Raw genomic sequence first — 113309 nt, forward strand, 5'->3', positions numbered from 1 at the left:
CACGTTCAGGCTCAGCATTGCGCCGTCGTTGACGCCCAGGCGGTCGGCTTCGGACTTGGCCAGGCCGACGTAGGCAGCTGGAATACGCTCTTGTACCGGTGCGGCGCGCGAGGAGCTCTCTTCGCTGCCGAACAGGTGGAAGAACGGTACGGCGGTCCAGGTGCCGCGAGCCGGGTTGAACGCGCCCGGAATGGCGGTGAACCAGTCGAGCTTGTCGCCTTGCGACTCGATCAGACGCACGCCCGGGTCACCGGCACGCAGGTGGCCACCCACTTCGTCCTGGAACTTGTTCCAGGCCTGCGGCGAGTTCCAGCCCGGCGACCAGGCGAACGGCACCTGCTGGCGCGGCTCGGCCGAGCCCGAGTAGCCTTCCATGGAGAAGGCGAACGCGGTGTCCTTGTCCTGCGGGGTACGCGGCTCGTGCACGCTGATGTTGGCGCGCATGGCGGTACGGCCGGAGTAGCGCAGCGGCTCGCGGGCCAGCTTCATGCCCTTGATGCGGAAGGCTGCGCTTGGTGCGGCATTGATGATGCCGGCCAGTTGCGGCGCGGCTTCGGCGCAGGCGCTGGTGACGTGGTCCAGCTGGGTCCAGTCCACCGGCTTGTTCAGCAGGGTGGCACGCAGGGCGTGCATCCAGCGCCAGCCTTCGTGGATCTGGATGCTGCTGTCCAGGTACTGCGGGTCGAACACCTGGAAGAAGCGCTGGGCACGGCCTTCCTGGCTGACCAGGGTGCCGTCGCCTTCGGCGAACGAGGCGGCGGGCAGCACCAGGTGGGCGCGGTCGAGGGTCGGGGTCTTGGAGTGGTCGGCAACGATCACCACCTTGGCCGCGGCCAGGGCGGCGTCGACCTTGGCGGCCGGTACGCGGGCGTACAGGTCGTTTTCCAGCACGACGATGGCGTCGGCCTTGCCGCTGATCACGGCGTCCAGGGCCGCATCGACGGACTCGCCGCCCAGCATCGCCATGCCGAGGCTGTTGGCTTCAGGCACGACCAGGCTCAGCGAACCGTTCTTCTCGCGCAGCTTGAGGGCCTTGGCGATGTTGGCGGCGGCTTCGATCAGCGCAGGGTCCGCGAGGGAAGTGCCGGCGACCACCAGTGGGCGGTTGGCGGCGACCAGGGCGTCGGCGATGCGCTGGGCCAGGGCCAGGGCTTCGTCGTCCAGGCCGGCGACGGCAGGCGCGCTCGGGTCGATGGCGTGGGCCACGGCGAAACCGATGCGGGCCAGGTCGGCGGGAGCGGCGTGCACACACTCTTCGGCGACGTCGTCCAGCTTGGTTTCAGCCAAGGATGCGATGAACAGCGGGTACAGCGCGTGCTGGCCGATGTTCTTCACCGCAGCGTCCAGCCAAGGCTGTACGCGCATGGCGTCGGCCATGGCCTCGGCCTTGCCCTTGGTGGCCTGGCGCACGGCCAGGGCGACGCGGGCGGCGGTCTGGGTCAGGTCTTCACCGAGCACGAACACGGCGTCGTGGTCTTCGATGTCGCGCAGGGTCGGGACTGGCAGCGGGCTGTCGTTCAGCACGTTCAGCGCCAGGCGCACACGGGCCAGTTCGCCAGTTTCCATACCGGAGTAGAAGTACTCGGCGCCGACCAGCTCACGCAGGCCGTAGTTGCTTTCGAGGCTGGCGCGTGGCGAGCCGATGCCGACGATGGTGCGGCCGCGCAGCAGGTCGGCGGCCTTGTCCAGGGCGGCGTCCAGGCCCAGCTTGCTGCCATCGGCGAGGAACGGCTGGCGCGGACGGTCCTTGCGGTTGACGTAGCCATAGCCGAAGCGGCCACGGTCGCACAGGAAGTACTGGTTCACCGAGCCGTTGAAGCGGTTCTCGATGCGGCGCAGTTCGCCGTAGCGCTCGCCGGGGCTGATGTTGCAGCCGCTGGAGCAGCCATGGCAGATGCTCGGGGCGAACTGCATGTCCCACTTGCGGTTGTAGCGCTCGGAGTGGGTCTTGTCGGTGAACACACCGGTCGGGCAGACCTCGGTGAGGTTGCCGGAGAACTCGCTTTCCAGCACGCCGTCTTCGACGCGACCGAAGTACACGTTGTCGTGGGCGCCGTATACGCCCAGGTCGGTGCCGCCGGCGTAGTCCTTGTAGTAGCGCACGCAGCGGTAGCAGGCGATGCAGCGGTTCATCTCATGGGCGATGAACGGGCCGAGGTCCTGGTTCTGGTGGGTACGCTTGGTGAAACGGTAGCGGCGCTCGTTGTGGCCGGTCATTACCGTCATGTCCTGCAGGTGGCAGTGACCGCCTTCCTCGCACACCGGGCAGTCGTGCGGGTGGTTGGTCATCAGCCATTCGACGACGCTGGCGCGGAACGCCTTGGACTCGTCATCGTCGATGGAGATCCAGGTGCCGTCGGAGGCAGGGGTCATGCAGGACATGACGATACGACCACGGGTGTCGTTCTCGTCGGTGTACTGCTTGACCGCGCACTGCCGGCAGGCGCCGACGCTACCGAGCGCCGGGTGCCAGCAGAAATAGGGGATGTCGAGGCCGAGCGACAGACAGGCCTGTAACAGGTTGTCCGCACCGTTGACTTCGAGCGCTTTGCCGTCTACGTGGATAGTGGCCATTGTTCAAAGTTCTTCGTTGGCCCGCGTGGGCGGGCGTGGCTAATGGAAATCGGTGAGCCCGCGGCCGGCCACGAATCGTTCGGGCCGGCCGGCGGGCTGGCGGATGGCACGGACCACCCGCTGTTCATCTTGTTATGCGCCGACCACGATCGGCTTCGCCAGGTTCGGGCGCAGGGCTTCGCTGCCAGCAGTGGCTGGGGCGACGCCGGCCTCGAACTCCGAGCGGAAATACTTGATGGCACTGCCCAATGGCTCGACGGCACCCGGTGCGTGAGCACAGAAGGTGCGGCCTGGGCCGAGGAAGTTGACCAGACCCAGCAGGGTCTCGATGTCTTCGGCGCGGCCCTGGCCTTTCTCCAGGGCGCGCAGCATCTTCACGCTCCATGGCAGGCCGTCGCGGCACGGCGTGCACCAGCCGCAGGATTCGCGGGCGAAGAACTCTTCCATGTTGCGCAGCAGCGAGACCATGTTGACGCTGTCGTCGACCGCCATGGCCAGGCCCGTACCCATGCGGGTGCCGACCTTGGCGATGCCACCGGCGTACATTTGTGCGTCCAGGTGCTCGGGCAGCAGGAAGCCGGTACCGGCGCCGCCTGGCTGCCAGCACTTGAGCTTGAAGCCGTCGCGCATGCCGCCGGCGTAGTCTTCGAACAGCTCGCGGGCGGTGACGCCGAACGGCAGTTCCCACAGGCCCGGGTTCTTTACCTTGCCGGAGAAGCCCATCAGCTTGGTGCCGTGGTCTTCGCTGCCTTCGCGGGCCAGCGACTTGTACCAGTCGTTGCCGTTGGCGACGATGGCCGGCACGTTGCACAGGGTCTCGACGTTGTTCACGCAGGTCGGCTTGCCCCACACGCCGACGGCGGCAGGGAAGGGCGGCTTGGAGCGCGGGTTGGCGCGGCGGCCTTCGAGCGAGTTGATCAGCGCGGTTTCTTCACCGCAGATGTAGCGCCCGGCACCGGTGTGCACGAACAGCTCGAAATCAAAGCCCGAGCCGAGGATGTTCTTGCCCAGCAGGCCTGCGGCCTTGGCTTCGTCGATGGCGCGGTTGAGGTTCTTCGCCGCGGTGGTGTATTCGCCACGCAGGAAGATGTAGCCACGGTAGGCCTTCAGGGCGCGGGCGCTGATCAGCATGCCCTCGACCAGCAGATGGGGCTGTTGCTCCATCAGCATGCGGTCCTTCCAGGTGTTCGGCTCCATTTCATCCGCGTTGCACAGCAGGTAGCGGATGTTCATGGATTCGTCTTTGGGCATCAGGCCCCACTTCACGCCGGTGGGGAAGCCCGCGCCGCCACGGCCCTTGAGGCCGGAGTCCTTGACGGACTGGACGATATCGTCCTGGGACATCTCGGCCAGCGCCTTGCGGGCGGCGGCATAGCCGTTCTTGGCCTGGTACTCGGCCAGCCATACAGGCTCGCCGTCGTCGCGCAGGCGCCAGGTCAGCGGGTGGGTTTCGGCCGAACGCGCGATGCGGTTGGCCGGGCCGAAGGAAGTGATGGTCATACGTAACCCTCCAGCAGCTTGGAGACGCCGGCAGGCTGCACGTCGCCAAAGGTGTCGTCGTCGATCATCAGCGCCGGGGCCTTGTCGCAGTTGCCCAGGCAGCACACCGGCAGCAGGGTGAAACGCCCGTCCGCGGTGGTCTGGCCGAGGCCGATGCCCAGCTCGCTCTGGATCTGGCTGACCACCGATTCGTGGCCGCCGATGTAGCAGACCATGCTGTCGCACACGCGGATGATGTGGCGGCCGACCGGCTGGCGGAAGATCTGGCTGTAGAAGGTGGCCACGCCCTCGACGTCGCTGGCGGGGATACCCAGCACTTCGCCGATGGCGTAGATGGCGCCGTCCGGCACCCAGCCGCGTTCCTTCTGGACGATCTTCAGGGCTTCGATGGACGCCGCGCGCGGGTCCTCGTAGTGGTGCATCTCGTGCTCGATGGCCGAGCGCTCGGTTTCGCTCAGGGCGAAACGGTCGGTTTGGATAAGCGTGCTGTTCATGCTTAGCGGTCCACGTCAGCCATAACGAAGTCGATACTGCCCAGGTACGCGATGAGGTCCGCGACCATGCTGCCTTTGATCACCGAAGGGATCTGCTGCAGGTGCGGGTAGCTCGGGGTACGGATCCGGGTGCGGTAGCTCATGGTGCCGCCATCGCTCGTCAGGTAGTAACTGTTGATGCCCTTGGTCGCCTCGATCATCTGGAACGACTCGTTGGCCGGCATGACCGGGCCCCACGAGACTTGCAGGAAGTGGGTGATCAGGGTCTCGATGTGCTGCAGGGTGCGCTCTTTCGGTGGCGGCGTGGTCAGCGGGTGATCCGCCTTGTACGGGCCTTCCGGCATGTTGCGCAGGCACTGGTCGATGATGCGGATACTCTGGCGCATCTCCTCGACGCGGACCATGCAGCGATCGTAGGCATCGCCGTTGTGGGCCAGCGGTACTTCGAACTCGAAGTTCTCGTAGCCGGAGTAGGGGCGCGCCTTACGCAGGTCGAAGTCGCAACCGGTGGAACGCAGGCCGGCACCGGTGGTGCCCCATTCCAGCGCTTCCTTGGTGTTGTACGCGGCAACGCCGATGGTACGGCCCTTGAGGATGCTGTTCTGCAGGGCGGCCTTGGTGTACTCGTCGAGGCGCTTGGGCAGCCATTCGACGAAGTCCTTGACCAGCTTGTCCCAGCCGCGCGGCAGGTCGTGGGCGACGCCACCGATGCGGTACCAGGCCGGGTGCAGGCGGAAACCGGTGATCGCTTCGATCACGGTGTAGGCGCGCTGGCGGTCGGTGAAGGTGAAGAACACCGGGGTCATGGCGCCGACGTCCTGGATGTAGGTGCCCAGGAACAGCAGGTGGCTGGTGATGCGGAAGAACTCGGCGAGCATGATGCGAATCACGTCGACTTTCTGCGGCACCTGGATACCGGCCAGCTTCTCGACCGCCAGTACGTACGGCAGGTTGTTCATCACCCCGCCGAGGTAGTCGATACGGTCGGTGTAGGGAATGAAGCTGTGCCAGGACTGACGCTCGGCCATCTTCTCGGCGCCACGGTGGTGGTAGCCGATGTCCGGGACGCAGTCGACGATCTCTTCACCGTCCAGCTGCAGGACGATACGGAAGGCACCGTGGGCGGACGGGTGGTTCGGGCCGAGGTTGAGGAACATGTAGTCCTCGTTGGCGCCCTGGCGCTTCATGCCCCAGGCTTCCGGGTTGAAGCGCGCCGATTCCTCTTCAAGCTGTTGCTTGGCCAGGGTCAGGCTGTAGGGATCGAACTCGGTGGCGCGGGCGGGGTAGTCCTTGCGCAGCGGGTGACCTTCCCAGGTCGGCGGCATCATGATACGGCTCAGGTGCGGGTGGCCGGCAAAGTCGATGCCGAACATGTCCCAGACTTCGCGCTCGTACCAGTTGGCGTTCGGCCAGATACCGGTCACCGTCGGCAGGTTCAGGTCGCCTTCGCTGAGCGACACCTTGATCATCACGTCGCTGTTACGCTCGACCGACAGCAGGTGGTAGAACACGCTGAAATCGGCGGCAGGCAGGCCGCGGCGCTGGGTGCGCAGGCGCTCGTCGACGCCGTGCAGGTCGTACAGCATGCTGTACGGCTTGGCGACGCCGCGCAGGAAGCTCAGCACTTCCTTGAGCTGGGCACGCTTTACCCACAGTACCGGCATGCCGGTGCGGGTTTCCTGGGCGACGAATGCGTCGGCGCCAAAACGGTTGTGCAGTTCGACGACCACATCCTGGTCGTCAGCCTTGTAGGGCGGAATATAAATAGCGTTGTCCGCTGTCATGGTCTCGGTCGCTTTGGGTCAGCGTTAAGAATGAAGCCAGGCCGCCGGCTCCTTCGGGAGCGGGCGGCAGGTCGCTGGATCAGACTTCGTCGGGGCTGCGCAGGTTGGTTACCGCAATGCGCTGTTCGCGACGCAGGTCTTTCTGGGCGGGCATCTCGGCACGGTAGATGCCTTGATCACCAACCACCCAGGAAAGCGGGCGTCGTTCTTGGCCGATCGACTCCTGCAGCAGCATCAGGCCTTGCAGGAATGCCTCGGGGCGCGGCGGGCAGCCAGGCACATAGACGTCCACGGGGAGGAACTTGTCGACCCCCTGAACGACCGAGTAGATGTCGTACATGCCGCCGGAGTTGGCGCACGAACCCATGGAGATGACCCACTTGGGCTCGAGCATCTGCTCGTACAGGCGCTGGATGATCGGCGCCATTTTGACGAAGCAGGTACCGGCGATGACCATGAAGTCGGCCTGGCGCGGCGAGGCCCGGATGACTTCGGCGCCGAAGCGGGCGATGTCGTGGGGTGCCGTGAAGGCCGTGGTCATTTCCACGTAGCAGCAGGAAAGGCCGAAGTTGTACGGCCAGAGGGAGTTCTTGCGACCCCAGTTGACCGCGCCACGCAGCACATCTTCGAGTTTCCCCATGTAGATGTTCTTGTGGACCTGGTCTTCCAGCAGTTGATCGGTGACGGTTTCCCGCTCACCGACCGGATACTGCTCGTTGGGTGCGTCCGGATCGATTCTGGTGAGATTGTATTGCATGCCAAAGCCTCATTGTTTCAGCTTCGCTTGCCGCTTGCGGCGACCTTCGGGAGCCCAATCGAGCGCCCCGACGCGCCATAGGTAGACAAGACCTGCCAACAGAATTGCTATGAAAATGAGAGCTTCGACGAATCCGGTCCAGCCGCTTTCGCGGACGGACACAGACCATGCATACAGGAAGAGGGCTTCGATATCGAAGATCACGAACAGCATCGCGACCAGATAGAATTTGGCGGACAGGCGCAGGCGGGCGCTGCCGACGGGCAGCATGCCGGATTCGAAGGGTTCGTTCTTGGCGCGACCCCAGGCCTTGCTACCGAGCAGGCTGGACAGGCCGAGCATGAAGGCACACAGGCCGACGACACCCAGGAGGAAGATGGCAAAGCCCCAGTTGTGGGCGATGAGTCCTGCCGAATCGGACATGCTAGAAATCCTTATACAGAGACCCAGCTCTGCAGTCTGAAATAAAGTAGAGCGGCGACGTGGTGTCGCAGACGCAGTGACCAAATGTCGCAGCTGAATCAATCGCGCTGATTTTATGGGTAAACCCAGTGCAAGTAAAATTTCCGTTGCAAATTTATTCGTAGGTTTAAGAACAAAAATCTTTCGTAACTGGCTGAAACCCTTGAGTTTCGGGCATTGCGCGCGGATTTGTTAATTATGTTTCTTACCCCGCGTAATGACGGGCTAGTTGCGTAATGATAATTAATATCATTTAACCTGAGCTGTAATGTTTTAGCTGTTCTGGCCCTTGCAAAGTTCATCTGCCGAGCGCCCCCTCTTGCAAATGCGAAAAACTCTCGTTCTAGCAGCTTCCGGCACTGTGCGTACCGCTCTGGATCAATACTTTGTCGCTTGCGTCGCGGCTGACCGACGCGGCGATCAGCCACTGGCCGAGCCAGTAGAAAAGGATGATCAGGTACTCGGCGGCGGCGAATGGGCTGACGAAGCGGTCGATGCCGATGACGCTGTCGGAGAACACGAAAGCGCAGGCGCCCAGCGCGGCCAGTCCGCCGCAGGCCAAGGCGCGCCAGAGCATGGCGCCGATGGTCAGGGCGTACAGTGCCACCGGGATCAGCAGTGGGCCCAGGCCATGGCCGGCGAGCAGGCCGAACAGCGAACCGCCTATCAATACGGCGAAGGCCAGGGCCGGGTAGGCCGGGCGTCGCGTGAGGGTGCAGTAACCGCGCAGGTAGGTCAGGTGTGCGCAGAGAAACGCCCCAAGGCCGAACACGAACAGGTCGCGGGGGATCGCCAGGAGAATGTCGCCGAGCACCGAGAAGGCCAGGCCGAGGATGATCCAGCGGCGATAGGGTGTGGCGGGGAGGGAGCTCAGCCAGGCAATCAAGGCGAGCACCGGAATGGGTTTGACCAGCAGGCCAAGCAGGGCGTTGTCGCTGGCCAGCGCATATAGATAGAAGGCGGCGGCTGCGACGGCGACGATGAGCAGGTGGCCAGGGCGGGGCATGGGCAGTCCTTGCTGTGGGGTAGCCACAAGCTTAGACCTGATCAGCAACTTTGCCTGTGCCGGCCCTATCGCGGGGCAAGCCCGCTCCCACGCCTGTAAGCGCTGCGCGGGAGCGGGCTTGCCCCGCGATAGGGTCTGCCAGAAGAAAGAAAGCCCAGGAACCTTGCGGAACCTGGGCTTCCTATTCAGCTCACCGAACTCAGTGGAACTGCTCTTCCTCGGTCGAACCAGTCAGTGCGGTCACCGACGAAGCGCCACCCTGGATCACGGTGGTCATGTCGTCGAAGTAGCCGGTACCGACTTCCTGCTGGTGCGCCACGAAGGTGTAGCCTTTGCTCGCGTCGGCGAACTCCTGCTCCTGCAGCTTCACGTAGGCGGTCATGTCGTTGCGGGCGTAGTCGTGCGCCAGGTTGAACATGCCGTGCCACATGTTGTGGATGCCGGCCAGGGTGATGAACTGGTGCTTGTAGCCCATGGCCGACAGCTCGCGCTGGAACTTGGCGATGGTGGCGTCGTCCAGGTTCTTCTTCCAGTTGAAGGAAGGCGAGCAGTTGTACGACAGGATCTGGTCCGGGTACTCCTTCTTGATCGCCTCGGCGAAGCGGCGGGCTTCATCCAGGTCCGGCTTGGCGGTTTCGCACCAGATCAGGTCGGCATACGGCGCGTAGGCCAGGCCGCGGGAGATGGCCTGGTCGAGGCCGGCACGGACTTTGTAGAAGCCTTCACGGGTACGCTCGCCGATCACGAACGGCTGGTCGTACGGGTCGCAGTCGCTGGTCAGCAGGTCGGCGGCGTTGGCGTCGGTACGGGCCAGGATGATGGTCGGTACACCGGCAACGTCGGCGGCCAGGCGGGCAGCCACCAGCTTCTGTACGGCTTCCTGGGTCGGTACCAGTACCTTGCCGCCCATGTGGCCGCATTTCTTGACCGAGGCCAGCTGGTCTTCGAAGTGCACGCCGGCGGCGCCTGCTTCGATCATGTTCTTCATCAGCTCGTAGGCGTTCAGCACACCGCCGAAACCGGCTTCGGCGTCAGCCACGATCGGTGCGAAGTAGTCGATGTAGCCTTCGTCGCCCGGGTTCTTGCCGGCTTTCCACTGGATCTGGTCGGCGCGACGGAACGAGTTGTTGATGCGCTTGACCACGGTCGGTACCGAGTCGACCGGGTACAGCGACTGGTCGGGGTACATCGACTCGGCCGAGTTGTTGTCGGCGGCAACCTGCCAGCCGGACAGGTAGATGGCCTGGATGCCGGCTTTTACCTGCTGCACTGCCTGGCCACCGGTCAGGGCACCCATGCAGTTGACGAAATCTTTTTCTGGGCGGAAGGACGGGTGGGCACCTTGGGTGACCAGCTTCCACAGTTTTTCTGCGCCTTGGCGAGCAAAGGTGTGCTCTGGCTGCAGCGAGCCACGCAGGCGAACGACATCAGCGGCGGTGTAGGTACGGGTCACGCCTTTCCAGCGCGGGTTTTCGGCCCAGTCTTTCTCGAGGGCTGCAATTTGCTGTTCGCGTGTCAGTGCCATGGAAATAAACCTCGTCGCATCGATCTTGAGTGTAATTGTGCTGATGCTCGGATACGCGGATCAGAAGCCAGGCGGCTGTCCTGTCCGGGGGAGTGCGGCGGCGAACGCAGGAGGCTCGAAGGGGAAGGGTTGTGCAGGCCAGGCGAAGGTGTGCCCTGCAGGTCGGCTCGTGGTTGCCTTGCTGCGGTGCGACGCGATTGCCAGAACTGCGGTGATGCGCTTCCGTCCCTCGGGACAACTTCTTCGTTGCAGTCGCAATCCCGTCGAACCGCCTTGTGGGCCGTATGGACACGAGGTGCCTCCACGGTGGGAGGAGCGCACCTCGAAGACCCTTGCCAGGGCCTCTGATTAGCGGGAGCGAGGCCATCATGCCCTTGCCGAAAAGAGCCTGTCAAATGTTTTGTAGTGCTTTTTTCGGCTTACTACATCTTTGGTCTAATGCGACTTGGCGGTCAGTTTCAAGGCCTTTGGTCGAGGCCTTGAATTGCCTGGGTTCAGTCGAGAAGGTCGACTTTGACCCGCAAAGTCATGTTTTCACCGCGCTGGGTGCTGTAACTGAGGCTTGACGCGCTGCGTTCGGATTGGCTCTGCTGGTTGAACCCGGCCAGGGTGATCCACTCGCCGAGCTTGCCGGTGACGGTCGTGTCGGTGCTCTGCACTTTCACTACATCGGCACGTTCCTGGCTCATTCGATCATTATTGGTGCTGATTTGCAGACGAACCGTGTCGCCGCTCAGGCGCGGCGTGACGTAGAAACCCTGGGTGACATTGCGGTATTCGGTGTTGCTCTGGATGCGCCCGTAACCGTCGGTGGCGGTGCTGGTGACGGGGATGCTCTGGCCCACCTGGATCAGTGCCGGCTGGCCGTCGCTGGCCTGCACCTGCTGCATGCCGCCTTCGCGGTTGGCGGTGCCGTAGCGGATCACGCGGGCGTTGCCGCGGTTGTCCTGGAAGTTGCTGTCGTTGTTGTCGACGCTGATCAGCAGGCGTTTGGGCGCGGTGTCGAGCTGTTGCAGCAGGGCGCGCAGGTCGTCGATGCGTTCCTGGCTGGCGTTGACGATCAGCTTGTCCTCGAAGGTGCTGACGCTGCCGTCCTTGCCCAGGAACGACTGGGCGGCAGGCAGCAGTTCGGCGCTGCTGCGGTGTTGCAGGGGGATGACCTCGGTAGCGGCCTGGGCGGTAAGGCTGGCGGCCAGCAGCAGGGAGGCGAGCAGGGGGCGTAGCGGCATGTCCATGATCTCCGCGGGTGGAATGGACATGATGGCAAATTTGCGTGCAACTTGCCGTGCGGATTGACGGTGGCTGCTGTCAGACAAATTCCGTACCATCGCGCCCTCGATTTTCAGGCTTATTACCCATTGTCTCGACAGCGTGGGAGCGGGCTTGCCCCGCGATGGCGCCATCGCGGGGCAAGCCCGCTCCCACGCTATAGACCTCGAGGCTGTTTACAGGACCTCCATGAAACCCGCCCGACTTCGCGCCGACCTGCTCGCCGGCCTCACCACTTCCTTCGCCCTGGTGCCGGAGTGCATCGCCTTCGCCCTGGTGGCGCACCTCAACCCGTTGATGGGGCTGTACGGCGCCTTCATCATCTGCACCCTGACGGCCTTGTTCGGTGGCCGTCCCGGCATGATCTCCGGCGCCGCCGGTTCCATGGCGGTAGTCATTGTCGCCCTGGTGGTGCAGCACGGCGCCCAGTACCTGCTGGCCACAGTGCTGCTCGGCGGGGTGGTGATGATCCTGTTTGGCGCGCTACGCCTGGGCAAGCTGGTGCGCCTGGTGCCTTACCCGGTGATGCTCGGCTTCGTCAACGGCCTGGCCATCGTCATCGCCCTGGCCCAGCTGGAGCACTTCAAGGACGGCGAGCACTGGCTTGGCGGGACGCCCCTGTACCTGATGATCGGCCTGGTGGCGCTGACCATGCTGGTGGTCTACCTCCTGCCGAAGCTGACCCGGGCCGTGCCGCCGGCGCTGGTGGCGATCCTGGGCGTCGGCCTGCTGGTCTACCTGCTCGACCTGCCGACCCGCACCCTTGGCGACATGGCCCATATCGCCGGCGGCCTGCCGCACCTGACCCTGCCGGAGGTGCCCTGGAACCTCGAGACCCTGAAGATCATCGCGCCTTACGCATTCCTGATGGCCATGGTCGGTCTGCTGGAAACCCTGCTGACCCTCAACCTCACCGACGAGATCACCGAGAGCCGCGGCTATCCGGACCGCGAATGCGTGGCCCTGGGCGCGGCCAACATGGTCTCGGGCCTGTGCGGCGGCATGGGCGGTTGCGCGATGATCGGCCAGACCGTGATCAACCTCAGCTCCAATGGCCGTGGACGCCTGTCGGGCGTTGTGGCCGGGGTTATGATCCTGCTGTTCATCCTGTTCCTGTCGCCGCTGATCGAGCGCATTCCGCTGGCCGCGCTGGTGGGGGTGATGTTCGTGGTGGCCCAGCAGACCTTCGCCTGGGCCTCGCTGCGGGTGCTGCACAAGGTGCCGGTCAGCGATGTGCTGGCGATCATCGCGGTGACCGTGGTCACAGTGTTCACCGACCTGGCCATGGCGGTGATGTTCGGTATCGTCATCGCGGCGATCAACTTCGCCTGGCAGCATGCTCGGGAGCTGTACGCCAACAGCCATGTGGATGGCGAGGGCAGCAAGCATTACCAGGTGCATGGCACGCTGTTCTTCGCCTCGACCACGCCGTTTCTCAACCAGTTCGATCCCGCTGGTGACCCGGTCAAGGTCACGCTGGATTGCCAGCACCTGAGCTTTGTCGATTATTCGGCGATCGCTGCGTTGCAGACCTTGCGCGAGCGGTATGCCAAGGCCGGCAAGCAGTTGCGGGTGGTGCACCTGTCGGAGCGGTGCAAGAAGCTGCTCAAGCGGGCGGGTGAGCAGCACTGACAAGCAGCGTTGTCTGACCTGACGCATTCGCGGGTAAACCCGCTCCCACAGGGTTTCGCGATCCCTGTGGGAGCGGGTTTACCCGCGAATCGGGTGCGCAGCGCTCGCCTTATGACTCCCCGCGATTCTTCTTCACGATGCCATCGGCAATGCTCGCCGGCGCTTCGGCATAGCGGGTGAACTCCATCGAGAAACTGGCCCTCCCCTGGGTCATCGAGCGCATCGAGGTGGCGTAGCCGAACATCTCGCCCAGCGGCACCTCGGCGCGGATCACCTTGCCGGCAGGAGTCTCGTCGCCGTCCTGGATCATCCCCCGGCGCCGGCTCAGGTCGCCGAGGATGTCGCCCTGATACTCCTCGGGCGTCACCACCTCGACCTTCATCACCGGCTCCAGCAGCACCGCGCCGCCTTTCTGCGACAGCTGCTTGGTGGCCATGGACGCGGCGATCTTGTAGGCCATCTCGTTGGAGTCGACGTCGTGGTAGGAACCGTCGAACACCGCCGCCTTGAGGTTGATCAGCGGATAGCCGGCGAGCACGCCGTTCTTCATCTGCTCCTCGATGCCTTTCTGGATTGCCGGGATGTATTCGCGCGGCACTACGCCGCCGACGACCTCGTTGATGAATTCCAGGCCTTCCTTGCCTTCGTCACCCGGGGCGAAGCGGATCCAGCAATGCCCGTACTGGCCACGGCCGCCGGACTGGCGGACGAAGCGGCCTTCGATCTCGCAGGTATTGCGGATCTTCTCGCGGTAGGCCACCTGCGGCTTGCCGATATTGGCCTCGACGTTGAACTCGCGGCGCATGCGGTCGACGATGATGTCCAGGTGCAGCTCACCCATGCCGGAGATGATGGTCTGGCCGGTCTCCTCGTCGGTCTTGACCCGGAACGACGGGTCCTCCTGGGCCAGCTTGCCCAGGGCGATGCCCATCTTCTCCTGGTCGCCCTTGGTCTTGGGCTCCACTGCCACCGAGATCACCGGGTCGGGGAAGTCCATGCGCTCGAGGATGATCGGCTTATCCATGTCGCACAGGGTGTCGCCGGTGGTGACGTCCTTCATGCCGATCAGCGCGGCGATGTCGCCGGCGCACACATCCTTGATCTCGGCGCGCTGGTTGGCGTGCATCTGCACCATGCGGCCGATGCGTTCCTTCTTGCCCTTGACCGAATTGAGCACGGCGTTGCCGGAGCTGAGCACACCGGAATACACCCGGGCGAAGGTCAGGGTGCCGACGAACGGGTCGGTGGCGATCTTGAAGGCCAGGGCCGAGAACGGTTCCTTGTCGTCGGCGTGGCGCTCCAGGTGCTTCTCTTCGTCGTCTGGATCGGTGCCCTTGATCGCCGGGATCTCGCTGGGGGCGGGCAGGTAGTCGATCACCGCGTCGAGCATCAGCGGCACGCCCTTGTTCTTGAACGAAGAGCCGAGGATGGTCGGCACGATCTCGTTGGCAATGGTGCGCTTGCGCAGGGCGGCCTTGATTTCCTCGGTGGTGAACTCCTCGCCGTCGAGGAACTTCAGGGTCAGCGCTTCAGTGGCATCGGCCGCAGCTTCGATCATATGGGCGCGCCATTCGTCGGCCAGGTCCTGCAGCTCGGCGGGGATCGCTTCTTCACGGTAGCTGGTGCCCTGGTCGGCGTCGTTCCAGTAGATGGCCTTCATCTTCACCAGGTCGATCTGGCCGATGAAGTTTTCCTCGCTGCCGATGGCCAGCTGGATCGGCACCGGATGGTGGCCCAGGCGCTGGTCGATCTGCTTCACCACCCGCAGGAAGTCGGCGCCCTGGCGGTCCATCTTGTTGATGTAGGCCAGGCGCGGCACATGGTACTTGTTGGCCTGGCGCCATACGGTCTCGGATTGCGGCTCGACACCGTCGGCGCCGCTGAACACCACCACCGCGCCATCGAGCACGCGCAGCGAGCGCTCGACCTCGATGGTGAAGTCGACGTGGCCGGGGGTGTCGATGATGTTGAAGCGGTACTTGTGCTCGAACTGCTTGGTCGAGCCTTGCCAGAAGGCCGTGGTGGCCGCCGAGGTGATGGTGATGCCGCGCTCCTGCTCCTGGGCCATCCAGTCCATGGTCGCGGCGCCGTCGTGCACCTCGCCCATCTTGTGGTTGACCCCGGTGTAGAACAGGATCCGCTCGGTGGTGGTGGTCTTGCCGGCATCCACGTGGGCAACGATACCGATGTTGCGGTACAGCTCGATGGGGGTCGTGCGGGCCATGGTCGGATCACCTGTGGGTGAGGATTCTCCCAAGGTAGCAGAGCGGGAGAATCCTGCCGGGGCGACCGTCAGTCGGCGAGCACCTGCAACTGCCACTGGCCATCGCTTTCGCGGGCCAGGCCGCTGGCCGGCAGCAGGGCCAGCAGGCGCTCGTGCAGGGCGGCCTCGGTGAACGACTTGAGGGTGGCCATGTCCAGGGCGCCGACGGTGATCAGCTCGGCCTTGGTGTAGGACAGCCAGGCCTTCTTCAGCGCCATCAGCACGTCGCTGCCGGCGGTGCTGGCGAAGCGCCGGTGCAGGGTGCGGCCTTCCAGCTCGAAGCTGTGACGGTGCTCGTAGCCGTTCTCGTCGCCATTGCCCTCGACGCAGCGGTGGCAGCGGCAGGGGCCATCGCCGAAGGCGTTACGCAGGTAGGCGTTGAAGTCCACGACGGGCTTGAGGGTCAAGCGTTTGTCGACCTCGAACAGGTCGGCGATCAGGGGTTGTTCGGCGCTCACTCGGTATCCTCGCGTGGTGTGGCGTGCATCGGCGGGCACCCTAACAGATCGGGGCAGGGGAGGCCATGCTCGATGCCCCACTGCAGGATGTTGACGTGGGAGCGGGCTTGCCCCGCGATGAGGGCGATAGAGACAACCGGGAACGCCTGCCGTACTCTACGCGCCAGCAATTCAACCCTTCAAAACCGAGGTAACCCCGCTTGAGCACCAAGTACCCGTACACCGCCACCGTGACCATCAGCGCCGAAGACCGTGGGGGCGATACCGAGGCCTCGGAGAACACCAACATGCGCGTGGGCCTTGAGGCGGTGACCGAGGTGCTGAAGAAAGTGCATTTCGTCGGCACGCTCGCGGCCCCCGAAAAAGGCGCCACGCACATCTGCGTCACCCTGGAGAACGGCCTGACCTACTACGGCCTGATCGTCAACGGCCACGCCGAGCTCGAAGGCGGCTGGATCGCCTTCGAGTGCGACATGCCCACTCCTGAAGAACTGGGCCTGTAACCCTCAGTCCAGCTCCATCAGGCACTGCTCGAGGATATCCAACCCTTCCTCGAGCACCTCAGGCTCGATGGTCAGCGGTGCCAACAGGCGGATGATGTGCCGCGCCTTGCCGCTGGGCATCAGCAACAACCCCTTGCTGCGCGCTGCCTCCAGCAGTTTGGCCAGTTGCGCCGGTGCCGGGCTGCCGTCCGGGTTGACGAATTCCAGCCCGCGCATGGCCCCGGTGCCGGTCAGGCGCCCGAGCGCTGCGCACATTCCCGACGCTTTCCAGCGCGCATGGCGCGCCACGATGGCCTGTTCCTGCCGTTTGCCCCAGGTGGCGATATTGGCGTCGGTCATCTGCGCCAGGCTTGCCAGCGCCGCCGCGCAGGCGATCGGATTGCCCGAATAGGTCCCGCCCAGCCCGCCCTTGGGCAGCGCGCCCATGATCGCCTGCCGCCCGACTACCGCGCCCAGCGGCATGCCGCCGGCAATGCTCTTGGCCAGCAGCAACAGGTCCGGCTCGATGCCCAGCCGGGGGAAGGCGAAGCGCTGGCCGGTGCGGCCGAAACCGGACTGGATCTCGTCGATGATGATCAGGATCCCGTGCTCGTCGCAGAAGCGGCGCAGGGTCTGGGCGAAGGCGGGGTCGAGGGCGAGAAAGCCGCCTTCGCCCTGCACCGGCTCGAAGATGAACGCCGCCACGTCCTCCACCGCCAGTTCCACGCCGAACAGGCGCTCCATGGCCTTGAGCGCCTGCTCGCAGCTCACCCCGGTGTCCGCGCTGGGGTAGGGCAGGTGGTAGACCGGACCGGGCAGTTCACCGACCCGCTGCTTGTACGGGGCGACCTTGCCGTTGAGGTTGAGGGTGGCCAGGGTACGGCCGTGGAAACCGCCGTCGAAGGCGACGATGGCGCGCTTGCCGGTGGCGCCGCGGGCGACCTTGAGGGCGTTCTCCGCCGCTTCCGCGCCGCTGTTGGTGAGCATGCCCGCCAGCGGGTAGCTGACCGGGACGAACTGGCGCAGGCGCTCCATCAGCTCCAGGTAGGGGCCGTGGGGCGCTGCGTTGAAGGCGTAATGGGTCAGACGCGCGGCCTGCTGCTGGATGGCCTCGACCACCGCCGGGTTGCAGTGGCCCAGGTTGAGCACGCCGATACCGCCGACGAAGTCGATGTAGCGCTTGCCGGCGGTGTCCCAGACTTCGGCGTTGCGGCCGTGGGAAAGAGTGATCGGGTGAACGATGGCGATGGACTGGCTGATACTTTCCTGATTCATCTGCACGCGGCCTGTTGTTCGAGTCAGGTCGTATCCAAGCGTGGCGGGGATATATCCCGCAAACGAATTATTCGATTGCCGTCATTCGTTTTCTTCCTGAACTTGATGGGTTGTCTTTGACGTTATCCCGGGACACGCTCATTGGCGTGGAACGGGCAGGGCGCTACCATCGGCAGCCAGCCTCCTTCCCAAATCCAACAAGCCAAGGACGCGTATGACCGAGCAAGCCCTTTCCCTGCAGCAACTCGCCGCCCCTGATGGCACCTGCTATGGCTGCGGTTGTTCCCACCCCAGCGGCCTGCACGTGCAGAGTCACTGGGATGACGACGGCGTCCACCTGCTGTGCCGTCATTCCCCTGATCCGACCTTCATCGGCTGGCCCGGCCTGGTCTACGGCGGCCTGCTGGCCATGCTGGTCGATTGCCATTCCAACTGGACCGCGATGGCCCACCACTATCGGGCCGAAGGCCGCGAGCCCGGCAGCCTGCCGCGTATCGACTGCGTTACCGGCCAGCTCAGCCTGACCTACCTCAAGCCCACGCCGATGGGCGTCGAGCTGCAGCTCAAGGCGCGGGTCGAGGGTGAGGTGGGGCGCAAGAGCCGGGTGATCTGCGAGGTCTGGGCCGGTGATGTGCTGACCGTCACCGCTGACTCGGTGTTTGTCCGGGTCGATACCGAGAAGCTCAAGCGCCAGGCTCACGGCGACGCCTGAACCTTGCGCCGGTTGGGAGGGGCTGGCATTGTCGAGGGTGATCCGGATGCCCGACAGGATGTTGCCATGCCCTACCAGATCCGCCCGGCCCGCAGGGACGATTGCGCAGTCCTGAGCCATATCGGCCAGGCCACCTTCGCCCTGGCCAGCCCGCCCGACAGTGCCCCGGCGGCGCAGCAGCATTACATCACCCACAACCTGCAGCCCGAGCATTTCCAGGCGCACCTGTGCCACCCGCACAAGCGCCTGCTGGTGGTCGAGCAGGACGGCCAGGTGCTGGGCTACAGCATGCTCGACCTGGCACCCGGTGAACTGGGGATCGCCGCGGCCGATCAGCTGGTGGAGATTTCCCGCTGCTATGTGCTGCCCGTCGCCCACGGCACAGGCGCCGCGCAGTCGCTGCTCGAGTCTATCTTGTCCCACACCTGTGGCCCGGTTCGCCTGACCGTCAACGAACTCAACGCCAAGGCCATCCGTTTCTACGAGCGCAATGGCTTTCGCAAGGTGGGCGAGGCGATCTTTCCCTGCGGTGACGAGCGGCACCGAGACTGGGTGATGGTCAGGACGCCCGACAGTCTTTAAATTGAATCCCCCAACCTTCAGGGCGCGAACATGACCGATCTTTGTGCATTCCCCATCACCCGCAAATGGCCGGCCCGGCATCCCGAGCGCCTGCAACTGTATTCGCTGGCCACGCCCAACGGCGTCAAGGTCTCGATCATGCTCGAGGAGATCGGCCTGCCCTACGAGGTGCACAAGGTCAGCTTCGACAACGACGACCAGCTGAGCCCCGAGTTCATCTCCCTGAGCGCCAACAACAAGATTCCGGCAATCCTCGACCCCGATGGCCCTGGTGGCCAGCCGCTGCCGTTGTTCGAGTCGGGGGCGATTCTGCAGTACCTGGCCGAGAAGAGCGGGCAGTTGCTCAGCCAGGATCCTGCCCAGCGCTACCAGACCCTGCAGTGGCTGATGTTCCAGATGGGCGGCATCGGGCCGATGTTCGGCCAGGTGGGGTTCTTCCACTTCTTCGCCGGCAAGGAGTACGAGGACAAGCGGCCCCGGGATCGCTACGTCAATGAGTCCAAGCGCCTGCTGGGCGTGCTCGATCGCCATCTGCAGGGGCGCGAGTGGATGGTCGGTGCGTACAGCATTGCCGATATCGCCATCTTCCCCTGGGTGCGCAACCTGGTGGAGCGCTACAACGCGCGCGAGTTGGTGGGGTTCGATAATTTCAGGGAAGTGCAGCGGGTGCTGGCCAAGTTCCTCGAGCGCCCGGCGGTCCAGCGCGGTTTGAAGATCCCGGCCTGACAGGGGATCCGTGGGAGCGGGCTTGCCCCGCGATAGCGTCGGAAAATTCAGTATCGCTATCGCGGGGCAAGCCCGCTCCCACGCTGGTAATCCTGCGCGATCGCCTGCAGATTCAGCGACATTCAGAGAATCTGGTTCAGCAACCAGTACAAGCAACCCGCCAGCAACATCGCCGCCGGCAAGGTCAACACCCAGGCCATCAACAGGTTGACCAGCGTCTTGCGTTGAATTCCCGAGCCATTGGCCACCATGGTCCCGGCCACGCCCGAGCTCAGCACGTGGGTGGTCGACACCGGCAGGCCGAACATGTCCGCCGCGCCGATGGTGCACATCGCCACCACCTCGGCCGAAGCGCCCTGGGCATAGCTCAGGTGGGTCTTGCCGATCTTTTCGCCCACCGTCACCACGATGCGCCGCCAGCCGACCATGGTGCCCAGGCCCAGGGCGATGGCCACCGCCACCTTGACCCACAGCGGGATATAGCGGGTGGCGTCGTCCAGCTGGCGCTTGAACAGTTGCACATGGCGCGTGGTGTCGGCGTCGTAGTGGGCCAATCGGTGTTTGTCGATCAGGCGGATGGCCTCGCTGGTCAGGTACATGTCGTTACGCACGTTGGCCATGGCCTCGGCCGGCACGCGCTTGAGCGAACCATAGCCTTTGACTTCCTCGCCGATCATGCCAGTCAGCGCGGCCAGCGCCGGGACCAGCTCGGCGCTGGCCTTGGGCTCAGAGATGAACGCGGTCAGCACCTGGCGCGGATCGGCCGGTGCGGGGGCTGGCGCGGCGCGCACCAGGGCCTGGCGGGTGACCTCGGCGACCGCCGAGAACTGCAGGGCCTGCTCGTTGGGCATGGTCTTGTTCAGCGCATAGGCCATTGGCAGGGTGCCGACCAGGATCAGCATGATCAGGCCCATGCCTTTCTGACCATCGTTGGAGCCATGGGCGAACGACACGCCGGTGCAGGTGAGGATCAGCACGCCGCGAATCCACCAGGGCGGCGGCGTCTGGCCTTCTGGCGCCTGATACAGCTCGCGGCGCTTGACCAGCGCGCGCAGGGCGAGCAGCAGCAGGGCGGCGCAGGCGAAGCCGATCAGGGGCGAGAGCAGCAGGGCGTAGCCGACCTTGCTGGCTTGGGTCCAGTCCACGCCGCTGGTGCCGTCGCGTCCGTGCATCAACGCGTTGGCCACGCCCACGCCGATGATCGAGCCGATCAGGGTATGCGAGGACGACGCCGGCAGACCCAGCCACCAGGTGCCGAGGTTCCAGATGATCGCCGCCAGCAGCAGGGCGAAGACCATGGCGAAGCCGGTCGACGAGCCGACCTGCAGGATCAGCTCCACTGGCAGCAGGGCGATGATGCCGAAGGCCACCGCGCCGCTGGAGAGCAGCACGCCGAGGAAGTTGCACAACCCCGACCAGACCACCGCCACCGGCGCCGGCAACGAATGGGTGTAGATCACCGTGGCCACTGCGTTGGCGGTGTCGTGGAAGCCGTTGACGAACTCGAAGCCCAGGGCGATCAGCAGGGCCAGGCCCAGCAGCAGGAAGGGGGTGACGGTGGTGACCACGGTGCCGCTGGCGCTGACATCCTGCTTGAGGCTCCAGAAGGTGTAGGCCAGGCCGGCCAGCAGCAGGCCGAAGAACAGGGTGAGGGTGGCGCGTCCGGGACGGTGGGACAGGTGGGGGCGGGAGTCGAGCTTGGGCAGCGCGTCCTGGCTGACCAGCAAGGGAGTTGTCATGATGGCTCCGGGGGCTTCGACGGAGAGGGGAAGGTTTCCTATCCTAGAAACAATCTGTTACTCCCGCGTGACCTCGGTCAACGGAACCTCTAGTCTAGAAGGCACCACGCAATTGCCAAGCGAGTTTCCGATGATCTGTTGCAAGCGGGTGTACGATCCCGTCATGGCGAGCGATGGCCAACGTGTGCTGGTCGACCGCCTGTGGCCGCGCAACACGCGCAAGGAAGACCTGCACGGGCAGTGGCTGCGCGAAGTGGCGCCGTCCGACGCATTGCGCAAGGCGTTTCACGCCGGCGAGTTCGACTTTGCCGGTTTTACCCAGCGCTACCAGCAGGAACTGGCCGCTCACCCCGAGCACTGGTACCCGCTGCTGGACCTGGCTGGCAAAGGCGACCTGACCTTGCTGTACGCCGGCAAGGACACCGAGCACAACAACGCCCAGGTCCTGGCCCGGTGGCTGGAGGACGAACTGGAACGCCGTGGCCCGGCCAGTTCGCCGGTGTGCTATGCCCCTTGAACTGATTCCTGCCAGCGACGAACACCTGACGTTTGCCCGTGACCTCACGCGCCGCGCCATGCTGCCGTATTACCGTGAATTCGATCTGTTGTGGATCGAGGAAGCCTTCGACGAAGCCTGGGGCTGGCGCGAACAGTGGCTGGTGATCGAGGACGACCGGGTGTTGGGCTTTTGCAGCCTGAGCCAGGACCGTCAGGCGCTGTATATCCGCGAGTTGCACCTGTTGCCCGAGCAGCGCGGCCGGGGCGTGGGAGGCTGGGTGCTGGAGCAGTTGGCCGGCTGGACCGCGCAGCGTGGGTTGCCCTGGCTGCGGTTGATGGTGTTCAGCAGCAATCCGGCGCGGCGCCTGTACCAGCGCCGTGGGTTCGTCGAGGTCGGGATGGACGAGTGCTTTGTGCGGATGCAGCGCCCGGCACCCTGACGCGATCCTGTGTAGGAGCGGCCTTGTGCCGCGAAAGGGCCGCAACGCGGCCCCGGCGATCTTTGCTTTAACGCTCAAATCCTGGGGCCGCTCCGCGCCCCTTTCGCGGCACAAGGCCGCTCCTACAGGGGGCGGTGGATTTCAGTCCTGGCGCACCCTGACCATCCGCCCCTGAACCAGCATCGCCTCCAGCACCGGCCCCTGCAACGCCAGCAGGTCGCCGGCCAGCAGGTTCTGCAGCAGCGCCTTGCCATCGAAGCGATTGCCTCCCAGTTCGACCTCGCGCACGCCCTCGACCCGCACCACCGCCTTGCCCACCTGCCCCAGGCGGTTGCCGCTGATCACCAGCGGCCCGGGCTGCGGCGTGGCGTTGCGCAGGCTGACGGCGTACTCCGGGGTGTTGCCGATACGGTTGCCCACCAGGGTCAGGGCCGTGACCTCGCTGGCATCCACGGCGCTGCCCTGGCTGCTGGCCAGCAGGTTGTCGTCGATCAGCAGCGGGGCTTCGGTCGTCGGCGCGAGGTTGCGCAGCTGGATGCCATGGCCACGGCTGTCGCCGATGCGGTTGCCGGCCAGCAGCACGGCGCCGCGCTGGTCGCTGATCTCGATGGCGGCCTTGGCGGCGCCGAGGATCAGGTTGTTTTCGACCAAAGCCCGGGTCTGGCCACGCAGGCGCACGCCGCTGTTATTGTCGACGCCGCGCAGCTGGTTGCCACGCAGGCTCAGCTGGCTGTCGCGGGCGTCGATGGCGTACTGCTGCGAGCCTTCGAAACGGCTGTCGATGACGGTCGCCTGGCTGTGCTGCAGCTCCAGCGCGCTGGACAGCTCGCTGAAATGACTGGCCTCCACCAGCAGCGTGGCCGGACGCGTGCTGGACGGCTGCTGGGTGCTGAGCGCGGTGCTCAGGCCGCGGGACAGGTTGGTGTTGTAGCCCAGGCGTTTGAGCGTCGAGCCGATCACCTGGGTATGGCTGCCAGCCCAGGCCACCACGAAGGGCCGCCAGGCGCGGTTGGTGTTGCCGGGCTTGTCGCCAGCGACGCTCTCCAGCGTCGATTGGTTCAGCCCCAGCCAGCCCTGGTTGATCAGCGCGGTGCCGGAGTAGCTGTACAGGTAGAGGCTCGTGCCCTCCAGCAGCAGCCCGGCATCGGCGCCGATCATCAACGGGTAGCTGAGCAGGTAGCCGTCCTTGTAGCGCTTGAGGACCCGTGGGTCGTGCAGCGCATCGTGCAGCTGCGCCAGGGTGATGCTGCCACCGCGCAGCACCACGGCCTGCGGGTGATGCGCCTGGTAGCCGGCTATGGCGCGGAACAGGCCGTTGTTGACGAACGGCTCGAACGGCCAGCTGCCGGCCTGGGACGAGAACATCGGTTGCAGGCTGACACTGGCGCGGCCCGCGGGTGGCGGGCGGCGTGCCTGCTCGAAGGTCACCGCCTGGCGGGCCTGGTGGCGCAGTTGCTCCAGCTGCTGCTGATACTGCGCCTGGGGCAGGGTGTCCATCACCGTCGCGGCCTGGGCAGTCGTCGCCAGCAGCAGGGCGGCCAGGCAGGTGAGGGAAAAGCGGCTGAACGGTGCCATGGGAGCGTCCTTGATCAAGGCAGGTTGGGGTAGGCCGGCTTGAGCGGGCCGCCGATCTGGCTGTAGTTGTCCACCTCGCCGTCTTCACTGTCGTACAGCTGGCGGGCGAGGGCATGCCCGGGCCGGCGGGCCAGGAACGGTATCAGCCAGGCCAGCTTGTAGGGCGCGACGTCGGCCTGGCGCTGGCCCTTGAGCTGGGGCAGGGAGTCCGGGGCGAGCACGCTGCGGGCGGCGAAGGTGGCCAGCTGGTCGAGGGTACGCTGGTCGTCCTCGCTCCAGGCCAGGCCGTTGGCCCGGGCCGACTCGCCGAGCAGCACCAGCGGCACCAGGGCGTACTGGCTGTAGTTGGCGGCCAGCTTGCTGCGTGCCACTTCCAGCGGCAGGTAGGCTTGGTCGCCATGGCGCACGGCCTGGGCCAGGCCCCGGCGCAGGTTGCCGTCGGCCCAGCGGATGAAGTCGTCGCGGTCCACCAGCATGCCGGCGGCGGCCACCGCCCAGGCGGCCCAGTAGTCGTGGTTGTTGAAGTAGACCGTGGTGGACTGGCGGCGCGGGTCGTATTCGCGGATCACCTGCTCGCCGAGCTGGGTGAACCAGCGTCGTTGCACGGGGCTGAGCGACGTCTTGCCGTCGGCCGCGGCCTGGGTCAGCAGCACCGCGCCGGCCATGGCCGCCAGGGCCCACTTGCGCGCGGCCATGCCGGTGTTGCTGGCATCCGGGTCGAGCAGGGCACCCGCTTGCGCCCAGTGCTCCAGCCACTGGTCCTGGCAGGCCAGGGCCATGTTGGCCTGCTGCGGCTTGGTGGCATTCTGGAAGCGCTTGCCGGCCTGGATCAGGCCGCCGACGAATTGCTTGATCTGCCGGGCGACGCGCTCGCTGTCGGCGTCTGGGCTGGCGCGCAGGGTGGATTTGCTGGCGTCGCGTGGGTCGTATTTGCTCTGCAGGTGCAGGCTGGCGGTATAGGGCGGTGGCGACGCCTTGCTGCAGGTGAGGGTACGGTAGTCGGCGATCATTACCGATTGCGTGGTGGCGCGGGGGGGCCAGATGGTTTGGGCGGAGTGGGCCAGGGGGCTGAGCAAGGCGAGGGCTGCCAAGATAAGCGTAAGTTTTTGGGGATACAGCGTGGGAGCGGGCTTGCCCCGCGATGCGGTGCATGGCACCGGCTTCGCCGGTGATCGCGGGGCAAGCCCGCTCCCACGCTGCCACCCTGTTCCCTGCGTGACAGCGCAGCCCGGAAGGGCTGGGTGATCTCCTACAGGAATTGCGTGGGTGCGGTTCACAGGCACAGGCGGGTCTCCACATCGGTGGCGGCGGTGCCGGCCTTGGTCGGTTCGAGGAACACCGAGAGCAGGTTGGCGCCGGCGAACTCGGGGGCCTTGCTCAGTTCGAGGTAGTACTGGCCGCCGCTTACGGCCGCCTCGCGGCGGAACCACACCTTGTCGCGGGCGCCATTGTCGTAATAGACGATGAGGTAGAAGTCCTTGACGCTCCTGTCGCTCAGGCGGATATCGAGAAAGCCGTTGGACACGGTCTGCCGGGCGCCACCAGCATTGCTCAGCAGTTCGATGCGCTCGCCGACCTTGAGTGGCGGACGCTGCAATTTCGTGCCAAGGATTTCCCTGGACGCCTTGCAGCCGCCGTGTATCGCCGGCACCAGCTGGCGGTACATCAACGGCGAATCCAGGCGGTAATTGGCCGGCAGTTCCCAGACGATCAGCTTGGGCGGCGCCTCGGGCTTGTAGTCGGCGGACAGCAGGTACTCCAGCAGCGAGCCGTCCTCGCCCACGCCGGGCAGGGCGTAGTTGAGTACATCCGCTTCCAGGTACTGCTTCAGGTAGCCGTCGAAGTTGAACTGCTTGCTCTCGTCCTCGCGGGCCGCCGCGTTGCTGTCGCCGACCAGGATCACCTCGGGATCGGGGGCTTCGTCGAACAGGGCGTCGCTGCTGTCGGCCACCGGCACGGTCTGGTAACCGCGCACGTACTGGAAACCGTAGTTGTTGCCGCAGATGTAGCTCAGGGCCAGGTTCAGGGTGCCGTCCTTGGGCACCATCACGCCGGGCTCGGTGCTGTAGCGCTTTTTGGTCAGGCTGTTGTAGAACGGCTGGCGGCGGATCTCCTCGGCCATGAGCCTGGCCGTTGCCTCGGCGCCGGCCGGGGTCCAGTGGTGGTCGCGGCGGAAAAAGTACTCGCCCTGGGGCGGCTGGCGCACCAGCTGCATCATAGGCGCCACCACCGCGCCGGCCTGGCGCAGCTGCCCCAGGTAGCTGTCGAGGTTGCGGCTGGCGCGCCCGTAGTCGAACCCGTGCAGTTGCTCGGCGTAGAGCTTGTCGCGGTGCATCAGGCCGCGGGTCGGCTGGATCGCCATGGCCACCTGGATGCCCTGGCGGTGGAACGCGTCCATCAGCCGGGCGAACTCCGGGCGCATGGGCGCGGGAATGCCGAAGTCGTTGGTCAGGTCGACCATCGAGCGGAACAGCCAGCGCTCCTTGCCGGGGACGATCTGGCGCATCAGCTTCATGCGCCCTTCGGCATAGTGCTGCGGTTCGGCCAGGGCCGGGCAGACCATGCACTGCAGGTTTTCGCAGCCGGGCCGGACGGGCTCGGCGGCCTTTGCCTGCGCGCCGAGCAGGGCCAGGGTGGCCGCGAGGCCGAGGGGGAGGAGGGTGTTCATGGGCCAGTCATCCTTGCGTGCGGCACGGCGTCACTCGGTCGGGTCGATGCTGTTGGCCAGGCTCAGGCTGCGGTTGCCTGGCAGCAGCACATAGCTGTACGAGCGGCCCTTCTTGAGGAATAGCTCATCGAAGCTGGCCACTTCCTGGCCACCGACGTAGGCGGCGAAGTCGATCTTGATCTCGTTGACCATGCGCGCGCCGGTCTGGCCGCTGGCCAGGGCCTTGACCACCTCGTGCTTGCCGTCGGCGGTGCGCAGCGTGGCCTGGGACGGGGTCAAGTTGTAGAAGGCCACCTGGGCCTTCTTCGGCTCGTTGACGTACTGGTCGGCGATCAACTGCAGTTGCTTGCCGTCGTAGACCACGGTGCTGGCGGCATTGGCCACCAGGGTCGGTTCGATGGCCTTGGCGCCGATACCGATCCTGTGCACGCCGGCCGGCACGAAGCGGTAGCCGCTGAGCTGGCCGGGGGCGACCTTCTGCGGGTTGAGCTTGCCGCTGAGGGCCACCTCGACGTTGCCGTCGGACAGGTTGAGCACACGCACGAACGCAGAATCGGCCGGGGCCACGGCGTCGTACAGGTCGGCATTGCCTTCGGCGGCCAGGGCGGCGTGGCTGGCACAGGTCAGGGCCAGGGCGGTGAACAGGGGCGAAAGCTTCATCAGGTTCTCCTAGGGACGTCAGAAATGCCCGGGCTGGGCGCTGCGGGCCAGCGCGCCGGGACGATGGGCCAACAGGGTGCGCAGGGGGAACTCCCAGACCACGGTGTCGATCTGCGGGTTCTGCAACTGGTCGCCGGCGAGAAACTGGTTCATCGCCTCGAACGGCCCGCGGGCCTCCACGGCGATGGACAACAGGTCGCGGTTGAGCGCCTCCTTGAGGAACCCGACGAAGTTCCAGTCGTCGATCTTGCTGTAGCTGGTACCCACCAGCAGCAGGCTTTGTGTCTGTTCGGCGAACAGCGCGTCGCTGTTCTGTTCGGCCTGGAGGGTCTCGTACAGCTCGATCGGGTTGGGGCCGAACTGCGGCGCCAGGCGGGCGTGGTCGAACTGCAGGTAGTTCATCAGGTCGCCCTTGACCGTCTTGTCGCCGGCCTTGCGCGACACGTACACCTGGTCGCCGAGCAACTGCGGGCGCTGGCGGGCCAGTTCATAGGCCGACAGGCGCGCGCCGTCCGGGCTCCAGTGGGTGTCGGACTTGAGGAACAGCCGTGGGCCGGCCAGGTTGCGCAGGTAGGCGTCGCGCAACGGCACCACGTCCAGCCGGCGTAGCTGCAGGTCGGCGACGAAGCGGTCGTAGAGGCTGTGCACCCGCGGATCGAAGGCGTGCTCGGCGTGGTTGGCGTAGATATCCAGCTTCATCGGCAGCGGCAGCAGCACCAGGTGCTTGCCGTGCTCGGCCAGTTGCCTCTGGACCTTGACGATCTGCTCCAGCTGGCTCGCCAGGCTGGCGTCCAGGTCGTTGGGCACGCGGTATTCCTGGTTGGTGTAGAGCCAACCGTCCTTGCCCAGCACCACGCCCTTGGTGCCCTCGCCGAACAGCTGGAACTGGGCGTCGGCCCACAGTCGCTGCGAGGGCTCGCGCAGGAACAGGCGCTTGTCGTAGACCTGTTCGAACTTGCGCAGCAGCTTGCCGTCGACGAACAGGTTCCAGCTGTCGGTCTGGGCACGGGCAAAGCTCAGCACCGGCGGCAGCGAATAGACGAACATCGCCGCCAGCGCTAGGGCGAAGACCACACCGTTGGCCTTGCCGGCCGAATTCATCACTGGGTACATGGCATTTCCACGGAACAGTTAGTTGATTCATTGATCGACACGTCCCCCTGTAGGAGCGGGCTTGCCCCGCGATCAAGGCGACGCGGTGCATGGCACCGGCTGCGCCGGTGTTCGCGGGGCAAGCCCGCTCCTGCAGGGGGCATCTCAAGCCTTGCCCTAGAACTGGAAATACAGGAACGGCGAGAACGAACTGGCCGCCAGGCTGCTCAGCGCCAGCAGAAAGCCCCCCCACAGCAGCAGGCTGTGCAGCACACCGACGTGACGCATGAAGTAGCCTTCCTTGTTGCCGGCGTAGAAGCGCACGTTGTTGATCCCGGCCAGGATCAGCCAGGCGATTGCCACCAGGGCGAAGGCCATGGCCATCCTCGAGGCGCCAAGCACGTAGAGCTCCAGCGAACCGAAACCGTTGAAGCCCAGCAGCGCCTGGTAGATCTGCAGGCTGTGGCGCAGGTCCATGGTGAAGAACAGCGGCATGCTCAGGATGATCAGCAGCGCGGTGCGCAGGTTGCGGCCCAGGTGATAGGGCGTGGTGACCTTGGTCGCCAGGTTGAACCTGCGCTCCAGCACCATGCCGATGCCGAAGAACAGCCCCCAGCAGATGAAGGCGAAACTGGCGCCGTGCCACAGGCCCGACAGCAGCATGGTCCACACCAGCGCCGGCAGGGCGCCGGCCACGCGCTTGCGCACCAGCGGCAGGTACACGTAGTCGCGCAGGAAATGCGCCAGGGTCATGTGCCAGCGCGACCAGAACTCGGTGATGCTCTGCGACACATAGGGCTGGTTGAAGTTTTCCGGGAAGCGGAACCCCATCATCAAGGCCAGGCCCAGGGCCATGTGGCTGTAGCCGGCGAAGTCGAAGTACAGCTGCAGGGTCGAGACCACCAGGCCGAACCAGGCATCGCTGAACTGCAGGGTGCCTTCGCCGACGAACAGCACGTTGATCGGCGCCAGGCGGTCGGCGATCAGCACCTTCATGATGAAACCGAGCATGAAGCGGCACACCCCCAGCGAGAACAGCTCCAGCGAGTGGCTGCGCTGGCGCAGCTGCGGCGCGAGCTGGCTGTAGCGCAGGATCGGCCCCGCCACCAGGTGCGGGAACAGCGCGACGAAGGCGGCGAAGTCGATGAAGCTGCGGGTGGGCGTGGCGTCCTTGCGGTAGATGTCGACGATGTAGCTCAGGGCATGGAACACGTAGAACGAGATGCCCAGCGGCAGGAAGATGTTCTCCAGGGTCCAGGTGTTGATGCCCAGCGGCGCCAGCAGCAGGGCCAGCACCTCGGCGCCGAAGTTGGCGTACTTGAAGTAGCCGAGCGTGGCCAGGTTACCGGCCACGCCGAGCCACAGCAGGCGCAGGGCACGGCGTTTGTCGCCGGCGTCCAGGCGCGCCTTGATGAACAGGCCGAAGCCGTAGTTCCAGGCGGTGATGGCGACGAACAGCAGCAAAAAGTCCGGGCGCCACCAGGCGTAGAACACGTAGCTGGCGACGACGATCACCAGCGAGCGCCACTGTGGCCGGGCCAGGTAGTAGATGGCCAGGAACAGCGGCAGGTAGAGGAACAGGAAGACGTTGGAGGCGAAGATCATGCTGGCCGGTCCTTAGTAGCTGATCACCACGCCGACACTCAGCTGGTAGTCGTCGCCGGTGTCCAGCGCGCTGCCTGCGTTGAGGTAGCTGGCGCTGACCAGGGTGTTGACGTCCAGGTGCTTGCCGTCGAGGGCTACCGGGAACATCTTCCAGTAGTAGTTGAGGTCGATCATCTGGCCGACGTTGTCGCCCTTGCCGTGCCGGCCGGCGTTCAGTTCGCTCTGGCGCCGGGCGCGGGCATCGGCGGCCATGCGGATCGGCAGGGCGCCGCCTTCGTCGCGCAGGTTGAGCTGGGTCACCCGCAGGTCCAGGGCGCTGCGCGCCGTGGGCCGGGTCTCCAGGGCGACGCCGTAGTAGCTCAGGTTGCGCAGGTCGAGGGCGACGAACGAGCTGGTCAGGCGCGTGCTGTACGAGCCCTGGCGGGTGATGCGGTCGGACTGGATCGGGTTGAGCCGGAAGCCGTCGTTGTCGTCGTCCGGCTTGTCGGTCAGGCCGCCGCGCAGGGCCAGGCGCGGGGTCCAGGGCAAGGTCTCGAAACGCTTGCCGACCTCGCCCAGCGCCGCCCAGCCGCGGCTGCCGTGGCCGGTGCTGGTGACACCGTTGCCGGCGGTGTTGTCCATCGTGCCGTCCAGCGCCGCCAGTTCCAGGTGGTAGTCGCTGGCCAGCGGCAGGTTGTCGCCCTTGAAGAACAGTCCGTAGCGCCAACCCTTGAAGTCGTAGCGGTCGTCGGCGTCGTGGCCACTGCGGTCGTTCTCCTGCATCAGGCGCACGCCGACCTGGTTGTTCGGGCTCCAGCGATAGGCGTACTGGCCCATCAGGTACAGCGTGCGCGCTTCGCTGGCGGCCAGCGAATTGACGTCGGTGTTGTAGTTGCGAAATTTCTGCCCGACCGCGACGAAGGCATCGCTGAAGGTATCCTGGTAGTTGAATCGCAGCGACTCCAGGCTGTCGTCCCACCAGATGCCGTAGTCGTCGTAGAAGCGCTGACGACCGAACGACAGCGAGAAGCGCGGGTCGTCGCCGATCAGGTTGCGCTTGACGTACAGCTCGCGCAGCTCGGCGTACCAGCCCTCGGGTTGCTCGCGCTCATTGTTGTTGGTCGACTCGTTGGCCAGGTTGCTCGACTGGCTGGAGTCGTAGTTCAGCCACAGGCGACCATAGACCATCCATTTGGCCCAGCGTTTTTCCGGCGAGTACCAGGCGAACGACGGCTCGTAGCGCAGGCTGTAGAAGCTTTCGCGGTCGCGGCCGACCTGGGAGTCCTCCGGCCCGTAGCCGGTCTGCACGGTGAGCTTGTTGAAGAACTCCGAGGTGATCAGCGGCTCGCTGCCGTCAACGGCCGCGACGCGCACCGGCGCGTTGCTGTCGGCCTCGGGGCCGGTGACTTCCTCGGCCGCCAGCGCCGCCAGGGGCGCCAGGGCGAGCAGGGCGCCGAGCAGGGGTGGGTGGGCTTTCACAGGGTGGCCTCCTTCAACAGATCGTTGCGCGCGGCCAGGGCGCGCTCGATGTCATCCTTGGGCAAGGTCTTGTCCAGCCGTTTGATCAGGCCGCGGGCGCGGGTCTCGCCCAGGTCGAGGGCGATGCGCGCATAGGTGTAGGCCTTGACCGGGTCGTGGCAGATGGCCCGGCCGCGCAGGTGCACGGTGGCCATGCGGTACCAGGCCGCGGTCGAGCCCTGCTCGGCCTGCCGCTGCCAGATGGCCAGGGCACGCTCCTGGTCGGGCTGGTCGAGGCCGCCCTTGCTGTACAGGTCGCCCAGCAGCAGCTGCGCGTCGGGATAACGGGCGGTGATCAGCTCGTCGATCAGCGCCTGGGACTTTTGCGGATCCAGGGTCAGCCAGTTGTTGACCATGTAGAACGCCGCATCCAGCGCCTTGGCCCGGGTCGGGTCCTTGGCCCGCACCTGGGCGATCAGCGCCTGGGTCTGCTCGGCGTTGTGCTCGGTGGGGTTGGAGATCATGAAGTTGGCCTTGGACACCTGCGCCGGCAGGTAGCCACGGGCGACGGCGTTGTCCAGCCAGCGCTGGGCCTCGGCGATGCCGTCGGCGCGCAACTGGTCGTTGGCCTTGTCGCGGGCCAGTTGCTCGGGCGTCGGCTCGACCTTGGGGCCCATGGCGCGGCTCAGGCGCTGTTCGCGCTCGGCGTCCAGCTCGGCGCGGGTGGTGCCATGGATGCTGTCCAGCAGCGCGCCGATGCGCTGCACGACCTCCACCGGCAGGCTGGCCATCTCCGGCTCCAGGCTGCGGGCGAAGGCGAGGAAGGCCGGATCCTGGCGCTCGCCGAGGAAGCGGTAATAGCGCTCAATGCCGCGCGGGTCGATGCGTGCCGCCTGGCGGTACCAGCGCTCGGCTGCGGCGCGGTCGCCCTGGCGCTCGGCGACCACAGCGCGGTATAGCTCGGGGCGGCAGTTGAGCAGGCAGCTCTGTTCGTACAGCGCCAGCAGTTCGGCGGCGCGCTCGCCGGGGAACAGCTGCGGATAGACCAGGAACACCTCCAGGCTGGTGCTGGTGCTGCGCGGATCACGGTCGTTGGGGTAGCGGGCCAGGGCCTGACGCACCCAGGCTTCGTGACTGCGCTGCAGGCGCGGGGTGCGGTCGAGCAGGCGCGCCAGCGAGGCCAGCGCCGGGATCTGGCCGTGGCCGTCGGCGAAGGCCTCCTGGTACAGGCTCACGATGTCCTGGCGGTTGGCACTGTCGCTGTTGGCCAGCACGTCGCCGAGCAGTTGCTTGGAGGCCAGGTCGCCGCGCTCGGCGAGGGTGCGCAGGTCGCTCGTGACATCGGCGCTCGGGTCCTTGTACAGCGCGTAGCGGATCTGCTCCAGGCTCTGCCCGGCCCAGCCGCTGCCGGCCCAGGCCAGGCCGAGGCCGGCCAGCAACAGGCGCGGGGCGTTCTTGGCGATCATGACCGGCCCTCAGTTGCCGCTGCCGAACGGCAGGCCCAGGTACAGGTCGACCGCCACGGCCTTCTGGTAGGCCGCTGCCGGCAGCGGGCTGTCCGGCTGGATGGTCAGGGCCAGGTTGTGGTTCAGCTCGTCGGAGCGGGCGTCGACCACCTTGCCGCTGAAGTGCTGGTCGAGGCCGAACACCTGCATGTCCACCGAGCGCACGCGGCCGACATCGGCGAGCTTGTCGAACGGCACGTTGGCGCGCACGAACAAGCCCTCGTGCTTCGGCAGCAGGTGCATCATCGGCGCCGCCTTGTAGCCATAGCCGTCCAGCGGCGGCGACGGGTACCAGACCTGGCAGTCGCACGGGCTGTTGATCACCGTCTCGACGCTGGCGCGCCCCAGCAGCGCCTGCAGGTCGCCCGGGGCGAGGTCGGCCAGGGCCTTCATGTCCGCCGGGCTGGTGAAGCTGGTGGCCAGCTGGGTGGAGATGTTCGCCAGCGGCTGGCCGGCCTGCACCTCGCTGGCGCCGGCCGGCAGCAGGTACTTCACGTAGCCGTTGTCCGGCATGCTGATGACCTGGGCATTGCCGGCCACCGTGGCCTGCAGCGCCGGGACGCGGAAGAACAGCAGGTAGCCCTTGTAGCCGACGAAGCCCAGCGCGGCCAGGCCGGCGGCGGCGTACAGCGCGGTGCCGGCCACGGCCTTGAGGCGCTCGGCCGGGGTGCGGGCGCTGGCCTGCTGGTGCTTGCGCGCCTTGATGTAGTTCTCGCGCTGCATCACGTTGAACAGGCCGTTTATGTCGGCGACTTCGCCCGACAGGTAGGCGCTGATCAGGTAGCGCAGGATGTCGCGCTTCTGCGCGTCGAGGTCGACGAACTGCGCGCCGACCTCCTTGCCGCGCTGGGAGACGATGCGCACCTTGCCGTCGATCGACAGGTCCACCTGGTTCAGGCGCAGCTGGATCGAGGCGTCGTACAGCGCGCCGACGGTCAGCGGCGCCTCGTGCAGCAGGCCGATGCCGCCCAGCGAGATGTCGGCCAGGTCGGCCTCGAACGGTTCGCGGCCGACACCGGACAGGCGCACCCGGGCGTGCATGCGGGTGCGCACGTACTGACGCTCGTCGATGGCTTCGTGGACGATGTTGGCCGTGGTCGTGCCCGGGGCCGCCGGGGTATTCGAAGTACTCATGTGCAGGCGCCTTTCCTTAACGTTGCGAGAGTTCCAGAAGAACGGTGATGACCCCGAAGAAGATGGCGATCGAGGAGCACAGCATCGCCTTCGAGGACCAGCGGTTGAGGCTGGCGTCGAAGTCGACGCTGCCGGTGGCCAGGGTGGTCTTCTGCCGCGTCCAGCGTTGCTGGTCCATGTGGAACATCGCGTAGACCTTCATCAGCGAACCGACGATCTGGTTGTAATAGAGAACGAACGGGTACATCGGGCTGACCGGGTGCCCGGCGAAGACGAACAGCACCGTCACCAGGCTGCGCGAGACCAGCACCCAGAACAGGTACACCAGCAGGTACTGGATGCCGAACACCAGGCCGGCGACCACCGAGCCGGTCAGGCCCATCAGGCAGGTCCACATCGACACCCGCTGGTCGAGCAGCACGTACAGGGTGAACAGCCCCAGGCGCGCGCGGCCGAGCAGGGCGGTGGCGCGGAAGTTCTGGCGCAGCGAGTTGCCGTACCAGCGGAACATCAGCTGGCGGGTGGCCACCCAGAAGCTGTCGCTGGGCGGGTGCTCGACGGTCAGGGTGTGGCTGTCGGGCACGTAGAAGGTGTCCCAGCCGGCGCGCATCAGGCTCAGCCAGCTCGACTTGTCGTCGCCGGTGAGGAACTGGAAGCGGCCCAGGCGCCAGTGTTCGAGAAAATCCGCCTCGACGTCGCGGATGAAATCCGGGTCGGTCATCACCCCGGCGCGGAAGAACGACAGCCGCCCGGTGAGGGTCAGCACCCGGTGCGACAGGGCCATCGAACACATGTTGATGTGCCGCTGGACGAAACGCATCGAGTGCCACTGGCGCATCCAGCGACTGCCCTCGACCTCGCAGAACTCGTTGGTGGTCAGGCCGCCGACGTCGGGCAGCACGGCGAACAGCTTGACCGCCCGCTCGACGCAGCCGGGCAGCATCATGGTGTCGCCGTCGACCACGCCGACCACCGCGTCGTCCAGCGGCATCTGCCGCGACAGCGCGCGGAAGGCGTGGGCCAGGCCATCGCGCTTGCCGGTGCCGCGGGCGCGGACGATCACCAGGCCGATATCGTCGCGGCCCCGCACCTCGTCGCGCATGATGTCCTTGATGAACTGCTCGTCGCCCTTCTCGACGATCGAGGCGATTACCGTGCACGGCACCTTCAGCCGCTGCACCTCCTGGAACACCGACTGGTACACCTTGAAGGTGGTGTGGGTGGGGATGCGAAAGCTGGTCACCACCATGAACATGTGCGACGGCAAGGCCGCGTCACCCAGGCGCTCGACCTGGCGGCGCAGGCGCGGGAAGCGCCAGTGCAGGAAGTACATACCGCGCAGGTAGTGGACGATGGCGTTGCCGTAGCGCCATATGCCCAGGGTGCCAATGATGAAGATGAACAGGTGGTGGTTCGGGTCCAGGTACTGTGGCGCGACCATCTGCGCGGCCAGGGCGATCAGCCCGGCGAGCAGCGTCCAGGCGCAGAAGCTGGCCGCCGCGCGCATATACCCCGGGGCCGCGAAAGGCCGCTGTTGCTGTCGTTCCATGGCGTTGTAGCTCCTTGGGTCGGGGCCCGCCGTAACGGCGGGCGGCGGCGTGCCTTACCAGCAGATGCCGTGGCGTTGGGCGTCGCTGCTGCCGGCCATGAAGCCGACCAGGTCGATCACCTGCTTGCCGTTGCCGACGTCCAGGGCCTGGACGAAGCGCTCGTCGTTGTTGCCCAGCACGATCACCTCGGCCTCGTCGATCACCTGCTGCAGGTCGCTGCGCAGCAGGGCGCTGACGTGGGGGATCTGCTGCTCGATGTACTGGCGGTTGGCGCCGAACTGGCGGGCGTGGTCGACGTTGGCGTCGAAGATGCGCAGGTCGTAGCCCTTGCCGATCAGCTGCTCGGCCAGGGTTACCAGCGGGCTTTCGCGCAGGTCGTCGCTGTTGGCCTTGAAGGCCAGCCCGAGCAGGGCGATGCGGCGCTTGCCGGCCCGGGTCACCAGGTCGAAGGCGTTCTGTACCTGGTTGCGGTTGCTGTCCATGATCGAGGCCAGCAGCGGGTGCGCCACGTCCAGCTGGCTGGCGCGGTAGGTGAGGGCGCGCACGTCCTTGGGCAGGCACGAGCCGCCGAAGGCGAAGCCCGGGCGCAGGTAGTAGCGCGACAGGTTGAGCTTGTAGTCCTGGCAGACCACGTCCATCACTTCGCGGCCATCGACCCCCGACGCCTTGGCGATGTTGCCGATCTCGTTGGCGAAGCTGACCTTGGTGGCGTGCCAGACGTTGCAGGTGTACTTGATCAGCTCGGCGACCTCGATCGATTTGCGGATCACCGGGGCGTCGAGGCCTGTGTACAGCGTGGCGAGCAGATCGCCGGACTGGCTGTCGAGTTCGCCGATCACGGTCATGGCCGGGAAGTCGTAGTCCTGGATCGCCGTGCTTTCACGCAGGAATTCCGGGTTGACCGCCACGCCGAAATCGCGCCCGGCCTGCTTGCCCGAGGCCTGCTCGAGGAGCGGGATGACCACGTTCTTCACCGTGCCCGGCAGCACCGTGCTGCGCACCACCACGGTGTGGCGGCTGGCCTTGTCGCGCAGGGCCGCGCCGATCTCCCGGCACACCGCTTCCATGTACACCAGGTCGAGGTCGCCGTTGGCCTTGCTCGGCGTGCCGACGCACAGCAGCGACAGCTCGGTGGCCAGGATCGCCGCCTGGACATCGGTGGTGCCGCGCAGGCGGCCCTGGCGCACGCCGTCGAGCAGCAGCTGTTCCAGGCCCGGTTCGACGATGGGCGAGCGGCCCTGGTTGATCATGTCGATCTTCGCCTGGGCGACGTCCACCCCCAGTACCTGGTGTCCGCGTGCCGACAGGCAGCCGGCGCAGACCGCTCCCACATAGCCAAGTCCGAAGATACTGATGTTCATAGATCCCTCTCCCCAGGCGCGGCGCAAGGCCGGCCGAGATACTCAGTTCAGAAGTTTTGAAAATGCCAGACGCGCAGGATCAGGCCGCGCTAGATATATAGCGATGCAGGCTGTTTCTTGGTGGTCTTTTTACATCCTAAGGAGTTTTCTGATAGTTCGGCAAGCTTTGTTGTGTTGTTGTTTTGATAAATACTAAATGCCCTGTGAGAAAGTTAAAAATCATTTATAAAACAATGACTTAAAGTTAGATAAAAGTTGGGCGTCAAAAAAACGATACCCTTGTTTGTGCCGATAAAATGACGCCAAAATGGCGCTTTTCGCCACTTTTTCCACCGTTTCAGTCGCGCTTCGATGTGCGCTTTTTTACTGACTTGGGTGATTTTTCTGATTCTTGGAAGTGCTATTTTCGTCTGTCGTCGGGCGCTTCCATGTCCCCCAGGCGTCCGACTGTGGCGCAATGATGGCTTGCAAGGATTGGATCCAATTGGCATAGTGCCGGACGACTGCGCAGGCATTCACTCGGGTGCGGGATGCACCCTTCTTCCATTCATGCAAAGGAGGCAAGCAGATGAACGGATTCGGTCCGCGACTCAGAGAAGAGCGCGAACGCCTGGGGCTGACCCAGCGTATCTTTGGCGACATCGGTGGCGTCGAGCCCAACGCCCAGGGCAAATACGAGAGCGGCGAACGCACGCCGCGCATGGACTACCTCGCGGCGGTCGCCAGCAAGGGCGTCGATGCGCTCTATGTGCTGAGCGGCGTGCACACCCCCGCGCCGCTGGACAGCCTCACGTCCGACGAGAACCGTCTGCTCGACGCGTTCCGCCGCCTGCCCTCGGCCGACCAGGCCGCGGTCTGGCACCTGCTCAACCGCCTGGCGGGCGAGGAGGGCGGGGCGCAAGTGCTGCGCATTCGGCGGCCTGACCGGCAGGCATATTTCCATGACGCTTTGCGCTAGGTTCGTTGTGAAAAATTTTGTTAAGGTGGCGGGATCCAATCGCCCCACTGACGAGGTGTCTGCTTGATTAGGGTCCTGGTGGTCGACGATCACGATCTGGTGCGTACCGGCATCACACGCATGCTGGCCGACATCGACGGGCTGCAGGTGGTGGGGGAGGCGGACTCTGGCGAGTCCGCCCTCAAGCTGGCCCGCGAGCTCAAGCCGGACGTGGTCCTGATGGACGTGAAGATGCCAGGGATCGGTGGTCTGGAAGCCACGCGCAAGCTGTTGCGCAGCCATCCGGACATCAAGGTGGTCGCGGTGACCGTGTGCGAGGAAGACCCGTTCCCCACCCGCCTGTTGCAGGCGGGTGCCGCGGGCTACCTCACCAAGGGTGCCGGGCTCGACGAAATGGTCCAGGCAATCCGCCTGGCCTTCGCCGGCCAGCGCTACATCAGCCCGCAGATCGCCCAGCAGCTGGCGCTCAAGTCGTTCCAGCCGCAGGGCTCGCCGTTCGACGCGTTGTCCGAGCGGGAAATCCAGATTGCGCTGATGATTGTCGGCTGCCAGAAGGTGCAGATCATCTCTGACAAGTTGTGTCTGTCCCCCAAGACCGTCAATACTTACCGTTATCGAATCTTCGAAAAACTCTCGGTCACCAGCGACGTCGAACTGACCTTGCTGGCTGTCCGCCACGGTATGGTCGACGCAAGTCTGTAAGCACACACCTCATGTCACAACCTTTTGATGCAAGCGCGTTCCTGGCGACCTGCAGCGGTCGCCCGGGCGTGTACCGGATGTTCGACGCCGAAGCCCGGCTGCTGTACGTGGGCAAGGCCAAGAACCTCAAGAAGCGCCTGGCCAGCTATTTCCGCAAGACCGGGCTGGCGCCGAAGACGGCTGCCCTGGTGGGGCGCATCGCCCAGGTCGAAACCACCATCACCGCCAACGAGACCGAGGCGCTGCTGCTCGAGCAGACGCTGATCAAGGAATGGCGACCGCCCTACAACATCCTGCTGCGCGACGATAAGTCCTACCCGTACGTATTCTTGTCTGACGGCGAATTCCCGCGCCTGGGCATCCACCGCGGCGCGAAGAAGGCCAAGGGCCGCTATTTCGGCCCGTACCCCAGCGCCGGTGCCATCCGCGAGAGCCTGAGCCTGTTGCAGAAGGCGTTCTCGGTGCGCCAGTGCGAGGACAGCTACTACGCCAACCGCACCCGCCCGTGCCTGCAGTACCAGATCAAACGCTGCAAGGGGCCGTGCGTGGGGCTGGTCGCCGCCGAGGAGTACGCCGAGGACGTGCGCCACTCGGTGATGTTCCTCGAAGGCCGCAGCCAGCAGCTGGGCAACGAGCTCAGCGCCGAGATGGAAAAGGCCGCCATGGCCCTGAACTTCGAGAAGGCCGCCGAGCTGCGCGACCAGATCGCCCTGCTGCGCCGGGTCCAGGACCAGCAGTACATGGAGGGCGGCTCCGGCGACGTCGACGTGGTGGCGGCCTTCGTCAACCCGGGCGGCGCCTGCGTGCACCTGATCAGCGTGCGTGGCGGCCGGGTGCTGGGCAGCAAGAACTTCTTCCCCCAGGTGGGCATTGAGGAGGAGGTGGCCGAGGTCATGGCCGCGTTCCTGTCCCAGTACTACCTGGGCAACGCCGAGCGCGAGCTGCCGGGCGAGCTGATCGTCAACGTGGTGCACGACGACTTCGCCGCCATCAGCGAGGCGCTGCAGACGCTGCGCGGCCGCGAAATCAGCATCAGCCACCGGGTGCGCGGCACCCGCGCGCGCTGGCAGCAGTTGGCGGTGACCAATGCCGAGCAGGCCCTCAATGCCCGCCTGGCCAACCGCCAGCACATGGCCGCGCGCTTCGAGGCGCTGGCCCAGGTGCTCGACCTGGACGAGGTGCCGCAGCGCCTGGAGTGCTACGACATCAGCCACTCCAGCGGCGAGGCCACCGTGGCCAGCTGCGTGGTGTTCGGCCCCGAAGGCCCGCTCAAGTCCGACTACCGCCGCTTCAACATCGAAGGCGTTACCGCTGGCGACGACTACGCGGCCATGCACCAGGCCTTGCAGCGCCGCTATGGGCGGATCAAGGACGGCGAGGGCAAGCTACCTGACGTGCTGCTGGTGGACGGCGGCAAGGGCCAGCTGAACATGGCCCGCGACGTGATGCAGGAACTGGGCTTTGCTGACCTGACGCTGCTGGGGGTGGCCAAGGGCGTGACCCGCAAGGCCGGTTTCGAGACCCTGTACCTGAATGACGTGGCCCACGAGTTCACCCTCAAGGGCGACTCGCCGGCCCTGCACCTGATCCAGCAGATCCGCGACGAAGCCCACCGCTTCGCCATCACCGGCCACCGCGCCCGGCGCGGCAAGGCCCGACGCACCTCGAGCCTGGAGGACGTCGCCGGGGTCGGGCCCAAGCGCCGTCGCGACCTGCTGAAACATTTCGGCGGCCTGCAGGAGCTCAACCGCGCCAGTGTCGACGAGATCGCCAAAGCCCCCGGCATCAGTAAAAAGCTTGCCGAGTCGATTTATGCCAGCCTGCATAGCGAGTAGAATGCCGGGTTCAACTCGCAGCCAGTCGTACCGATGAATATTCCAAACCTGCTCACCGTTCTACGCGTCCTGCTCATCCCGATCTTCATCCTGCTGTTCTATGTGCCCTATCACTGGAGCTACATGGCCGCCAGCACGGTGTTCGCCATCGCCGCCGCCACCGACTGGCTCGACGGCTACCTGGCGCGTCGGTTGCAGCAGAGCACCCCGTTCGGCGCCTTCCTCGACCCTGTGGCCGACAAGCTGATGGTCGCCGTGGCCCTGGTCCTGCTGGTGCAGGTGCACGCCAACTTCTGGCTGACGCTGCCGGCGGCAGTGATCATCGGCCGCGAGATCGTCGTCTCGGCGCTGCGCGAGTGGATGGCCGAACTCGGCGCCCGCGCCCACGTGGCGGTGTCGAACCTGGGCAAGTGGAAGACCGCCGCGCAGATGCTGGCGCTGGTGATCCTGCTGGCCAACCCGCCGCTGCTGACCTTCTGGGTGGTGCTGGGCTATGGGCTGCTGCTGGTGGCGGCGGGCCTGACCCTGATCTCGATGGTGCACTACCTGCTGGCCGCCTGGCCGCACCTGCGCGAAGGTTCGGAGCAGAAGTAAAAGTTTTTTTGAATCAAGGGGTTGACGCCGTTCTGGAAATCGCTAGAATGGCACCCATCACGACGCGGGAATAGCTCAGTTGGTAGAGCACGACCTTGCCAAGGTCGGGGTCGCGAGTTCGAGTCTCGTTTCCCGCTCCAAATTCGATCCACAGTGCGTCGCTGGGATCACAAAGAAGAGGCCGAAAGGCCTCTTTTTTTGTGCCTGGGATTTGGTGGTTGCAGGTTCATTTCAGTATTTGGGCCGGCCACAGTGGGCATCTGATTGTGGCCGGGTTATCTGTTCTCGCTGGCAGTCTCCCTCTTCACACGCAGGGTGCAAGCGTTGCGACCGTCATGATGATGCTCGGCGACTCTAGCTAGCCCTATTCGATCAGCCAGGCGGGTTCACCTTCTATCAGTGTCCCGCCATGGCTTGTCTTGTCTCCCTGGCGCGCCGCAGGGCTGCCCTCAATGAGCGTATGCGCTGCACCGGTCTCGATGACCGCACCGCAGCTGAGTTCATCCCCTATGCGTGCGATTGCACGACCATTCACTGCGGCACTGCCCGCGCCACTGATGACAGTGCCTTCCCCGTGGAGAGGGCAAAGGTGGCGATGGCCGACGAGGACGACAGGCTTCATGGCGACTCTACCTGGGCAAGTGGAGCGGTTTGTGGGGCCGTTCGTGATTCGTAGTCTATTGCTTCTGGCCACTTGACCTTTGGTGCCAGACGCATGGCGAATTGGCACCAGAGGAGATCGTTGTGATCTCTATTGAGCGGGGCGGGAGGGACAGCGGAGAGGCCATGTTGCATGTAAGTGCAGATATAGGTCCAAACTGACTCATCACCAACCAGGTTGGTCAAAGGGAACCGGTCGATGACGTTGTTGGTGCCTGGTTCCACGATGGACAGCATGATCCCCGTTTTTACGAGGTGTGAGCCTTGGTGAGTTACGGCTTGTTTTCTCCAACGCTCTGCGCGGACATCTTTCCAGTCGTAGCTGACGGTTTTTATTGGCCATGGAATGAAAGGATTCCACCAGCAGTATGTGAAATTGTAAGCATAGATTTTTTGGCGTGCACGGTTGAAACGTATGGGTTCATCGCGCGGGGTGAGGCGGATCATGCGTAGGAATGATGCTGTCTGGCAGGTTGCTAATAATAGGATGGCCAGCTTTAGTAAGATGAGGTTGTGCTGGTTATGTATTGCGCTATTAATTATTAGGCCGGCGGCCAGCATGAGAAATGGGCTGTTGATCAATGCGCACGCGAGCAGTAGTTCACGCATGATGATCGAGCTTCGGGATGTCTCCAGATAGGTGTCGTCTTGATGGTTTGTACTCAAGAGTTCGGAACAGAGCTCTATGTTGGGAGGGTCATTTGGGAGATTGAAGTCTTCCTTCCAGCCTGGGCATGGAGGCGCTAGGGTAGGCCTATTCTTCATGGTTGTCTCGTCGTGTTCAGTTGTTCTTTTTTCGCAGGGCTGACTAGATCTGCGGTATTACCCTTGTCGGGCCAGTAACTGAAGGTCTGATCAAAAGCATGCGTCATGACAACGTTACCTTTACAGGTGGAACGGACTGTGGGCTGGTTCGCGACTCGTGATCGATCACCTCAGGCCACTTGACCTCTGGCGCTAGGTGCTTGGCGAACTGATACCAGAGAAGAAGGTTGTGATCTTCATTATGTGGGGCAGGTAAAACAGCATCAAAACCATGTAGCATATAAGTGCAGATGTAGGCCCAGATGGACTCTTCCCCATACGTATTACTCAAAGGGAACCGGTCGATGACCTTGTTGGTACCCGGTTCGACGATGGACAACATGATCCCTGTCTTCACGAGGTGCGAGCCTTGGTGGGTGACAGCCTGTTTTCTCCAGCGTTCGGCGCGTACATCCTTCCAGTCGTAGCTGACGATTCTTATTGGCCATGGAATGAAAGGGTTCTTTCACCAACAGAACGTAAAGTTGTAAGCGTAGATTTTTTGACGGGCACGGTTGAAACGTATTGGCTCATCACGTGGTGTGGAGCGGACAAGGCGATAAAAAGATGCTGCTTGCCAGCTCACAATGGCAAGAACTACCAGTTCAATAAGTAGGCGCCCGAGATCGCTATGCTGGATGCTGTCTATTATTGGCTCTATGGATATTGCTATTAATGTGATGCTAGGCGGTAAGCATAGGAATAGTAGTCCTCCAGTGCGGACTGAGTTGCGAGGTATTTCCAAGTAGATGTCGTCTTGATGATTTGAGCTTAGCAGTATGGGAGAAGGGTCGACTTTAGTCGGGTTGTTTGGGGGGGTGAAGTCCTCTTTCCAGCCTGAACATGGACGGATCAGGGTAGGTCGTTTCATTTTTATCCCCTTGTGTCCAGTTTGTCTTGTTTTTTTACTAGTCTCGCTAGGTTTGTGGTGTCGCTCTTGTCGGGCCAATAGCTGACTGTTAACTCAAAGGCGTCGATAGTTTTGAAATCTGCGGTTGGTGTGCTTCCTTTTATTCTTAGGGTCTTTCCGTGGCGAAAACAATCCTCTGGGCTGCCAGTGTTTTCATATAACTCGGTTTTTTCCTTGTCGCTGTCTCCTGAGTATACGGTCGGTACAGTGTTTCTACCCGGTGAATAAATTACCAGCGTCCATTCGTATTTTGCCTGTCCGTGAACAAAGTTAGGAATGGTGATTGTGTAGTTCAGGCGTGTTTCGAGTGGAACCGAGAAGCTGTCCCTCAGCGTGACGAACGGCTCTATCGTTTTCGGAGGGTGTGTTTCTTTGAATGTTATATCTATTGAGGCGTGCGCAGTGATGCCCAATCGGGCAGCATTCAGAGCACCTATAGCGTTGTCGTTGTCTTCTGCTACCTGCCATTCACGATGTGACGCCGGCAGCCCCCACCTGGATTGGCGTGCCCAGATTTCCAGTGGGGACGATTCGTTTTTCTTGGCAGCCGTCGCAAACACATAGGCTGAGAGTGCAAATACTATCGCTATCCCTACAGGACCCAGTAATGCGGTGCCAAATAACAGCGTGCTTACTCCTGCTCCTGCTGAGAAAATCGCTGACAGCCCGGCCCAATAGTATAATTCTTTGGATGATTCATCTCCCTGGGAGGCTGTTCGCTGAGCCGCTAATACATAGTTAGCACTATCGGCAAATCCGGCCACGGCCGCGATTGCACCACCGTACCTCACAAGCTGCGTCCCCTGCATCAATGTCGAGCCCGCCGTCACGGCGACCCGGGCAGGCCGCAATATCTCGATCGCTTTCCCTGTCGCCTCAATACTCAACCCCAAAACCCCGATGGACGACGACCAGACCGCCGCCAACGCTTCGGCCTCCGCATTGCCCGGGATCGCGTTCAGCGCGTCATGATTCCTGCGCAGGCTGTCCTGCTGGAACCACAACCCACCCAGGCTCAACATCAAGTCCGCGCGGCCCGGCCCCAGGCCAGACAAGCCACTGCGCAGGTTGCCCATGGCTTCACGGGCCAGGGCGCGGGTCTGGTCCGCGCTCAGGCTGAGCAGGCGCAGGCTGTGGGCGGCCTGGTATTGCAGGCTGTCTGCCCCTATGCGCACGCTGCGCAAGGCCTCGCCAGCACCAGTACCCGCGCTGGCCTGCAGGTGCTGCAACCGGGCCTGCAGGTCCTCGGCGCTTTCCATGGTCCAGAGCACCAGTTCCACAACCTTGCCGTGCTTGCCGGACACTGCCGCGGTGATGGCGCCGCTGAGCAGCATGGCGTTGACCTTGTGCGCGGCGGGTTTACGAAAAGCTTGGTCCAGCTGGCCCCGCAGCGCATCGGTGCGCGCCTGCAGGCCCTCGTTGAGCAGCTTCAGGTATTCGCCCGCCCTGAGCGGCACGACGAGCTGCGTCATGTGCTGCCCGGCAAAACGCAGCAGCGCCGCGCTGTGCACGTAGCCGATCATCTGCCGGGCGCCGGCGGACAGGTGGCTGTGGAGGGTGTTGCCAGCATTGGCGGTGGCGGCGAGCAACTGGCCGATGGCGTCGCGCACCGGCTTGACCATCAGCTGCTGGCCCTCGTAGCTGGTGGTGAGGCCCTTGACCGTGTCGTAGACCTTGCTCAGGTCCTGGCTGGTCAAGGCCTCCAGCAGTTGCCGGAGCAGCCCTTGGTGCTTGGCGACCAGGGCCTGGTAAAGCAGGCTGTCGGGGTCTTCCAGTTCCTGTTGCCACAGCCGTTGGCTCGCGCCGAGCGCGGCGCCGTCCTGCGGCTGGGTTTCGCTGGGGCCGCCGTACAGACAGGTGCCCAGCATGCGCACGAAGTACTCCGTCGAGCGCCAGTCGATGGCGCTGTAGTCGTTGTAGGCGATGCGTTGAAACGCCGGGGCGGCGTAGAGCTCGGCATACAAGGTGGCCAGCTGGTCGATCAGCTGTTGGCGGTTGTGCAGTTCGGTCTCGTAAGCGCTGGCGAAGGCGCTGCGTTCGCCCTCGTCGTAGCGTTCCTCGAAGCGCTCCCGTGCTTCCTGCTGCTTGCGCTCGATCCTACGCGGTAATTGGGCCTCGACATCCACGGCGGGGAGGGGAGCCTTGGCGGCGAGCAGGGGGCTGCTGTTCCAGCGCTCGACCTCCCGTACTTCTCGCTCGACTTCGGCGGCAGCCTCGCCGGCGGCCAGCGTGGCGTTCAGCTCGCGAATGCCGAGCAGGGCCAGGGAGGTGAAATGCTCGAAGTGCCGTTGCGGCTCGGCGCGCCAGGCCTGCAGGGCCTGGACCCAGGCGAGGCGTTGCGCGTTGCACTCCTGGACCATGCCGACGGGGTCTGGCACCGTCAGCGCGAGCACGCCGTCGGCGAGCTCTTCGCGTTGTATCAGGGCAGCGATGTACGTGCGCGTGGCCGCCAGGCGCTCAAGGCGAGGGTAGAAGCCATGGACGCTGGTGAAGGGGCCGGTGCTGGGCACGGCGTATTCCAGGACCTCGTCGAGTTGCAGGCGGTCTGCGCGCATGGCCCGGCCCACACTGGCGGGCGCTTCGCGGGCCGCTTTCAGGTCGAGTGCGAGGAAGCGGCTGGTGAGCTCGGGGTCGTTGTTCGCGATGGCGTGCTTGTACTGGTCCAGCACGGGCTTGGGCCAGGGGTCGTTGGCGAAGGCGATCCAGGCGGTCGAGTACAGCAGGGTGTTGATGTTGATGAACGACGCGATGACATCGTGATGTTCTTGCCGGCAGGCCGTGGACAAGGGTTTGCCGGCTTGCGGGGGTGGCTGGAAGGCCGGGAACTGGCGCAGTGCCCCTTCGGGGGTGACCTGGTAGGCGTGCCAGACCTGTTGGTCGAGCAGCACGTAGACATAGCCCTGGCGCAGGATGCGCAACTGTTCGTTGTGCATGGGGATGCCGGCGACCCCGTTGTAGTTGGGCAGGTTGCGCGTGCTCAGAGTCTTGGGGCTGGGGGCGTAGGCGGTACGCAGCAGGAGGATGGGCAGGCCGATACGCTGGCAGGCGGAACAGCGGGGCTTGGGGACGGGGATGGCTTGGCGTTGTGCGTCCAGGATGGATTGACTGAGGCTGAGGGTCATGGATAGCTCCGAGACTGGGGCAGCGCGGCGACGACTTTGGACCAGTCGTAGTCGCTGTAGGTGGCGAAGCGCGAGACCAGGCGGCACTCGCCCGCTACGGCTTGGTTGAAGTCGTGCTGGATGGTGGGGTGTTCGAGCAGGCGTGGATGGATCATGATCTGGTGCAGGACCAGGCATGAAGCGTCATCGAGGTCCACAAGCCCACGCGCCCAGGCCGCGACGATCAGTTGGTACACATGGAAGGGCGCCTGGGGCGGAAGGCTCGAGGGGCCCTTCCACGCCAAGGGCGAGTAGCTCGGGGGCGATTGGTTCAGCAAACGCCAGGCACCCAGCAGGCACCTGACTTGAGGGGCCATGTACTGCAGTTCGCGGACGGCGTGCGGTATGACCAGATCCCTGGCGAACGCACGGCCTTGCACGCAGGCGAAGGTGCCGCAGGCGGTTGGGTACAACCATGCGCTCAAGGGCCATAGCACATCGCTGATATCGAGCATCGTGGCGTGCAGCAACTCCAGGCGCAAAGGCTCGAACCAGGGAGCCGTTGCCGGACCGGCCACCGGGGGCATGGTCAAGCAACGGGCCGCGAGGTGCCGGGCGATGACCGGCAATGGCTGTTCGCTCAATAGCCAACCGCAGACATGGCGTCTGTCGAAGTCCACTTCTGACAGGGCATGGACGGCAGTGAGCTGAAGCAGTGTGTCAGCGGGCTGGCCGGGCGCCGCCAGCTCGACCAGGGTCGGACACTCCGCTGTCAGGTGCGCCAGGTCGTCGCGCATCACACATTCGACTGCCTCTACTCCCAGTTGCCGGGTCAGCGCTGCAATGCTCAAGGGATGTTCGGGACCGCAGTTGGCAAGCGGGTCGAGCAGCAGGTAGAGGAAATCGTCGGGTTTACGCGCCTGTGCCACCAGGTCGAGCAGATATTCAGGTTTCATCGCTGGTGCTCCACGCATTCTTCAAGCCCCTGCAACACCTGGCTGGTGATCGACAGTTCGTTGCCGCTACCGCTGGCGTTCTGGCTCAGCGGCGCTTTCAGGATCAGCGCCACGCCATCGAGCGTGATCCCGTCGCCGTCGATGCGCAGCGTGCCGCCTGGCGCTTTGAGGGTGATGCTCTGCGAGGCATGGATTTCGTAGCTCCGGGTGTGCTGCCGAATGGCCTGGCCGGCCTTCAGTTCAAGGTGGCCCTCGATGGTCTGCTGCATATGGCCACCCACGCTGACGCTGTGGTTGGCTGCCGTGCTGTCAAAGCGATGATTGCCCACCCGCACCGTGCGGTCCTGGGCAATCGTGATGGTTTGGCTATGGCCGATGTCCAGCAGCGCGTCATGGCCAATCGTCACCTGGTCGTCGTTGCCGATGGTTTCGCGACGGTTGTTGGCGACGTCGAGCACTTCGTCATGGCCAACCTCCTCACGTCGATCATTGCCAACCTGCGTGGTCTCATCATGCTTGACCACATTGTTCTGATCCCGCTGCGCATGGATGAACACCTCTTCCTGTCCCAGTTCATCCTCGAAGCGCAGCTCGTTGAAGCCTTGCCCCTTGTGGGTCTTGCTCTTGATGGTCATGCGCGTGCGGTGCTTGGGCAGTTCGTAGGGCGGCCGCTGGTTGCCGCAGTAGGTGCGTCCGGTGATCATCGGTTGGTCGGGATCGGCGTTGACGTACTGGATGACCACGTCCTGGCCGATCCGCGGGATGGCCATGGCGCCCCAGCCGCCGCCGGCCCAGCCCTGGGACACCCGCACCCAGCAGGAGCTGTACTCGTTGTCGCGGCTCTCGCGGTCCCAGGGGAAGCTGACCTTGACCCGCCCCCACTCGTCGCAAAAGATCTCCTCGCCCTCGGGGCCGACCACCGTGGCCATGTGCGGCCCGTCGATGCGCGGCTTGGGCGGCGCCTCGGGGCGCCACTCGATGCGCCCGGGCACCAGCAGGGCCTTTTGCATGTAGCGCGTGCCTTGTTCGGCGCCGGCGGCTTCCTCCTGCAGGCTGGTGAACTGCGCGCCCTCGTGGCGCACGCTGGCCACCCGCCAATGGATGTTGAGGTCTGCGCGGGGGTGTTCGACCAGGTCGAAGCTCAGGCCCGGCTGCAGGCGCACGTCGTCGCCCTCGACCTCGGCGATGCGCGCGTCGTGGCGCAGGGCGGTGAGGCGGGTGCGGGTGAAGGGGATGCCGACTTCGTCACGCTTGTAGCGGCCGGGGTAGTCGAAGCGCTCGTAGTCGTCGGCCTGGTGCTGCAGGTCGCTGGCGTTGAACTCCTGCTGCAGGTGGTAGGCCGGGTGGGTGAAGGAGTAGTCGCGTTGCACCTGGCGGGCCGTGCGCACCTGTTCGCGGTAGTGCAGGCGGCGCAGGCAGGGGCGGGCCTGGTCGCCGCCGCTGTTGGCGTGGTAGAGCACGGCCAGCGGGTCGGGGTAGTCGTCGTCGATGAAGCCTTCGTCGTCGTCATCGTCTTCGATCTTGACCAGGCTGGAGCTGATCATGCCCAGGGTCAGCACGCGGTCGCTGATGAGCAGGCGGTGGCCCTTGGCGCTGTGGACGAAGCGGTAGATGAAGCCTTCCTCGGCGGCCAGGCGGGTGATGAAGGCGAGGTCGGTTTCGCCGGCCTGGACGCAGAACTCGCGGGGCGCGTGGGGGAAGCTGTGGCCCAGTTCGAAGTCGGTGATGCGCTGGGCCTTGAACAGGGTTTCGAGGATCTGCGGCACGCTTTGTTGCTGGAAGATGCGCCAGTTCGAACGCAGCCCGGCGCGGGCCAGCTTGGGCTCGATCACGGCCTGGTAGCGGGTGCGGCAGTTGCCGGTGTCGCCCTGGCTGAAGGCGCTGATCAGGCCGTGTACATGGCGCATCGGTCGCTGGCCGCGCAGGATGGTGAACAGCGCGGGCTTGTCGAGCAGGTGGGCGAAATCGACGTTGTCTTCGTAGCTGACCAGTTCGAGCACCAGCCTGAACGGGGTGCTGAGGGCTTCGTCGAGGGTGAAGGAGACCACTTCGAACGGGTCCTGGCTGGCCAGGGGCTCGAAGCGGTAGCTCAGGTCGGATTGATTAGGCATGGAAAGTCCCTGTCCGCCTTCTGACGGTGGCTGAAGCCCGGGCAGGCGTGCCTGCCCGGAACCCTGCGGTCGGGTCAGACGACGGGCGCGCGCCAGTCGTCGGAGCCCGCGGTGCCCGCGACGGTGTGATCCCAGGTGATCTTGCGGTAGGCCAGGGACACCTCGATCAACTGCGTGAAGTCGGCGTTCTTCTTGTCCTGGGCATGGGGCATGACGGTGTTGATATCGACGATGGTGGCGTCGGTGAGCTCGGTGGTGAAGAAGTGCTCCTGCTTGCCCTCCACCGAGGTGCGGTACCAGTTGACCGTGACCTTGGGCAGCATTTCACCGGACGCCAGGGCGTTGTACATCAGCGGGGTCGCCTTGTTCAGCGCACTGGTGAAGATGAACGGCTTGTGTACCCGCTGTCCGGTCGGCTGGCCGCTTTGCGGGTCGGTGGGCACGGTCACCTTGTGCTTGATTTCCTGCACCAGGATCTCGTCTTCATGGCCTTCGACAAACACGTTGCCGACGGAGTCGGAGGTGAAGGCGCCTGCGGTGAGCAGGCCTTGGGTCTTGCCTTCGATCTTGATGTAAGCGGGTGTTGGCATGGCAGATATCTCCTGCATCCATGTGGGTAAGCACGCACACGGGAAGTGGCGTGGCCATCGGGCTCGATGGGCTTGTCAACGGGGCGCAGGCCCCGAAAATCCATTGCTTCGGGCGCGCCGTTCACGGCTGCAGCAGGGTGTTCAGCGCCTCGATCGCCTCGCGGGTGAGCAGGTCCAGGCGGTAGCGGTAGTAGCCGTACAGCCCGGCCAGGGCGATCGCCGAAACCACCAGCGGGCTCCACCAGGGCCATTCGCGGCGCAGGCGCACGTCTCGCGGGGCAACGTTGGCCAGCGGGTCGCCGAACAGGTCCGGGGGCGGGCCGCGCAGTTCGAGGATGATTTCGCGCAGCTTGAGAATGAGGGCCTGCAGCGCCTCGTCGCCCTTGGGGTCGATGCCGTACTTGCCGCGCAGGCCCAGGCACAGGCAGAGGTAGATGAACTCCAGGACGTCCTGGTAGCGCTTGGGCTCCTGCATCATGCGCGACAGCACGGTGAAGATCTTCTCGCCACCCCAGGTCTCGTGGTGGAAGACGCTGAGCAGGGGCTTCTGGCTCCACAGTGAGCTCTTGCCCCATGGCGTGGACATCACGGCCTCGTCGATATACAGGCACAGCGCGTAGGAGTGGGCCTGCAGCTGGGCCGGCTCGTAGTCGTACCGGCGCATCTCCTCGACGATGGCGTTGACCTGGTTGTAGACGGCGTTGTAGAGGAACGGGATATCCCGGTGGCTTTCCTGCTTGCGCAGACGCATCACCAGGCCGAACAGGGGCATCGCCGCATCGATCATCTGGTTGCTGAAGGCTCCACGGAGCTGGAAGTCCGGGTCGGGTACGTAGTCCGGGTGGTCCATCGCGCTGGCGGGGGCCGGTATGGGTTGCTGTGCCTGGCTCCTATCGGCGAGCTCGGTTCGCATGTTGTCGCCTGATACAAGGTGTCGGTTGTTCGCAGCTTCGGTCATTTCATTCGCTCCGTATCGCCCAGAACTGCAACTGGAGCCCCGGGAACTCCCCCGCGACATGCAGGCCAAAGCCGTTGCTGTCCTTCATTGCGGCCCAGTTCGGGCTGCGCCGGTCGAGTTCGAAGTAGCTGAAGCCGGCATGGAACGGCAGCTCCCGCGGTGCCACGGGCATCGGTCGCAGCGCAATGCCGGGCAGTTGCAGTGGCACCAGGTCAGCCAGTGCCTCGAGGGAGGTGATCTTGGTTTTCTGCAGGAACGACTGCTGGAACGTCTCGGCGGGCAGGTCGGCGTGCACCGCGAGGATGAAGGTTGCCTCGTCGATCAGGCGGCGATCGTCCAGGGTCACGGTCAGCACGCCGAATGGCTGCGCCACCAATGGCAGGGAAACGGCCCGCGGTTGCCGGACGATGCTCAGGGTACGGCGCAGTGCATCCTCCAGCGGCTTGAACGACTGGCGCAGGGCGTTGTGCCGGTAGGCTGGCGGCTCCGGCGGCAGGCGCTCGTCGTCGGTGAAGGTCAGCAGCTCGCCGCACGCCTGGCTCAGGCTCAGGTAGAGCTGTTCAGGGTGGGTATGGGGCTGACGGGCCAGGTGCTGGAAGCACGGCCACCAACGGTTCATGGCTTGCAGCAGATTGAAGTCGCGGATGTCGGCCACCCCCGACTGGCCGGGCGAGCCGATACGCGTCGCGAGGTTGCGCGCTCGCTCGCGCAAGGTGTTGCTGACTTCGTCGAGAAACCGCTTGAGTGCCGGGGCCGCCTGAATCGAGACACAGGTGGGGTAGAAATCGTCGTCCAGCAGCAGGCTGCCGTCGGGCCGGCGCTCGAGGATCCAGGCAAGGGGCAGCCGGGAGTAGGCGCTGTTGTCCTCGGTCTCGCGCATGAGTTGAAGGTTGGGGACCGCCTGGTCCACCTGCACCAGGTCGCCGTCGGCGCTGTGGGTGTCCTTGATCTCCAGGGGCTGGGCGCCGTAGCGGTAGTTGCCGCCGCTCTCGGGCCAGCTGACTTCGCGTCCCCCTTCGGTGCGCAATGGCAGGCACAGGAACACCTCGTTGCGTTGCGTGCCGTCGTCGGTGATTTCCAGGGCGGGCGGCGGCAGGTCGCCGGGAATGTCGAATACCGTGCCGTCCGGCATGATGCCGCGGGCCCGGGTGATGGCCACCTTGCCAAGGCTCAGGTACTCCTGGTTCAGCTGCAGTTCGCTGAAGCCGTAGAACGCCGCATTCAGGCTGCTGACGCGCTGCTGGACCGCGGCGTCGCTGGCCCTGGCCTGTTGCTGGAAATGCTGTGGCTTGACGAACATGCCTTCGGGCCAGAGGACTGGGTTGCGTGAGCTCATGGGCGCTCCAAATAAAGGGGGAGGGTGGAGACCTGCAGGCGGGGCATCAGCTTTCCTCCTGCAGCAGGATCTGCGTGCCATCGAGGGTCACGGCGAGCACGACCTGGCGGCCGCGTGGCGCGATGCGTATCACCTGCCGCCAGTCGGCGTTGGTGATGTCGTTGAACTTGGCGATCACGGCGATGAAGCGCGTGTCGGCGGCAATGGGCTCGAAGCGCACGAACTTGAATTGCCCCGGTGCCAGCAGGTAGTCGTCGTCGCGGATGTAGGTGCTGCGCAGGGCCTTGGCGAGGTCCTGGTCGAGTTGCGCATACAGGCTGTTGCGCAGCAGCGAGTCGTCACGCAGTTGCAGGATCTTGATCGCGACGGGGGTGGCGATCGAAGGCGTCGCTTTCTGGCTGGGGGCGGCCACGTCGAACCGGACGTCCTTGGCGTCATAGCTGCCTGGGCCTTCATGCTCCGTGGGTGAATGGGCCGGTGCCTGTTCGTCGTTCGGCTCTACGGGGGACATGGCTGGAAACAGCGCTTGAAGATGCGCCAGCAGATCGGCGACCTGCTCAGTCAACGCCAGCGGATCGCTTGCACGGAGGCTGACCGCATAAGGTGTGGGCTCCAGCGCCTCACCGGGTACCTTCGCATCGAGGCTGTGGGGGTTGGTGTTGATGGTTGGGCTGGCGTGCAGGCTGAAGGCGACCTCGGTGGGCTGGTCCGACAGCGCGCCCACTGGGATGGAAGGGTCCATCACCACCTGGCCGATCTTGCCGAGGGCCGTGCAGCCTGTGGCCGACCCGAGGGCAAGCAGAAGCGTGGCTACCCTCAGTGGATGAGACGTCATGGCTTCCCTCCAACGATGAGTCGCTGCAGGGCGCTTGCCCCAGGCTGGGCCGGTTGCTGCGGTGCAGTCAGTGCGGCCAGAGGATCCGGGGCCTGCAGTCGATCGAACAGCGTGCAGATATCGACCGGGAGACTCGCTGTACGGGGCGCGGGATGCCAGGGGCTGGCCAACGAGCTGTCCAGCAGCGCTTCGAGCGCCTGCCGGCCAGGCTTGAGCAGGTCATCCAGGTCGCCGCGGATAAAGCTTTGATTGCTTGGCCCGGCCTGATAGCGGGCGTGCAGTTGATAGGGGCCGACCTGCAGGCAGTCGCCTTCGCCCACGCGCACCGGCACGCCGGGGCCGGGAGGCAGCGGGCTGTCGTTGAGCAGGGTCTGGCCGCAGAGGTCGATGACGCAGAAGCTGCCTTCCAGCCAGCGGATCGCACAATGAGCGGGGTGAATCCGTCGCTGGCGATCCACCAGCAACCAGTCGGCTTTGCGGCTGCCGATGATGCCGCCATCGCGGTCGAACAGATGGCCCGCGACGACGCCGTGGTGCAGGCGATCGAGATTGTCGATGCTGAGGGCGAGTCTGGTCATGCGCGCCCCCGTATCCGCACGACCGGGGTGACTTCACCCTTGCGGTCTTCGATGAAGCTGGTCCAGCCCAGGTGCGCACCCTGCTCGCGGTGCAGGCGGAACGGTGGCAGTTCACGTGGCTTCAGGCGCAGCTCGAGGTCATAGGCCAGGCCGTCGCGGAGCAGGAAGTCGATCAGTGCACGCAGTCGCTCGAAGTCGACGCCGCCGGGCAGCAGGCTGCGCAGGCGTGCCAGGTCCAGGTCGCCGATCAGCAAGGTGAACTTGCTGCTGCGGGTTCGCGTGCGGTCGCCGAGCATGAAGCTCTCGCCCAGTTGCCCGTTGCAGCGTCCCAGGCGCACCACCTGGCGGTGTGCGATGGTCACCGTGCGGGTCTCGAACTCGCGAATTTGCACCGACGGCAGATCGAAGCAGTGGGCAATGATCCCGGCGACCACACCGGGTGCCCGGCTGCGGCTGGCAATGACGCCGACGAAACTCAGCAGACGGCTCCAGGGCAGCGGCGTGTCGCCACGCAGGCGTTCGTCGCCGAGGCCGATCAGGGCGAAGGCGTAGCGCGAGAAGTCATCGCTCGCCCCGGTCTGGAAACGCACGTAGTAGCGGTATTTGCGCCAGATGCGGTGCAGCAGGCTGAGCAGGCAGTGGTTGAAGAAATCGAACAGCGCGGGGCGCACGCCGATGCCCTGGGCGTATTCGTAGGCCAGTTCGTCGAGGTAGTAGCTGGGCAGGGGCGAGTCGGTGCCGTGCAGCCCCAGGAAGGTGGTGCGCACGCGATAGCGCGACGGCGCCTCGGCGATCCGCTCGGCGGCCAGCACATCGGCCACCGGAAAACTCAGCCGCGGGTCGCTGGCAAGGTGCACGCGCTGGCGTGTGGCGGTGTCTGGCCAGCGCGGCTCGAGGTTGTCACCGTGCAAGCCATGCAGCCGCTCCAGCAGTTGGAAAAAGCTGTGCCGGTGGGCCTCGGCGAGCAGCGTTTCGGCTAGATCAGCGGTTGTCTGCCGGTCAGCAGTGGCCATGTGTAGTGCTCGTTGTTGGTGGTATTGATCACTTCCAGCTGGTGGAAGGAGTTGGTGCTCGCGTAGAGGGCGAAGAAGTGGGACAGCACGCAGCCGAACAGGTACAGGTCGCCTTCGCAGAGGAAGGCCTGCTGGTCGAGCCGCAGGCGGGTACGCAGGCCGCGAATGGGCAGGCCCTTGATCAACCAGTCCAGTGGTTCGGTGTGCGCCTCGCCGATGCCGTCCAGACGTTTGCGCGTGGCCCTGGCCTGCTGGATGTCGTGCAGGGCGGCGAAATCGTAGGCGCCGATTACCGCCTTGAGCGGGGCGGCCGAGAGCAGCGACAGGTAGTTGAGCGAGAGGTTGGAGATGAGAGTCCACTGCAACTGGCCATCCAGCACCGGACGGTACGGGCGGGTCGGCAGGCAGATGTTGCGGTAGCGGATCAACGGCGCGGTGGCCTGGTTGATGACATCGATATCGCCCAGGCCCAGCGCCATCGGCAGGTCCCGATTGGTGCAGGTCAGCTCGATCGAGGCGGTTTCCATGTGACCGATGAACTGGCTTTCGTCGCCCCGCACGAAGGCGATCTGGTGATCCAGCCCGTCACCGAGCAGCGATTGCTCGACCCGGCAGCGGTAGTACAGCGCGGTGCGTCCCTGCACATGTTCGATCTCGTGGGCGAACGACTCGAAAGGCTGGAACACCCGCAGTTGCTCGCCAGGGCTGCCATCGGCGCTGGTGCGGGTGCTGATCACCCGGTCGACGCTGAAGATCTCGTGGCTGTCGCGGCGCAGGCCATGGGGTACCAGGCGATGCTGGTCAGCCGTTCCGGACAGGTCTATGGGCTCGGCTCCGTGCTCGAACAGATTGACGGCAGGGGCGCAGAACAGCCTGAAGTCATCGGGGCCGATCCGCGTCGAGCCGGGCAGTGGGCGCGCGAGGTGGAACTCGATGCGGATCGTGGAGCTGGCGTGCGCCGGCCAGATCCTGCCCAGGCCGGTCAGGTTGAAGAAGTGGAAGCGTTGCGGGAAGACCAGGTACTCCTGGAGGATCCGGTAGCCATCGAACACATTGCGCGGGTAGGGAAGCAACGCCTCGTCGGGGCTGAAGCCGGAGAAGCTCAGGTGGTTGGCCGGCAGGCGACGCACCTGGCCGTCGATGGTCACGCTGATGTGCTCGAGGTATTGCGCCAGCCACAGGTAAAGGGTCTGGGCGTTGCTGCGCTCGCCACCGAGGTGGAACTCCAGGCTGTCGCAGCCCAGGGTGTTCAGCGGGCGTTGCACCTGGGTCTCGAGCTGGAGGTGAATGACCGAGCTGTCGGGCGTCAGGGTCGCGCTCACCTCACCGAGCGTGAAGGGATAGAGCTTCACCTCGGTGCAGGTGCGGAACTCGCAATCCACGCCATCGACCGGCCGGGAAAACAGGCGTGAGCCTCTGGGAACGATCTGGGCCTGGCTGAGCGAAGCGTCCAGGGGCGAGAACTGAATGATCGTCGCGCTGGGCAGGGGGCGCAGGTAATTCGGCCAGAGCAGTTGCAGCATGCCATGGGTCAGTTCCGGCACCTCGTCCTCGAGTTTCAGGCGCAGCTTGGCGGTCAGGAAAGCGAGGCCTTCCAGCAGGCGCTCGACGCCGGGGTCGCCACTGTCCTTGCCCAGATAGCGGCTGAGCTGGGGATTGTCCCGCGCAAAGTCCTCCCCCAGTTCGCGCAGGTAGCGCAGTTCTTCGCCGAAGCGGTCCTTCAACGACATGGCCTACCTCACCTGGGTGTTGCGGTTGTGGCCGTTGACCAGCAGTTCGATCTGCAGCTGTTCGGCGTGGTTTTCCACCCGCACCTGGCAATCCAGGCGAAAGTGCAGTTCCAGCGGGTTGTCCGCGTCCGGCTGCCCCTGCAGGTTCAACACCTGGATCCTCGGCTCGTAGCGCCGGATCGTGCGCTGGATGTCCGAGCTCACCTGGCGCAGCAGGTCGCCGTTGCCCTGGTCATGGCCGTTGAAGTCGCGCAAGCCGAGGTCGGGGCAGCTCTGCGAGCAGCCCCGACGGGCGTTGAGCAGCGTCTCGAGGTGGCGTTTGATCCGCTCGACGGTGCGCCCGGTGCTTTCTCGGCGGCCAGCGGGAGCGTCGCTGGCCAGGCGGTCGAAGAGGCTGCTCATTGGGTGTCGAGCCGGCCGACCAGGGAGATCTCGAAGTTCGCCCCCATGTACTTGAAGTGCGGGCGCACCGCGAGCGAGACCTGGTACCAACCCGGATCGCCCGCGACATCGGTGACTTCGATCTGCGCGGCACGCAGGGGGCGACGACTGCGGATGTCGGCCGAGGGGTTCTCCTGGTCGGCGATGTACTGCTTGAGCCAGCGGCTGAGCTCGCCTTCGAGGTCGTTGCGCTCCTTCCAGCTGCCGATCTGCTCGCGTTGCAGCACCTTGATGTAGTGGGCGAGCCGGTTGACGATGAACAGGTAGGGCAACTGGGTGCCGAGCTTGTAGTTGGTCTGTGCCTGCAAGCCTTCGGATGTCTTGGGGAACTGCTTGGGTTTCTGCACCGAGTTGGCCGAGAAGAACGCGGCGTTGGTCGCTGTCCTTGCGCATGGTCAGGGCGATGAAGCCCTCTTCGGCCAGCTCGAACTCCTTGCGATCGGAGACCAGCACCTCGGTCGGGATCTTTGCCTGCAACTGTCCGAGGGCCTCGTACAGGTGCACCGGCAGGTCGTCGACGGCGCCACCGGATTGTGGGCCGATGATGTTCGGGCACCAGCGATAACGGGCAAAGCTGTCGTTGATGCAGCTGGCCATCAGGAAGGCGGCGTTGCCCCACAGGTAGTTCTGGTGTCGAGCGTCGATGTTTTCGTCGTAGCTGAAGCTGCTGATGGGGTGTTCCTGGCGGTCATAGACCGAGCGCAGCATGAAGCGCGGCAGCACCAGGCCGATATGGCGGGCATCTTCACTGTCGCGCAACGACCGCCACTTGGCGAAGCGTGGTCCTTCGAAGATGTCCTTGACCTCCTTGAGGTCGGGCAGGTCCTCGAAGCTGCTCAGGTTGAAAAACTCGGGAGCGGGGGCGGTGATGAAGGGGGCATGCGACATGGCGCCCACGGAGGCGACATAGCTCAGCAGCTTGATGTCAGGCGAGGACGGGCCGAAGTTGTAGTTGCCGATCATGGCCGCCACGGGTTCACCGCCAAACTGTCCGTAACCTGCGGTGTAGACATGTTTGTAAAGCCCGCTGCAAGTGATGTCCGCGGCATTGTCGAAGTCATCGAGCAAGTCGCTCTTGCTGACATGCAGGACTTCCAGCTTGATGTTCTCGCGAAAGTCGGTTCGGTCGACCAGAAGTTTCAGCCCGCGCCATGCGGACTCCAGCGCCTGGAACTCGGATTGATGAAGAATGGCATCCATTTGTTTGCCGAGAAGTCGGTCGACTTCGGCAATCATCTGGTCGACCCGGTGCTTGTTGACCAACTGGTCCGGGGTATCGTCCTTGAGCATTTCCGATATGAATGCAGCCACGCCTTGCCTGGCGATCTGGTATCCCTCCTGGCTGGGTACCAGCATGGTTTCGACCATGATCTGGTCGAGCAGTGTCGAGTTACCGATGGTTTCAGCCGTGGTATCGGCAGTGACTGTGGTGTTGTTGGTGGTGGACATCCGAGACGCTCCGTTGTCTATGTCATATGCCATCAGTCAGAAGTGCGTTTTCATTCCGCTGGCGGGGCTTCGAGTACCAGGTCCAGCTCCTGCGCGAGTTGCTTGCGTGCCTGCTGGTCCGTCAGCAGGTGCTGCAGGTGCCGGCGAAATGCCGGGACATTGCCCAGCGGGCCTTTCAGGGCGACCAGGGCCTCGCGCAGCGCCAGCAGCTTGTTCAGCTCCGGCACCTGGCGAGCGATCTGGTCGGGGCCGAAGTCGTTGATCGTCCTGAACTGCAGCTCGACCGCCAGCTCGGCGTCGGCGACAGGGTTGAGTGCCGAAGGGACCGAGAGGCTCAGCTTGACGTCGGCGTCCTTGAGCACGCTGTCGAAGCTGTGCTTGTCGATGCGCATGGGTTGGCGGTCCTCCAGGTTGCGGTTGTCGACCAGGCCGAAGTCACCCAGCACCAGCATCTTGTGCGGCAGTTCAACCTCGGCCTGTTGATCCCCCGTGGCGGGTACATACTTGATGTTGATGCGCTCTTTGGGCGCAACGGAACTTGAGTTTCTGGACATGATGTAAGTTTATTCCTGATGCTGAAGTTTGTGGGGTGTTGTGCTTGTGGGAAGTTTTTTAGAATTTTGTAGGAGGGGTCCTACATATTTGTTTTTATATACACGTTAATGTTTTGGTGCTGTAAATTGCCCTTAGACGATGCTGAAATGAAGTAATCAAAGTCGAGTCTAAAAATGTAAGAAAATATTTGATTGTTTGTGGTGGTGAGGTTGTTCTAGGCTTGCGTCAAGTCTGTTTTTTAGCGATGGCTAATTGTCTTTTTTCTATTGCTTTGCATGTTCCCAATAAGAAGTTGCATCGAGCCGTGAGGTCTAATTCTGGTGTGCAATCCATATAGTTGCGTGCTTGGTCTGGCATTGTTCGCGCTGCTGGAACCGACCTTTGCAGCCCCTGTGCGGGACTGCACGGGGATTGTTTCCAATGTCGAGCGCCTGGCGTGTTTCGATGAGGCGGCGGGAACGCCGGCGCGCGTACCGACGATCGGCAGGGGATGGTCGGCCCCGGAGCTCGATGCCCCGAGCGTGGCTCGGGTCATGGCCAACGAGGCCCGACGGGCGCCCGACAATCTGGCATTCATCCTGGGGGCCGAGGACGACAAGCGGACAGGGCGGCGGCAGGTGGTGATCTCCGCACCGGCTATCGCGACCTCCGAGCCGCGCCCCTATCTCGCCGTCAGCTGTGTACAGAACATCTCCAGGCTACAGTTGCTCACCGCCGAACCCGTCCAGGGCAATCGGGTGACCTTGCAACTGCGTACGGAGCATCGGTCGACCCGCTCGCTGGCCTGGCAGGTGCTGGAAAACGGCCAGGTGCTGGATGCCGGGCGCGGCTTGCCCGCCATCGAGCAGATCAAGGTACTGCAGGGTGCCCAGCGCATCCTTGTGGTCAGTGATCATCCGGCCCTCGATGGCTTGCGTTTCGATGCGCAGGGGTTGGACCCGTTGATTGACCAGGCGCGCACAGCATGTCGCTGGTAGCGCCGGTGTCGACCGAGGAGGTCGCCAGGTTGCTGGCGCCCGTCGACCCGCTCGCGCCAGCGGGTTATTTCGATATCGAGGACGAAACCTACCAGGCGATCGATCAGGAGATGGTCAAGCTGGGAGGGCTGCATGAAGCCGCCATCGATTGGCCCTACATCGAGGAAGCCTCCCGTCAGTACCTGGGCGGCCAGTGCAAGCACTTGCGTATCGTCGGGCACCTCAGTGTCGCCTGGCTGCGCACGGGATGCTGGGAGCGCTGGTGTTGCACGCTGGCGTTGCTGGCAGGCATGGTCGAGCACTATTGGGAAAGCGCCCATCCCAAGCCAGGCCCCAAGGGCTTCCTGGGCAAGCGCAAGCTGGTCGGGCTGCTGCTCGGGCGCCTGTCGGCGGCGCTGCCCGGCCTCGACCGCTTCAGTTACACCCCGGCCTGCAAGCAGGCCGCCCAGCAGGCATTGGCCTGCCTGCAACAGCAGGCACCCCTGGCGCAGCTCGATCCTGCCGCGCTGAGCGAGCTGGAGCGCGCGCTGCTCAAGCAGGCCGAGCAGGCGATGGGGACTGCGCAACCCAGTCGCAAGGAATCCTCGCCACCCCAGGCGCCCGTCGCACCACTGACCGATGTGTTTCGACCTGCCAGTACCACTCTCTCCCTGGGGAACGAACGTGAGACCCGTCGTGCGGTACTGGGCATGGCCGAGTTCATCAACCAGCAGGATATCTACGATCCGACGGGCTACCAGCTGAGGCGCTTCGGCCTGTGGGCGCATATCCAGACACTGCCCTCCACGCGTCAGGGGCTTCGCACCGAGTTGATGGCGGTGCCTGCCGACATTGTCGGCGGGTACGAGGACGCGCTGTCTGCTTCGGCGCTCGACCCGACCCTGTTGATGAAAGTCGAGCGAAGTGTCGCGGCCGCCCCTTACTGGATTCGCGGCAGCTATCTGGCGGCGGGCATCGCCACGCGCCTGGCAATGAACGAAGTCGCCGAGGCCATTCGCTGTGCCACTGCCAGGTTCGTACGGCGCCTGCCGGCGCTTGAGCAATTGTGCTTCAGCGACGGCACCGCGTTTGTCGATGACCAGTGCCTGGCCTGGCTCAGGGGCAGCCAGGCAACGCTGGCAGGGGATGGCGCCACCCAGGCGTTCATCGGCCTGCGCGAGGAGCTGGTCAGCCAGCTCGAGGTCGAGGGCGTGGAACCAGTGCTGCTGAAGCTGCAAGGGCTGCAAGCGGACTACCGATCACCACGCGAGCGTTGCCACAGCACGGTGATCGCCGCCGATCTGCTGGCCTCACGGGGCGTGTCCTGGCTCGCCCAGGAGCTGTGCGCGAATGTCGCCCGCACCATGCGTGGCATGACTGCCGAGGCGTGGGAGCCCGAGGTCTACCAGCAGCTGCAGCAGTTCGCCGCGACATCAGGATTGAACGATCAGAACAGGGAGTCTTGAACCGCCATGAGCAAACTCTGGGCGCTTTTCAAACGTTGGGGCCTGCCGCTGGCGTCCCGAATCAATCTGGCCATGCCGCTGTTGCTGGGCCTCGGAGCGGTGTTGCTGCTGGTACTGATCTGGTGGCTCGGGCCGCAATGGCAGTGGCACGGGCAGCAGCCGTTGGCCAGCCTGGAGCGTCGCAGCGTCGCCACACTGCTGCTGGTGTTGTTGCCGTTGCTGATCTGGCTGTTCGTGCTGCGTGCACGCTTTCAACGGCTGCAGGCCGAACGCCAGCAGGATATCGAGGCGAGCGCCGACCCAATACTGCCTGTGCTCCTGGCTCAACAGCACGCCCTCGATGCGGGGCTGGCAAGCTACCTGGAGCATGCCGGCGGGTACCGCGCGTTGTATCGGTTGCCCTGGTATCTGCTGCTGGGCGACGAGGGCGCGGGCAAGACCAGCCTGATGGAGCGCTCGGACCAGCGCTTTTCCCTGACGCGGATCGGCAAGGTCCAGGCACACGGGCGCCAGGACGAGGCGTTGGCCTATCCCGTGGACTGGTGGATCAGCGACGATGCGGTGGTCATCGACCCGCCGGGGGCGCTCATGACCCGGCAGGCCCCGGATGGCAACCTGCCCGACACGCTCGACAAGGCCAGGCCGGCACTGCCGGCTGGCACCCAGGCGCGGTTATGGATGCACCTGCTGGGTTGGCTGGCCCGCACGCGCAGTCGCAACGCCCTCAATGGCGTCGTGCTGGTCGTCGATCTTGCCGCCTTGCAGCTGGCCACGCCGCAGCAGCGCATGGCCTTGGCCCAGGTGCTGCGGGCTCGCCTGCATGAGGTAAGCAACCAGTTGGGCGCGCGTTTGCCCGTGTATGTCGTGCTGAGCAAGTTCGATTTGCTGGATGGGTTCGAGCAGTTGTTTGCGCGCCTGACGCAAGCCGAGCGTGAGCGGATGCTCGGGTTCACCTTCAGGCTGGATGCCGTCAGCGCGTTCGATGCCTGGCTGGATGAGCTGGCCGAGCAATACGACTGGTTGGTGAGGCGGACCGAGGAGCAGGTGCTCAACGACCTGGGTGTGCTGGGCAAGACCGACCTGCGTGAACGGCTGGTGTCCTTGCAGGGCCAACTGCTTGGCCTGCGGCCGATACTGCTGGCGTTCCTGCGCGAGATGCTGGTGAGTGATCGCTTCACCACGCCTGCACTGGTGCGGGGCCTGTACCTGTCCTCGATGCTTCAGCAGGGCCAGGTGCTCAACGCCTTCCAGCGCAATGTGGCCCATCCCTTCAAGGCCGATGCGCCGGTCAGCGAGGGCAAGCCCCAGGGCCGGCAACAGGCGTATTTTGCCCAACGCCTGTTCCAGCAGGTGGTGTATCCGGAGGCCGGGCTGGCCGGCGACAACATCAGGGTGGCGCTAGGCAAGCGACGCCTGCTGTGGGTGGGCTCGGGGGTCGGGGCATTGGCGCTGGTCGTCATGGGCAGCGCCTGGCAGCGCTACTACGAGGCCAACAGCGACAAGGTGGCCAGCGTCCTGGACATGAGCCGGGCATTCGGCAGCCATGAACTGGATCAGCGGCTGGACCCCACCGGGCGCAACCTGCTGGCGCCACTGGAGCAGATTCGCGAGGCAGTGGCGGTGTTCGGCGACTATCGATCGGCCTGGCCGGTGGTGGCGGACCTGGGGCTCTACCAGGGACGCCTGCTGGGGCCGCGGGTCGATGAGGCCTACCTGAGCCTGTTGTCCAGGCGCTTCCTGCCGGCCGTCGCCAGCGGGGTGATCGATGCCATGGATGCCGCGCCTGCGGGCAGCGAGCAGCAGATGGCCGCGCTCAGGGTGTACCGGATGATCGAGGACCGCCACAATCGACGGCCGGAATGGGTCGAGCAGTGGATGGCCCGGCAATGGCAGACGGCCTTCCCTGGCCAGGGGCAATTGCAGCAGGCCCTGATGCGTCACCTGCAATACGCCCTGGCCTATGCCGATACCGAGCTGCCACAGTTCCGCCAGCGGCTTGGCCAGGCCCAGCAAGGCCTGCGTGAGGTACCTCTGGCGCAACGTGTGTATGTCAGCCTGAAGCAGCAGGCCCAGGAGCAGTTGCACAATGGCCTGGACCTGCGTCATGAGGTCGGGCCTGCCTTCGATTCGGTGTTCCAGCTCCGCTCCGGCGACGCCCAGGTGCCCGTTGACCTGTTCCTGGCGCCCATGCTGACGGCCAAGGGTTTCAGCGAATACTTCCTGCCTCGCAGCGCACAGGTCACCGACCTGGCAATGGTCGATCAGTGGGCGTTGGGCGAGCGCCGCCAGCTGGACTATTCACCGGCTGATCGCGATGTATTGATCGAGGGTATCCGCAACCTCTACAGCGCGGACTATATCGACAGCTGGCGACGAGCCCTGAACGCACTCGCAATTGCCCATTTCCGTGACCTGGAGCATGGGGTATCGGTGCTGGGGCAATTGACGGGGCCGGCAGAGCCCTTGCGTCGACTGCTGGAGAGCGTGCGCGCCAATACGGCGATGTCCACGCTGGCGGACAACGTAGAGGCCCCGAATCTGGCGGGGCAGGCTGTCGACCAGCATCTGGTCGGTATTCGTCGGGCCTTCTCGGGCTTGAACGACATGCTGCAGGCCAAAGGGGAGCGGCCCAGCTATTACGATGAAGCCTTGAGCGCGATTGCCGCCGTCCACGACCAGGCAAGAGGGGTACAGGACAGCCCTGACAGGGGCAAGGCCGCTCTGCAGGCGGTGCTACAGCGTTTTTCGATGAGTGGCGCGGACCCGATTGCCACCTTGCAGCGGGTTGCGACAGGGCTGCCCGAGCCGGTCGGACAGCAGGTGAGGGCCGTCGCGGACCAGACGGCGCAAGTGCTGGTCGTCGAGGCGCTGCGTGAGCTCGAGCGGCGCTGGGATGCCGACGTCTACAGCTTCTTCCAGCAGCGCTTGGCAGGACGATATCCCTTTGTGGTCGGGGGGGCTGATGCTGCCCTCGATGATTTCGAGGCGTTCTTCGGGCCCAAGGGGCGCCTGCAGCAGTTCCAGGAGCGGTACCTGAACGCATTCATCAAGGACAACCTCGACGCGCTGTACGCCGAGAACCAGGATGGCTACCTGATTCGCAACGAAGTCATCGACCAACTCGCCCTGGCAGACCGTATTCGCGAAACGTTCTTTGACCCGCGCGGCAACCTCGGCGTGCAGTTCAGCATCGAGCCCCTGGGGCTCAGCGCCAATCAGCGCACCAGCTTGCTGGACCTCGATGGTCAACTGGTCTCCTACACCCACGGCCCCAGCCAGATCACCGGTGTGATCTGGCCCAACACGCTTGGCCAGCAGGTACGCAGCAACCTCACCCTGCTCAGGCTCAATGGCAACAGCAGCAGCCTGGAATACCGGGGCCCCTGGTCGATGTTCCGCCTGCTCAGCCGTGGCGCCCTGAATGGCCGCAGCGCCACCGCGGTGGACCTGAGCTTCAAGACCGGTGACGGTGTGATGCGCTATCGGCTCAGTTCGGAGAAAGCCTTCAACCCGATCACCCAGCAGCCGTTCAAGGGCTTCAAGTTGCCGCGTACCTTGCTGCAGCAACCTATCGCAGATGCACCGCAGGCCATATGAGCCAAGGTTGATAGTGCACAAGAAACGGAGAGCTTCCCGGCACCACGCCACCCGATAGTACCCCGCGCACCCTGCACCCAACTTCAGGACGAGGTACTTATCATGCAACTGGCAGGCAAAGTGGCAATCATCACCGGCGCCAGCTCCGGTATCGGCCGAGCTGCGGCGACATTGTTCGCCCGGCACGGCGCCAACCTTGTGCTCACGGCTCGGCGCGAGGTCGAGCTTGAGCAGTTGACGGCGGACATCGCGGCGGCAGGGCAAGGCCGGGCTGTGGCCGTGGCTGGCGACATCACCGATGCGGTGTTGGCCAGGGAGCTGGTGGATGTGGCGGTGGCGCGCTTCGGTGGCCTGGACATCGCCTTCAACAATGCCGGTACCCTCGGTGAACTGGCCGCCGTCCCCGAGCTGTCCCTGGAGGGCTGGCAACACACCCTGCACACCAACCTCACCAGCGCCTTCCTCTGCGCCCAGGCGCAGATTCCAGCGTTGCTGGCCCGTGGCGGCGGCTCGCTGATTTTCACCTCGACCTTTGTCGGCCACAGCGTGGGCATGCCGGGCATGGCCGCCTATGCGGCGAGCAAGGCCGGGCTGGTCGGCCTGGTCCAGGTCATTGCGGCGGAGCAGGGCAGCCGTGGCATACGCGCCAACGCGCTGCTGCCCGGCGGTACCGATACGCCCATGGGCCGCAGTGCGATGAACAGTCCCGAGGCCCGGGCCCATGTCGAAGGGTTGCATGCCCTCAAGCGCCTGGCCCGGCCGCAGGAGATCGCCGAGGCGGCGTTGTTTTTGGCGTCGGAGGCATCGAGTTTCATGACCGGGGCGGCCATGGTGGTGGATGGTGGGGTGTCGGTGGTGCGGGGGTGAGGTGGTCTGCAGGTTCCGCGTGGTGCTGTAGAAACGATCGCGGGGCAAGCCCGCTCCCACGCAGGTTCAGTTACCAGTAGATCAAACGGGGCTGCCAGGCAGCCCCGAGCGCTTGCATCAATCCGCCGGCTTGGGTGCAAAACGCAGGATCAGGCAGGCGATCACCGCCGATAGCAGCGAGCCCAGCAGGATGCCGATCTTGGCCGCGTCGATCTTATCGGCCTGGCCGGGGAAGGCCAGCTCGCCGATGAACAGGCTCATGGTGAAGCCGATGCCGCACAGCATCGCCACGCCGTAGATCTGCAGCCAGCTGGCGCCATGGGGCTTGCTGGCCAGGCCGGTCTTGACCGCCAGCAGCACGCCGCCGAACACGCCGAGCTGCTTGCCCAGCAGCAGGCCCAGGGCAATGGCCAGCGGCAACGGGGCGAAGATGTCGCTCAGGCCCAGGTCGCCGAACGAGACACCGGCGTTGGCGAAGCCGAAGGCCGGCACGATGAGGAAGCCGACCCAGGGCGCCAGGCCATGCTCCAGCTTGAGCAGCGGGCTGGCTTCGCGGGCCTCGCTGTCGCCGGTGCTGTAGGGGATCAGCAGGGCACCGACCACGCCGGCGATGGTGGCGTGCACGCCCGACAGCAGGGTCACGTACCACAGCGCGGCCACGCCGATCAGGTAGGGCCACAGGCTGACCACGCGCAGGCGATTGCAGGCCAGCAGCACGGTGACGATGCCGGCGGCGCCGGCCAGGGCCAGCAGATTCAGCGACGAGGTGTAGAACACGGCGATGATTGCCACCGCGCCCATGTCGTCGATGATCGCCACCGAGACCAGCATCACCTTGAGCGACAGCGGCGCGTGCCGGCCGAGCAGGGCCAGGGCGCCGACGGCGAAGGCGATGTCGGTGGCGGCCGGGATCGCCCAGCCGTCGGCCAGGCCCGGCTCGCCACGGGATACCGCCAGGTAGATGAGCGCCGGCACGGCCATGCCCATCAGTGCCGGCAGGGCCGGCAGGCGGCGCTGCTCCCAACTGGCCAGGCGGCCGTCGACCAGCTCGCGCTTGATCTCCAGGCCCACCAGCAGGAAGAAGATCGCCATCAGGCCATCGTTGATCCACATGTGCACGGTCATCGGGCCGAGCTTGTCGGTCAGCACCGGGCCGACGGGCAGGTGCAGCAGGTGCTGGTAGGCACTGGCCCAGGGGCTGTTGGCGATGACGATGGCCAGCGCGGCGGTGAACATCAGCAGGACGCCGCCGGCCGCCTCGGTGGCCAGCAGGTGCCGCAGCATCGAGCGCGGCTTGACGGGTGGAAGGGGTGCGGTCATGTAACGCTCCTCGTTCATGGCATCACCCTCGCGGTGGCAGTGGCGCGGCGGGCAACGGGCACGGCGGGACGCTGGCTCCGGACAAGACGGGCCACTGCGGCGAAGGGCGAGAAGAAGGATAGGAAATGCGGCGCAACAACCCACGCCGTGAAGACACGGGGCAGGAAGGGCCATGGGGAATGGAGGCATGCGTGCAACATGGACAAATCTCACGGAAAACAAATGAATGTTCTCCGTATTCGGGAAGGCTCCCGGGCGCACGCAGCACACGCCAGGCGGCCATTCTAACGGTGCGGGCGAAGGTGTGTGTTGCATTTTTGCATCGAAATGTTGCCAAGCGAAGGTATCGCTTCGTGGCAGCGTGTTCGACGACAGAGTTGCGGCGCCTATCAGATCGAGCGCCGCCCGCGCGGCGCATCGCGACGCAAGGCCGCTCCTACATCTGTTTCGGGCCAGTCAATCCTGTGCCATTACCTGGTCCGCCTTGTTGGTACGATGCGGTTTCAGCGTGGGCACCACTGCCGCTTCACCTGTCTCAAGACATGCACCAAGGCGGGAAACCATGGCCTGACAGGTTCGGCACGTTGCAACAAATAATGAAATGGCTACCCCCGCCCCACCCTGTGTCAGCCCTCTAAGCTTTCACAGGGTGCCTATCGGAGTGCAACGCCATGAACACTGTCGCCATCATCGCCATCGACCTGGGAAAGTTGAGCTTCCATGTACACGCTCAGGATGATCGGGGTCATGAGCTCTATCACCGCAGGTTCAACCGTGAGTCACTCATCCGCCACCTTGCCAATCTTGCGCCCTGCACGGTGGCGATGGAGGCCTGTGGTGGCTCTCATTTCATGGCGCGAGAGGTGACGAGACAGGGTCATACGCCCAAACTTATTCCCGCACAGTTCGTTCGCCCCTACGTGAAAAGCAACAAGAATGACTTTGCCGATGCTGCCGCTATCGGTGAGGCGGCAACCCGCGATCAGATGCGCTTCGTGCCTCCCAAAACCGAGGCCCAGCAGGCGCTGGCGATGCTCAATTCACTGCGCGACAGCTTCATCAGAGACCGTACTGCCACCATGAACCGCATCCACGCTTATTTGCTCGAGGTGGGGGTCAGTTTGGCACCCACCTTCAAGGCGGTCCGGGAGCTCCCCATTCTGCTGGACGACAGTACCTTCTCACCGTTGATCAAGAAGCTGTTGCTGGACCTACATGCCCACTTCCGCTATCTCGATGATCGGATCAAGGCTCTGGACAAGGAAGTGCATAGCCAGGCCGTTAGCGATGATCTTGCTTCCCGTTTGATGTCGATACCTTGTATTGGCCCGATCACCGCTACCGCCCTGGCTGCGGAATTGGGTGATGGTAAGCAGTTCCGCTGTGGGCGAAATTATTCAGCCTCCATAGGCCTGGTTCCCAGGCAGCACACGACAGGCGGCAAACCTTGCCTGGGGCGAATCAGCAAGCGGGGCGACGGCAATCAGCGACGACTGCTGATCCAGTGCGCGAGGGTCTATCTGATTGGGCTGGAGCGCAAAACCGGCAAGCTGGCGGACTGGGTACGTGGCTTGCTACGTGTTCACCACCCCAACCTGGTGGTGTGCGCTATCGCCAACAAACTGGCCCGAATCGCCTGGGCCATCACGGCACACCACAGCGAATTTGATGCAGGGTCAAGCGCCATGAACGCTTGACCCTGCAGACACACGAGTAACAACCCACCTGGTTTTGCGATGCTGCACACAGATGACGTGAACGGTATACCGGCCTGGCGATCAACCTGAGCTCCTACTCGGCTTCAGAAGCCGAACAAATATCTAGGCTCGTCGGGCGCGATTTTCATCGAGGCGCGGGACCAACCTCCCACACGACGCCGTATAGATTGACGCAAACCAAACTCACGCACATCTCAGTACAGTATTGCAGAAATGGGGGTAACCATAGATGTAGGAGCGGCCTTGCGTCGCGATGCGCCGCGCGGGCGGCGCTCAATCTGATAGGCGCTGCAAGGCTTTCGGCGAACACCTGGAGCCCCCCCGGTCTAATGTCGGCGCCATCGGTGGCGCGATGGCCACGGTGCTGGCCCACATGCTCGGTTAGCTGCTGATGACCGAGCCGGCCATGCCCAGGCCGGACAGGTCAATGCCCGACCAGTTGCGCCAACAGGCGCTGCTTGTGCTGGAACAACAGCGCCGTATCGCGTTGTCGCGGATGTGCCAGCTCCAGTTGCACCTGCTCGCCGATGCGCCCCGGATTGGCCTCCATCACGATCACCCGGTCCCCCAGGTACAAGGCCTCCTCGATATCGTGGGTGACCATGATCACCGTGCAGCGCTCCTGTATCCAGATGCGCTGCAGCTCCTGCTGCAGGCGCACGCGGGTCAGGGCATCGAGGGCGCCGAAGGGCTCGTCGAGCAGCAGCACCTTGGGCTTGTTCACCAGCGCCCGGGCGATCGCGCCGCGCTGGGCCATGCCGCCGGAGAGCTGGTGCGGATAGGCCTGCTCGTAGCCTCGCAGGCCGACCAGGGCGATGTGCTCATCGACCAGGCGCTGCTTCTGCGCCGTGCCCAGGTCATGGTTCTTCAAGGCCAGGGCGATGTTCTGCTGCAACGTCATCCAGGGAAACAGGCGGTGGTCCTGGAACACGATGCCGCGCTCCAGGCCCGGGCCGTTCAGCGGCTGGCCGTCGAGCAGGATCTGCCCCTGGTAGTCCGGGTCCAGGCCGACGATCAGGCGCAGCAGGGTGGACTTGCCGCAGCCGCTGGCGCCAAGGATGCTGACGAACTCGCCAGGGCGGATGTCCAGGTCGATGCCTTGCAGCACCGGCACGGGCCGGCCCTTGAGCGGGTAGGTCTTGCTCAGGTTGCGGATGCTCAGCGCGCCGGTCTGCACGTGGGCGGGTAAGGATGGGGCGATGGCGTTCATGGTCGGGCCTTTCAACGGGTGGGGCGCCAGCGCAGCAGGCGGCGGGCGAGCAGGGTGGACAGCCAGGTCATCAGGTAGCCGCACAGGCCGATGCACAGCACGCAGATCACGATGATCTCCATGCGCGCGCCGGCCTCGGCGTTCATCATCAGGTTGCCCAGGCCGGCGCCGGAGGCGAGGAACAGCTCGCTGCCGACCGCCGTGACCCAGGCGAAGGCCAGGGCCTGCAGCACGCCGGTGGCGATGCTCGGCAGGGCGGCGGGCAGCAGGACCAGGCGCAATTGCTGCCAGCGCCCGAGCGCCAGTACCTGGCCGACTTCGCGATGGCGCACATCGACCTGGCGCAGACCCTCGAAGGTGTTGAGCACCATCGGATACAGCGCCGCCAGGCTGACGATCAGCAGCTTCGATGCTTCGCCGTTGCCCAGCCATAGGGCGATCAGCGGGATCCAGCCGAGCATCGGCACCTGGCGCAGGGCGTGGAACAACGGTGCCACCAGGCGGTTGGCCAGGGGCGACAGGGCCATCAGCGCGCCCAGAGCGACGCCACCGACGATGCCCAGGGCGAGGCCGGCACTGGTGCGGGCCAGGCTGGCCAGCAGGTTGACCAGCAGCTCGCCGTTGCCCAGCAGTTCCAACAGGGCCTGGCCGATGGTCGCCAATGGCACGAAGGCGTAGGCGCCGGCGGCGTCCTGGCGCGAGGCCAGTTCCCAGGCGCCGATCAGCAGCAGTGGCAGCAGCAGGCCACGCAGGTTGCGCAGATTCATCATCATCTCCCGGCCACTTGCCAGCCGGACAGGCGCCGTTCGACACGGCGCAGCGAGAAGTCCAGGGCAAAGCCGATCACCCCGGTGATCGCCACGCCCACCATCACCACATCGATGCGCAGCATCTGCCGGCCCATCTCGATCATCTGCCCCAGGCCGCTGTCGGCCGCCAGCAACTCGCAGGCCACCAGCACCACCCAGGCGCGGGTCAGGGCCACGCGCACGCCGGTGACGATGGCCGGCACCGCGGCGGGCAGGGCGATGCGTGCGACCAGGGTCGGCCAGCGCAGGCGGTACACGGCGGCCACTTCGAAGTGGCTGCGGGGGATGGCGCGGATGCCCTCGACCGTGGCCAGGGCCACCGGGAAGAACGCGGTCTTGGCGACGATCACCACCTTGAAGGTCTCGTCGATACCCAATAGCAGCACCAGCATCGGGATCAGGGCGATGCTGGGGATCTGCCGCAGGGTATGGAACAGCGGCGCGCAATAGGCCTTGACCGTGTCTGACAGGGCCATGGCCGTGCCGAACGCAAGGCCGGCCAGCGCGCCGGCGGCGAAGCCCAGCGACAGGCGCGACAGGCTGCCGGCCAGGTGCTCCTGCAATTCGCCGGTGGCCAGCAGGTCGGCGAAGCTGCGCCAGACCTCCAGGGGCGGCACCAGCAGGTTGGCCGGGAACAGTGCGGCGTCGGCGACTGCAGCCCACAAGGCGAGCAGGGCCAGGGGAGAGACCAGCCAGGTGAGGGCTTTGAATGGGGACATGGCGAACCTTGTGCACGGCGGGTGATACCGAGGTATCGCAATCGCCGTGCCAGGGATCAGGCTACGGTTTTACAGGGGCTGCGAGCGGGGCTGCTGGTGGCGCAGCAGTGGGGTGTTGCTGTGGCAACAGTCGCTCAGCAATGGCTCGGGATATTCGCGGGGGACTGGCTTGCAGCGTCCTGGCGGGAAAGCCAAGCCACGGCACACAGCGCCATCCCCGCCACATTCAGCGAAACCGGGTTGAAGGCATCCACCAGCATCGAGGGTTGCATCACCGCCACATCCACCAGCAGGCCCAGCAATACCGCTGCGCCGACCAGCAACGGCCAGACCAGCCGTGGCATCAGCAGCAGGGCGGCGAGCGCCAGTTCGGCCACGCCGGCGGCCTGTGACAACCAGGTGGCGTGTGCCAGCCCGTGGGCTTGCAGCAGCACCTGTTCACCGGGGCTGAGAATGATCAGCTTGGGCACCAGCCCATGGTAGGCGAACACGAAGGCCAGGCTGGCCCGGGCCAACCAATGGACCTGGTTTAGACGGTTCATGGCTGCTCCTCGAGGAAACGACGCTTGTGGTCCGGGCTGGGCAGCAGGCATTGGTCGTATCGGCCGAACAGCCGATAGCGGTTGAGCGCCACGCGGTCGTACAGCCAGTCCCGCAATCTGCGGGGACACAGGCGCAGCACGCGCAGCAGCGGCCAGGCACCGGGCAGCTGGCGGACCACCTCGAAGAAGGCCTCGGAGCGTACCCAGTAGTGTCGATCGCGGATCACCGCCATGGTGTCGAACGCTGTCACCGGCAGGCCTGCCCAGGCCAGCAGGGCCTGGCCTTGCGCTGACTGGACCGTGGCCAGGCGGATACGCCGGTGGCGATCATGGCGGATAACGAACCTCGCCCAGCCGTTGCACAGCCTGCACACGCCGTCGAACAGCAACACGGTTTCCCCTGGCGCAAGCAGTGGGGCAGGGGAAGGGCGTATCAGTGAGGCGGGCATGGCTTGCTTCCGTTCAGGCTGAAAGTGGCATTTTAGAGGGCTTGAGCGGGAAATGGCGAGCCACCGGCGCCGCTCCCTCAGGGATTGGTCGGTTCAAGGGCGGTAGCCGAACCGTTATCATGCGCGCCCGACATTGGAGCGCACCATGGCCAAAGACATCGACAACCCCTGCGTCTCGCTGTGCCAGCTCAACAGCGAGTTGTGCGTGAGCTGCGGCCGTACCCGGGACGAGATCCGCAAATGGCGGGGCATGAAACGCCCGGAGAAGATGGCGACCGTGCAGCGGGCCGCGACGCGGATGAAGGCCATCGTCAAGAAAAACGCCAGGCGTTCGATCTGAGAGACGCCGAACACCTTCAGAGGGCTGGCCTAGACTTGCGCTGACGACCGTATCCGTGGGAGAGCCCCATGCGCAGACTCTGGAAAAAGTACCTCGCACTGCTCGACGCCGACCTCAGTACCAAGGTCTTCGACAATTTCAAGAACCTGCTGGTGTGCGCGCTGCTGTTCGCCGCAGGCACCGAGGCGATCCACGGCAACCAGCAGGTCCTGCTGGGGCTGTGGGTGTTCAGTTTCACCGGCTGGGGGTTGATCCTGGTGTCGGCGCTGCTGTTTTTGCTGAATGTCAGCGATACCTTGCACCGCCTGGCGAAGTTGCCCTACCACACGGTACTGCAGGTGACCCTGTGCCTGGTCTACCTGATCCTGGCGTCGCGGGTGGTCGAGATCGTCTGGAGTTTCAGGGCGGAGTAGGCATCGCGGCGGATTCGGGCCTGGGGTTGTCCCTTTTATGGCCTTTGGGGTGTAAGGGTTATTGACCGGGTGAGGGCCTCCAGGTGTCCACCGCAACCGTTACAGCGCCTATCAGATCGAGCGCCGCCCGCGCGGCGCATCGCGGCACAAGGCCGCTCCCACAGGCGTGGCGCGTGGCTTTAGGGCTGCACGGTCGCTGTGGGAGCGGGCTTGCCCGCGAACACCGGCATAGCCGGTGCCAGGTACCGCGTCGCCTGCTTCGCGGGTAAACCCACTCCCACAGGGATCGCGCCAGATTCTAAAAATTGAGCAAGACAGTTGCTCCCACATCTGTTTCGGGCCAATTTCTCCTGTGCCATTACCTGGTCCGCCTTGTTGGTACAACGCGGTTTCAGCGTGGGCACCACTGTCGCTCCACCTGTCTCAAGACATGCGCCAAGGCGGGCAACCATGGCCTGACAGGTTCGGCACGTTGCAACAAATGTGGGAGCGGCCTTGCGTCGCGATGCGCCGCGTGGGCGGCGCTCGATCTCATAGGCGCTGCAACGCTAACGTCGAACACCTTGAAAAGCCCGGGCACCGCATGCAGGTGAGCGGCCGACCTCCAACTCGTCGCCAGCCAACACTTCCCGGCAAAAATCCCGGATAATGCCCGCCATTTATCCGTTCCCGCCCGCTTTTGGTACCCCTGCGCATGGAAATCAAGGTCAATTTTCTCGACAACCTTCGTCTCGAAGCCAAGTTCGATGACTTCACGGTGATCGCCGACCAGCCGATCCGCTACAAGGGCGACGGCTCGGCCCCGGGGCCGTTCGACTACTTCCTGGCGTCGTCGGCCCTGTGCGCGGCGTACTTCGTCAAGCTGTACTGCCAGACCCGCGATATTCCGACCGAGAACATCCGCCTGTCGCAGAACAACATCGTCGACCCCGAGAACCGCTACAACCAGATCTTCAAGATCCAGGTCGAGCTGCCCGAGGACATCTCCGAGAAGGACCGCCAGGGCATCCTGCGCTCCATTGATCGCTGCACCGTGAAGAAGGTGGTGCAGACCGGCCCCGAGTTCATCATCGAGGAGGTCGACAACCTCGACGCCGATGCCCAGGCGCTGCTGATGCCAGTGTCCGACAGCACCACCTACATCCCGGGCAAGGACCTGCCGCTGGAGCAGACCATCGCCAACATGTCGGCGATCCTCGCAGGCCTGGGGATGAAGATCGAGATCGCCTCGTGGCGCAACATCGTGCCCAACGTCTGGTCGCTGCACGTGCGCGACGCGCAGTCGCCGATGTGCTTCACCAACGGCAAGGGCGCGACCAAGGAAGCGGCGCTGGCCTCGGCGCTGGGCGAGTTCATCGAGCGGCTGAACTGCAACTTCTTCTACAACGACCAGTTCTGGGGCGAGGACATCGCCAACGCGGCGTTCGTGCACTACCCCAACGAGCAGTGGTTCAAACCAGGGCCCAAGGACGCGCTGCCGGCCGAGATCCTCGACGAGCACTGCCTGCAGATCTTCAACCCCGACGGCGAGCTGCGCGGTTCGCACCTGTACGACACCAACTCGGGCAACAAGGAGCGTGGCATCTGCTCGCTGCCGTTCGTGCGCCAGTCGGACGGTGAGACGGTGTACTTCCCGTCCAACCTGATCGAGAACCTGTACCTGAGCAACGGCATGAGCGCCGGCAACACCCTGGCCGAGGCGCAGGTGCAGTGCCTGTCGGAGATCTTCGAGCGGGCGGTCAAGCGCGAGATCCTCGAAGGCGAGCTGTGCCTGCCGGACGTGCCGCAGGAAGTGCTGGCCAAGTACCCGGGCATCGTCGCCGGCATCCAGGGGCTGGAGGAGCAGGGCTTCCCGGTGCTGGTCAAGGACGCGTCGCTGGGCGGTGAGTTCCCGGTGATGTGCGTGACCCTGATGAACCCGCGCACCGGTGGCGTGTTCGCCTCGTTCGGCGCTCACCCGAGCTTCGAGGTGGCGCTGGAACGCAGCCTCACCGAGCTGCTCCAGGGCCGCAGCTTCGAGGGCCTGAACGACCTGCCGCAACCGACCTTCGACAGCCTGGCGCTGACCGAGCCGAACAACTTCGTCGAGCACTTCATCGATTCCAGCGGCGTGGTGTCGTGGCGCTTCTTCGGCGCCAAGGCCGACTTCGAGTTCGTCGAGTGGGACTTCTCGGGCCACGGCGAGGACTCCAACCAGCAGGAGGCCCAGACCCTGTTCGGCATCCTCGAAGACCTGGGCAAGGAGGTGTACATGGCCGTGTACGACGACCTCGGCGCCACCGCCTGCCGCATTCTGGTGCCGGGCTATTCGGAGATCTACCCGGTCGAGGACCTGATCTGGGACAACACCAACCGCGCCCTGGGTTTCCGGGCCGACATCCTCAACCTGCACAAGCTGGACAACCGTTCGCTGAAGCTGCTGCTCAAGCGCCTGGACAACGCCGAGGTGGACGACTACACCACCATCACCACGCTGATCGGCGTCGAGTTCGACGACAACACGGTGTGGGGCCAGCTGACCATCCTCGAGCTGAAGCTGCTGATCCACCTGGTGCTGCAGCGTTTCGAGGACGCCAAGGAGCTGGTCGAGATGTTCCTGCAGTTCAACGACAACACCGTCGAGCGCGGGCTGTTCTACCAGGCGCTGAACGTGGTGCTGGAGGTGGTGCTGGACGATGAGCTGGAGATGGCCGACTACGAGCACAACTTCCGGCGCATGTTCGGCAATGAGCGGATGGACGCGGTGCTGGGCTCGGTGGATGGCAGCGTGCGCTTCCATGGGCTGACGCCGACCAACCTGCAACTCGAAGGGATGGACCGCCACCTGCGCCTGGTGGAAAGCTACAAGAAACTGCACGCGGCGCGGGCGCGGGCGGCAGGGCTCTGAACCGAGCCGCTCGAATGAGTGAAAAGGGTCGCCTGGCGACCCTTATTATTTAGCGAAACCGTAACACCCGGTCCAGGGACAGTGCCCCGCCGCCCCGGGCGATCAGCAGCAGGAGCAGGCCGGCCCAGGAAAGGTGGGTGGGCCAGGCATCCGGGTAGACGAAGATCTCGATCACCAGGGTCATGCCCAGCAGGGCCAGGGCCGACAGTCGGGTGAACAGGCCGAGCACCAGCAACAGCGGGAACAGGTGCTCGGCGTAAGTCGCCAGGTGCGCCGCCAGCCAGGGTGACACCAGTGGCAAGGCGTACTCGCTCTGGAACAGCTCGTAGGTGCCGGGGGTGATGCTCAGCAGGCCTTCGACCTTGGTCCGACCGGACAGAAAGAAGATCGAGGCGATGCCCAGGCGGGCGACCAGGCACAGGACACTGTCGCCGAGCAAGCGTTGCAGCTGTGCGGCGGCGCGGTTCCAGTAAAGGCGCAGGCCGTGGGGCGATGGGCTGGCGTGGCTGATGTCCATGGCGTTTTCCTCAGGTGAAGGCGAGCGGGCGCAAGGCCCGGGCATTCAGCAGCCCGCCAAGCAGGTCACTGAAGTCCAGGTCGGGTTGGGCGTGCAGGGCAAGCTGTGAGGCCTTGTCCAATGTGTAGCCGGCGGCACAGGCATCGAGGAAGGTGCATCCCCCCAGGCTCAACGGCTGGTGGACGACGCCTTCACGGGCGCCGCTGAGCAGGGCGCCCTCGGCCACCCAGGGCCGATCCTCGGGCCAGGCCCTGCCGTCGCGGCTGTGGTGCCAGAGGCTGTAGGCAGGATGCTGGTCGAACCAGTGCCAGCGTACGCCGGAGCGCGGGCTCAAGTGGCTGCGTTCGAGGTCCGAGGCGGTCATGCCGGCCAGGTCGGCCAATGTCAGCCAGGGCTCGTCGTCGGCGCCGAACGCTTCGCACCAGGCGAAGTCCAGCCGTGCGACGTCCGCCAGGTAGCAAAGCCCATGGACGGGCTGCAACGCCTCGAGAAATGCCGGAAACGCCGCGCCATAGCGGATCAGTCGCACATCACAGGGCGGCGATTGCCGGGCATATTCCGCGGTGGCGTCGTGCATCCATTGGCGCCCGACCAGGGTTTCGACGCTGGGAAAGTTGGCGCGCAGGGCCTCGACGCAACCGGCCAGCACCGTGTTGCGGTACACCGTGAACGCGGGCTGTGCTGTCAGTGCCGCCAGCTCAGGCGCGGGGCGCTGATAGACGGCGTCGATGAAGGCATTCTGGAACTGTTCGAGGCGCAGGTTCATGGCAAGGCTCCTGCCAGGTCGAGGGTGGCCTGGGCGAGGGCGCGTTCGGCGAGCAGTTCGTCAAACGCGGGGATGTTGCCGTCGCGTTCAATCAGGGTCGGACGCGGACCGATGCGGGCGATCAACTGCTGGTACAGCGACCACACCGGCGCGGCGATGGCGGCATCGTGGGAATCGACCAGCAGTGCGCCCTGGGCGTCGTGACGGTGTCCGGCCAGGTGGATCTCGGTGATGGCCTGGGCAGGGAAGCGGGCGAGGTAGTTGGCGGCATCGAAGCCGAGATTGTAGGCACTGACGTACACATTGTTGACGTCCAGCAACAGGCCGCAGCCGGTGCGTCGCACCAGCTCGGCGAGGAAGTCGATCTCATCCAGGTCATGGCCCTGCAGGTGCAGGTAGTGGCTGGGGTTCTCGATGGAGATGCGGCACCCCAAAGCGTCCTGGGTGCGCTGGATGTTGTCGGCAATGCGGGCCAGGGCCTCGTCGCTGCGGGGGAAGGGCAGCAGGTCCGGATGATACTGGCCGCGCCAGGTCGACCAGGCCAGGTGTTCCGACACCAGGGCCGGGTGTACCTGGTCGATCAGGGTACGCAGGCGCCGCAGGTGCGTGGCGTCAGGTTCGGCATCCGCCGCCAGTGACAGTGCCACGCCGTGCAGCGACAGCGGATGGCGCTCGGCCATCCGCGCCAGCCAGGCCAGGCGAGGGCCGCCGACCATGTAGTTTTCCGGATGGACTTCGAACCACAACCCTTCGGCGTGGCAGGCCCAGGCCTGGTCATAGTGCTCGGCCTTGAGGCCGAGCCCTGCGCCCATCGGCGTATTTCCGTTCATGGTCGATGGCCTGTGCTCAGGATTTGATCGGGGTCAGCGAACCCATGCCGTTGGGGGTCTTGATCGAGGTGCAGGTACCCGTCGGCACGTTTTTCCACTGCATGCCGTCGTAGTCTTTTTTCGCGCTGCCGGCGCAGGTGGTGCCGGCGCCGGCCTTGCAGTCGTTCTTGCCGGCCATGGCCACGCCGTAGCATTTCTCCATGGTGGCCGCCTTGGTGGTGTCGTCGGCCAGGGCTGCGCCTGCCAGCGAGGCAAGGGCGAGGGCGGCGGTGGCGAGGGCGAGGGTTTTCATGGTGTCGTCTCCAGAAGATGGGGCCGTGGCGATGTACCGGCGGCTCATGGAGTAGTTCGCGGCGATAGGCGAGGCGGTTACAGCGCTTGCAAAATATTTTTCGCCACCTGCGCCGGCCACCTAAGGTAAGGAAGCGGCGTCGGTGCTTGCGCAGGGCGTTGCGGCGATGGTTGGATAAAAAAGAAACCCACAGACGGTGTAACCCCGGCGGCCGATGCAACGAACTAACCCACAGGATGTGCTCAGTGCACGCGAATCACAGCTGCAGGCCCTGCTGTTGCTTGGTCTGGCCGGTGACGCCGGGGCCTATCGCGAATTCCTCGCGGCGCTGGCGGTGCACTTGCGTGGTTTTTTGCGTCGGCGCCTGGCGCAACGACCGGCCGAGGTCGAAGACTTGCTGCAGGAGGTGCTGCTGGCGGTGCACAATGCCCGCCACACCTACCAGGCGCAGCAACCGTTGACCGCCTGGGTGCAGGCGATCGCCCGCTACAAGCTGGCCGACCACTGGCGCGGCCAGGCCCGGCGCGAGGCGCGCCACGAGCCGCTGGAGGATGACAGCGAGTTGTTCGCCTGTGGCGAAGAAGAGCCGGCCCAGGCCAGCCGGGACCTGAACAAGCTGCTTGGGCAGTTGCCCGACCGCCAGCGCCTGCCCATCGTCCACGTCAAGCTGGAAGGGCTGTCGGTGGAGGAAACCGCGCGTATCACCGGGTTGTCCAGTTCGGCGGTGAAGGTGGGCATACACCGGGGGCTCAAGGCCCTGGGAAGGTTGATTCGAGGTAAAGACGACCATGAAGACCGATGAGTTGATCAGCCTTTTGGCGACCGCCGCAGAGCCGGTGGATCGTCACGTGCTGGCGCGCCGCCTGCTGCTGGCGCTGCTGGCCGGCATGCTGGGCGCATTGTTGATGACCGTGGCCATCTACGGCGTGCGCAGCGATCTGGCCGAGGTGGCGCGCACGCCGTTGTTCTGGGCCAAGCTGGCCTTGCCCACCAGCCTGGGCCTGCTGGCCCTGTGGCTGACCCAGCGCCTGGCCAGGCCAGGTGTGCGCGGCGGCGCGCTGTGGGGATTGCTCGGCCTGCCGCTGCTGCTGGTGTGGCTGGGGGCAGCCGTCAGCCTGGCCGGCGCGCCGGTGGAGGCCCGCGCCGACCTGATCTTCGGCCGCACCTGGCGCACCTGCGCGTTGAACATCGCCCTGCTCTCGGCACCCGTATTCGCCGCCGTGTTCTGGGCCCTGCGCGGCCTGGCGCCGACCCGGCTGCGCCAGGCAGGCGCCGCCGGCGGGTTGCTCGCCGGATCCACCGCGACCCTCGTGTACTGCCTGCACTGCCCGGAAATGACGGTGCCGTTCTGGGGGCTGTGGTACCTGCTGGGGATGTTGCTGCCGACCGTCGTCGGGGCGTTGGCAGGGCCTCGGCTGCTGCGTTGGTGATCGGGTGCGGTTTTGCCGCACTAGACATTGGTCTATTGGCGCATTTGCGGGGATGGTCTTTTCTGTTGCATGCCCGACGTTCGAGCGTATGGGCGCAATCGATGTTTCGACCAGGGAGGTCATCATGAATGGAAAATGGCTGGCAGCCGCGATGCTGCTGTGGATGTTCTCGCTGACGGCACAGGCCGACTGCGCGGTACTGGGGCCAGGGGAGGATCCGTGCGCAGGTCCGGTGCTGGGCCCCACGACCTGCGTGTGCGAGCCCTGATCGCCTGAGGGCGCAAGGAAGACAATCATTGACCAGGAGGTTATCCGTGAAGAAAGCCATGTTGGCTGTGCTGCTGTCGTGGGGGCTCGTCGCCACGGCCCAGGCGTCGTGCCCGGTGTTTGGTCCAGGTAAGGATCCATGTGCCGGGCCGGTGTTCGGCCCAACCACCTGCCAGTGTCCCTGAAGCTCGATCAGGGCAGGAGCCGCGCTTGTGTTCCCCTGTAGGAGCGGCCTTGTGCCGCGAAAGGGCTGCGCGTAGCAGCCCCGGCGATTTTGCATGATGTAGAGATCCTGGGGCCGCTACGCGCCCCTTTCGCGGCACAAGGCCGCTCCTACAGGGCAACGTGTGAAGCCTTCAGGCTGTGGTGACCAGGGGCAATGTCACCTGCAGCGCCAGCCCGCCCTCGGCCCGGCGCTGCGCCGAAATGCGGCCGCCATGGGCCTCGCAGATCGCCTGGGCGATCGACAGGCCCAGGCCACCACCACCGCTGACCCGTGCCCGTGACTGTTCGGCGCGCCAGAAGCGCACGAACATGTTGCCCAGGTCCTTTTGCTCGACCGCTTGCCCACGATCAAGAAACTCCAGCAGCACGCAGCCTTTGGCCTGGCACACGGCGACGCTGAGCTCGCGGCCGTCGGAGGCATATTTCAGGGCATTCTCGATCAGGATGTTGATCAGCTGGCCAACCCGCGCCGGGTCGGCCTCGATCACCACGTCATCGGCCAGCGCCGTGTGCAATTGCATTCCGGCGGCCTCGAACTGCGGCGCGAACCAGGCCAGGCGCTCCTCGACCAGCCTGGCCGGGGAGAACAGGCTGATGTGCAGGGGCAGCTGCCCGGCATGGGCCAGGGACAGCAGGTGCAGGTCGCCCACCAGGGTATTGAGGTTGTACAGCTGGTTCTGCACCAGGCGCAGTTGCTCGGGGCACAGCGGGAACACCTCGTCGAGCATCCCCTGTACCCGGCCCAGCGCGGCATTGAGCGGGGTGCGCAGTTCATGGGCCAGGTTGGAGCTCGACTCGGCCACTTCGCTTTCGTACAGCGCCAGGCGCTCGACCAGCTTGTTGAAGTCGGTGCACAGGCGCTGCATTTCCTTGGGCTGGCGCGGGTGCTGGCTGACCCGCACGCTGAGGTCGCCCTCGGCCACCCGCCGTGCCCCTACGGCGATCTGGCGGAACTGCCGGGACAGCGGCCTGGACAGGTACAGGCCGACCATCAGGGTGAACGGGATGACTACGATGACAAAGCCGTACAGCACCAGCCAGTCGATGCTGTTGCCGGGGCCGGGGAGAAAGTCGTGGATGTCGTAGTAGGTCTGCAGCAACTGCCACAGCCGGGACTCGTTGCGCGGCACATCGGCCAGGCCGGCCAGCAGCGCGGCGCGGTCCTCGGGCCGCATCGACTGCAGCACCAGGTAGTCGCTGATCCAGAAGTACAGGTACATGCACACGGTGATGGTGATCACCGCGCCAACGGCGAGCAGGGTCATTCTCAGGCCGACCCACAGCCACAGCGGACGTTTGCGCATGGCGGTCAGCGGAACCGATAGCCAACGGAGCGCACGGTTACTAGCGCGCCGCTGACGCCCAGGGCTGCGAGCTTGCGCCGCAGGTTGAGCACGTGGGTGTCGATGATACGTACCAGCGCATCGCTCTCGGGCATGCACAATTCGAGCAGTTCCTCGCGGCTGAAGGCCTTGCTCGGAGTGCGCAGCAGCGCGGCGAGCAGGAGCAGTTCCGAGCGGGTCAGGTCGAGCACCTGCTCCTCGCCATCGCTGGCCCGCACCCCGGCCACGAAACGCTCGGCATCGACCCAGACGCCCAGGCATTCCAGGCGCTGGCGACTGTCGGCCGATGCGCCGTAGCGGCGCAGCACCGCGTGTACCCGGGCCACCACTTCCTTGGGGTTGCAGGGCTTGACCACGTAGTCGTCGGCGCCGTAGCGCAGGGCGCCGATCTTGTCCGGCTCGTCGCCGATGGCGGTGACCATGATCACCGGGGTGTCGGCGCCGCGGCGGATCTCGGTCAGCAGCTCCGGCCCTGACATTTTTGGCAGCATCATGTCCAGCAGCACGATCGCTGGCGTGCGCTGGCGGAACAGGGCCAGCCCGCGGGCGCCGTCCTCGGCGATGTCCACCTCGAAGCCATCGCGCTTCAGGTAGGCTTCCAGAATGCTTGCACTATCGGCGTCGTCCTCGACGATCAATACGCGCTTGGCGCTCATGGGTTGCCTCGTGGGTCGCGCAGCCCGGACAGCACCTCGGCGGCGGTAGTGACGTGGCCGAAGTGGTGTTTCCACAGGTCGATGCCCAGCTGCCCGGAGCGGTCCAGCGAGGAGCCCATGGTCAGGTCGGTAACCAGCGTCGGCGTCAGGCCCGCATCGAACAGGGCGAAGCCGGCGGCCAGTACGCAGGTCTCGGTCTGCAGCCCGCACACCAGCACGCGCTCGACGCCAAGGCGCTTGATGTAGTCCAGTGTCTCGGCGGTCTGGCCATAGCCATGCTTGACGAACACCTTGTCCGCCTCGACCAGGGCCACGTCCTCAGCGGCCGGGTGCCAGCCGAGCTGGCGCTGGAACGGGGTGACCTGCTCGTCGTGCAGCTCGATCGAGGCGATGGTGGGGATGTGCGCCGACAGCACGCGGATGCCATCCACCAGTTTCTCGGAGGGGCTGAAGGTGGATTGCACATCGACGATGAGCAGGACTTGCTGCATGGCGGATTCCCGGGCGCGGTTCGAAGGTGGGCGAGTATACCGCCGCGCGCGGGAGTTTTGCGCCAAGGGGCCGGCACCGGCATCGCCGGTGCCATGCATTGCGTTGCCTGCATCGCGGGGCAAGCCCGCTCCCACGCAGTCCTTTTATCGCTTGCTAGGCCGCCAACCGCCCGCTGGCAATCGCCTCCGACGCCGCCAGCATCGCCCGCAGCAGCACCGCGCAGCCGGCCGCGAGGTCCTCGGGGGCGGCGTTCTCGATTTCGTTGTGGCTGATGCCGCCCTCGCAGGGCACGAAGATCATCCCGGCTGGGCCCAACTCGGCGAGGAAGATCGCGTCGTGCCCGGCGCCGCTGACGATATCCATGTGCGCCAGGCCCAGGTTGCGCGCCGAGTCGCGCACCGCCTCGACGCAGCCCTTGTCGAAGTACAGGGCCGGGAAGTCGGCAGTGGGCACCAGTTCGTAGCTCAATCCATGCTTGGCGGTGGTGGCCTCGATAACCTGGCGCACCTCGGCGATCATCGCGTCCAGCTGCTGGCCTTCGAGATGACGGAAATCCAGGGTCATGCGCACTTCGCCGGGGATCACGTTGCGCGAGCCGGGGTAGGCCTGCAGGCAGCCGACAGTGCCGCAGGCATGGGGTTGGTGGGCGAGGGCGGTGCGGTTGACCGCCTCGACCACGGCGGCGGCGCCGACCAGGGCGTCCTTGCGCAGGTGCATGGGGGTGGGGCCGGCGTGGGCCTCGACACCGCGCAGGGTCAGGTCGAACCACTTCTGGCCGAGGGCACCGAGCACCACGCCAATGGTCTTGCGCTGGTCCTCGAGGATCGGGCCCTGTTCGATGTGGGCCTCGAAGTAGGCGCCCACCGGGTGGCCGGTCACGACGCGGTTGCCGGCGTAACCGATGGCGTTCAGCGCCTCGCCGACGCTCACGCCCTGGGCGTCGCGCTTGGCCAGGGTCTCTTCTAGGGTGAACTTGCTGGCGAACACCCCCGAGCCCATCATGCACGGGGCGAAGCGCGAGCCTTCCTCGTTGGTCCACACCACCACCTCCAGCGGCGCCTCGGTCTCCACGCCCAGGTCGTTGAGGGTGCGGATCACCTCCAGTCCGGCCATCACGCCGAAGCAGCCGTCGAACTTGCCGCCGGTGGGCTGGGTGTCGATATGGCTGCCGGTCATCACCGGCGGCAGCTTGGCGTTGCGTCCGGGGCGGCGGGCGAAAATGTTGCCGACCGCATCGATGCTCACCGTGCAGCCGGCCGCCTCGCACCACTGCACGAACAGGTCGCGGGCCTGGCGGTCGAGGTCGGTCAGCGCCAGGCGGCAGACGCCGCCCTTGGCCGTGGCGCCGAGGCGGGCGAGGTCCATGAGGGACTGCCACAGGCGGGCGCTGTCGATGTGGTGCGTGCTTGACTGCAGGACTTCCTTGGCGAGGGTGGTCATGGGTGTCTCCTCAGGCTGTTGTTTTTCCATGGCATGTCGGAGCATCGCGTGGGAGCGGGCTTGCCCCGCGATGCGCTACATCACGGCAAAGGTTTCGCCAGCCGCGCCGGCCCACGCACCGCGAGGCCGCCGAGGGCGTAATAGAGCCCGCCGCCAAGCAGCGAGCCGGTGAACCAGCCGTAGTCGTAGAACCAGCTGAAACTGCTGTTGCCGATGGCCATCACGGTCAGCGCCACCGGCACGCCGAAGGCGACGAACCCGGCCCAGTTCCAGGCCGGGTACACGTCGTCGCGGTACAGCCCGGCCAGGTCCAGGTGCTGGCGGCGCACCAGGAAGTAGTCCACCACCATGATCCCGGCGATCGGCCCGAGCAGGCTGGAGTAGCCCAGCAGCCAGTTGGAGTACACGCTCTCCAGGCTCAGGTCGGAGACGATCCAGCCGAGCTTCTTGAGCAGCTCGTGGCCCATCAGCGCCAGGCCGATGAAACCGGTCAGCCAGACCGCGCGGCTGCGCCCGATCAGGCGCGGGGCGATGTTCTGGAAGTCGTTGGTGGGCGAGACGATGTTAGCCGCAGTGTTGGTCGACAGCGTGGCGATGATGATCAGCGCCATGGCCAGGGCCACCCAGCCGGGGCTCTGGATATGGCCGATCAGGCTCACCGGGTCGGACACTGTCTTGCCTACCAGCGAGGCGGAGGCGGCAGTCATGATCACGCCCAGCGAAGCGAACAGGAACATGGTCAGCGGCAGGCCGAAGATCTGCCCAAGAATCTGGTCCTTCTGGCTTTTCGCGTAACGGCTGAAATCGGGGATGTTCAGCGACAGCGTGGCCCAGAAGCCGACCATGGCGGTAAGCCCGGCGCAGAAGTAGCCGACCACGCTGGCGCCCTCGGGGCGCTTGGGTGGCTGCGCCAGCAGCTCGCTCATCGACATGTGCGGCAGCGCCCAGAACAGCAGGCCGACACCCACCGCCACCAGCAGCGGCGCCGACAGCGTCTCCAGCCACTTGATCGATTCGGCGCCGCGCAGCACCACCCACAGGTTCAGTGACCAGAACAGCATGAAGCCGATCACCTCACCGGTGCCGCCCAGGGCCTTCCACTCGGGGAACAGCGAACCGAGGAACAGGTGGATGGCCAGCCCGCCGAACATCGTCTGGATACCGAACCAGCCGCAGGCCACCACGGCGCGGATCAGGCACGGTACGTTGGAGCCGAAGACGCCGAACGAGGCGCGCAGCAGCACCGGGAACGGGATGCCGTACTTGGTGCCGGGGAAGGCGTTGAGGGTCAGCGGAATCAGCACGATGAGGTTGGCCAGCAGGATCGCCAGCAGCGCCTCGCCCACGCTCAGGCCGAAGTAGGCGGTGAGCACGCCGCCGAGGGTGTAGGTGGGCACGCAGATGGACATGCCCACCCACAGCGCGGTGATGTGCCACTTGTTCCAGGTGCGCTGGTGCACCTTGGTCGGGGCGATGTCGTGGTTGTAGCGGGGGCTGTCGAGGACGTCGCTGCCGGCGTCGAGCTCGAACAGGCCATGCTGCTCGACCACTTGCGATCTGCTCTGTTGCATGGGGTTCTCCAGGTCTTTTTTCTTGTAGTTGTCGCTCATCGGGCTGACGCGATGGCCGGAGTACACACACCACCAGTACTGCACCTGCGGCCCGGCCAGGCGGTTGTGGCCTGCGTTTTCAACAAACGTGCCGGGAAAGCCCGCGCCTTCCCGACGGCCGCCGCCCACCGGAGGTAACTCACTGTCTTGCAAAGGCATTCTTCAGCGCGACGACGAGGGCGGGGTGGGCACCCTGGTACGCCGTCTGTCTGGCCGGTCCATCACCCGCGTGGTTCAAACGGGTGCAACCTGGGAAACCACCGGCGCGGCCTGCGCCATCCAGCCAGGAAACAAACAGCTGATTTTGCATAGGAAATCTTGACCAATTTGGCTTCCTGTCAAGTGCGTCAAAATGGTGAAGGGGTGTCACATTTTGGTGATTTTTATAAATTATTGTTAATAATCAATAAGATACAAAATAAGATATTTGCATATATTTTTTCTTGATCAATATCCGATCAGATACTAGCCTCGATTCTTGTCAGGCCTGACAGGATTGAACGAATCGCCTCCAGCGCCCGGCCCGAAACAATTCCAAGAACCGGCCAGAAGACCGGTCAGCCTGCGAGGAAAACGGCATGTCCCTGTTGATCCGTGGCGCCACCGTGGTTACCCATGAAGAGAGCTACCGTGCAGATGTCCTGTGTGTCGATGGCCTGATCCGCGCCATCGGCAGCCACCTCGAAACCCCCACCGATTGCGAAGTCCTCGACGGTTCTGGCCAGTACCTGATGCCCGGTGGCATCGATCCGCATACCCACATGCAACTGCCGTTCATGGGCACGGTGGCCAGCGAGGACTTCTTCAGCGGCACCGCCGCGGGCTTGGCCGGGGGCACCACCTCGATCATCGACTTCGTCATCCCCAACCCGCAGCAATCGCTGCTCGAGGCGTTCCACACCTGGCGCGGCTGGGCGCAGAAGAGCGCCAGCGACTACGGCTTCCACGTCGCCATCACCTGGTGGAGCGAGCAGGTGGCCGAGGAAATGGGCGAGCTGGTGGCCAAGCATGGGGTGAACAGCTTCAAGCACTTCATGGCCTACAAGAACGCGATCATGGCCGCCGACGACACCCTGGTGGCCAGCTTCGAACGCTGCCTGCAACTGGGCGCGGTGCCGACGGTGCACGCCGAGAACGGCGAGCTGGTCTATCACCTGCAGAAGAAACTGCTGGCCCAGGGCCTGACCGGGCCCGAGGCGCATCCGCTGTCGCGCCCGTCGCAGGTGGAGGGCGAGGCCGCCAGCCGCGCCATTCGCATCGCCGAGACCCTCGGCACGCCGCTGTACCTGGTGCATGTCTCCAGCCGCGAGGCGCTGGACGAGATCACCTATGCCCGGGCCAAGGGCCAGCCGGTGTACGGCGAGGTGCTGCCGGGCCACCTGCTGCTGGACGACAGCGTCTACCGCGACCCGGACTGGGCCACCGCCGCCGGCTACGTGATGAGCCCGCCGTTCCGCCCGCGCGAGCACCAGGACGCACTGTGGGGGGGCCTGCAGTCGGGCAACCTGCACACCACGGCCACCGACCACTGCTGCTTCTGCGCCGAGCAGAAGGCCATGGGCCGCGACGACTTCAGCCGCATTCCCAACGGCACCGCCGGCATCGAGGACCGCATGGCGGTGCTGTGGGATGCCGGGGTGAACAGCGGGCGCCTGTCGATCCACGAGTTCGTCGCGCTGACCTCCACCAATACCGCGAAGATCTTCAACCTGTTCCCGCGCAAGGGCGCCATCCGCGTCGGTGCCGACGCCGACCTGGTGCTGTGGGATCCGCAGGGCACGCGCACGATCAGCGCCCAGACCCATCACCAGCGGGTCGACTTCAACATCTTCGAAGGCCGCACCGTGCGCGGCATCCCCAGCCACACCATCAGCCAGGGCAGGGTGCTCTGGGCCGATGGCGACCTGCGTGCCGAGCCGGGCGCGGGGCGCTACGTGGAGCGGCCGGCGTATCCGTCGGTGTACGAGGTGCTGGAGCGCCGGGCCGAACACCAAAAACCGACCCCCGTTTCGCGCTGATGCCCTGATCTGCGTGGGAGCGGGCTTGTCCCGCGATGACCATGGCCGCCATCGCGGGGCAAGCCCGCTCCCACGTTGAGCCATGCCTGCACCTATAAAAAGAGGCTACCCACCGTGATCGACGCCCTGAACCACTTGCCGCGCCCCCGGGCCGGCGCCGACCAGCTGGCCGAGGCCTTCAGCGACCTCGCGCCCCCGCTCACCGCCCGCCAGGCCGCCGTCGAAAGCGCGCGCTGCCTGTACTGCTACGACGCGCCCTGCGTCAATGCGTGCCCCAGCGAGATCGACATCCCCTCGTTCATCCACCGCATCAGCGACGAGAACCTGCAGGGCGCCGCCGAACGCATCCTCTCGGCCAACATCCTCGGCGGCAGTTGCGCCCGGGTGTGCCCGACCGAGATCCTCTGCCAGCAGGCCTGCGTGCGCAACAACGCCCAGGAATGCGCGCCGGTGCTGATCGGCCAGCTGCAGCGCTACGCCCTGGACCACGCCGGCTTCACCGAGCATCCGTTCCAGCGCTCGCCGGCCAGCGGCAAGCGCATCGCCGTGGTCGGCGCCGGCCCCGCCGGGCTGTCCTGCGCGCACCGCCTGGCCATGCACGGCCATGACGTGGTGATCTTCGAGGCGCGGGAGAAAGCCGGTGGCCTCAATGAGTACGGCATCGCCCGCTACAAGCTGGTGGACGACTACGCCCAGCGCGAAGTGGAATTCCTGCTGGGCATCGGCGGTATCGAGATCCGCCATGGCCAGCGCCTGGGCGGCAACCTGTCGCTGGGCGAGCTGCAGGCCCAGTACGACGCGGTGTTCCTCGGCCTGGGCCTGGCTGCCGTGCGCCAGCTGGGCCTGGCGGACGAAGACGCGCCGGGCCTGCTCGCCGCTACCGAGTACATCCGCGAGCTGCGCCAGGCCGACGACCTCACCCAGCTGCCGCTGGCCGACCGCTGCCTGGTGCTCGGTGCCGGCAACACCGCCATCGACATGGCCGTGCAGATGAGTTGCCTGGGCGCCCGCGACGTCAACCTGGTGTACCGCCGCGGCGTGTCCGACATGGGCGCCACCGACCATGAGCAGGAGATTGCCAAGCACAACCAGGTGCGTCTGCACACCTGGGCCCGGCCCGATGCCGTGCTGCTGGATGAGGCAGGGCGTGTACGCGGCATGCGTTTCGCGCGCACCCAGCTGGGCGACGGACGCCTGGGCGATACCGGCGAGACTTTCGAGCTGGCGGCCGACGCCATCTTCAAGGCCATCGGCCAGCGCTTCGACGACACAAGCCTGGCTGATCCGCTGGCGGCGCAACTGGCCCGTGACGGCGAGCGCATCCAGGTAGACGCGCACCTGCAGACCTCCATACCGGGCATCTACGCCGGCGGCGACTGCACCGCGCTGGGCCAGGACCTTACCGTCCAGGCCGTGCAACATGGCAAGTTGGCCGCCGAAGCCATCCATGCCCAACTCATACTCAACGTGGAGGCTGCGTAAATGGCCGACCTGTCCATCGAATTCGCCGGCATCAAGGCACCCAACCCGTTCTGGCTGGCCTCTGCGCCACCCACCGACAAGGCCTACAACGTGGTCCGCGCCTTCGAGGCCGGGTGGGGCGGGGTGGTGTGGAAGACCCTGGGCGAGGACCCGGCGGCGGTCAACGTGTCGTCGCGCTATTCGGCGCACTTCGGCGCCAACCGCCAGGTGCAGGGCATCAACAACATCGAGCTGATCACCGACCGCTCGCTGGAGATCAACCTGCGCGAGATCACCCAGGTGAAGAAGGACTGGCCCGACCGCGCGCTGATCGTGTCGCTGATGGTGCCGTGTATCGAAGAGTCCTGGAAGTTCATCCTGCCGTTGGTGGAGGCCACCGGCGCCGACGGCATCGAACTCAATTTCGGCTGCCCCCACGGCATGCCCGAGCGCGGCATGGGCGCCGCCGTCGGCCAGGTGCCGGAGTACGTGGAGATGGTCACCCGCTGGTGCAAGACCCACTGCGCGCTGCCGGTGATCGTCAAGCTCACCCCCAACATCACCGACATCCGCCAGTCGGCGCGCGCCGCGCACCGGGGCGGGGCGGATGCGGTGTCATTGATCAACACCATCAACTCGATCACCAGCGTCGACCTCGACCGCATGGTCGCCCACCCCATCGTCGGCGACCAGAGCACCCATGGCGGCTATTGCGGTTCGGCGGTCAAGCCGATTGCCCTGAACATGGTCGCGGAAATCGCCCGTGACCCGGAGACCCATGGACTGCCGATCTGCGGCATCGGTGGCATCGGCACCTGGCGCGACGCCGCCGAGTTCATCGCCCTGGGCAGTGGCGCGGTGCAGGTATGCACGGCGGCGATGCTGCACGGCTTTCGCATCGTCGACGAGATGAAGGACGGCCTGGCGCGCTGGATGGACCAGCACGGCCACCGCAACCTCGAGGCGTTTCGCGGCCAGGCCGTGGGGCACACCACCGACTGGAAGTACCTGGACATCAACTACCAGTCGGTGGCGCACATCGACCAGGACGCCTGCATCGGCTGCGGGCGCTGCCACATCGCCTGCGAGGACACCTCGCACCAGGCCATCGCCAGCACCCTCAAGGCCGACGGCACCCACGCCTACAGCGTGATCGAGGCCGAGTGCGTCGGCTGCAACCTGTGCCAGATCACCTGCCCGGTGGAGGGCTGCATCGACATGCAGGCGCAGGACACCGGCAAGCCGTACATGAACTGGACGCAGGATCCCCGTAATCCCTATCGCGAGGCGGGTTGAGGTCGGCGCAAGGCAGACCTCATGCAGTTCTCTCATGGGAGCGGGCTTGCCCCGCGATAGCGTTGGACGCAGGTCGAACGCTATCGCGGGGCAAGCCCGCTCCCACGAAGTTTTCGTCTACCCGGCCAGACCGCCGCGCAAGGTCTGCTCGATCACCTCGACGAACGCCCGCACCAGCGGGCTGCGCTCGTGCCTGCGGGTCAGCACCAGCAGCGGCGCGCAGGCGCCGGGCTCGGCCAGCGGCAGGTAGGACACGCCACGTCTGACCAAGGTCCGGGTGCACTGCGGCACCACCGCGACACCACGACCCGCGGCAACCAGGGCGATGATCGAGGTGATCTGCCGACCGCTTGGCGCCGGGCGCGGCGTCAGCCCGTGGCGGCGGTACAGGCCGAGGATGATTTCGTTCAAGCCCGAGCCGTAGTCCGGGGGGAAGGTGATCAGCGGCAGTTCGCCGAGCTCGGCCAGGCTGACCTGCAACTGCTGGGCGAGGGGGCTGTCACTGGGAACGGCCGCGACCAGTGGCTCGTTGTCCACACAGATGGCCTGGACCTGAGGATCGTCACCTGATGGGCGCATGCGGCTCATGCCGATATCCAGGCGGCCTTCGATCAGTTGCGTCCACTGGGTGCTGGAAGCACCTTCCTCCACATTCAGTTGCACATCCGGGTACTTCGAACAGAACGCCTGGATGGTATGGCTGAAGGTGTCCGACAGGGCGATCGAACTGGCGTAGCCGACCGTCAGTTGGCCGGCCGAGCCCGCCGCCAGCTTGCTGGTGATCGCCGTGGTCAGGTCGACCTGTTCGAGCACGCCGCGGGCGTAGGGCAGCAGGTGACGGCCCGCGGTGGTAAGGCTGACGTTGCGGGTGCTGCGGTCGAACAGGCGAAACCCGAGCTCCGTCTCCAGGGCCGATATCTGTCGGGTCAGCGGCGGCTGGGCCATGTGCAGGCGCGCTGCCGCTCGGCCGAAGTGCAATTCCTCGCTGACAACCAGGAAACAGCGCAGACGGCGCAAATCCATCATGTTCATCCTTGAGTATCAATCGGTCGGGAATAGGTATTGGATCCAAAGTTCGTCCTACCTTATAAACCTGTAACAATTTTTTACGAGTGTTTGTATGCGTTTTCCCGCCGACTTCCCCCGAATTGCCCTATTTCTTGGCGGATGTGCCGCATTTCTCAACCTCTATTCCACCCAGGGCCTGCTCACGGAACTGACCCGGGCTTTTCCGGTAACGCTGCGCCAGGCCAGTTGGAGCATTACCGTGACCATCCTCGCCGTGGCCTTGACCGCGCCTTTTGTCGGCTGGCTGACGGCACGCGGCGAACAGCACCGGGTCATCGCCGGGGCGGCGTTGTTGCTGGCGCTGCCTGCATTGTTGGCGGCGTGGGCGGGCAGCTATGGCGAATTCCTGCTGTGGCGTTCGGTGCAGGGGATGTTCATCCCGATGGTGTTCGCCACCAGCGTGGCCTACATCGGCGTGCGCTGGCAGGGCGGTGCTGTGACCGAAATGACCAGCGTCTATGTTGCCGGCACGATCTTCGGCGGTTTCTGTGGGCGTTTCCTCACCGGTCTGGTCACCGAGCTTGCCGACTGGCGCGTGGCATTGACGGTCCAGGCGGGGCTCAGCCTGGCGGTCGCGCTGGGCATCGCGCTGCTGTTGCCGCGCAACCCGCCCGCAGCCAGGCGCGAGCCGCTGGCGCTTGGCGAGCTCGCCAGCAGGCCATTGCTGGGGGCCTATGCCGTGGGGTTCTGCGTCTTGTTTGCCCAGGTCGCGACCTTCACCTACGTCGGCCTGCACCTGAGCGAGGCCCCGTTTGCCCTGGGCACCGCCGCGCTGGGTGCCATCTACGCCGTGTTCCTGCTGGCGCTGGTGGTGGTGCCGCTGGCCGGACGCCTGAGCAAGGCGCGGCCCCATGCCGACCTGGTGCGGGTAGCCGGTTGCCTGGGCATCGCCGGCTCGGCCCTGACCCTGTCCGCGTCGCTGTGGTTGATCGTGCTGGGCCTGGCGCTCAGCTCCACTGGCGTGTTTCTCGCCCAGGCCGCTGCCAATGCCTTCATCACCGCCCAGGCGCCACGGCAGAAATCCGCCGCGGTCGGCCTGTACCTGAGCTGCTACTACCTGGGTGGCAGCTTCGGCGCCTTCGTGCCCGGCGGGCTGTGGGAACGCTGGGGGTGGGGCGGCTGCGTCGCCCTGATCGTGGTGTTCCAGCTGCTGCCGCTGCTGATCGCGCGGGGCAGCTGGCGGGTGGCGCCGGTCCGTGGGCCGGCGGTCCAGCCATTGCAATGAATCGCTTCCTCAACGCGCTACATCATCATCCAACAAGGAAAAGAGTGAGATGACCGTGAGTAACTTGCCGACCGTGCACAGCCAGTTGCTGTATGTGATTGAACCGGTGTTGCAGGAGATGCCTGCCGGTGTGCTGAAACAGGCGCTATGGGATGAGTTCCGCAACCAGGAGGCCGCGCTGGTCGACATCGAGCAGGCGTTCCAGGTGCTGACTTCGCGGCGCCATGGCGCCGCGGCGTTGCGCAAGTTCTTCGCCAGTTGGTCGAAGACCAACAATTCGGCCGCCAGCGTCTCCGGCCTGGCCAATCGCCTGACCCTGCTGGCGCGTTCCGAGCAGGGCAGCGCCGCGGCGCAGCAGATCTACCAGGTGTGTGGCAGTCTGCAGCGGATCACCGACGAGGACCTGGGGGCGCTGGGCAACACCTTGCATGCCGACCTGTTCTACAACATGGCCACGCCCCTCTGCGGCGACGACCAGTGGTTGCTCAAGGAAAACTGCCTGCCGTCCGCGCAGGCGTTCAAGGACTGGACCGATGCCCGCCGCCTGCGTGATCGCGACCTGCTCCAGGGCCTGCTGACCACGCTGGTGCATGAGGTCTACACCCACGGTGAGGTGGAGTACATCCATCCGCTGTACACCCGCTGGTTCGAGCGCGACATGGGTGTCCCGCCCGAGCAGGTGCGCAAGACCGTGGCCTGGGTCACCGTGCACACCGGGGGGACCGAGAGCAATCATTTCGCCCACGCGGTCGAGGCGGTCGAGGCCTTCGTCAAGGCCATGGGCATCGCGGTGGACAGGACCACGGCCCGTGAAGTCTTTGCCCAGTACCTGCAGCGCAAGGCCGAGGTGATGCGCGACTGCGCCGCCTGCCTGATCTGACCGGCTGAATCCTGCGTGAAAGTCGCCTGCCATGTTCCCCGACATGGCAGCGCTTTCGCGCGCCTTGCAAACCGCCTGCGCGGGCAAGGCGAGGAGTATCAATAACGACTGAATCGGTATTGGCATCGGCCACCGACTCCTCAGCAGAATCATTGGTGAGCCTGGCCCTGATGCCTGGTCACTTTCTGACTCATGTAAGCACGCAAGGAACGCCCCATGCAGCTGATCGTCTTCTGTCCCCCCAAGATCATTCTCCAGCACAGCGCGCAAAGCTGGGCCGACGCGCTAGGGCCGGGAGGCATGCTGCTGAGCTGCAACTCCCGCGCTCAGGAAATCACTGTGCACCTTGGCGAACAGGTGGCGTACCGGTTGTTCGACTATTTCAACGACAACGCGCTGGTCGAGGTGGATGTCCATGACATGGCCCGCGAGATGCGCGATCCGCTGTGCGTGGCACTGGCCGAGATCGACGTGCTGCGGGTGGCGCGCATCAATGACCGACTGGGTGTCAGCCAGGGCGCCGAGGGGCGCGCGATGTTCTATCGCGACAAGTTCTTCATGAAGCAGCGGGCCCGCGACCGTGGTTTCGCCGTCGCCGACATGGCGCCGCTGACCCACGCCACCGGGGCGATCCAGTTCAGTGAGCAACACGGCTTCCCGGTGGTGGTCAAACCGCGCGATGGTCGTGGCTCGAACGGCGTGGAAGTGCTCAGGGACCTGCCGCAGCTGCGCCAGTGGCTGGCCGCGCGCGGCGCCACCACTTTCCACAACCTGATGATCGAGCGCTATGTGCGGGGCAGCCACTACATCGTCAACGGCCTGTACATCGACGGCAAGCCGATCCTGGTGTCGCCGGTACGGGTGATGACCTCGGCGCTGGACTTCCTCGGCGGCAAGGCCCACGACCTGCACATGCTCGATGCCGGCAATCCGATGCGCGACAAGCTGGTGCGCTACGCCCGCGCGCTGGTCGAGGACGTGTTGCCTTCCGAGCCGACCCTGCTGTTCCACCTCGAACTGTTCGTCACCGACGCGGGCGAGATCGTCCTGTGCGAAATCGCTTCGCGGCTGGGCGGGGTGTTCTTCAACCAGGAGATCAGCCATGCCTGGGGCCTGGACCCGCGCATGAGCTTCCTGCGCGCGCTGCGCGATCCCGAGTATCGTCCGGCGGCCATGATCGAGCCGCGGCAGATGGTCGGGCACATCAGCATTCCACCGCGGGTCGGCCTGTTGCGCGAGGTGCCGAGCGACTGCCCGCTCGACGGCGTGCTGGAGTACCGCATCTCGGCGAGCCGGATGACCGCCTACCGGTCGATGGAGTTCACCAACTCGGAAATCCTCAATGCCATCGTTGCCGGGCGTAACGAGCGTGAACTGCAATTGCGCCTTGGCGAAGTCGAGCGCTGGTTCCACGAAAGCTGCGACTGGGCGGGCAACGAAGCGGCCGTCGTCTAGCCGCTGATCCGTCCCGTTCCTCCATCACTTTTGCTGACCGTGCCGCCAGTCGGGACGGTCATGCCTGCAGACAGGTGACGATGCCATGAAACCTTTGATCGAGAGCCTCATCCCCATTCCGGTCGCGGCCCTGGGCGCCTGGCTGGGATTTCTCACCGGGCTGCCGCTCGGTGAACTGATCGGCGCCATCTGCGCGGTCACGGCGCTGAGCAAGTGGGGCGTGCGCATGCGCATGCCGTTTCCGTTCGTGGCCACCGTGCAGTTGCTGCTCGGCATCAGCGTCGGCTCCACGGTCACCGCCTCGATGATGCACGAGCTCACCGACGTCAGCATCCTGCTCGGGCTGCTGGTGTGCATGACCACGCAGATCCTGGTGGGCTACAACTGGCTGCGACGCATGGAGAAGTGGGGCCATATCGAAAGCCTGCTCAGTGCCATCCCGGGCGCCATGGCGGCGGTGATGACGGTGTCGGGGGAAGAGGGGCCGGCCTCCGGACGCATCGCCTTCGTGCACATCGTCCGCCTGCTCGCGCTGTTGCTGGTGGTCACCCTGATCGCAGGCGGCCATGGCGACAGCGCGGCGCATGCGGCCGGAACCCTGGGCGACTACCTGCGCATCGTGCCGGTCGCGGTCGTCGCGGTCGTTGCCGGCTACTTGCTGGAACGTCTGGACGTGCCTGCGCCCTACATGCTGACCGGGCTGGTGTGCGCCGCCGCGGTGAACATCGGCATGCCCCAGTTCAACCTGCATGTGCCCGACCCGGTGGCGATGGTGGCGTTGATCCTGCTGGGCGGCTTGATCGGCATCCGCCTGCGCGACATCACCCTGGGGGACGTGCTGCGATACGTGCGTGCTGGCCTGGTGGTGACCACGCTGACGTTCTGCACCACCTTGCTGGTGGCCGCGCTCGCCGCCCAGATCACCGGCAAGCCCTTCCTGGCGCTGTTCATGTCCTGGGTGCCGGGCGGTGTCGAGGTGATGACCGCGGCAGCCCTGTTGCTCAAGCTCGACCCTGCCTTCGTCATGCTCAACCACGTGGTGCGCATGTCGATCATCCATATCTCGCCGGCGTTCCTGCCCAAGCGGCTGCTCCAGCCCGAGCCGGCTGCCGACGCTCCACGCAACTGAACCTTCGATCACAAGGACTTGATCTCGATGACCGCTGCAATCGCCATTCATGATCCGACCCTGCGCGACGGCAACCATGCCGTTTCCCATTCGTTGAGCCTGGAGGATATCGCCGCCTATTGCCGTGCCGTCGACGGCTGCGGCCTGAGCGTGGTCGAGGTGGGCCACGGCAACGGCCTGGGGGCATCGTCCCTGCAGCTGGGCCTGGCCCGCCATGCCGACACCGAGATGCTCGAGACGGCGCGTGCCAACCTCAGTCGCACGCGCCTGGGCATCCACATGATTCCCGGCTTCGCCAGGCTCGACGATATCGATACCGCCTTGCGGATCGGTGTCGAGGTGTTGCGCATCGCCTCCCATTGCACCGAGGCGAGCGTGACCGAAAGCTATATCGAGCATGCCCGCGGCAACGGCGCCTATGTGCATGGCGTATTGATGATGTGCCACATGGCCAGCCCCGAGCGCTTGCTCGAGGAGGCGATGAAGCAACAGGGCTATGGTGCCAACGCCATTGTGCTGATGGACTCGGCGGGCCACCTCGATCCGGACAGCACCCGTGAGCGTATTGCCTTGCTCAGCAGCGAACTGTCGATTCCGCTGGGCTTCCATGGCCACAACAACCTGGGCCTGGCCATCGCCAACTCGCTGGCCGCGGTCCAGGCCGGGGCGACCATCGTCGACGGCTGCATGCGCGGCTTCGGCGCTGGCGCCGGCAACACCCAGCTGGAGACCTTGTGCGCGGTGCTGGAGCGCTACCGCTTCGCCACCGGCGTGGACATCTTCGCCCTGTGCCGCGCCATCGAGCAGCTGGAGAGCATCGCCCCGGTCAGCACGCCAACGGTCGTCAAGACCGCCAACCTGATCAGTGGCCTGTACGGCGTGTGCAGCGGTTTCGAGAAGCATGTCGCGCGCGCCGCCAGCGAGTTCGGCGTCGAACCACGGCGAATCTACGAAGCCCTGGCCCAGTGCAATGCGGTGGCCGGCCAGGAAGACCTGATCATCTCGGTGGCCAGCCGCCTTTCCCAACCTTCTGTTGCCTGACCCTGGAGTGCGTTCATGTCCCTGAAAACCGCCATTATCGGCAGCGGCAACATCGGTTGCGACATCCTGTGCAAGGTCCTGGCCCACCCGGACCTGGACTGCACGCTGGTTGCCGGACGTTCCCCGCATTCCGCGGGCCTTGCCTTCGCCCGGGAGCGCGGGGTCGCCACCACCGCCGATGGCATCGACGGTCTGTTCGCCCGGATCGGCGAGTTCGACCTGGTGTTCGACGCCACCTCGGCCGCCGACCATGAGCGCCACGCGCCACGCCTGATCGAGGCCGGCAAGGTGATCATCAACCTCACCCCGGCGGCCCTGGGCCAACTGTGCGTGCCTTCGCTCAACGGCCTGGAACTGACCGGGGCGAGCAACGTCAACATGATCACCTGTGGGGGACAGGCCTCAATCCCGCTGGCCGCCGCCATCGCCCGGGCCAACCCGGGGGTGCGCTACATCGAGGTGGTGTCGTCGATCAGCGCCGAAAGCGCAGGCCCCGCCACCCGCCGCAACCTGAGCAACTACATCACCACCACCGAACAGGCGTTGCGGCGCTTCACCGGCTGCGCTCAGGTCAAGGCGATCCTCAATATCAACCCGGCCAAGCCCAATGTCTACATGCAGACGGCGGTCTCGGCACTGATCGCCCAGGCCGACCTGGCCGCCACCCGTCGCGAGGTGGAGCGGGCCGTGGCGCTGGTGCGCGAGGCCGTGCCGGGCTACGAGGTGATCGTCGACCTGCATTACAGCGAAGGTCGCCTGTTCACCATGGTGCGGGTCGAGGGGGCGGGGGACTACCTCGATCCGAGTGCCGGCAATCTCGACATCATCACCGCGACGGCCACCCACATGGCCGCGCTCATGGCGCGTGGCCGCATGGCCGTGCGCGCCGCCTGAAACGGACTTCTGGAGAATCCTGCATGCCTACGCTTTCAGCAGACCTGGAATTCGCGCGATTCTGTCCGATCCTCGGGGTGGCGCAGAAGGTCAGGGAGGCGCCGCAGCCGGTCATCGACCTGGGTGTCGGCGTGCCCGGCTTCCTGCCGGCGCCCCATATCGTCGAGGCGGCAGTGCGCGCGGCCCACGAGGACACCGGCGGCTATGGCGCCAGCCGTGGCGACCCGGCATTGCTCAAGGCCTACCTGGGTTACCTGCGGCGTCTTGGCCACATGCATTTCGACGAACGGAACCTGGTCGCCGGCCTCGGCGCCAAGCACCTGCTGTTCAGCGTGCTGCGGGCGATCATCCGCCCGGGCGACAAGCTGCTGGTGTCGACCCCGTGCTGGCCGACCTACTTCGATATCGCCGATCTGGTCGGGGCGGGCGTCGTCGATGTGCGCTGCACCGCGCAGAGCGGCTACAAGATGTCCCCCCAGGCCCTGGAACAGGCGCTCGACGAACAGGTGCGGGTGGTGCTGCTCAATTCCCCCGGCAACCCTACGGGCGCCGTGTACTCGGTCGAGGAGCTCCAGGGGCTGGCGCAAGTGTTGCGCAAGCATGACGTCTGGATCATTTGCGATGACGTCTACCAGCGCTTCGTCTACGACATGGACCGCTGTCCCGACCTGCTGACGGTGGCGCCGGATCTCGCCGGGCGCATCATCAAGATCGACAGCGTCTCCAAACTCTATGGCATGCCGGGGTGGCGGGTCGGCTTGCTGGCGGCGGACCGGCGGATCGCCGACGCGGTCACCACGCTCAACTCCAACTCGATCTCCAACCTGCCGGCCCCCGCGGCGGCGGCGGCAACGGCGGCACTCGACGGTGACCAGGCGTTCTCCATCGCCGCCCGGCAGCGTCTGGCCGGGCAGCGCCAGGCCTTGCTCGAGGTGCTGCGCGGTACACCGTTGCTGCGCTTTTGCGAGCCGGCCGGGGCGTTCTACCTGTTCCTCGATATCGGCCAGGCGCTGGGCCGGTCGTTCCGCGGGCAGGTGATCAGTGATGACGAGTCGTTCTGCGATGTGCTGCTCAGGGACTTCGGCGTTGCCCTGATTCCCGGCAGTTTCTTCGGCGCGGCGGGGCATGCCCGGCTGTCGTATTCCGGCGAAGCCGGCAAGGTCCTGGCCGGTGCCGAGCGCATCAAGGCCTTCCTGGGCGAGCTCGCCTGAGGCTGGAACGCAATCCGTGGACAGGGAAGCATTACTGGAGAGGGACGCACGTTGATGAAAAACACCTTTGCAATCGTCGGCTGCGGCGCGACGGCCATCGCCTTCCTGCAACGCCATCTGGACCGCGTGGCCGCCGGCAGCGCGCCGGCCGGCGTCATCCACCTGTTCGAGAAGCGGGATGATTTCGGGCGCGGCGCGGCCTACGAGGCCGACCTGGAGAGCAACCTGCTCAACACCAGGACCGGCCTCATTACGCCATACCCGCATCTGCCCGGGCATTTCCTGCAGTGGTTGCAGCAGAGCCCGCAGGCCTGGCGCCGCGCGTACCCCGATTTTCGTCCCGAGGCGGACGGTTTCGCGCCTCGGGCCCTGTTCGGCATCTACCTGCAGCATCAGCTCAAGCAGATCGTGCTGCGCGGCGCGACCCTGGGTTGCCAGTTGGTGCAATTGCACGCGGAGGTCTGCGCCATCGACCTGATCGATGGCGTGGAAACCCTGCGCACCCGCTGCGGCCTCAGCCTGCCGACCGGCAAGGTCGTGCTGTGTTGCGGACCGTTGGGCAAGAAGCCGGAGCCGTCCGGCGACCCGCGGGTGCTGGATACGCCGTATCCGGTTTCCCGCCTGCTGCGCGTGGTGGCGCCCCACGAGCGGGTGGCGGTGGTCGGCGCACGGCTGAGCGCCATCGACACCGTCATAGCCCTGATCGAGCGGGGGCATAGAGGCCCCATCCGCATGCATTCGCGCAGTGGCTACTTTCCCGTGGTGCGGGGTACCCAGGAGCCGGTCACGCTGCGCTACCTCACCCGCGAAGGCCTCCATGCGCTGGTGGCGCAGAACGGCCGCCTGCAGATCAGCGACCTGGTCGGCCTGTTCCGCAAGGAGCTGGCCTTCCAGGACCCGGTCAAGGCCAGCGCGGTGATCCCCATGCCCGCGCCACCGGCCGACATCGCCGGTTTCATCGAGGCTGAACTCGAGCATGCCCGCTCACCGCGGACCTGGCAGGCGATCCTCTATGCCACCAATGGGTTCGTCGAGGACATCTGGCAAGCACTGGACGATGCCGCGCAGGCGCGTTTCCTGCGCGAGTACTTCAGCTTCTTCATGGCCTATCGGGTTTCCATCCCGGCGCAGAATGCGCGCAAGATCCTCAGCTACCTGCGCAGTGGCCAACTGGAGTTCGTCGCCGGGCCATTCACCGCGCCGCAGCAGGGCGGCGACGGGGTGGTCCTGCAGGGCAGCGGCTGGCGCCATGTCTACGACCGGCTGATCCATGCCATCGGCTCTCCGCGCGACGCCGACCTGCTCGACTCGCCGTTGCTCGCCACGCTGCTGGAAAACGGCACGGTCACCCGCCACCCGCAGGGGGGGATCTGCATCGATCCGACGAGCTATCGCGTGCAGGGGCGGGCCGGCAGCAACCGGCAGATTCATGCGGTGGGCGAGCTGACGGTTGGCCAGTTCTTCTTCACCTCCGCGTTGGACATCAATGGTCGCCACGCCGCCAGCTGCGCCGATGGGCTCGACTGGAAGCAGGGCGTGCACACGATCGGGCGTGTGGAGGAGCATGTCTGAGCTATCGTTGCCGGGGCACCTTTGACCGGCAACTTCACAGGATGAACCATGACCTATCGATTCGAACGCATTCTGTTGACCAACGACGATGGCATCGACGCGCCCGGCCTGGCCGTGCTGGAACAGGTGGCGGCCAGGCTGGCCAGGGAGGTGTGGGTGGTGGCGCCGCACCGCGACCAGAGCGGCACTTCCCATTCGCTGAGCCTGCACGCCCCGCTGCGGGTGAGCAGCCATGGCGAGCGGCGCTTCGCCGTCACCGGCACGCCGGGTGACTGTGTGGCGCTGGCGCTGGGGCATCTGCTCAAGGATGCCAGGCCCGACCTTGTGTTATCCGGTATCAACCGTGGGGCGAACCTGGGCACTGAAACCGTATTCTCCGGAACGGTCGGCGCGGCGATGACCGGGCTGCTGCTGGGGGTACGTTCGATCGCCTTGAGCCAGGCCTATGGCGACCGCGACGCAGTGCCCTGGGACATCGGCCTGAACCTGGCGCCCGAGGTGATTCTCGGTGTGCTGGACATGCCATGGCCGGCCGATGCCTGCCTCAACGTCAACTTCCCTGATTGTGCCCTGGAGGCTGTCCGGCCGTTGAAGGTGACGCGCCAGGGTGTCGGGCCGTTGAACAGTGTCTCGGTGCGTACCGAGGTCGACCCGCGACACTTCGAGTACCACTGGTTGCAGCTGAACAATCACCGCACCGAGGATGAGCCCGGCAGCGAAATGGCGGAACTGGCACGAGGTCACGTGACGGTGACGCCGTTGCAGTTCGAGCGCACCCATGGCGCTGTAGAACAAGCCATGTCTGATTGATTGGCCGGGGCTGCAGACGCGCAGTCGCCTAGGCAATCGCGGTTTCATGCAGGCAGCGCCACACCACCCCGCGGTCGCCGCATTCGAGCAAAGCCAGCGACCAGCGCGCCTGCGCCATGCCCTGCGAACGGTGGGTTTCCTTGTAGCGCACCGCCACATTCAACCCGGCCTGCCACACCACTTGCACATCGCTGACGGTGATCTGCAGGCCTGGCCTGGTCCCGGCGGCCCCCTTGAACAGCTGCTCGACCTGCTGGCGAGTGACCTGCGTGCCTGTCGTGGCAACCATGCTGAAATCATCGGCGAACACCGCCATCAGCCCACCGAGCACCGACTGGGATTCGGCCACCGGGCGAGTGAAGACCATCTGGATCAGTTCGTGGACGTGATGAATGCTGCGTTCGGCGCGGGCAATCGCGTGTTCAGGCATGGGCGTGGTTCTCCTTGGGTAGTGTGTTCAGTGATAGCAGTGGCGCCAACCCCAGCAGCGCGGCCAGGGTAAAGGTCAGGTGATAGGCTGCGGACGCGTCCAGGCCCACCCGCAACAGGTTGAAGATCATCAGCAGCAAGGCGGCCCCAACGCTGAAAGCCATTTGCCGATTGAGGTTCCACAGCACGCTGGCCTGCTGCATCCGCTCGCCGCTGAAGTCGAGCAGCGCGAGCGTGGTGGGCAGGGCGGCCTACCAGTCCAATGCGTCCCACGCCATCCGCGCGATGGCCTGCGCCGCGCTGGGAGTGGCGGTGCTGCCTGCCTGGCTGGTCGAGGAGGATCTGGTCGCCGGCAAGTTGCGGCGGGTGTTGCCGGACTACAGTCTGCCGGCGCAGCCGATCAGCGTGGTCTACCCCAACGGCAACCATGTGCCGCACAAGACCCGGGTGTTCATCGACTTCCTGTGTGAGCACCTGGGGCGCTAAGGCTCCAGGCCGATACCGCGCAGGATGACGCCGGTGACGGTCTGCACCGCTTGCTCGAACGCCAGGTCGGACAGCGGCTCGCCGCCATTGAGCAGGTTGACCTGGTAACCGAAGTCGGCGTAGTGCTGGGTCGCGGCCCAGATCATGTACAGCAGCGCCGACGGCTCCACTGGCAGGATGCGCCGGTCCGCGACCCAACTGCGGATCTTCGCCTCCTTGAGCTGCGCCCAGGGCACCAGGATGTCGTCCAGGCTGGCGCCGAGCAGCGGGGCGCCATGGAGCATCTCCTCGGCCCAGATCTTCGAGCCCAACGGCCTTGAGCGCGAGTGTCCCATCTTGGCGCGGATGTAGCTGGTCAACACCACCCGCGGGTCGTCGAAGTGCTCGAAGCACAGGGCGTCCTGCTTCCATACATCCAGCAGGTCCTGCAGCACGGCGCGGTACAGCTCGTCCTTGGTGCTGAAGTAGTAGTGCAGATTGGAGCGCGGCAGTTGCGCCAGCTCGGCGATATCGCCCATGGAAGTGGCGCCGTAGCCCTTGTCGGCGAACACCTGCTCGGCGGCTTGCAGGATCTTCTCGACATTGCGCCGGCGGATCTCGATCTTGTGGTTGGCCATGGGCTGTCCGTGGTGACCTGAACAGGGCAAGGCTAACAGCTTTGCCGTGCCCGAGGTAAACGGCCTCACGCGATCCCTGTAGGAGCGGCCTTGTGTCGCGAAAGGGCCGCAACGCGGCCCCGGCAATTTCGGTTGCGAAGCTGAAATCCTGGGGCCGCTACGCAGCCCTTTCGCGACACAAGGCCGCTCCTACAGGGAGACGTGTGAACCCTGGCTGGTCGGCAGCAGGGTCAAGGCCTGGCGGCTTGCCTCGCGTAGATCGTGCGCAGGCACGCCGTCGCGGGCCTGCACGGAAATGCCGTGGAGGAAGGTGGCATAGAGGTGGCCGAGTGCCTCGACCTGCGTGTCGGCCGGCAGTTGCCCTTGTTCACGGGCCAGACGCAGGCGCTCGACGATCGACTCGGTGCGTTGCCGGCGGTGCCCGGACAACCACTGCTGGACGGCCAGGTTGTCCGGCGCCACGCCGCTGGCGGCGCTGACCACCAGGCAGCCCCTGGGCTCGTCGGCGCGGGTGTAGGTGCTGATGGCGTCCTCGAACATCCGCGCCAGGGCCTGGTGGATGTCCGGCAGGGCCAGGGCGCGGTCGGCGAAGCCGCCCTCGGCTGACTCGTACAAAGCCACGGCCTCCTCGAACAGTTGCTGCTTGCTGCCGAAGGCCGCGTAGATGCGTGCGGAGGCGATGCCCAGCGCGGACACCAGGGCCAACATCGAGGTGCCTTCGTAGCCATGTTCCCAGAACAGCCGCATCGCCTTGCGCAGCGCCTGTTGCTTGTCGAATTCCCGAGGTCGCCCTGCCATCGCTCGCCTGCCTGAATACGCAAAACGCGCATTCTAGCCAATTTGCGATTGACGGGCAGCGTCGTTCGATCCTATTGTTTGTCGATCAACAAACAATAGGATGACATCATGCGAACACTCAAGGGACCGAGCCTGCACCTCGCGCAGTTCAGCAGTGACAAACCGCCGTTCGACAGCCTGGACAGCATTGCCGACTGGGCCGCGGGGCTTGGCTTCAAGGGCTTGCAGGTGCCGGCCTGGGATGCCCGGCTGTTCGATCTGGAACTGGCCGCGCAGAGCACGGGCTATTGCGATGAGATCAAGGGCCGGCTGGCCGAGCGCGGCTTGCAGGTCAGCGAGCTGACCACCCACCTGATCGGCCAACTGGTCGCCGTGCACCCGGCCTACGACCCGATGTGCGACGCCTTTGCCCCGGCCGCGTTGGCCGGGCACCCAGCGGAACGCACCGCCTGGGCGATCGAGCAGATGAAACTGGCGGCGCGGGCCAGCCGCAACCTGGGCCTGGACGACATGGGCACGTTCTCCGGCGCGCTGGCCTGGCCCTACCTGTTCCCGTTCCCGCAGCGCCCCCAGGGCCTGGTCGAGGCCGCTTTCGAGGAGCTGGCGCGGCGCTGGCGGCCGATCCTCGACTGCTGCGACGAGCAGGGCGTCAACCTGTGCTTCGAGATCCACCCGGCCGAGGACCTGCACGACGGCACCAGCTTCGAGCGTTTCCATGCCCTGGTGGGCGAACACCCGCGCTGCCGCATCCTCTTCGACCCCAGCCATTTCGTCCTGCAGCAGCTCGACTACCTGGCCTACCTGGACCTCTACCACCCGTTGATCCGCATGTTTCACGTCAAGGACGCCGAGTTCAATCCGAGCGGTCGGCAGGGCGTGTACGGCGGCTACAGCGATTGGACCGAACGTGCCGGGCGCTTCCGCTCGCTGGGCGATGGCCAGGTGGATTTCAAGGCGATTTTCTCCAAGTTGGCGCAATACGACTTCGACGGCTGGGCAACCCTGGAGTGGGAATGCTGCCTGAAGAACCAGGAGGACGGCGCCCGTGAAGGCGTCGAATTCATCAACCGCCATATCATCCAGGTCACCGACCAGGTGTTCGACGACTTTGCTGGCGCGCCGATCGACGCCCGGCAGGTCCAGCGCATGCTGGGTATCGACAAGGAGGTACGGGTATGAGCCTGTCCGTCGAGTCCTTGGGCGATGCCTTCGAGCATGTCTATGTGCAGGTACAGGGCCAGCGTCTGCACTGTGTCGTGGCCGGTGCGGGCGAGCCGGTGCTGTTGCTGCCGGGCTGGCCGCAGACCTGGTACGCCTGGCGCCATGTCCTGCCGATCCTGGCCGCGCGCGGCTTTCGCGCCATCGCCATCGATCCGCCGGGCCTGGGGGATTCGGATCGTCCCGAGCAGGGCTACGACACCGGCAACGTCGCCCGCGTGCTGCACGCCGCCATGACCCGACTGGGGCATGAGCGCTACCACCTGGTCGGCCACGACGTGGGGATGTGGGTGGCCTATGCCATGGCCAGCGACCTGCCGCAGGCGGTCCGTTCGTTGACGGTGGCCGAGGCGGTGATTCCCGGGCTCGCCGAGGCGCCGCCGATTTTCGTGGCGCCGCAGGAGAACATCTTCCTCTGGCATTTTCTGTTCAACCAGGTGCGCGATTTGCCGGAATTCCTGATCGCCGGACGGGAGGAGGGTTACCTCAACTTCATGTTCGATCGCTGGGCGGTGCGCCGGCACGCGGTGGCGGCGGATGTGTACATCCGTGCCTACGCGTCACCGGGCGGAATGCGGGCGGGCTTCGCCTATTACCGGGCGATACCCGAGACCATCCGGCAGAACCTCGAACGCGCCAGGACGCCGCTGCCCATGCCGGTGCTGGCGATCGGTGCCGAGCATGCCACGGGCGATGCGCCGCTGCTGACGATGCAGGGGCACGCCGACTCGGTGCGCGGCGTGATCCTGCCGGGTTGTGGGCACTTCGTCATGGAGGAAGCGCCGGTGTCGTTCAATGAGCACCTGCTGGCGTTCCTGGAGGAGGTCGAGGTCAACCGCTGATCGCGGTCTTGGCCCTGGCGGCGTCGGTCACCACCTGCGGGCGGCCGGCGCGCGACACAGCCAATTTGCGCTGCTCGTACTCCTCCAGGCTCAGGCCCTGACGCTGCAACGCTTCGAGTTGCAGCTGGCGGGCTTCCTCGGCGGTATAGGGGCGCAGCTCGGGATGACTGGCACAGCCGCTCAGCACGGCGATAGCCAGGGCGGCGAGGAGGAGGCGGGCGGTGGTGTTCATCGGGGCGGTTCCGTGAGCCTGGGATTCGAGGGTGTCGAATCGATGAGCTCAGGTTATTGGCCACGTCGATGCTTTGGAAATTGCTGCGCTCGATAGTGACTATCGAAGCACACGCATACCCTGTAGGAGCGGGCTTGACCCGCGATGAGGCCAACCCAGTAAAGGCTGGTGTTCGCAGAACAAACCCGTTCCTACAGTCGGCAGGTCAGAACCGGTAATTGACACTGGCCTCAAGGGTTCGTGGCGCACCCGGGGTAATCAGGTCCACTGAACCATGGGCAGAGGCGTAGTAGTCGCGGTCGAAGGCGTTCTTCAGGCGCAATGCCGCATCCCAGTGCTGCACGCTGTACAACAACGCGGCATCGAAGGTGGTGTAGCCGGGCATCACCACGTTGTTGTCCAGCGCGGTGTAGCGCTCGTCGACGTAGTTGGCGCCGGCGGCCACGCGCCATTCGGGGGTGAGGGTGCGCACCAGCCAGACGTTGGCGCTGTTGCGTGGTGTCAGGGTGGGCACCTGGCCTTCGTTGGCGACGCCGTTGGTCTTGCTGTTGGACTTGGTGATCTCGGCATCCAGATAGGCGTAGCCGGCATAGATCTGCCACTTGTCGCTCAACTGGCCGCTGAGGGTGGCCTCGAAGCCGTCGGTGCGTTGTTCACCGGCCAGGATGGTGAGGTTGGGATTGCTCGGGTCGGCGGTCTTCATGTTGGTGCGTTCGAGGCGGAACACCGCAGCGGTCAGCGAAAGGCGACTGTCGAGCAGGTCCCACTTGGCGCCCATCTCGTAGTTGGTGGTCTCCTCTGGTTCCAGGCCGGCATTGGTCGGCGATACCGCGAACACCTCGCCCGAAGGCTGGTAGCTGCGGCTGACCGACACGTAGTAGGACTGCACCTGGTCAGGCTGGTAGACCAGGCCTGCGCGTGGGCTCCAGGTCTTGTCGGTGCGGTCGAGGTCGACGTTCTGCACCCGGGCGTCGTTGTACTCCTGGCCGAAGATGTCGTAGCGCACGCCCAGCAGCGCCTTCCACTGCGAGGTCAGTTCGATCAGGTCCTGCACGTAGAAGCCGCTGGTCTGCTGGTAGTTGGTACCTTCGGAGGACAGGTTGGCGGCGTGTTCCGGCACTGCCACCAGGGCGTCGCGGTACACCGGCACGCGGGCGACGTTGTTCTGGCTGTAGACACGCTGGTATTTGTCCTGGAAACCCACCTCCACGCCATACAGCAGGTTGTGCTGCATGCCGGCCAGTTGCGCCTGCTGCTTGAGCTCGGTCTGGTTGAACACCCCGGACTCGTCGCGGGCCACGTTGCCGCGATTGAGCTTGACCAGCAGTTCACCGTCGGGCGCGGTGACGAAGCGTGTCGGGCTGCTGTCGGCCAGGGTGTTGTTGCGGTCCAGGTCGTAGCGGTAGTAGCGGCTGGTGTTGGTCAGGGTGAGCGCGTCGTTGATGCGGTAGTCCAGGCTGGCGGTAAACGAGAACACTTCGCTGCGTGCATAGTCCTGGGACGCGTTGCCCGAACCGAAACGCTTGTCGCGGCTGACGTCTACCGGACGGTTGCCCAGCGCGGGGATGCCGAAGTCGATCAGGCGCTTGTCGTACAGGTAGGTGGCGCCGAGGTTCAGTTCCAGGTCGTCGGACAGCTTGAAGTAGGCCGACGGCGCAATGGCCTTGCGGTCGATGTAACCGTCGTCGCGGAAAGTGTCGCTGTCTTCGAAGGCGCCGGTGACACGATATGCCTGATTGCCCTGCGGGTCGGCCCTGCCGCTGTCGAACTGGGTGCGGCGCTTGCCTTCGCTGTCGAAGCTCACGCCGACTTCCTGCTTCGGTGCGAAGCCAGGCTTCTTGCTGATGCTGTTGATCAGGCCTCCCGATGAACCACGGCCATAGAGCACGGCGGCCGGCCCCTTGATGACCTCGACCCGCTCGATGTTGGAGAGGTCTCGGAAGTACAGGGCGTCGTCGCGCACACCGTCGATGTACATGTCGCCAATGGCGCTGAAACCGCGGATGGTCACCTGGTCGCGCTGGCCATCGCCGTTGGACAGGCCAACTCCGGGCACGTTTTTGAGTACGTCTTCCATGGATTGGGCGCCCTGGTCCTTGATCACGCTCTCGGGCACCACGTTGACGGTCTGCGGGATGTCGCGCAGCGGGGCGTCGATCTTCAACGCACTCTTGCTCTCACTGGCCTTGTAGCTCTGCTGCTCGTAGGCGCTGGTCACCGAGGTCGCCGGCAGGGCGAGCGGATCCTTATTTTCAGCATGAAGGGCAGGGGTGACCAGCAGGCCCAGCATCGACAGGGACACTGGGGCAACGGACTTCTTGGCCATCGAATGCGACTCATTTGTTGTTGTGAGGTCGCGAATGGTAATGGTTCGCAAATGTAAAGCAAGTGTAAAGGATACATATTCAGAAAAATATTTTCTGTTGTCGTATGCATCTATATGGATGTCGGGTTGGCGATGCGTTCAGCGCGGCATGTAACCCAGTTGCCAGGCACGTGGAATGAACACCGTCACCAGCGCCAGCAGGCAGGCCAAACCGCAACTGGCCGTCAACGCCTGCAAGCCAAGCCGTTGCTGCAGCCAGGCGCCGAGCGCGGCACCCAGCAACATGCCGCTCCAGGGTACCAGTTGCACTCGCCAGCCATCGCGCCGCTCACCCAGCAGCCAACGTCCCAGGCCACGGCCGAAGCGCGACAGCGCGCCGGTGACGTAGGTCAGGCCGATCGGCAGGCCGTTCACTTGTTCGACCACAGCATTGAGCATGCCCATGGCCAGGGTGGCCGCGATCAGCGCGGGGAAGGTGATCGACGCCGGCCAGGCTGCGGCGAAGGCCAGCAGGGTGGCGACGATCAGCAGCAAGGGCGCGGCGCGCCGGCGCAGGCGCCGGGCCAGCAGGACGCCCAGGGTGTTGCCCAGCACGAAACCGAGGATCGCCAGGGCTAGACGCAGGATCAGCGCCAGGTCCGCCTGGCTGATGGCCACCGCCAGGCGCGTGGTGTTGCCGCTCATGAACGAGACGAAGTCGCCCAGCGCCAGCAGGCCGATGGCATCGGTCATGCCGGCCAGCACCGACAGTCCGGCCACCAGCCCCAGGCCGACCCGTCCGCGCAAGGCCTGCAGGCGAACGCGGCGGGCACTGTGCTGGGAGGAGGCGGTGGGCAGCATGGGACGGGTCTCCGGGGCAGGGGGCTCTGATCTTATACCCGGGCCATGGCCTTGCGCATGGGGATGCAGGACAGTTCGAGGCCAAAGGGCGACTGGTAGGTCGATAACGCGTCGCCGACGTAGCCGCAGTTGCGATAGAACGCGGCGGCGTTGAGGGTGGCATCCAGATGGACCGTTTCCAGGCCCTCGGCCCGGGCGATGCCTTCGAGGTGTTCGAGCATCCTGCGGGCGATGCCCCGGCCCTGCTCGGCTACGGCATCATGGCTTCGCCCGCCTGCTCGACTGACCGGGTTCAGAACGATCCCGTCTGCACCTCGCCGCTACGCACGTAATGCGCCAGCAGTACCCCATTGGGCGTGCTGCTCGATTCCACCAGCTTGAAGGCTGCGGCCTGTGCATCGTCACCGAACAGGCGCTTGCCGCGTCCCAGCAGCAAGGGATGGATCAACAGGCGCAGCTCGTCCACCAGCCCGGCCGCCAGCAGCTGGCGTACCAGTTCACCGCTGCCCTGGGTCAGCAGCGCCGGGCCGGTCTGTTGCTTGAGCGTGCGTACTGCCCCCGTCACATCGGCGCCCAACGGGTGGCTGTTTTGCCAGTCGATGGATTCGGGGCGGTGGGTGGCGACATGCTTGGCCACGCCATTGAACAGGTCGGCCAATGGACGATCCGGCGCATCGGGCCCGACTTCTGGCCAGAACCCGGCGAAGATGTCATAGGTGCGCCGCCCCAGCAGCAGTTCGAACGGTTGGCTGAACAAGGTCTGCATGGCCTGGCCGAAGGCCTCGTCCGCCAATGGCGGGATCCAGCCGCCATGGGTGAAGCCGCCGCTGGTGTCCTCCTGCGGACCGCCAGGGGCCTGCATGACGCCATCGAGGGTGATGAAGGCGGCGACGATGAGCTTGCGCATGGGATGAGTCTCCTCGGGTGGGTGTGCTGGATAGTCGAACGGGGTTGGCGAGAATCGACAGCAGTGCTGAACGATAGTCAGGGTTCGACGGGTAGGTGCACGGGAGGAGAGAAAGCAGGGGCGGGATATGCGTTCGTCTGTAGGAGATCTCCCAGCCCTTTGGGGCTGCGCTGTCGCGCAGGGAACTGAGTTCGCGGGTAGCCCGCGCGCCCTGTGGGAGCGGGTTCACCCGCGAACACCGGCGCAACCGGTGCCAGGCACGGTGTTGGATTCTTCGCGGCTAAAGCCGCTCCCACAGGGTCCTGCTAAATCAATGAGTTATGTTCAGTTCCATAGGAGCGGCTACTACAGCCAGTAGGTCACCGCCCACCAGCCCAGGCCACCCATGACCACGGTGTAGGGCAAGGCCATCCACACCATGCGTCCATAGGACAGCCGCACCAGCGGCGCGATCGCCGAGGTCAGCAGGAACAGGAACGCCGCCTGGCCATTGGGCGTGGCTACGCTGGGCAGGTTGGTGCCGGTGTTGATCGCCACCGCCAGGGTCTCGAAGTGCTCGCGGCTCATCGCGCCATTGACGAACGCCTGCTTGACCTCGGTGATGTAGATGGTGGCGACGAACACGTTGTCGCTGATCGCCGACAGCAGGCCGTTGGCCAGGTACAGCATGCCCGGCTGCTGCTCGCTGGGCAGGGCCAGCACCCAGGCGATCAGCGGGCTGAACAGCTGCTGCTGGTGGATCACCGCGACCACGGCGAAGAACACCACCAGCAGCGCGGTGAACGGCATGGCGTCCTGGAACGCGCGGCCCAGGCGGTGCTCGTCGGTGATGCCGGTGAAGGCGGTGATCAGCACGATGACCATCAGGCCGATCAGGCCGACCTCGGCAATGTGCAGGCCCAGGCAGACGATCAGGATCAATGCGGCCAGGCCTTGCACCACCAGGGCGACGCGCTGGGCCGGGGTACGCGCGGCGTCGTCCTCGGCGGCGTAGGCGGCCAGCACCTGGCGCACGCGTTCGGGCATCAGCGTGCCGTAGCCGAACAGGCGCAGCTTCTCCAGCAGCACACAGGTCACCAGGCCCGCCGCCAGCACCGGCATCGACACCGGCGCGACCTTGAGGAAGAAGTCGGCGAAGTGCCAACCCATCTCATGACCGATCAGCAGGTTCTGCGGCTCGCCCACCAGGGTGCACACGCCGCCCAGCGCCGTGCCCACCGCACCATGCATCAGCAGGCTGCGCAGGAAGGCGCGGAATTGGTCGAGGTCGTCACGGTGCAGTTGTTCGACCTGGTGATCGCTGTCCAGCGCCGACTCCTCCCGTGGGTTGGTGCCCGAGGCGACCCGGTGGTAGACGGCATAGAAGCCCACCGCAGCGCTGATGATCACCGCGGTCACGGTCAGAGCGTCGAGGAACGCCGAGAGAAACGCCGAGAGCACGCAGAACAGCAGGCTAAGTATCGCCTTGGAGCGCACCCCCAGCAGGATCCGCGAGAATAGATACAGCAGCAGCTCCTTCATGAGGTGAATGCCGGCGACCATGAACATCAGCAGCAGGATCACCGGGAAGTTGTGCTGCAGCTCTTCGTACAGGGCCTCGGGCGTGGTCATGCGCAGCAGCAGCGCCTCGACCAGCAGCAGGCCGCCGGGCATCAGCGGGTAGCACTTGAGCGCCATCCCCAAGGTGAAGATGAACTGGATCACCAGCACCCAGCCGGTGACCACCGGGCCAAGGGTCGCCAGCAGCAACGGGTTGAGGACCAGGAACAGGCAGATGACGGCCTTGTACCAACGCGGCGACTGGCCCAGGAAGCCGTGGGCGAGGGCGCCGGTCAGGGAACGGGACATGAATTTGTATCCTTTTGATTCAGCAGTGGCGCAAGGTGCCGCATCGCGCCTCGGGGTGCAAGTCATCCAGTCCGGCTTTTGGCACATGTGCAGCCTTGCGGGTGCGCTAAGATCCGGCGTTGTGAATCCTTTTCCCACAGGAGTGCCGCTCGTGACCGAATACACCGCGTTCAAGGTCGAACTGACCGACAACATCGCCCACGTGCAGATCAATCGCCCGGACAAGATCAACGCGATGAACGCCGCCTTCTGGGAAGAGCTGGTCGAGATCTTCCAGTGGATCGACGACACCGACGCGGTGCGCGTGGTGGTCATCAGTGGCGCCGGCAAGCACTTCTCTTCCGGCATCGACCTGACGATGCTGGCCACCCTGGCGCAGCAACTGGGCAAGGATGTCGGACGCAACGCCCGGGTGATGCGCCGCACCATCCTGCGCCTGCAAGGCTCGTTCAACGCCGTGGACAACTGCCGCAAGCCAGTGCTGGCGGCGATCCAGGGCTACTGCATCGGCGGCGCCATCGATATGGTCTCGGCCTGCGACATGCGCTACTGCGCCGCTGACGCGCAGTTCTCGATCAAGGAGATCGACATGGGCATGGCCGCCGATGTCGGCACCCTGCAACGTTTGCCGCGTATCATTGGCGACGGCATCATGCGCGAGCTG

At 65.2% G+C, this 113309-nt stretch carries 103 protein-coding genes, 1 tRNA gene and 2 pseudogenes (2 of these 106 cut by a window edge); 40 read left to right on the plus strand and 66 right to left on the minus strand.

The window, feature by feature from the left end:
* The 9 genes from nuoG to ACZ899_RS02285 form a co-directional block, all read right to left on the minus strand.
* Positions 1-2574 carry the 5' portion of an NADH-quinone oxidoreductase subunit NuoG gene (gene nuoG / locus ACZ899_RS02245; protein WP_234562369.1) on the minus strand. It extends 141 nt beyond the left edge of the window, so only the first 2574 of its 2715 coding nucleotides appear in the window; its start codon is at positions 2572-2574; its stop codon lies off the left edge, out of view.
* Positions 2575-2706: 132 nt separating this feature from the next.
* Positions 2707-4074 (minus strand): NADH-quinone oxidoreductase subunit NuoF, encoded by a 1368-nt coding sequence (gene nuoF / locus ACZ899_RS02250; RefSeq protein WP_203652033.1) that lies wholly within the window; start codon positions 4072-4074, stop codon positions 2707-2709.
* Positions 4071-4568 carry an NADH-quinone oxidoreductase subunit NuoE gene (gene nuoE, locus ACZ899_RS02255; RefSeq protein ID WP_012313767.1) on the minus strand — a complete coding sequence of 166 codons (498 nt, stop codon included), beginning with the start codon at positions 4566-4568 and terminating at the stop codon, positions 4071-4073. The genes nuoF and nuoE overlap by 4 nt, the downstream gene beginning before the upstream one ends.
* A gap of 2 nt (positions 4569-4570) precedes the next feature.
* Positions 4571-6352: an NADH-quinone oxidoreductase subunit C/D gene (gene nuoC / locus ACZ899_RS02260; RefSeq protein WP_110733467.1), complete on the minus strand. Its 1782-nt coding sequence runs from the start codon at positions 6350-6352 to the stop codon at positions 4571-4573.
* A gap of 79 nt (positions 6353-6431) precedes the next feature.
* Positions 6432-7109: a NuoB/complex I 20 kDa subunit family protein gene (locus ACZ899_RS02265; protein ID WP_008096180.1), complete on the minus strand. Its 678-nt coding sequence runs from the start codon at positions 7107-7109 to the stop codon at positions 6432-6434.
* A gap of 9 nt (positions 7110-7118) precedes the next feature.
* On the minus strand, positions 7119-7532 hold the full coding sequence (locus tag ACZ899_RS02270; protein WP_028692461.1) for an NADH-quinone oxidoreductase subunit A: 414 nt from the start codon (positions 7530-7532) through the stop codon (positions 7119-7121).
* 382 nt (positions 7533-7914) lie between these two features.
* On the minus strand, positions 7915-8577 hold the full coding sequence (locus ACZ899_RS02275; protein WP_234562370.1) for a lysoplasmalogenase: 663 nt from the start codon (positions 8575-8577) through the stop codon (positions 7915-7917).
* A gap of 199 nt (positions 8578-8776) precedes the next feature.
* On the minus strand, positions 8777-10102 hold the full coding sequence (gene aceA, locus ACZ899_RS02280) for an isocitrate lyase (protein WP_203652037.1): 1326 nt from the start codon (positions 10100-10102) through the stop codon (positions 8777-8779).
* Positions 10103-10596: 494 nt separating this feature from the next.
* Positions 10597-11331 carry a secretin N-terminal domain-containing protein gene (locus tag ACZ899_RS02285; protein ID WP_050706487.1) on the minus strand — a complete coding sequence of 245 codons (735 nt, stop codon included), beginning with the start codon at positions 11329-11331 and terminating at the stop codon, positions 10597-10599.
* 229 nt (positions 11332-11560) lie between these two features.
* Here ACZ899_RS02285 and ACZ899_RS02290 point away from each other — a divergent pair, with 229 nt between their 5' ends.
* Positions 11561-13003, plus strand: a complete 1443-nt coding sequence (locus ACZ899_RS02290; RefSeq protein ID WP_234562619.1) for a SulP family inorganic anion transporter — start codon at positions 11561-11563, stop codon at positions 13001-13003.
* A 109-nt stretch (positions 13004-13112) separates the two neighbouring features.
* Here ACZ899_RS02290 and fusA read toward each other — a convergent pair whose 3' ends face one another.
* Positions 13113-15227, minus strand: coding sequence for an elongation factor G (gene fusA, locus ACZ899_RS02295; protein WP_234562618.1), 2115 nt, complete (start codon positions 15225-15227; stop codon positions 13113-13115).
* A 68-nt stretch (positions 15228-15295) separates the two neighbouring features.
* A complete protein-coding gene (locus ACZ899_RS02300) occupies positions 15296-15724 on the minus strand; it encodes a hypothetical protein (protein WP_234562617.1) in 429 nt (142 codons plus the stop codon).
* A 200-nt stretch (positions 15725-15924) separates the two neighbouring features.
* Here ACZ899_RS02300 and ACZ899_RS02305 point away from each other — a divergent pair, with 200 nt between their 5' ends.
* Positions 15925-16227, plus strand: a complete 303-nt coding sequence (locus ACZ899_RS02305) for a hypothetical protein (RefSeq protein ID WP_110738050.1) — start codon at positions 15925-15927, stop codon at positions 16225-16227.
* A 3-nt stretch (positions 16228-16230) separates the two neighbouring features.
* On the opposite strand, the gene ACZ899_RS02310 is transcribed toward ACZ899_RS02305, so the two are convergent.
* On the minus strand, positions 16231-17481 hold the full coding sequence (locus ACZ899_RS02310; protein ID WP_234562616.1) for a 2-aminoadipate transaminase: 1251 nt from the start codon (positions 17479-17481) through the stop codon (positions 16231-16233).
* Between the two features lie 214 nt (positions 17482-17695).
* On the opposite strand from ACZ899_RS02310, the gene ACZ899_RS02315 reads away from it, so the two are divergent.
* The 3 genes from ACZ899_RS02315 to ACZ899_RS02325 all read left to right on the plus strand — a co-directional run bounded on the left by ACZ899_RS02315 (position 17696) and on the right by ACZ899_RS02325 (position 19501).
* Positions 17696-18193 (plus strand): PaaI family thioesterase, encoded by a 498-nt coding sequence (locus tag ACZ899_RS02315; RefSeq protein WP_203652045.1) that lies wholly within the window; start codon positions 17696-17698, stop codon positions 18191-18193.
* A gap of 66 nt (positions 18194-18259) precedes the next feature.
* Positions 18260-18775 carry a GNAT family N-acetyltransferase gene (locus ACZ899_RS02320; protein WP_203652046.1) on the plus strand — a complete coding sequence of 172 codons (516 nt, stop codon included), beginning with the start codon at positions 18260-18262 and terminating at the stop codon, positions 18773-18775.
* 30 nt (positions 18776-18805) lie between these two features.
* The gene (locus ACZ899_RS02325) at positions 18806-19501 is read left to right on the plus strand and encodes a glutathione S-transferase N-terminal domain-containing protein (protein ID WP_234562615.1); all 696 of its coding nucleotides are present in this window, start codon (positions 18806-18808) and stop codon (positions 19499-19501) included.
* A 122-nt stretch (positions 19502-19623) separates the two neighbouring features.
* Here the strand turns inward: ACZ899_RS02325 and ACZ899_RS02330 are convergent, their stop codons facing one another.
* Positions 19624-21240, minus strand: a complete 1617-nt coding sequence (locus ACZ899_RS02330) for an inorganic phosphate transporter (RefSeq protein ID WP_234562614.1) — start codon at positions 21238-21240, stop codon at positions 19624-19626.
* Positions 21241-21370: 130 nt separating this feature from the next.
* On the opposite strand from ACZ899_RS02330, the gene ACZ899_RS02335 reads away from it, so the two are divergent.
* Entirely contained in the window at positions 21371-21757 is a 387-nt protein-coding gene (locus ACZ899_RS02335; protein ID WP_186714710.1) for a DUF488 domain-containing protein, read from the plus strand.
* Positions 21747-22178 carry a GNAT family N-acetyltransferase gene (locus tag ACZ899_RS02340; RefSeq protein ID WP_234562613.1) on the plus strand — a complete coding sequence of 144 codons (432 nt, stop codon included), beginning with the start codon at positions 21747-21749 and terminating at the stop codon, positions 22176-22178. The genes ACZ899_RS02335 and ACZ899_RS02340 overlap by 11 nt, the downstream gene beginning before the upstream one ends.
* Before the next feature lie 141 nt (positions 22179-22319).
* On the opposite strand, the gene ACZ899_RS02345 is transcribed toward ACZ899_RS02340, so the two are convergent.
* The 11 genes from ACZ899_RS02345 to ACZ899_RS02395 form a co-directional block, all read right to left on the minus strand.
* Entirely contained in the window at positions 22320-23753 is a 1434-nt protein-coding gene (locus tag ACZ899_RS02345) for a right-handed parallel beta-helix repeat-containing protein (RefSeq protein ID WP_234562612.1), read from the minus strand.
* Between the two features lie 14 nt (positions 23754-23767).
* The gene (locus ACZ899_RS02350; protein WP_234562611.1) at positions 23768-24910 is read right to left on the minus strand and encodes a polysaccharide lyase; all 1143 of its coding nucleotides are present in this window, start codon (positions 24908-24910) and stop codon (positions 23768-23770) included.
* A 116-nt stretch (positions 24911-25026) separates the two neighbouring features.
* Complete coding sequence (locus ACZ899_RS02355; RefSeq protein ID WP_234562610.1) at positions 25027-26421, minus strand: alginate O-acetyltransferase AlgX-related protein; 1395 nt, start codon at positions 26419-26421, stop codon at positions 25027-25029.
* 30 nt (positions 26422-26451) lie between these two features.
* The gene (locus ACZ899_RS02360; RefSeq protein WP_203652062.1) at positions 26452-27081 is read right to left on the minus strand and encodes an alginate O-acetyltransferase AlgF; all 630 of its coding nucleotides are present in this window, start codon (positions 27079-27081) and stop codon (positions 26452-26454) included.
* A gap of 18 nt (positions 27082-27099) precedes the next feature.
* Positions 27100-28194, minus strand: coding sequence for an alginate O-acetyltransferase (locus ACZ899_RS02365; RefSeq protein ID WP_232857038.1), 1095 nt, complete (start codon positions 28192-28194; stop codon positions 27100-27102).
* 156 nt (positions 28195-28350) lie between these two features.
* On the minus strand, positions 28351-29778 hold the full coding sequence (locus ACZ899_RS02370) for an MBOAT family O-acyltransferase (RefSeq protein ID WP_234562609.1): 1428 nt from the start codon (positions 29776-29778) through the stop codon (positions 28351-28353).
* A 12-nt stretch (positions 29779-29790) separates the two neighbouring features.
* The gene (locus ACZ899_RS02375) at positions 29791-31236 is read right to left on the minus strand and encodes an alginate export family protein (RefSeq protein WP_234562608.1); all 1446 of its coding nucleotides are present in this window, start codon (positions 31234-31236) and stop codon (positions 29791-29793) included.
* Positions 31233-32681, minus strand: coding sequence for a tetratricopeptide repeat protein (locus ACZ899_RS02380; protein ID WP_234562607.1), 1449 nt, complete (start codon positions 32679-32681; stop codon positions 31233-31235). Before ACZ899_RS02380 ends, ACZ899_RS02375 begins: the two co-directional genes overlap by 4 nt.
* A gap of 9 nt (positions 32682-32690) precedes the next feature.
* Positions 32691-33854: a PilZ domain-containing protein gene (locus ACZ899_RS02385; RefSeq protein ID WP_203652072.1), complete on the minus strand. Its 1164-nt coding sequence runs from the start codon at positions 33852-33854 to the stop codon at positions 32691-32693.
* A 16-nt stretch (positions 33855-33870) separates the two neighbouring features.
* Positions 33871-35361 carry a glycosyltransferase gene (locus tag ACZ899_RS02390; protein WP_442800045.1) on the minus strand — a complete coding sequence of 497 codons (1491 nt, stop codon included), beginning with the start codon at positions 35359-35361 and terminating at the stop codon, positions 33871-33873.
* A gap of 96 nt (positions 35362-35457) precedes the next feature.
* Positions 35458-36765 (minus strand): nucleotide sugar dehydrogenase, encoded by a 1308-nt coding sequence (locus ACZ899_RS02395; RefSeq protein WP_203652077.1) that lies wholly within the window; start codon positions 36763-36765, stop codon positions 35458-35460.
* A 568-nt stretch (positions 36766-37333) separates the two neighbouring features.
* On the opposite strand from ACZ899_RS02395, the gene ACZ899_RS02400 reads away from it, so the two are divergent.
* The 5 genes from ACZ899_RS02400 (at position 37334) to ACZ899_RS02420 (ending at position 40994) form a co-directional block, all read left to right on the plus strand.
* Positions 37334-37723 (plus strand): helix-turn-helix domain-containing protein, encoded by a 390-nt coding sequence (locus tag ACZ899_RS02400; RefSeq protein WP_028692527.1) that lies wholly within the window; start codon positions 37334-37336, stop codon positions 37721-37723.
* Positions 37724-37786: 63 nt separating this feature from the next.
* Positions 37787-38425, plus strand: a complete 639-nt coding sequence (gene gacA, locus ACZ899_RS02405) for a response regulator transcription factor GacA (RefSeq protein WP_028692526.1) — start codon at positions 37787-37789, stop codon at positions 38423-38425.
* 11 nt (positions 38426-38436) lie between these two features.
* Positions 38437-40260, plus strand: coding sequence for an excinuclease ABC subunit UvrC (gene uvrC / locus ACZ899_RS02410; RefSeq protein WP_050704747.1), 1824 nt, complete (start codon positions 38437-38439; stop codon positions 40258-40260).
* A gap of 33 nt (positions 40261-40293) precedes the next feature.
* Complete coding sequence (gene pgsA, locus ACZ899_RS02415; protein WP_028692524.1) at positions 40294-40854, plus strand: CDP-diacylglycerol--glycerol-3-phosphate 3-phosphatidyltransferase; 561 nt, start codon at positions 40294-40296, stop codon at positions 40852-40854.
* A gap of 64 nt (positions 40855-40918) precedes the next feature.
* Positions 40919-40994, plus strand: a tRNA-Gly gene (locus ACZ899_RS02420).
* Positions 40995-41218: 224 nt separating this feature from the next.
* Here ACZ899_RS02420 and ACZ899_RS02425 read toward each other — a convergent pair.
* The 16 genes and pseudogenes from ACZ899_RS02425 to tssB all read right to left on the minus strand — a co-directional run bounded on the left by ACZ899_RS02425 (position 41219) and on the right by tssB (position 58880).
* Positions 41219-41476, minus strand: a complete 258-nt coding sequence (locus ACZ899_RS02425; protein WP_234562605.1) for a PAAR domain-containing protein — start codon at positions 41474-41476, stop codon at positions 41219-41221.
* Positions 41473-42123, minus strand: a complete 651-nt coding sequence (locus ACZ899_RS02430) for a DUF6708 domain-containing protein (protein WP_234562604.1) — start codon at positions 42121-42123, stop codon at positions 41473-41475. Before ACZ899_RS02430 ends, ACZ899_RS02425 begins: the two co-directional genes overlap by 4 nt.
* 259 nt (positions 42124-42382) lie before the next feature.
* Positions 42383-43189, minus strand: a pseudogene (locus tag ACZ899_RS02435) (DUF6708 domain-containing protein).
* A 2-nt stretch (positions 43190-43191) separates the two neighbouring features.
* Positions 43192-46350 (minus strand): T6SS effector BTH_I2691 family protein, encoded by a 3159-nt coding sequence (locus ACZ899_RS02440; RefSeq protein ID WP_485627256.1) that lies wholly within the window; start codon positions 46348-46350, stop codon positions 43192-43194.
* On the minus strand, positions 46347-47285 hold the full coding sequence (locus ACZ899_RS02445; RefSeq protein WP_186735970.1) for a DUF4123 domain-containing protein: 939 nt from the start codon (positions 47283-47285) through the stop codon (positions 46347-46349). Before ACZ899_RS02445 ends, ACZ899_RS02440 begins: the two co-directional genes overlap by 4 nt.
* Entirely contained in the window at positions 47282-49396 is a 2115-nt protein-coding gene (locus tag ACZ899_RS02450) for a type VI secretion system Vgr family protein (RefSeq protein ID WP_485627258.1), read from the minus strand. Before ACZ899_RS02450 ends, ACZ899_RS02445 begins: the two co-directional genes overlap by 4 nt.
* 74 nt (positions 49397-49470) lie before the next feature.
* A complete protein-coding gene (locus ACZ899_RS02455) occupies positions 49471-49986 on the minus strand; it encodes an Hcp family type VI secretion system effector (protein ID WP_234562959.1) in 516 nt (171 codons plus the stop codon).
* A 121-nt stretch (positions 49987-50107) separates the two neighbouring features.
* Positions 50108-50899: a type IVB secretion system protein IcmH/DotU gene (gene icmH, locus ACZ899_RS02460; RefSeq protein ID WP_234562958.1), complete on the minus strand. Its 792-nt coding sequence runs from the start codon at positions 50897-50899 to the stop codon at positions 50108-50110.
* Between the two features lie 46 nt (positions 50900-50945).
* On the minus strand, positions 50946-52280 hold the full coding sequence (tssK, locus tag ACZ899_RS02465) for a type VI secretion system baseplate subunit TssK (protein WP_234562957.1): 1335 nt from the start codon (positions 52278-52280) through the stop codon (positions 50946-50948).
* Positions 52281-52326: 46 nt separating this feature from the next.
* Entirely contained in the window at positions 52327-53115 is a 789-nt protein-coding gene (tssJ, locus tag ACZ899_RS02470) for a type VI secretion system lipoprotein TssJ (RefSeq protein ID WP_234562956.1), read from the minus strand.
* A complete protein-coding gene (locus tag ACZ899_RS02475) occupies positions 53112-53693 on the minus strand; it encodes an FHA domain-containing protein (RefSeq protein ID WP_234562955.1) in 582 nt (193 codons plus the stop codon). Before ACZ899_RS02475 ends, tssJ begins: the two co-directional genes overlap by 4 nt.
* On the minus strand, positions 53690-54706 hold the full coding sequence (gene tssG / locus ACZ899_RS02480; RefSeq protein ID WP_234562954.1) for a type VI secretion system baseplate subunit TssG: 1017 nt from the start codon (positions 54704-54706) through the stop codon (positions 53690-53692). The genes ACZ899_RS02475 and tssG overlap by 4 nt, the downstream gene beginning before the upstream one ends.
* The gene (tssF, locus tag ACZ899_RS02485; protein WP_234562953.1) at positions 54670-56436 is read right to left on the minus strand and encodes a type VI secretion system baseplate subunit TssF; all 1767 of its coding nucleotides are present in this window, start codon (positions 56434-56436) and stop codon (positions 54670-54672) included. The genes tssG and tssF overlap by 37 nt, the downstream gene beginning before the upstream one ends.
* 3 nt (positions 56437-56439) lie before the next feature.
* Positions 56440-56838 carry a type VI secretion system baseplate subunit TssE gene (gene tssE / locus ACZ899_RS02490; protein ID WP_186715062.1) on the minus strand — a complete coding sequence of 133 codons (399 nt, stop codon included), beginning with the start codon at positions 56836-56838 and terminating at the stop codon, positions 56440-56442.
* A pseudogene (gene tssC, locus ACZ899_RS02495) lies at positions 56835-58326 on the minus strand (type VI secretion system contractile sheath large subunit). The gene tssE and the pseudogene tssC overlap by 4 nt, the downstream one beginning before the upstream one ends.
* A 50-nt stretch (positions 58327-58376) precedes the next feature.
* Complete coding sequence (tssB, locus tag ACZ899_RS02500) at positions 58377-58880, minus strand: type VI secretion system contractile sheath small subunit (protein WP_203652115.1); 504 nt, start codon at positions 58878-58880, stop codon at positions 58377-58379.
* A 357-nt stretch (positions 58881-59237) separates the two neighbouring features.
* Between tssB and vasI the strand changes: the two genes are divergently transcribed.
* The 4 genes from vasI (at position 59238) to ACZ899_RS02520 (ending at position 65767) form a co-directional block, all read left to right on the plus strand.
* Complete coding sequence (gene vasI, locus ACZ899_RS02505) at positions 59238-59858, plus strand: type VI secretion system-associated protein VasI (protein ID WP_234562951.1); 621 nt, start codon at positions 59238-59240, stop codon at positions 59856-59858.
* Entirely contained in the window at positions 59846-61303 is a 1458-nt protein-coding gene (gene tssA / locus ACZ899_RS02510) for a type VI secretion system protein TssA (protein WP_234562950.1), read from the plus strand. The genes vasI and tssA overlap by 13 nt, the downstream gene beginning before the upstream one ends.
* A gap of 6 nt (positions 61304-61309) precedes the next feature.
* Positions 61310-64900 (plus strand): type VI secretion system membrane subunit TssM, encoded by a 3591-nt coding sequence (tssM, locus tag ACZ899_RS02515; protein WP_234562949.1) that lies wholly within the window; start codon positions 61310-61312, stop codon positions 64898-64900.
* A gap of 102 nt (positions 64901-65002) precedes the next feature.
* On the plus strand, positions 65003-65767 hold the full coding sequence (locus ACZ899_RS02520) for an SDR family oxidoreductase (RefSeq protein ID WP_234562948.1): 765 nt from the start codon (positions 65003-65005) through the stop codon (positions 65765-65767).
* A 117-nt stretch (positions 65768-65884) separates the two neighbouring features.
* On the opposite strand, the gene nhaA is transcribed toward ACZ899_RS02520, so the two are convergent.
* The gene (gene nhaA / locus ACZ899_RS02525; RefSeq protein ID WP_234562947.1) at positions 65885-67087 is read right to left on the minus strand and encodes a Na+/H+ antiporter NhaA; all 1203 of its coding nucleotides are present in this window, start codon (positions 67085-67087) and stop codon (positions 65885-65887) included.
* A 671-nt stretch (positions 67088-67758) separates the two neighbouring features.
* On the opposite strand from nhaA, the gene ACZ899_RS02530 reads away from it, so the two are divergent.
* Positions 67759-68784, plus strand: a complete 1026-nt coding sequence (locus tag ACZ899_RS02530) for an IS110 family RNA-guided transposase (RefSeq protein ID WP_203646634.1) — start codon at positions 67759-67761, stop codon at positions 68782-68784.
* A 445-nt stretch (positions 68785-69229) separates the two neighbouring features.
* On the opposite strand, the gene ACZ899_RS02535 is transcribed toward ACZ899_RS02530, so the two are convergent.
* The 5 genes from ACZ899_RS02535 to ACZ899_RS02555 all read right to left on the minus strand — a co-directional run bounded on the left by ACZ899_RS02535 (position 69230) and on the right by ACZ899_RS02555 (position 72534).
* Positions 69230-70015 (minus strand): ABC transporter ATP-binding protein, encoded by a 786-nt coding sequence (locus ACZ899_RS02535; RefSeq protein WP_234562935.1) that lies wholly within the window; start codon positions 70013-70015, stop codon positions 69230-69232.
* 11 nt (positions 70016-70026) lie between these two features.
* Positions 70027-70782 (minus strand): ABC transporter permease, encoded by a 756-nt coding sequence (locus ACZ899_RS02540; RefSeq protein ID WP_234562934.1) that lies wholly within the window; start codon positions 70780-70782, stop codon positions 70027-70029.
* Positions 70783-70784: 2 nt separating this feature from the next.
* Entirely contained in the window at positions 70785-71543 is a 759-nt protein-coding gene (locus ACZ899_RS02545; protein ID WP_234562933.1) for an ABC transporter permease, read from the minus strand.
* Positions 71544-71677: 134 nt separating this feature from the next.
* Positions 71678-72085, minus strand: a complete 408-nt coding sequence (locus ACZ899_RS02550; protein WP_234562932.1) for a DoxX-like family protein — start codon at positions 72083-72085, stop codon at positions 71678-71680.
* The gene (locus ACZ899_RS02555; RefSeq protein WP_234562931.1) at positions 72082-72534 is read right to left on the minus strand and encodes a thiol-disulfide oxidoreductase DCC family protein; all 453 of its coding nucleotides are present in this window, start codon (positions 72532-72534) and stop codon (positions 72082-72084) included. Before ACZ899_RS02555 ends, ACZ899_RS02550 begins: the two co-directional genes overlap by 4 nt.
* 145 nt (positions 72535-72679) lie before the next feature.
* On the opposite strand from ACZ899_RS02555, the gene ACZ899_RS02560 reads away from it, so the two are divergent.
* The 3 genes from ACZ899_RS02560 (at position 72680) to ACZ899_RS02570 (ending at position 76174) form a co-directional block, all read left to right on the plus strand.
* The gene (locus ACZ899_RS02560; protein WP_186734552.1) at positions 72680-72874 is read left to right on the plus strand and encodes a DUF1289 domain-containing protein; all 195 of its coding nucleotides are present in this window, start codon (positions 72680-72682) and stop codon (positions 72872-72874) included.
* Between the two features lie 68 nt (positions 72875-72942).
* Positions 72943-73287, plus strand: coding sequence for a hypothetical protein (locus ACZ899_RS02565; RefSeq protein WP_203652133.1), 345 nt, complete (start codon positions 72943-72945; stop codon positions 73285-73287).
* A 694-nt stretch (positions 73288-73981) separates the two neighbouring features.
* Positions 73982-76174, plus strand: a complete 2193-nt coding sequence (locus ACZ899_RS02570; RefSeq protein WP_234562930.1) for an OsmC domain/YcaO domain-containing protein — start codon at positions 73982-73984, stop codon at positions 76172-76174.
* Positions 76175-76223: 49 nt separating this feature from the next.
* Here ACZ899_RS02570 and ACZ899_RS02575 read toward each other — a convergent pair whose 3' ends face one another.
* The 4 genes from ACZ899_RS02575 to ACZ899_RS02590 are packed head-to-tail and all read right to left on the minus strand — an operon-like array spanning position 76224 to position 78579.
* On the minus strand, positions 76224-76691 hold the full coding sequence (locus tag ACZ899_RS02575; RefSeq protein WP_234562929.1) for a DoxX family protein: 468 nt from the start codon (positions 76689-76691) through the stop codon (positions 76224-76226).
* 10 nt (positions 76692-76701) lie between these two features.
* Positions 76702-77457: an HvfC/BufC N-terminal domain-containing protein gene (locus ACZ899_RS02580; protein WP_234562928.1), complete on the minus strand. Its 756-nt coding sequence runs from the start codon at positions 77455-77457 to the stop codon at positions 76702-76704.
* Positions 77454-78287, minus strand: coding sequence for an MNIO family bufferin maturase (gene bufB / locus ACZ899_RS02585; RefSeq protein WP_203652136.1), 834 nt, complete (start codon positions 78285-78287; stop codon positions 77454-77456). Before bufB ends, ACZ899_RS02580 begins: the two co-directional genes overlap by 4 nt.
* 16 nt (positions 78288-78303) lie before the next feature.
* A complete protein-coding gene (locus ACZ899_RS02590; protein ID WP_203652138.1) occupies positions 78304-78579 on the minus strand; it encodes a BufA1 family periplasmic bufferin-type metallophore in 276 nt (91 codons plus the stop codon).
* Positions 78580-78793: 214 nt separating this feature from the next.
* On the opposite strand from ACZ899_RS02590, the gene ACZ899_RS02595 reads away from it, so the two are divergent.
* From ACZ899_RS02595 to ACZ899_RS02610, 4 genes are all read left to right on the plus strand, one after another.
* Entirely contained in the window at positions 78794-79381 is a 588-nt protein-coding gene (locus tag ACZ899_RS02595) for a sigma-70 family RNA polymerase sigma factor (protein ID WP_110738064.1), read from the plus strand.
* Positions 79368-80009 (plus strand): DUF1109 domain-containing protein, encoded by a 642-nt coding sequence (locus ACZ899_RS02600; protein ID WP_203652140.1) that lies wholly within the window; start codon positions 79368-79370, stop codon positions 80007-80009. The genes ACZ899_RS02595 and ACZ899_RS02600 overlap by 14 nt, the downstream gene beginning before the upstream one ends.
* Positions 80010-80133: 124 nt before the next feature.
* Positions 80134-80277 carry a PA0050 family protein gene (locus ACZ899_RS02605; RefSeq protein WP_110738062.1) on the plus strand — a complete coding sequence of 48 codons (144 nt, stop codon included), beginning with the start codon at positions 80134-80136 and terminating at the stop codon, positions 80275-80277.
* 46 nt (positions 80278-80323) lie between these two features.
* Complete coding sequence (locus ACZ899_RS02610; RefSeq protein ID WP_232857492.1) at positions 80324-80461, plus strand: PA0050 family protein; 138 nt, start codon at positions 80324-80326, stop codon at positions 80459-80461.
* A gap of 171 nt (positions 80462-80632) precedes the next feature.
* Here ACZ899_RS02610 and ACZ899_RS02615 read toward each other — a convergent pair whose 3' ends face one another.
* The 5 genes from ACZ899_RS02615 to ACZ899_RS02635 all read right to left on the minus strand — a co-directional run bounded on the left by ACZ899_RS02615 (position 80633) and on the right by ACZ899_RS02635 (position 86003).
* The gene (locus ACZ899_RS02615; protein ID WP_234562927.1) at positions 80633-81805 is read right to left on the minus strand and encodes an ATP-binding protein; all 1173 of its coding nucleotides are present in this window, start codon (positions 81803-81805) and stop codon (positions 80633-80635) included.
* Positions 81806-81810: 5 nt separating this feature from the next.
* Positions 81811-82500 carry a response regulator transcription factor gene (locus ACZ899_RS02620; protein WP_203652142.1) on the minus strand — a complete coding sequence of 230 codons (690 nt, stop codon included), beginning with the start codon at positions 82498-82500 and terminating at the stop codon, positions 81811-81813.
* Positions 82497-82991 carry a cysteine hydrolase family protein gene (locus ACZ899_RS02625; RefSeq protein WP_198743563.1) on the minus strand — a complete coding sequence of 165 codons (495 nt, stop codon included), beginning with the start codon at positions 82989-82991 and terminating at the stop codon, positions 82497-82499. Before ACZ899_RS02625 ends, ACZ899_RS02620 begins: the two co-directional genes overlap by 4 nt.
* Before the next feature lie 154 nt (positions 82992-83145).
* Positions 83146-84432, minus strand: a complete 1287-nt coding sequence (locus ACZ899_RS02630) for a Zn-dependent hydrolase (RefSeq protein WP_234562926.1) — start codon at positions 84430-84432, stop codon at positions 83146-83148.
* Between the two features lie 80 nt (positions 84433-84512).
* The gene (locus ACZ899_RS02635; RefSeq protein WP_232857488.1) at positions 84513-86003 is read right to left on the minus strand and encodes an NCS1 family nucleobase:cation symporter-1; all 1491 of its coding nucleotides are present in this window, start codon (positions 86001-86003) and stop codon (positions 84513-84515) included.
* A gap of 617 nt (positions 86004-86620) precedes the next feature.
* Between ACZ899_RS02635 and hydA the strand changes: the two genes are divergently transcribed.
* The 3 genes from hydA to preA all read left to right on the plus strand — a co-directional run bounded on the left by hydA (position 86621) and on the right by preA (position 90817).
* The gene (hydA, locus tag ACZ899_RS02640) at positions 86621-88060 is read left to right on the plus strand and encodes a dihydropyrimidinase (RefSeq protein ID WP_485627268.1); all 1440 of its coding nucleotides are present in this window, start codon (positions 86621-86623) and stop codon (positions 88058-88060) included.
* A gap of 114 nt (positions 88061-88174) precedes the next feature.
* Positions 88175-89542: an NAD(P)-dependent oxidoreductase gene (locus ACZ899_RS02645; RefSeq protein WP_485627270.1), complete on the plus strand. Its 1368-nt coding sequence runs from the start codon at positions 88175-88177 to the stop codon at positions 89540-89542.
* Positions 89543-90817, plus strand: coding sequence for an NAD-dependent dihydropyrimidine dehydrogenase subunit PreA (preA, locus tag ACZ899_RS02650; protein ID WP_485627272.1), 1275 nt, complete (start codon positions 89543-89545; stop codon positions 90815-90817).
* 117 nt (positions 90818-90934) lie between these two features.
* On the opposite strand, the gene ACZ899_RS02655 is transcribed toward preA, so the two are convergent.
* On the minus strand, positions 90935-91843 hold the full coding sequence (locus ACZ899_RS02655; RefSeq protein ID WP_232857482.1) for a LysR family transcriptional regulator: 909 nt from the start codon (positions 91841-91843) through the stop codon (positions 90935-90937).
* A gap of 94 nt (positions 91844-91937) precedes the next feature.
* On the opposite strand from ACZ899_RS02655, the gene ACZ899_RS02660 reads away from it, so the two are divergent.
* From ACZ899_RS02660 to surE, 9 genes are all read left to right on the plus strand, one after another.
* The gene (locus tag ACZ899_RS02660) at positions 91938-93110 is read left to right on the plus strand and encodes an MFS transporter (protein ID WP_234562864.1); all 1173 of its coding nucleotides are present in this window, start codon (positions 91938-91940) and stop codon (positions 93108-93110) included.
* A 49-nt stretch (positions 93111-93159) separates the two neighbouring features.
* Positions 93160-93990: a hypothetical protein gene (locus ACZ899_RS02665; RefSeq protein WP_267967276.1), complete on the plus strand. Its 831-nt coding sequence runs from the start codon at positions 93160-93162 to the stop codon at positions 93988-93990.
* Between the two features lie 216 nt (positions 93991-94206).
* On the plus strand, positions 94207-95445 hold the full coding sequence (locus tag ACZ899_RS02670; RefSeq protein WP_234562863.1) for an ATP-grasp domain-containing protein: 1239 nt from the start codon (positions 94207-94209) through the stop codon (positions 95443-95445).
* 85 nt (positions 95446-95530) lie between these two features.
* Positions 95531-96574 (plus strand): AbrB family transcriptional regulator, encoded by a 1044-nt coding sequence (locus ACZ899_RS02675; protein ID WP_203652167.1) that lies wholly within the window; start codon positions 95531-95533, stop codon positions 96572-96574.
* Between the two features lie 27 nt (positions 96575-96601).
* On the plus strand, positions 96602-97615 hold the full coding sequence (dmpG, locus tag ACZ899_RS02680) for a 4-hydroxy-2-oxovalerate aldolase (protein ID WP_232857477.1): 1014 nt from the start codon (positions 96602-96604) through the stop codon (positions 97613-97615).
* Positions 97616-97630: 15 nt separating this feature from the next.
* Positions 97631-98509: an acetaldehyde dehydrogenase (acetylating) gene (locus ACZ899_RS02685; RefSeq protein WP_232857475.1), complete on the plus strand. Its 879-nt coding sequence runs from the start codon at positions 97631-97633 to the stop codon at positions 98507-98509.
* A gap of 23 nt (positions 98510-98532) precedes the next feature.
* Positions 98533-99720 (plus strand): pyridoxal phosphate-dependent aminotransferase, encoded by a 1188-nt coding sequence (locus ACZ899_RS02690; protein WP_234562862.1) that lies wholly within the window; start codon positions 98533-98535, stop codon positions 99718-99720.
* Positions 99721-99774: 54 nt separating this feature from the next.
* Positions 99775-101292, plus strand: a complete 1518-nt coding sequence (locus ACZ899_RS02695) for an FAD/NAD(P)-binding protein (RefSeq protein WP_234562861.1) — start codon at positions 99775-99777, stop codon at positions 101290-101292.
* Between the two features lie 48 nt (positions 101293-101340).
* Complete coding sequence (surE, locus tag ACZ899_RS02700) at positions 101341-102102, plus strand: 5'/3'-nucleotidase SurE (RefSeq protein WP_203652177.1); 762 nt, start codon at positions 101341-101343, stop codon at positions 102100-102102.
* 28 nt (positions 102103-102130) lie between these two features.
* On the opposite strand, the gene ACZ899_RS02705 is transcribed toward surE, so the two are convergent.
* Together ACZ899_RS02705 and ACZ899_RS02710 are read right to left on the minus strand one after the other, a co-directional pair.
* The gene (locus ACZ899_RS02705) at positions 102131-102532 is read right to left on the minus strand and encodes a DUF4440 domain-containing protein (protein WP_232857468.1); all 402 of its coding nucleotides are present in this window, start codon (positions 102530-102532) and stop codon (positions 102131-102133) included.
* On the minus strand, positions 102525-102695 hold the full coding sequence (locus tag ACZ899_RS02710; protein ID WP_234562860.1) for a hypothetical protein: 171 nt from the start codon (positions 102693-102695) through the stop codon (positions 102525-102527). Before ACZ899_RS02710 ends, ACZ899_RS02705 begins: the two co-directional genes overlap by 8 nt.
* A gap of 7 nt (positions 102696-102702) precedes the next feature.
* On the opposite strand from ACZ899_RS02710, the gene ACZ899_RS02715 reads away from it, so the two are divergent.
* Positions 102703-103017, plus strand: coding sequence for a LysR substrate-binding domain-containing protein (locus tag ACZ899_RS02715; RefSeq protein WP_234562859.1), 315 nt, complete (start codon positions 102703-102705; stop codon positions 103015-103017).
* On the opposite strand, the gene ACZ899_RS02720 is transcribed toward ACZ899_RS02715, so the two are convergent.
* Together ACZ899_RS02720 and ACZ899_RS02725 are read right to left on the minus strand one after the other, a co-directional pair.
* On the minus strand, positions 103014-103634 hold the full coding sequence (locus ACZ899_RS02720; protein ID WP_203652183.1) for a TetR/AcrR family transcriptional regulator: 621 nt from the start codon (positions 103632-103634) through the stop codon (positions 103014-103016). The two genes, ACZ899_RS02715 and ACZ899_RS02720, sit on opposite strands and share 4 nt — an antisense overlap.
* Before the next feature lie 189 nt (positions 103635-103823).
* Complete coding sequence (locus tag ACZ899_RS02725) at positions 103824-104432, minus strand: TetR/AcrR family transcriptional regulator (protein ID WP_234562858.1); 609 nt, start codon at positions 104430-104432, stop codon at positions 103824-103826.
* 108 nt (positions 104433-104540) lie between these two features.
* Between ACZ899_RS02725 and ACZ899_RS02730 the strand changes: the two genes are divergently transcribed.
* The gene (locus tag ACZ899_RS02730) at positions 104541-105611 is read left to right on the plus strand and encodes a sugar phosphate isomerase/epimerase family protein (RefSeq protein ID WP_234562857.1); all 1071 of its coding nucleotides are present in this window, start codon (positions 104541-104543) and stop codon (positions 105609-105611) included.
* Positions 105608-106492 (plus strand): alpha/beta fold hydrolase, encoded by an 885-nt coding sequence (locus ACZ899_RS02735; RefSeq protein ID WP_234562856.1) that lies wholly within the window; start codon positions 105608-105610, stop codon positions 106490-106492. Before ACZ899_RS02730 ends, ACZ899_RS02735 begins: the two co-directional genes overlap by 4 nt.
* Here the strand turns inward: ACZ899_RS02735 and ACZ899_RS02740 are convergent.
* The 6 genes from ACZ899_RS02740 to nhaB form a co-directional block, all read right to left on the minus strand.
* A complete protein-coding gene (locus ACZ899_RS02740; RefSeq protein ID WP_234562855.1) occupies positions 106482-106724 on the minus strand; it encodes a hypothetical protein in 243 nt (80 codons plus the stop codon). The genes ACZ899_RS02735 and ACZ899_RS02740 overlap by 11 nt on opposite strands.
* A 205-nt stretch (positions 106725-106929) precedes the next feature.
* Positions 106930-109050 carry a TonB-dependent receptor gene (locus ACZ899_RS02745; protein ID WP_234562854.1) on the minus strand — a complete coding sequence of 707 codons (2121 nt, stop codon included), beginning with the start codon at positions 109048-109050 and terminating at the stop codon, positions 106930-106932.
* 138 nt (positions 109051-109188) lie between these two features.
* The gene (locus tag ACZ899_RS02750) at positions 109189-109890 is read right to left on the minus strand and encodes a YoaK family protein (protein WP_186715123.1); all 702 of its coding nucleotides are present in this window, start codon (positions 109888-109890) and stop codon (positions 109189-109191) included.
* A gap of 32 nt (positions 109891-109922) precedes the next feature.
* Positions 109923-110192: a GNAT family N-acetyltransferase gene (locus tag ACZ899_RS02755; protein ID WP_485628009.1), complete on the minus strand. Its 270-nt coding sequence runs from the start codon at positions 110190-110192 to the stop codon at positions 109923-109925.
* A complete protein-coding gene (locus ACZ899_RS02760) occupies positions 110183-110797 on the minus strand; it encodes a dihydrofolate reductase family protein (protein WP_234562852.1) in 615 nt (204 codons plus the stop codon). The genes ACZ899_RS02755 and ACZ899_RS02760 overlap by 10 nt, the downstream gene beginning before the upstream one ends.
* 345 nt (positions 110798-111142) lie before the next feature.
* Complete coding sequence (gene nhaB, locus ACZ899_RS02765; protein ID WP_234562851.1) at positions 111143-112645, minus strand: sodium/proton antiporter NhaB; 1503 nt, start codon at positions 112643-112645, stop codon at positions 111143-111145.
* A gap of 151 nt (positions 112646-112796) precedes the next feature.
* On the opposite strand from nhaB, the gene ACZ899_RS02770 reads away from it, so the two are divergent.
* Positions 112797-113309, plus strand: the 5' portion of a protein-coding gene (locus tag ACZ899_RS02770; protein WP_028692407.1) for a crotonase/enoyl-CoA hydratase family protein. 300 nt of this gene lie beyond the right edge of the window; the window shows 513 of its 813 coding nt (coding positions 1-513); its start codon is at positions 112797-112799; its stop codon lies beyond the right edge, outside the window.

This window comes from Pseudomonas sp. TE31087 (assembly GCF_057284075.1).

Bases quoted from the DNA above. Each gene is read 5' to 3' on its own strand.
- ACZ899_RS02340 (WP_234562613.1), top strand. From the start codon at position 21,747: ATGCCCCTTGAACTGATTCCTGCCAGCGACGAACACCTGACGTTTGCC.
- nuoC (WP_110733467.1), bottom strand. From the start codon at position 6,352: ATGACAGCGGACAACGCTATTTATATTCCGCCCTACAAGGCTGACGAC.
- ACZ899_RS02315 (WP_203652045.1), top strand. From the start codon at position 17,696: ATGACCGAGCAAGCCCTTTCCCTGCAGCAACTCGCCGCCCCTGATGGC.
- ACZ899_RS02425 (WP_234562605.1), bottom strand. From the start codon at position 41,476: ATGAAGCCTGTCGTCCTCGTCGGCCATCGCCACCTTTGCCCTCTCCAC.
- tssJ (WP_234562956.1), bottom strand. From the start codon at position 53,115: ATGACGTCTCATCCACTGAGGGTAGCCACGCTTCTGCTTGCCCTCGGG.
- ACZ899_RS02720 (WP_203652183.1), bottom strand. From the start codon at position 103,634: ATGGCCAACCACAAGATCGAGATCCGCCGGCGCAATGTCGAGAAGATC.
- ACZ899_RS02475 (WP_234562955.1), bottom strand. From the start codon at position 53,693: ATGACCAGACTCGCCCTCAGCATCGACAATCTCGATCGCCTGCACCAC.
- ACZ899_RS02355 (WP_234562610.1), bottom strand. From the start codon at position 26,421: ATGAACACCCTCCTCCCCCTCGGCCTCGCGGCCACCCTGGCCCTGCTC.
- ACZ899_RS02440 (WP_485627256.1), bottom strand. From the start codon at position 46,350: ATGACCCTCAGCCTCAGTCAATCCATCCTGGACGCACAACGCCAAGCC.
- dmpG (WP_232857477.1), top strand. From the start codon at position 96,602: ATGACCGCTGCAATCGCCATTCATGATCCGACCCTGCGCGACGGCAAC.
- ACZ899_RS02600 (WP_203652140.1), top strand. From the start codon at position 79,368: ATGAAGACCGATGAGTTGATCAGCCTTTTGGCGACCGCCGCAGAGCCG.
- nhaB (WP_234562851.1), bottom strand. From the start codon at position 112,645: ATGTCCCGTTCCCTGACCGGCGCCCTCGCCCACGGCTTCCTGGGCCAG.
- ACZ899_RS02630 (WP_234562926.1), bottom strand. From the start codon at position 84,432: ATGACCACCCTCGCCAAGGAAGTCCTGCAGTCAAGCACGCACCACATC.
- ACZ899_RS02750 (WP_186715123.1), bottom strand. From the start codon at position 109,890: ATGCTGCCCACCGCCTCCTCCCAGCACAGTGCCCGCCGCGTTCGCCTG.
- ACZ899_RS02665 (WP_267967276.1), top strand. From the start codon at position 93,160: ATGACCGTGAGTAACTTGCCGACCGTGCACAGCCAGTTGCTGTATGTG.
- tssK (WP_234562957.1), bottom strand. From the start codon at position 52,280: ATGAGCTCACGCAACCCAGTCCTCTGGCCCGAAGGCATGTTCGTCAAG.
- ACZ899_RS02735 (WP_234562856.1), top strand. From the start codon at position 105,608: ATGAGCCTGTCCGTCGAGTCCTTGGGCGATGCCTTCGAGCATGTCTAT.
- uvrC (WP_050704747.1), top strand. From the start codon at position 38,437: ATGTCACAACCTTTTGATGCAAGCGCGTTCCTGGCGACCTGCAGCGGT.
- ACZ899_RS02445 (WP_186735970.1), bottom strand. From the start codon at position 47,285: ATGAAACCTGAATATCTGCTCGACCTGGTGGCACAGGCGCGTAAACCC.
- ACZ899_RS02590 (WP_203652138.1), bottom strand. From the start codon at position 78,579: ATGAAAACCCTCGCCCTCGCCACCGCCGCCCTCGCCCTTGCCTCGCTG.
- ACZ899_RS02660 (WP_234562864.1), top strand. From the start codon at position 91,938: ATGCGTTTTCCCGCCGACTTCCCCCGAATTGCCCTATTTCTTGGCGGA.
- pgsA (WP_028692524.1), top strand. From the start codon at position 40,294: ATGAATATTCCAAACCTGCTCACCGTTCTACGCGTCCTGCTCATCCCG.
- ACZ899_RS02400 (WP_028692527.1), top strand. From the start codon at position 37,334: ATGAACGGATTCGGTCCGCGACTCAGAGAAGAGCGCGAACGCCTGGGG.
- ACZ899_RS02455 (WP_234562959.1), bottom strand. From the start codon at position 49,986: ATGCCAACACCCGCTTACATCAAGATCGAAGGCAAGACCCAAGGCCTG.
- ACZ899_RS02365 (WP_232857038.1), bottom strand. From the start codon at position 28,194: ATGTACCCAGTGATGAATTCGGCCGGCAAGGCCAACGGTGTGGTCTTC.
- ACZ899_RS02710 (WP_234562860.1), bottom strand. From the start codon at position 102,695: ATGGCTTTCAGCGTTGGGGCCGCCTTGCTGCTGATGATCTTCAACCTG.
- ACZ899_RS02345 (WP_234562612.1), bottom strand. From the start codon at position 23,753: ATGGCACCGTTCAGCCGCTTTTCCCTCACCTGCCTGGCCGCCCTGCTG.
- nhaA (WP_234562947.1), bottom strand. From the start codon at position 67,087: ATGACCGCACCCCTTCCACCCGTCAAGCCGCGCTCGATGCTGCGGCAC.
- aceA (WP_203652037.1), bottom strand. From the start codon at position 10,102: ATGGCACTGACACGCGAACAGCAAATTGCAGCCCTCGAGAAAGACTGG.
- ACZ899_RS02540 (WP_234562934.1), bottom strand. From the start codon at position 70,782: ATGAATCTGCGCAACCTGCGTGGCCTGCTGCTGCCACTGCTGCTGATC.
- ACZ899_RS02535 (WP_234562935.1), bottom strand. From the start codon at position 70,015: ATGAACGCCATCGCCCCATCCTTACCCGCCCACGTGCAGACCGGCGCG.
- ACZ899_RS02265 (WP_008096180.1), bottom strand. From the start codon at position 7,109: ATGCAATACAATCTCACCAGAATCGATCCGGACGCACCCAACGAGCAG.
- ACZ899_RS02745 (WP_234562854.1), bottom strand. From the start codon at position 109,050: ATGGCCAAGAAGTCCGTTGCCCCAGTGTCCCTGTCGATGCTGGGCCTG.
- ACZ899_RS02620 (WP_203652142.1), bottom strand. From the start codon at position 82,500: ATGAGCGCCAAGCGCGTATTGATCGTCGAGGACGACGCCGATAGTGCA.
- ACZ899_RS02390 (WP_442800045.1), bottom strand. From the start codon at position 35,361: ATGCGCGCGGCGGCCAGCTTCTGCGCCTGGACGCTGCTCGCCGGGCTG.
- ACZ899_RS02380 (WP_234562607.1), bottom strand. From the start codon at position 32,681: ATGATCGCCAAGAACGCCCCGCGCCTGTTGCTGGCCGGCCTCGGCCTG.
- icmH (WP_234562958.1), bottom strand. From the start codon at position 50,899: ATGCGAACCGAGCTCGCCGATAGGAGCCAGGCACAGCAACCCATACCG.
- ACZ899_RS02635 (WP_232857488.1), bottom strand. From the start codon at position 86,003: ATGCAACAGAGCAGATCGCAAGTGGTCGAGCAGCATGGCCTGTTCGAG.
- ACZ899_RS02670 (WP_234562863.1), top strand. From the start codon at position 94,207: ATGCAGCTGATCGTCTTCTGTCCCCCCAAGATCATTCTCCAGCACAGC.
- ACZ899_RS02595 (WP_110738064.1), top strand. From the start codon at position 78,794: ATGCAACGAACTAACCCACAGGATGTGCTCAGTGCACGCGAATCACAG.
- ACZ899_RS02335 (WP_186714710.1), top strand. From the start codon at position 21,371: ATGATCTGTTGCAAGCGGGTGTACGATCCCGTCATGGCGAGCGATGGC.
- ACZ899_RS02580 (WP_234562928.1), bottom strand. From the start codon at position 77,457: ATGAACCTGCGCCTCGAACAGTTCCAGAATGCCTTCATCGACGCCGTC.
- tssE (WP_186715062.1), bottom strand. From the start codon at position 56,838: ATGAGCAGCCTCTTCGACCGCCTGGCCAGCGACGCTCCCGCTGGCCGC.
- ACZ899_RS02320 (WP_203652046.1), top strand. From the start codon at position 18,260: ATGCCCTACCAGATCCGCCCGGCCCGCAGGGACGATTGCGCAGTCCTG.
- surE (WP_203652177.1), top strand. From the start codon at position 101,341: ATGACCTATCGATTCGAACGCATTCTGTTGACCAACGACGATGGCATC.
- bufB (WP_203652136.1), bottom strand. From the start codon at position 78,287: ATGAACGGAAATACGCCGATGGGCGCAGGGCTCGGCCTCAAGGCCGAG.
- preA (WP_485627272.1), top strand. From the start codon at position 89,543: ATGGCCGACCTGTCCATCGAATTCGCCGGCATCAAGGCACCCAACCCG.
- tssA (WP_234562950.1), top strand. From the start codon at position 59,846: ATGTCGCTGGTAGCGCCGGTGTCGACCGAGGAGGTCGCCAGGTTGCTG.
- ACZ899_RS02655 (WP_232857482.1), bottom strand. From the start codon at position 91,843: ATGATGGATTTGCGCCGTCTGCGCTGTTTCCTGGTTGTCAGCGAGGAA.
- nuoE (WP_012313767.1), bottom strand. From the start codon at position 4,568: ATGAACAGCACGCTTATCCAAACCGACCGTTTCGCCCTGAGCGAAACC.
- ACZ899_RS02545 (WP_234562933.1), bottom strand. From the start codon at position 71,543: ATGTCCCCATTCAAAGCCCTCACCTGGCTGGTCTCTCCCCTGGCCCTG.
- ACZ899_RS02450 (WP_485627258.1), bottom strand. From the start codon at position 49,396: ATGCCTAATCAATCCGACCTGAGCTACCGCTTCGAGCCCCTGGCCAGC.
- ACZ899_RS02370 (WP_234562609.1), bottom strand. From the start codon at position 29,778: ATGATCTTCGCCTCCAACGTCTTCCTGTTCCTCTACCTGCCGCTGTTC.
- nuoF (WP_203652033.1), bottom strand. From the start codon at position 4,074: ATGACCATCACTTCCTTCGGCCCGGCCAACCGCATCGCGCGTTCGGCC.
- ACZ899_RS02760 (WP_234562852.1), bottom strand. From the start codon at position 110,797: ATGCGCAAGCTCATCGTCGCCGCCTTCATCACCCTCGATGGCGTCATG.
- ACZ899_RS02275 (WP_234562370.1), bottom strand. From the start codon at position 8,577: ATGCCCCGCCCTGGCCACCTGCTCATCGTCGCCGTCGCAGCCGCCGCC.
- hydA (WP_485627268.1), top strand. From the start codon at position 86,621: ATGTCCCTGTTGATCCGTGGCGCCACCGTGGTTACCCATGAAGAGAGC.
- ACZ899_RS02570 (WP_234562930.1), top strand. From the start codon at position 73,982: ATGGAAATCAAGGTCAATTTTCTCGACAACCTTCGTCTCGAAGCCAAG.
- tssF (WP_234562953.1), bottom strand. From the start codon at position 56,436: ATGTCGTTGAAGGACCGCTTCGGCGAAGAACTGCGCTACCTGCGCGAA.
- tssB (WP_203652115.1), bottom strand. From the start codon at position 58,880: ATGTCCAGAAACTCAAGTTCCGTTGCGCCCAAAGAGCGCATCAACATC.
- ACZ899_RS02385 (WP_203652072.1), bottom strand. From the start codon at position 33,854: ATGAGTACTTCGAATACCCCGGCGGCCCCGGGCACGACCACGGCCAAC.
- ACZ899_RS02560 (WP_186734552.1), top strand. From the start codon at position 72,680: ATGGCCAAAGACATCGACAACCCCTGCGTCTCGCTGTGCCAGCTCAAC.
- ACZ899_RS02695 (WP_234562861.1), top strand. From the start codon at position 99,775: ATGAAAAACACCTTTGCAATCGTCGGCTGCGGCGCGACGGCCATCGCC.
- ACZ899_RS02625 (WP_198743563.1), bottom strand. From the start codon at position 82,991: ATGCAGCAAGTCCTGCTCATCGTCGATGTGCAATCCACCTTCAGCCCC.
- tssM (WP_234562949.1), top strand. From the start codon at position 61,310: ATGAGCAAACTCTGGGCGCTTTTCAAACGTTGGGGCCTGCCGCTGGCG.
- ACZ899_RS02530 (WP_203646634.1), top strand. From the start codon at position 67,759: ATGAACACTGTCGCCATCATCGCCATCGACCTGGGAAAGTTGAGCTTC.
- ACZ899_RS02740 (WP_234562855.1), bottom strand. From the start codon at position 106,724: ATGAACACCACCGCCCGCCTCCTCCTCGCCGCCCTGGCTATCGCCGTG.
- ACZ899_RS02395 (WP_203652077.1), bottom strand. From the start codon at position 36,765: ATGAACATCAGTATCTTCGGACTTGGCTATGTGGGAGCGGTCTGCGCC.
- ACZ899_RS02430 (WP_234562604.1), bottom strand. From the start codon at position 42,123: ATGCGTGAACTACTGCTCGCGTGCGCATTGATCAACAGCCCATTTCTC.
- ACZ899_RS02270 (WP_028692461.1), bottom strand. From the start codon at position 7,532: ATGTCCGATTCGGCAGGACTCATCGCCCACAACTGGGGCTTTGCCATC.
- ACZ899_RS02705 (WP_232857468.1), bottom strand. From the start codon at position 102,532: ATGCCTGAACACGCGATTGCCCGCGCCGAACGCAGCATTCATCACGTC.
- ACZ899_RS02725 (WP_234562858.1), bottom strand. From the start codon at position 104,432: ATGGCAGGGCGACCTCGGGAATTCGACAAGCAACAGGCGCTGCGCAAG.
- ACZ899_RS02330 (WP_234562614.1), bottom strand. From the start codon at position 21,240: ATGACAACTCCCTTGCTGGTCAGCCAGGACGCGCTGCCCAAGCTCGAC.
- ACZ899_RS02615 (WP_234562927.1), bottom strand. From the start codon at position 81,805: ATGCGCAAACGTCCGCTGTGGCTGTGGGTCGGCCTGAGAATGACCCTG.
- ACZ899_RS02575 (WP_234562929.1), bottom strand. From the start codon at position 76,691: ATGGACATCAGCCACGCCAGCCCATCGCCCCACGGCCTGCGCCTTTAC.
- ACZ899_RS02285 (WP_050706487.1), bottom strand. From the start codon at position 11,331: ATGCCGCTACGCCCCCTGCTCGCCTCCCTGCTGCTGGCCGCCAGCCTT.
- ACZ899_RS02565 (WP_203652133.1), top strand. From the start codon at position 72,943: ATGCGCAGACTCTGGAAAAAGTACCTCGCACTGCTCGACGCCGACCTC.
- ACZ899_RS02290 (WP_234562619.1), top strand. From the start codon at position 11,561: ATGAAACCCGCCCGACTTCGCGCCGACCTGCTCGCCGGCCTCACCACT.
- ACZ899_RS02550 (WP_234562932.1), bottom strand. From the start codon at position 72,085: ATGAACCGTCTAAACCAGGTCCATTGGTTGGCCCGGGCCAGCCTGGCC.
- ACZ899_RS02555 (WP_234562931.1), bottom strand. From the start codon at position 72,534: ATGCCCGCCTCACTGATACGCCCTTCCCCTGCCCCACTGCTTGCGCCA.
- ACZ899_RS02685 (WP_232857475.1), top strand. From the start codon at position 97,631: ATGTCCCTGAAAACCGCCATTATCGGCAGCGGCAACATCGGTTGCGAC.
- ACZ899_RS02690 (WP_234562862.1), top strand. From the start codon at position 98,533: ATGCCTACGCTTTCAGCAGACCTGGAATTCGCGCGATTCTGTCCGATC.
- tssG (WP_234562954.1), bottom strand. From the start codon at position 54,706: ATGGCCACTGCTGACCGGCAGACAACCGCTGATCTAGCCGAAACGCTG.
- fusA (WP_234562618.1), bottom strand. From the start codon at position 15,227: ATGGCCCGCACGACCCCCATCGAGCTGTACCGCAACATCGGTATCGTT.
- ACZ899_RS02520 (WP_234562948.1), top strand. From the start codon at position 65,003: ATGCAACTGGCAGGCAAAGTGGCAATCATCACCGGCGCCAGCTCCGGT.
- ACZ899_RS02310 (WP_234562616.1), bottom strand. From the start codon at position 17,481: ATGAATCAGGAAAGTATCAGCCAGTCCATCGCCATCGTTCACCCGATC.
- ACZ899_RS02730 (WP_234562857.1), top strand. From the start codon at position 104,541: ATGCGAACACTCAAGGGACCGAGCCTGCACCTCGCGCAGTTCAGCAGT.
- ACZ899_RS02360 (WP_203652062.1), bottom strand. From the start codon at position 27,081: ATGAAGCTTTCGCCCCTGTTCACCGCCCTGGCCCTGACCTGTGCCAGC.
- ACZ899_RS02675 (WP_203652167.1), top strand. From the start codon at position 95,531: ATGAAACCTTTGATCGAGAGCCTCATCCCCATTCCGGTCGCGGCCCTG.
- ACZ899_RS02605 (WP_110738062.1), top strand. From the start codon at position 80,134: ATGAATGGAAAATGGCTGGCAGCCGCGATGCTGCTGTGGATGTTCTCG.
- ACZ899_RS02325 (WP_234562615.1), top strand. From the start codon at position 18,806: ATGACCGATCTTTGTGCATTCCCCATCACCCGCAAATGGCCGGCCCGG.